Raw genomic sequence first — 101071 nt, forward strand, 5'->3', positions numbered from 1 at the left:
GCCCTTGGCGGAAAAGCGCAGCGACGGCCCCTCGTCCTCCTGCACGGCCGGCGCGCGGCCGGCGCTGCGCGCCTGTTTGCGCACCTGCTGTTCGAGCGCCTGCATGCGGCGCTTGAGTTGCGCGATCTGGCTGCGGTACTGCGCCACCGACTTCTTCAGGTGGGCCAGTTCGGCGCGCTGCTGCTTGCGGGCAACGCGCGCGATTTCTTCTTTCAGGACGGTGCCGATATTCGCCATGGAACGTTGTGCCTGTTGTATGTGGCGGCGCCGCGGTCGACGCCGCGTTCCGCTGCCGGGCCGGTCGCCCCCCAGGTCCGCATCTTAGCCGCAGCGGCCGGCCGGAAGTTTGCAAGGGCGGCGCGCGGGGTCGGCGCAACCGTATACCGGCAACCACGACCGCCAGCCAACCATCGCGCGCAGGACCGGCTTCCCCTGCCCGCTGCGCACGTCCACCTGCGAGGTGGGCACGGGTAGTTCCGGGCGTCGAAGGGGCCGCGCCCTCATCCGCCGCGGCGGCGGCTGCGCCAGCGAACCGCCAGCCAGGCCCCCACCGCCAGCGCGAGCACGAGCGGCAGCAGGATGCCCTGCCAGCGCTGCACCAGCGCGAGGATCTCCTCCCAGCGGCCGCCCACCTGGCGCACGGCCCAGACCAGCAGCGGCAGCTCCACCAGCGCGGCGGCGCCGTCGAACAGGAAGAAGTGGCGATAGCGGACCTGCATGGATCCGGCCGCGAACAGCAGCGCGGTGCGCACGCCCGGCATGAAGCGCACGACGAAGATGTAGGCCGGGCCCCAGCGCTGCAGGGCGCGCTGCATCGCGTCCACCCTCCGGGGCGGCAACGCCTTCGCCGTCAGGCGGTGGCGCAGCAACTGCGGTCCGAAGCGCCGGCCCCAGTGGAAGATCAGCCCGTCGGCGCACAGCACGCCGCACCAGGCCACCGCCACCAGCGGCACCGGCTCCATCACGTGCCGCAGGGTCAGCGCGGCGGCGCCGACCAGCAGCAGGTCTTCGTTGACCGGCAGTCCCACGCCGCTGCCGACCAGGACCCCGAACAACAGCAGGTACGCGGGCGCACCCTGCAGCGAGTGCAGCAGCGCCATCAGGGAATCCATGAAGCCCATGGGCGTGTCCGGGCCGGCCGCGGCGACTCAGTGCGGCTTGCGCCGCAGCAGCGGCCTCATCATCCAGAGGCCGGCCAGGGGGCCCAGCGCCATCCAGGGCAGCACCTGTTCCATGGGGCGCGACTGGGCGGCGGCGACGAAGACCTCGATGCTCACCACCGAGATGGCGAAACCGATGCAATTGGCCAGGGTCAGCACGCTGCCGACCACCGGCGGCGCGGCGTTCCGGCCGGTCAGCGCGGAAAACTGCGGCGAGTCGCCCGACACCGTGGCGCCCCACACCATCAACCAGGCGACGAACACGGGCAGTGGCGCAGCCAGCATCAGCGGGGCCAGCAGGCAGCACGCGGCGCTGGTAGCCAGCTGGGCCTCGGCCACCCACGCGCTGCCGACGGATCGAACCGCCATGGCGCCGCCTACGCAGCCCACGAACCCGGCGGCGATCGCCCAGAACGAGAGCGCGCTCACCATGCGGTCGTCGGCCAGGCGAACGGCGGCGATGGCCGGCACCAGCACGATGAACGCGTACAGCTCCCACATGTGGCCGAAGTAGCCGAACACGGAAGCACGCAGGCGCCGGTCGCTCCAGATGGCCCCGAGCGCCCGCGGCGTGATGCGCGCCCCCGGCGGCACGGGCCGGTCGGGCACCCATGCCGCCGTCGCCAGGCCCCCCAGCGCAGCCAGCGCCGAGACCCCCAGCACCACCGCCTGCCAGGGCACGTCGCCGGGCCCACCCATGCCGGCCAGCGCGCGCAGGCCGTGCGGCAGCGCCGTGCCCAGCACCAGGGCACCCACGAGCACGCCCAGCACCGCGCCGAGCCGTTCGCGGAACCAGGCCGCGGAGATCTTCATGCCGACCGGATAGATCCCGGCCAGCAGGAATCCGACCGCGAAGCGCAGCGCCAGCAGCACGCTCAGGCTGCCATCGGCCAGGACGATGGCGGCATTGGCTGCCGCGCCCAGCAGCGAGCAGGCCAGGAACACGCGGGTGGGCGGGAAGCGGTCGGCCACCATGGCCAGCGCGAACACCAGGGTGCCGGCCACGAACCCCAGCTGCACGGCCGACGAGAGGGAGCCCACGGCCGCACCCGGCAACCCCCAGGCACGCTGCAGGTCGGGCATCACGGCATTGACCGCGAACCACAGCGAGGAGCCGGCGAACTGCGCGCCCACGATCACGGGCAGGATGCGCCGCGGCGGCTCGGCCGCGGCGGCGGGAGCGGGCGCTGCGGCCGGACCGGCAAGGGTTTGCGAGGGTTTCATGGGCGGATACTGGCCCCGGGTCCGTGCCGTGCCCGGGGGTGGCCACGATTGTGCTTGCCGCCGCTCGGGCACCGGACGGCTCCGGCCATCGGCCCGGCCGTTACCTTTGCTCGGCTTTGTTGCCTGGCGGTTCTTGATTGGTGCCGCCGGCGCGGCGAAGCTGATCCTTCGCAACAGAACCGGAACGCGGGGGTCCGACATGAAACACAAGCGCTGGGGCGCGGATGCGCCGCCCACCCCGACCAAGGGCACCGTCAGCGGTCTGGTGCGCCAACTCATGGGCAAGCTGGCCTCCCGCTCGCGCGACGCGGACGGGCTGGCCCCGCCCGGGCAGCGCAGCGGTGAGGGCGCCGACAGCGTCGGACCCTACCTGCGGCAATCGCGCAGGTCCCGCCCTGCACCGCTGGAGTAGGCCGTCCACGGGCGGCGCGCCGGCGCCGCAAGCGCAGCCGTGCGCTTCGTTGCGAATCGTCCTGTAAGTTCTCGGTGCCCTGCCGGGCGAGCGGCAGGATCGCGGCCGCACGCCGCAGCGCTCCCCCTGCGCACGGCCCGGGCGGGGCGCACCGATTCCTCGCCAGCTCCGCGGTTTGCACTCTGTTGCCCACGGCGCACGCGCCGCTTGCCAGCATCGGCTGCAGGTACCCCGAGTATCTGCAGCCATGGCGCTGCCCCCATTCCACAATGCCCAGAAGGACCCCATCCATGCGAGCCAACCTCCCCACCATCGCCGCGCTCACGGCCGGCGGCCTGCTGCTGTCGAACCGGATGCGTCACCGGCATACCCACGAGCCCGCCTTCGAAGACGGTTACGCCGACGGCTGGTCGGAGGGGCCTGTGCACGGGCGCAGCCACCACACGGGCACGCTGCTGGCCGCCGCTGCGGCGGTGGCGCTGGGGGGCATGCTGCTGTCCAGGCGGATGCGCAAGGGGCAGCACGGCTATTCGCTGTCCACCATCGAGGAGTCGATCGAACTCGACGTGCCCGTGAGCACCGCCTACAACCAGTGGACCCAGTTCGAGCAGTTCCCGCGCTTCATGGCCAGCGTGCAGGAAGTGCGGCAGATCGACGACACCCACCTGCACTGGAAGGCCGTGGTGGCCGGCAAGACCAAGGAGTGGGACGCCGAGATCACCGAGCAGATTCCGGACCAGCGCATCGCCTGGCGCAGCACCAGCGGCCCCATGAACGCCGGCGTGGTCACCTTCGACAGGATCGGCGAGAACCGCACCCGCGTGCGGATGCAGATGGACTACCGGCCCGAATCGCTGGCCGAAAAGATGGGCGATGCCGTCGGCGGCGTCAGGATCACGGCCAAGGGCAACCTGCAGCGCTTCAAGGAACTGGTGGAGGCGCGCGGCGCCGAGACCGGCGGCTGGCGCGGCACGGTCACGCAGCACTGAGGGCGATCGCAGGCCGGAAGCGGGGTTTCCGGCTTCCCGGCCCCGGCTCCCGGCCTCGAGGCGGCTGTCGCGCCGTGCGCGCGACGCCTGCCGGCTCACGCCTTCTCGAGCACCTCGGCGGCGGTGCGGAAGCCGTCCACCGCCGTGGGCGCGCCGCAGTAGACGCCCGCGTGCAGGATGATTTCCTGCAGTTCCGCCGGCGTCACGCCGTTGTTGAGGGCGCCGCGCACGTGGATCCTGAACTCGTGCATCTGCCCGCGCGCCAGCAGCAGCGAGAGCGTCACGATGCTGCGCGTGCGCAGGTCGATGCCTCCCCTTTGCCAGGTGTTGCCCCAGGCGTTGCGCGTGACGAACTCCTGCAGGGGCGCGGTGAAGTCGGTGGCCTTGTCCAGCGAGCCCTGCACGTAGTCGTCGCCGAGGACCTTGCGGCGGGTGGCCAGGCCGGCCTGGAACTGGGGGTCTTGCGGAAGCTTCATGGGTCGGGGGTCCTTTGGGTACGGGTCGAGGATGGGCCCATCCTAACGGCCTCGTCCGGTTGGACGACGACGGCTGGGCGGGCAGCAGCGGCCGCGGCTTAGCATGCCTCCAGCTCCGCCCCGCGGACCCGCGAGATGGCCAGCCGCGCCGTCGACCGCTATGCGCCGCTCGACGTCCGGCAGATGCGCGAGCAGGAGCTGGGCTGGCTGGCACTCGCCCGCGAGAAGCGCGCGAAGTTCCTGCAGGACCGCAGCTTCGTCTACGGCGAACTGGTCGAGGCCGTCCAGGGCGCCTGGACGGAAGCCGCCCGGCTGTTCGCGGCGGGCCAGCCGGCGCAGGCCCTCGCGGCCTTGCGCGAACTGGAGAAACGGCGACCGATAGAGGACATACCGACGCCGAAGCTGCTGAGGATGTACAGCCTGCTGCTGGGCCACACCGGGGACACGGCGCGACAGATCGACACGAGGGGGCTGATCTTCGGCGTCCAGCAGGCCATCGCCCACAGCGGTGATGGGCTCGGCCCCGCCACGGCCGTCCATGTCATCCTGCTCGAGGAAGAGTACGACTGGCTGCGCGAGAAGAAGCTCAAGCCGGAACGGCAGTCATTGAAGCAGATCGATGGGCAGCACTATGACGTGATGACCGTGCGCGACGAGCAGGGCCGGCAACTCGAGCGCTACTTCAACGTGACTGCCCTCTTCGGCCGGCATGCGGACATGCTGGGCGGCTTCGATCCGGATCGCAGTCGGGGCCCGGTGCCCCGTAGAGTGGATCCGGACCGCGCAGTCGCGCAATGAAACGGTCTGGATGTAGTACCCTGCGGCCACGCCCGTCGCCGCAAGGAGATCCGCATGGACCGCCGCAGCTTCATCGAGTCCTGTGCCGCCCGGCTGGGTTGCGTCTCGGCGGCGGCGGCGCTGCCGGCGGCCTGGGCGGATGATGCCCGGCCCAAGGCGTACCCGGCGGCACTGCTGGTCGACGAGCAGCAGCGTCCGATCCGGGCAGCCGGCCTGGCGCCGCTGACCAACTACGTCTTCCACTACCCCTTCGAGGCGACGCCGGTGTTCCTGCTGGACCTGGGCAAGGCGGCTGCTCCGGCGACGCTCGCCACCAAGGACGGCGACGGCTACGCGTGGCCCGGCGGAGTCGGTCCGCGGCGCAGCATCGTTGCGTACTCCGCGATCTGCGCCCACCGGCTGGTCTATCCGACCCGCCAGGTGAGCTTCATCAGCTTCCGCAAGACGCGCGCCGCCAAGGGCGTGCGCGACGAGTTGATCCATTGCTGCTCGGAGAACAGCCAGTACGACCCGGCGCAAGGCGCTCGCGTGCTGTCCGGCCCCGCCGAACAGCCGCTGTGCGCGGTCCTGCTCGCACACGATCCGAAGGCCGACACCCTCACCGCCCATGCCACGCTGGGCGGTGAGCTGTTCAATGAGTTCTTCCGCAAGTACGAGATGAAACTCAGCCTCGAGGTGGGCGCCCGTGCAGTCAACCCCGTCGGCGGCCAGGCCGTGGTGCGACGGCTGGACCAGTTCTGCCGCAACACGATCCAGTGCTGAGCGTCAGAACGCCGCGATCCCCGTCTGGGCGCGGCCGAGGATCAGCGCATGGATGTCGTGCGTGCCCTCGTAGGTGTTCACGACTTCCAGGTTCACCAGGTGGCGGGCGACGCCGAACTCGTCGCTGATGCCGTTGCCGCCCATCATGTCGCGGGCCATGCGGGCGATGTCAAGCGACTTGCCGCAGGAGTTGCGCTTCATGATGGAGGTGATCTCCACCGACGCCGTGCCCTCGTCCTTCATGCGGCCCAGCCGCAGGCAGCCCTGCAGGCCCAGCGTGATCTCGGTCTGCATGTCGGCCAGCTTCTTCTGGATCAGCTGGTTGGCCGCCAGCGGCTTGCCGAACTGCTTGCGGTCCAGCACGTACTGGCGGGCGCGGTGCCAGCAGTCCTCGGCGGCGCCCAGCGCGCCCCAGGCGATGCCGTAGCGCGCCGAGTTCAGGCAGGTGAAGGGACCCTTCAGGCCGCGCACTTCCGGGAAGGCGTTCTCTTCCGGGCAGAACACCTCGTCCATCACGATCTCGCCGGTGACGGAGGCGCGCAGGCCGACCTTGCCGTGGATCTTGGGCGCCGACAGGCCCTTCCAGCCCTTCTCCAGCACGAAGCCGCGGATCGCGCCCTCGTCGTCCTTGGCCCAGACCACGAACACGTCGGCGAACGGCGAGTTCGAGATCCACATCTTGCTGCCGGTGAGCTTGTAGCCGCCATCGACCTTGCGGGCGCGCGTGACCATGCTGCCGGGGTCGGAGCCGTGGTTCGGCTCGGTCAGGCCGAAGCAGCCGATCCACTCGCCGGTGGCGAGCCTGGGCAGGTACTTCTGCCTGGTCGCTTCGTTGCCGAACTCGAAGATCGGCACCATCACCAGCGAGGACTGCACGCTCATCATGGAGCGGTAGCCCGAGTCCACCCGCTCGACCTCGCGCGCGATCAGGCCGTAGCAGACGTAATTGAGGCCGGCGCCACCGTACTGTTCGGGGATGGTCGGGCCCAGCAGGCCCAGCTCGCCCATCTCGCGGAAGATGGCCGGATCGCTGGACTCGCTGCGGAACGCTTCCAGCACGCGCGGCGCCAGCTTGTCCTGGCAGTAGCTGCGGGCGGCATCGCGCACCGCGCGTTCGTCCTCGGTGAGCTGCTGGTCCAGCAGCAGCGGGTCGGCCCAGTGGAATGCGGCCCTGGCTTTGGAAGGAGTGGCTTGGCTCATTTCAGATGTGCAGGAAAGTCTTGGGACACGCGGCACTTTAGCCCCCTGGGACCATCACGGCAACCAACGGTTTCGCATGCAGTTCTGAAAAAATTGCAGAACTGGAGGGAATCCCATGCGACGCAAACTGCCCGGCACCGCCATGCTGGCCGCCTTCGAGGCGGCAGCGCGCCACCAGAGCTTCACCGCTGCCGCCAGCGAGCTGGCGCTGACCCAGAGCGCCGTCGGGCGCCAGGTGGCCGCCCTGCAGGACCTGCTGGGCGTGCCCCTGTTCCGCCGCACCCGCCACGGCATCGCGCTGACCGACGCCGGCATCGCGTACTACCGCCACGTGGCCCGCGCGCTCGACGACATGGAACGCGAGGTGCTGGACCTGCAGGGCCGGCGCGGCCGCGGCGGCAGCATCGAGCTGGGCGTGGTCCCCACCTTCGGTGCGCAGTGGCTGGTGCCCCGCCTGCAGGGGCTGCGCGAGCGCAACCCGGACCTGACCGTTCACCTGGCCAGCCGGGCGCGGCCCTTCCTGTTCCAGGACTCCGGGCTGGATGCCGCCATCTACGCCGGCACCGGCGCCTGGCCCGGCACCCAGGCCACCTTCCTGATGCCCGAGAGGGTGGTGCCGGTCTGCAGCCCGGCACTGATCGCGCCGGCGCGCAAGGTCACCGCGCGCAGGCTGGCGCAATTGCCGCTCCTGCAGCAGGCCACGCGCCCGTACGGCTGGCGCGAATGGTTCGCCTCGGCCGGGGTCGCCGAGGTCAACGCGCTGGCCGGGCCGCGCTACGAACTGTTCTCCTTTTCGCTGCAGGCAGCGGTGGCCGGGTTGGGCGTCGCGCTGGTGCCGGACTACCTGGTGGCGACCGAGCAAGCCGCCGGGCGGCTGGTCGTGCCGGTGCCGCACGCGATGGAGAGCTTCGGCTACTACCTGGTGACGCCGGCCGACCGGGTGGAGAGTCCGGCGGTCGCCGAGCTGAGGCAGTGGCTGCTGGACGAATGCGCCGGGACGGGCACGCCCGTGGCGCTCAATCGGGGATGACCGCCGTCACCTCGATCTCGACCTTGGCGCGGTCCTCGATCAGGGCCTTGACCTCGACGGCCGTCATGGCGATGTCGTAATGCCCGATGCAGTCGCGGAAGGCCTGCCCGACCGCGCGGCCGGCCGCCAGGTACTCGCGCTTGTCGGTGACGTACCAGGTCATGCGCACGATGTCCTGCGGCCGGGCGCCCGCTTCCTTCAGCACGTCGGCGACGTTCTGCAGCGCCTGCCGCGCCTGGGCGCCGAAGTCGTCGCTGTGGAAGCGCTGGTCGGCATCCCAGCCGATCATGCCCGCGATGTAGAGCTGGCGGCCGGTGGCGACCACCGCATTGGCATAGCCCTTGGGACGCGGCCAGCCGGCCGGCAGCACCACCTGATGGGTCATTTCGCTTCTCTCCTGGTCGGTCGGGGGCAGGGCCGAAGATCCGTCCCCGAGTTAGCTAGTCTTTCAACAACTCGCGGGCGATGATGAGCTGCTGCACCTCGCTCGCCCCTTCGTAGATGCGCAGGGCGCGGATGTCGCGGTACAGGGTTTCGACCGGCTGGCCGCTCACCACGCCCAGCCCGCCGAACAGCTGTACGGCGGCATCGATCACCTGCTGCGCGCCCTCGGTGGCGGTCAGCTTGGCCATGGCCGCCTCGCGCGTCACGCTGCGCCCCTGGTCGCGCTGCCAGGCCGCGCGATAGACCAGCAGGGCCGCGCCGTCGATGGTGGTCGCCATCTGGGCCAGCTTGGCCTGGGTGAGCTGGAAGTCGGCCAGCACCTGGTTGAACATCCTGCGGGTGGTGGCGCGCTGCAGGGCTTCGTCCAGCGCCCGCCGCGCGAAACCGAGCGCGGCTGCGGCGACCGACGTGCGGAAGACGTCCAGCGTGCGCATCGCGACCTTGAATCCCTCGCCGGCCTCGCCGATCCGTTGCGACAGCGGAACCCGGCAGTCGGAGAAGCGCAGGCGTGCCAGCGGGTGCGGCGCGATCACCTCGATGCGCTCGGCGATCTCGAAGCCGGGCGTGCCGGCATCGACGATGAAGGCCGAGATGCCGCGCGCGCCGGGCGCCTCGCCGGTGCGCGCGAACACCACGTAGAAATCCGCGATGCCGCCGTTGGAGATCCAGGTCTTCTCCCCGTTCAGCACCGCGTGGTCGCCTTCGATGTGGGCGCTGCACTGCATGGCGGCGACGTCGGAGCCGGCTTCGGGCTCCGACAGGGCGAAGGCCGCGATGGACTCGCCGCTGGCCACCTGCGGCAGGTAGCGCTGCTTCTGCCCGGCCGTGCCCTGCAGGCTGATGGCGCCCGAGCCCAGCCCCTGCATGGCAAAGGCGAAGTCGGCCAGGCCGCTGTGGCGCGCCAGCGTTTCGCGGACCAGGCAGATCGCGCGCGTGTCGATCGCCGGCGCCGCGCCATGGCCGCCGCCGACGGCGTGACGCAGCCAGCCGGCCGCGCCGAGCGACTTCACGAGCGCCCGGCAGTCGGCGTCGACGTCCTTGCCGTGGGCGTGCGGAACGTTCTGCGAGGCCCAGTCGTCCAGGGCCAGGGCCAGTTCCTTGTGCCGTGGCTCCAGGAACGGCCAGTCGAGGTAGTTGCGGTCGCTCATGCAACGGTCCTTGTCGTTGCGGGCTCGACCCGGCGAGTGTCATTGCGGGCTTGACCTGCAATCCATCTCCCGACGATCACCCGCGCAGGAGCGACATGCGGGAGGTGGATCCCGGCTTTCGCCGGGATGACATGGGATAGCGGGCGGTGCATGTCAGTTGCCTTCGAACACCGGCTTCTGCTTCGCCACGAACGCGTCGTAGGCGCGCGTGAAGTCCTCGGTCATCATGCAGATGGCCTGGGCCTGCGCCTCGGCCTCGATGGCCTGCTCCAGCGTCATCGCCCACTCCTGGTGCAGCATGGTCTTGGTGATCCCGTTGGCGAAGGTCGGGCCGGCGGCCAGGTCGGCGGCGAGCTTCTGCGCTTCGGCGAGCACGGCCTCCGGCTCGCACAGGCGGTTGAAGAAGCCCCAGCGCTCGCCCTCCTCCCCCGGCATCGAACGGCCGGTGTAGAGCAGCTCGCTGGCGCGCCCCTGGCCGATGAGGCGAGGCAGGATGGCGCAGGCGCCCATGTCGCAGCCGGCCAGGCCCACCCGGTTGAACAGGAAAGCGGTCTTGCTGCGCGCCGTGCCCAGGCGCAGGTCGGACGCCATGGCCACGATGGCACCGGCGCCGGCACAGACGCCGTCCACCGCCGCCACGATCGGCTGCGGGCAGGCCCGCATGGCCTTGACCAGGTCGCCGGTCATGCGGGTGAACATCAGCAGCTCGGGCGCTTCCAGTCGCACCAGCGGGCCGATGATCTCGTGCACGTCGCCGCCGGAGCAGAAGTTGCCGCCGGAACCGGTGACGACCACCGCCTGCACGTCGGTGGCGTAGCGCAGCTGGCCGAACAGGTCGCGCAGCTCGGCATACGAATCGAAGGTGAGCGGGTTCTTGCGCTCGGGCCGGTTCAGGGTGATGGTGGCTACCTTGCCCTCGACCGACCAGCCGAAGTGACTGGCCCGGTAGCCCGCCAGTGGCTTGCGGTTGCCGGCGACGAGTGCCGGGTCGATGCGGTCCTGCTGATCGCTGTTCATCGGGTCTCCTTTGGCTTGCTCGGGGTCAGACGCCTTGCGCCTGGTTGGCCTGTTCCAGCGGCGACAGGCCGGCGGCCTGCGCCGCCATCGCTTTTTCGCGCTCCAGGTTGCGCTCCAGTTGCGCCTTGCCGGACAGGTACTGCACCGGCCACTTGACGTCGCCGTAGCCGAGCTTGGCGGCTTCCAGCAAGGTCCAGGCCGGATTGGCCAGGTGCGGGCGGGCAATGGCACACAGGTCGGCGCGGCCGGCGGCGATGATGCTGTTGACCTGGTCGGCATCGGTGATCGCGCCCACGGCCATGGTGGCGATCCCGGCCTCGTTGCGGATGCGGTCGGCAAAGGGCGTCTGGTACATGCGGCCGTAGACCGGCTTCTGCTTCTTGCTCACCTGGCCGGAGGAGCAGTCGATCAGGTCGCAGCCGGCCGCCTTGAATGCCCTGGCGATGGCCACCGCGTCGCCGGGCGTGATGCCGCCTTCCACCCAGTCGTGCGCCGAGATCCGCACCGACATCGGCAGCTGCTCGGGCCAGACGGCCCGCATCGCGCGGAACACCTCGAGCGGATAGCGCAGCCGGTTCTCCAGCGAGCCGCCGTACTCGTCGGTGCGCTGGTTGGTCAGCGGCGAAATGAAGCTGGACAGCAGGTAGCCGTGCGCACAGTGCAGCTCCAGCCAGTCGAAGCCCGCGCCGGCCGCCAGCTGGGCGGCGCGCACGAAGTCGTCGCGCACCCGGTCCATGTCGGCCCGCGTCATGGCGCGCGACCAGTCGCTGACGCCGTCGATGTACTGCTCGGGCGAGGCGGAGAGCAGCGGCCAGTTGCCGGACGCCAGCGGCTGGTCCTCGCCCTCCCAGGGCACGCGTGTCGACCCCTTGGGCCCGGCATGCCCGAGCTGCATCGCGATCTTCGCGTCGGAGAAGCCGTGCACGAAATCGACGATGCGCTTCCAGCCGGCCTGCTGCTGCTCGTTCCACAGGCCCGGGCAGCCGGGCGTGATGCGGGCATCGGGCGAGGTGCAGGTCATCTCGGCCACCACCATGCCGGCGCCGCCCATCGCGCGCGCGCCCAGGTGCACCAGGTGGTAGTCGGCCGGCTGTCCGTCCTGGCACAGGTACTGCGCCATCGGCGAGACCACGACCCGGTTCTTCAGCACCGTGCCGCGCAGCCCGAAGGGCGTGAACATGGGGGGCACCGGCTGGCCGGCCGGCGCGCGTTGCACGCCGCAGGCGCGGGCGATCCAGTCCTCGTAGCTCTCGACATAGCCCTTGTCGCGCAGCCGCAGGTTCTCGTGGCTGATGCGCTGGCTGCGGGTCAGCAGCGAATAGGCGAACTGCGGCGCCGGCAAGTTGACGTAGCGCGCCACGTTCTCGAACCACTCGGTCGAGTTGCGCGCCGCGTTCTGGATCTTCAGCACCTCCACGCTGCGCACCGCCTCGTAGTCGACCAGCGCCCGGTTCAGGTCGCCGCCGGCCTTGCCGATGCAGCGCGCCAGCTCGATCGCATCCTCCAGCGCCAGCTTGGTGCCCGAGCCGATCGAGAAATGCGCGGTGTGCGCCGCATCGCCCATCAGCACGACCGGCTGGCGGCCGTTGTGGTGCACCCAGGTGCGGCACACCACGCGCGGGAAGCGGATCCACTGGGCCGAACCGCGCAGGTGGGTCGCGTTGGACATCAGCTTGTGGCCATCCAGGTATTTCGCGAACAGGCGCTCGCACCAGGCGATCGACTCCTCCTTCTCCATGCGGTCGATGCCGGCCTTCTCCCAGACCTCCTGCGGCGCCTCGACGATGAAGGTGGAGGTGTCGCCGTCGAACTGGTAGGCGTGCGCCTGGAACCAGCCGTGCTCGGTTTCCTCGAAGGCGAAGGTGAACGCCTCGAACAGCTTGTGCGTGCCCAGCCAGACGAAGCGGCACTGGCGCACGTCGATGTCGGGCTGGTACGTGGCCTGGTATTTCGTGCGGATGCGGCTGTTCAGCCCGTCGCTGGCGATGATCAGGTCGGCGTCCGGGTACTGCTCGTCGCCCTGCACGTCGGTTTCGAACACCAGCTTCACGCCCAGTTGCTCGCAGCGCTGCTGCAGGATGTTGAGCAGGCGCTTGCGGCCGATGCCGCAGAAGCCGTGCCCGCCCGAGCGGATGCGCTCGCCCCGGATGTTGACCTCGATGTCGTCCCAGTGGTTGAAGGCACCCAGGATCTCGCCGGCGGTCTGCGGGTCGGCCGCCTGCAGGTTGCCCAGCGTCTGGTCGGAGAACACCACGCCCCAGCCGAAGGTGTCGTAGGGCTTGTTGCGCTCGACCACGGTGATCTCGTGGCGCGGGTCCTGCTTTTTCATCAGGAGCGCGAAGTACAGCCCCGCGGGGCCGCCGCCAATGCAGACGATCTTCATCCGGATACTCCAAGCCTGGATAATTTAAGTTTAAAGCATTTGGGCGGAACGGCAAGCGCCGCGTGCGCGCCGAACGCCAGGCCGGACGTCGTCAGGCGGCCAGCGCTGCCGGCCGGTGCGCCAGGTCCATCACCTCGCGCGGGTCCCGCTCCTTCAGGCGATGGTCGCTCCACACCTGGCGCCAGCGACGCGCGCCGGGCAGCCCGTTGCGCAGGCCCAGCATGTGGCGCGCGATGGCGCTCCACGGGGTGCCGTGCTCGCGCGCATGGCGCACCATGTAGTCGGCCATGGCGGCCTCGACGTCGTCGCGGCTGCGGGCGCTGGGCTCCGCCCCGAAGAAGTCGTGCTCCCACGAAGCCAGCCACCAGGGGTTGTGGTAGGCCTCCCGGCCCACCATCGCGCCGTCCAGGTGCGCCAGTTGCCCGCGCACCTGCCCGGTGGACGTCAGGCCGCCATTGACCAGGATCTGCAGCCGCGGAAATTCCCGCTTGAGCCGGTGCACCGTTTCGTATCGCAGCGGCGGTACCTCGCGGTTCTCCTTGGGCGAAAGTCCCTTGAGCCAGGCATTGCGCGCGTGGACGATGAAGACCCGGCACCCCGCCTCGGCCACGGCGCCGACGAAGTCGCGAACGAAGCCGTACCGCTCGTCCCGATCGATGCCGATCCGGTGCTTGACCGTGACCGGCACGCCCACGGCGTCGACCATGGCCTTGACGCAGTCGGCCACCAGCGCCGGCTCGGCCATCAGGCAGGCACCGAAGGCGCCGCGCTGGACCCGCTCGCTCGGACAGCCGCAATTGAGGTTGATTTCGTCGTAGCCCCACTGCTCGCCGAGCCGCGCGCACTGCGCCAGTTCGGCCGGCTCGCTGCCACCGAGCTGAAGCGCAACCGGGTGCTCCTCGCCATTGAAGTCCAGGTGGCGCGGCACGTCCCCATGCAGCAGCGCGCCGGTGGTCACCATCTCGGTGTAGAGCAGCGCGTGGGGGCTCAGCAGCCGGTGGAAGTAGCGGCAGTGGCGGTCGGTCCAGTCCATCATCGGAGCGACGCAGAGGCGACGTGCGCGGTCGAGGAAAAGGGGGGCGATGGTCATGGGAATCGCCATTGTCCGCGCTGCGAGCGGCCGCCCTGCCCATCCGGCCGCAAAGCCGCAGCGCGGCCGCGCGCAACACGCTTGTCAGGCGCGTTTCGACATTCGTCAAGACGGATCCGGACCGGCCTTTCCCGAATAATCACTCGCCTGTGGGCTGCCAGGCGGGAGCATATGGATCGGCTTCAATCGATGAAGGTGTTCCAGCAGGTGGTCGGCACCGGCGGCTTCGCGGCTGCAGCCCGCAAGCTGGACATGGCGCCGGCGGTGGTCACCCGCCTGGTCAGCGACCTGGAACAGCACCTGGGCGTGCGCCTGCTGCAGCGCTCGTCGCGCCGGCTCTCGCTCACCGACGCGGGCGAGGAGTACCTGCAAAGGCTGCGGCCCATCCTGGGCGAGATCGAGGAAGCCGAGTCGCTGGTGCAGATCCACACGCGCGCCATGAGCGGCACGATCCGCGTGCTGGCCCCACCGGTGGCGGCCAGCCATGTGCTGGGTCCGGCCGTGGCCCGCTTCCAGTCCGTGCATCCGGGGGTGGTGGTGGACATCCAGGTCGAGGATTCGCCCGACCCGGCGGTGCAGGACTACGACCTCGCGGTGCTCAGCGGCTCCGTCCGCATCGACCCGGACGCCATCGTGCGGCCGCTCCTGCTGAGCGAGGCCGTGTTCTGTGCCTCGCCGGACTACCTGCAGCGCCATGGCGAGCCGCAGGGCCCGCAGGACCTCCCCTCGCACCGGTTCCTGCAGTTGCGACTGCCCGGAGGGAGACCCGGGCCGCTGCGGCTGATCGATCCGACCGGCCGGTGCAGCGCCCAGGAAATCGACGTGGTCCCGGTAATGACCGCCAACCACACCGACACGCTGCTGGGCGCCACGCTGGAAGGCGCCGGCATCAGCAGCCAGCCGTCCGACCTGCTGGTCCCGCTGATCGCCGCCGGCCGCCTGCAGCGCCTGCTGCAGCCGTGGATCACCGCGCGCCTCGTGCTGGTGGCAGCGCTGCCCAGCCGCAAGTTCCTGCCATCGCGCACGCGGGCCTTCCTGGACTTCCTGGTCGCGCACGCCCGCGACAGCATGCTGCAGGGCGTGGCCGCCGCCGGCCGGCCCCATTGACGAAGCGTCGTTGCGGAATCAGCAATGGGGGCGTGCGGCCAATGGCATTCCCGGCCTGCCAGTGCACTCCTACAGTGGTGCGGCGCCGTCGGACATGCCTGTCAGGCGGGCGTTCCGTCCACCTCCGAAAGGAAGCGCCATGCACAAACCCAGATTGCTCCCGCTGATGACATCCGCCCTGCTGGCAGCCACGGCCGGGCTGGCCTCGATGCCCGCCGGGGCCGACGAAATCGCCCCGGGCGCCGACCGCGCGCAGTCATTCAGCAGCACGCGCTCGCGTGCCGAAGTGATGAGCGAGGCTTCCCGTGTTTCGGCCACGCGCAGCAACGAGCCGGCCGGAATGCGCGTGTTCACACTGCCCAGCTACGCGGCTGGGCCAGCGGGTGCGGGCGGCACGGCACTCATGAGCCGCAGCGCCGTGCGCAATGCCTACCTGCAGGACGGCGAACGCATGAAGACCGCGGCACTGTATGGCGAGGACAGCGGCTCCTTCGAGCTGTCGCGCCGGGGCTGGGGCAGCCTGGCCACCCCCACGCAGCCGCGACAGTGACACGGCGCACCGCGGCCGCAGCGGCCGGTGCGCGCGCTCCTACAGGGGCGCCCCGCGCCTGCCGACACCCGGCCGGCCGCGGTCCGGGTGCAATGGCTCCGTTGGTTGCGAGACCACGGAGGCCCCGATGAAGAATTTCGAGCTCAGCCCCGACCTGTTGAATCTGCGGGGCCAGTTCTACCCGACCGGCCACATCATCGCCATGTTCCCCGACGAGCAAGCGGCCCGCTCTGCCGGGCAGGCCCTGGTCGCCGGCGGCATCGGCGAAGGCGAGCTGAGCCTGATCACGCCGGAGGTGATGATGGCGGATGTGGTGCGCACGGTCGGCAGCGGCGACATGCCGCTGCCTTCGGCCGGGACCGAAGGCGACACCATCCGCCGTTTCGGCCACCTCGCCGCCCAAGGCCACTGGGCGTTGATGATCCACGCGCCGGAGAACGACACCGCAGAGCGCGTGATGAAGGCGCTGGAAGGCCGGCACCGGCCCTCGCATGCGCAGCGCTACCGCCGGCTCGTGATCGAGGACCTGGCCTGAACCGTCGGCGCCCGCCAGGGCGCACGACTGAAGAGCTTCGCAGGCATCCGGCCCCCCGGGCCCTTTGACCATGCTCAAGCGAGGCCCGGAAAGCGCCTCGCTCAGCAGGGGCCGCGCGCGTTAGCTTCGGGCATCCGCCCCCCGGCGCGCTTGTGCTTGCGACGCATGGACGCACAACTCGATCGCATCGCATCCCCTTCGCCTGCAGGGCTTGGCGAGGATGCCATCCGGCGCCTCCTGGAGCTCGCGCCGGACGGCGTGTTCGTCGCCAGCCCGCAAGGCCGGTACACCTACGCGAACGGTGCGGCTGCCCGCATGCTCGGCTATTCGCGCGAGGAGCTGGTGGGCATGCACATCCGGGAACTGATTCCTCCGGGCGATTCCGATCGCCTGGAACGCTCGCGACAGCTCATGTGCGAAGGAGGCACCCACGTCGACGAGTGGGAGCTTCGCCACAAGGACGGTCGCTGGATCCCGGTGGAGGTCAGCGCGAACATCTTGCCGGACGGGCAATGGCAGGCCTTCGTGCGCGACCTCACTGCGCGCCGGAAGCTGGAGCAGCAGGTGCGCGGCAACGAGCGCCTGCTGGATGCGGTGTTCGAGTTGCTGCCGGTCGGCGTCTGGGTCGCGGACCGGGACGGCAACATCCTGCGCAGCAACCCGGCCGGCCGCGCCGTCTGGGGCGGCGAGCGCAAGGTCGGTCCGGCGGACTACGGCCTCTACAAGGCCTGGCGGGAGGATTCCGGCGAACCTGTTGCCGCGCACGAGCGGGGCATGGCGCGGGCGGTCCTGAACGGCGAGACATCCACGGGCGAAATCCTGCGCATCCAGGCCTTCGACGGATCGATGCGGACCATCATCCACTCCGCCGCGCCCCTGCGCGGCCCGGACGGCAGCATCATGGGCGGGATCGCGATCAACGACGACATCACGGCGCTGTTCGAGGCGCAACGCAGGCAGCTGGGCGCCGAGGCCCTGTTCCGCACGGTGTTCGACCTGGCCCCGGTGGGGCTCTACGTGGCCGACGCCGAAGGGCGCATCACGCACGGCAATGCGGCCGGCGAGCGGATCTGGCAGGGGCTGCACAAGGTGGGGCCCGAGCAGTTCGGGCACTATCGCGCCTGGTGGCTGGACAGCGGCAAGGCGATCGCACCGGACGAGTGGGCGGTGGCCCGGGCGGTGCGTCGTGGCGAGACGTCGCACGGCGAGCTGATCCGGATCCAGTGCTTCGACGGCTCCTTCAAGACCATCCTCAACTGGGCGGCTCCCCTCCTGGACGCCGGCGGTCGCGTCACCGGCGCGGTGGCCGTCAACCAGGACGTGACGGCCCTGCACCAGGCCCAGGAGCAGCTGCGTGCCGCCGTCCGCGAACGCGAGAAGCTGCTGGCCGTGGTGGCCCACGACCTGCGCAACCCGCTGAACGTCATCATGCTGCGTGCCGCCATGGCGGGACGCAAGTTCGCCGGCATGCCGGGCGTGGAGGAGTGCAGGACTGCGGCAGCCACCATCTTCGAGGCCGCCGGACGGATGGCGGGGCTGGTCGAGGACCTGCTGGCCATCTCGGTCGCCGACTCGGGCCGATCCCTGCTGAAACTGGAGCCGGTCCAGCCCCAGGAGCTGCTGGCAGCCGCCGCCCGCGAGGCGCAGCCCCTGTTCAGCGACGCGGGACTCCGCCTGGAGATCCAGGCCATCGGCGAGTTGCCGGTCATCCAGTCCGACCAGAACCGGCTGCTGCGGGTCTTCGGCAACCTGCTCGACAACGCACTCAAGTTCACCGGACGCGGCGGCCAGGTGGTGATCCGCGCCGAGGCTGCAGACGACAGCGTGCTGTTCAGCGTAGCCAACAGTGGACCGGCCCTGCCGCGCGAAGACCTCGAAAGCCTGTTCCGGCCCTTCTGGCAGGCCGGCACCGACGGCCGGGGCGCCGGCCTGGGGCTGTCGATCTGCCGCTCGATCATCGAGGCGCACGGAGGCAGCGTATGGGCGGAGCCCGCCCCGGGCATGCGGGTGAAGGTCCTGTTCCTGCTGCCGCGGCTGGGGTCGCACGCGACGGCAACACCGCCGGCGCCAGGTTGACCTTGGGGCGGGGGGGACGGCCGGCGCGTTCCGGGGCGCCTGCGTCGCGCGCCCGCCCCTCAGCCCATGTGCAGGCCGCCGTTGACGGAGAAGTCGGCGCCCGTGGAGTATCCGCTTTCGTCCGACGCCAGCCAGGCGATGATGGAGGCGATCTCGCCAGGCTCGCCCAGGCGGCGCACCGGGATCGTGGCGACGATCTTGTCCAGCACGTCCTGGCGGATGGCCCTGACCATGTCGGTGCCGATGTAGCCCGGGCTGACGGTGTTGACCGTCACGCCCTTGCCGGCCAGTTCCTGGGCCAGCGCCATGGTGAAGCCGTGCATGCCGGCCTTGGCCGCCGAATAGTTGGTCTGCCCGGCCTGGCCTTTCTCGCCGTTGACCGACGAGATGTTGATGATGCGGCCCCAGCCGTGCTCGACCATGTCGCCGACCACCTGCTTGGTGACGTTGAACATGGAATTGAGGTTGGTCTCGATCACCGCATCCCAGTCTTCGCGCGTCATCTTCAGGAACATGCGGTCGCGCGTGATGCCGGCGTTGTTGACCAGCACATCGATGGGCCCGTGCTCGGCCTTGGCCTTGCTGAACGCCTCGACGGTGGAGTTCCAGTCGCCGACATTGCCGACCGACGCATGGAAGGTGAACCCCTTGGCCTTCTGGTCGTCCAGCCATTTGCCGTAGTCGCGCGTGGGCCCGCATCCGGCGATGACCTTGAAGCCTTCCCTGTGCAGGCGCTGGCAGATCGCGGTGCCGATGCCGCCCATGCCGCCAGTGACGTACGCCAGTCTCTGTGCCATTCGTTCTCTCCTTGTGGTGTGCGACAGCCGGCCGCCCGTGGCGAGCGGCCGTTGAAGGCCACTCTAGCCAATCAGGCGCGTTCGACGGCGAGGGAAACTCCCATGCCGCCGCCGATGCACAGCGCGGCCAGGCCCTTGTTCGCCTCGCGGCGCCGCATCTCGTGCAGCAGCGTCACCAGCACGCGGCAGCCGGAAGCGCCGATCGGGTGGCCCAGTGCAATCGCGCCGCCGTTGACGTTGACCTTCGCCGGGTCCAGGCCGAGTTCCTTGTTGACGGCGCAGGCCTGCGCCGCGAAGGCCTCGTTGAGCTCGAACAGGTTGACGTCCTGGGTGTTCCAGCCCGCGCGCTGCAGCGCCTTGCGCGAGGCCGGCACCGGTCCCATGCCCATGGTGGCGGGATCCAGCCCGGAGGTGGCGAAACCGGCGATGCGGGCCAGCGGCTCCAGGCCCAGGGATGCGGCCTTCCGTGCCGACATGACCACCACGGCGGCGGCGCCATCGTTGATGCCCGAGGCATTGCCGGCCGTCACGCTGCCGGCCTTGTCGAAGGCGGGCTTCAGGCCGGCCAGCGCCTCGGCGCTGGTCTTTCGGTTGATGAACTCGTCGGCGTCGAACAGCAGCGGCTCGCCCTTCTTCTGCGCGATGGAGACCGGCACGATCTCGTCCTTGAACCGGCCGGCATCCTGCGCGGCAGCGGCTTTCTTCTGGCTGGCCAGCGCCAGCTCGTCCTGTGCACCGCGGGCGATGCCGTACTGGCGAGCCACGTTCTCGGCCGTCACGCCCATGTGGTACTGGTTGTAGACGTCCCACAGGCCGTCGACGATCATCGAATCGATCATCTTCCAGTCGCCCATGCGCTGGCCTTCGCGCGAGCCCAGCAGCACGTGGGGCGCGGCGCTCATGTTTTCCTGGCCGCCGGCCACGACGATCTCGCTGTCGCCCCAGGCGATGGCCTGCGCGGCCAGCATCACGGCCTTGAGGCCCGAGCCGCACACGGCGTTGATGGTCATGGCCGGCACTTCCCTGGGCAGGCCGGCCTTGAGCGAAGCCTGGCGCGCGGGATTCTGGCCCGCGCCCGCCGCCAGCACCTGGCCCATGATCACTTCGCCGACCTGCGCCGGCTCGATCGCGGCGCGGGACAAGGCTTCTCGGATCACGATGGAGCCCAGCTCCGTCGCCGGCGTCCTGGCCAGCGTGCCGCCGAACTTGCCGACCGCCGTGCGGACGGCCGAGACGATGACGATGTCCTGTTGCATGACTTTTCTCCTTGAAGAAGGGCCAAGGCCAGGGGCCCAGGCTCGATGTGTCGCGTCTTGACCTGGTCCCTGGTTCCAGTTTCCCTGAACGCCGGGGCCCTCAGGCCTTGGCCTTCACGTAAGAACCCGGCGCCGGCTCGATGAGCCGGTAGGCGCTGCCCCTGCCATACCGCCTGGGTGCGGCAATCGGCCTGCCCGCGTGCGGCTCGAGCCAGGCCATCCAGTCGGGCCACCAGCTGCCCGGGTGTTCCCTGGCCCCTTCCAGCCACGCGGCATGGGTCCTGGGCAGCTGGTCGTTGGTCCAGTACGAGCGCTTGTTCTTCGCGGGCGGATTGATCACCCCGGCGATGTGCCCGGATGCGCCCATCACGAAGCGCTTCTTGCCAGGCAGCGCATGGACGCTGCCGTAGGCACCGTCGATCGGCACGATGTGGTCCTCGCGCGAGCCGTAGATGTAGACCGGCAGGTCGACCCGGCGCAGGTCCAGCTTCTCGCCACAGACCGTGAGCTTGCCGGGCTTGACCAGGTTGTTCTCGAGGTAGGTGTTGCGCAGGTACCAGGCGTACATCGGCCCGGGCAGGTTGGTGGAATCGCCGTTCCAGTACAGCAGGTCGAACGGCGGCGGCGTCTCGCCCTTGAGGTAGTTGCCCACCACGTAGTTCCACACCAGGTCATTGGGTCGCAGGAAGCTGAAGGTCGAGGCCAGCTCCTGCCCCTTGAGCAGGCCCCGCCGGCCCATCTGCGCCTCGCGCATGCGAACGAAGTTCTCGTCGATGAAGACGTCCAGCACGCCCGTGGTGCTGAAGTCCAGCAGCGTGGTGAGCAGGGTCGCGCTGGCCACCGGCTTGTCGCCGCGCGCCGACAGCACGCCCAGGGCAGTGCCCAGCAAGGTGCCGCCGACGCAGAACCCCAGCGCATTGATCGGCTTGCCGCCGCCGATCTCCCGCACCGCGCGGATCGCCTCCAGCACGCCGTCGCCGACGTAGTCGTCCCAGGTCGTCTCGCCGAGCGACTCGCCGGGGTTGCGCCAGCTCACCACGAAGGTGCGATGCCCCTGCTCGACCAGGTAGCGGATCAGCGAGTTGTCGGGCTGCAGGTCCAGGATGTAGTACTTGTTGATGCAGGGCGGCACCACCAGGAACGGCCGCTCGTACACCCTGGCCGTGCTCGGCTTGTATTCGATCAGCTGGATCAGCTCGTTCTGGAAGACGACCGCGCCCTCGCTGGTGGCGACGTTGCGGCCGATCTCGAACTGTCTCTCGTCCGTCATCGAGACACGGCCCTGCTGGATGTCGCTCAGCAGGTTCTGCAGGCCCCGCGCGATGCTTTCGCCGCGCGTCTCGATCGCCTTGCGCTGCGCCTCGGCGTTGAGCACCAGGAAGTTGCTGGGTGCCGACGCGGACATCCACTGCTCGACGGCGAAGCGCAGCCGCGCCTTGGTCTTGGGATCGGTTTCCACCGCTTCCACCAGGCCCAGCATCGTGCGGCCGTTGAGCAGGTAGGCCGCCGCGCTGAACGCGGCGAGCGGATTGCTGCCCCACGCTTCGGAACTGAACCGCTTGTCGCCCGCGGCTGCACCGGCAAGGCCGTGGTTCCACAGTTCCGCCGCTTCCCTCAGGTAGGCCTGCTGCAAGGCCGCCAGCTTGTCCGGGGAAAACTGGATCTGCGGCACCGGTTGCCCCGTGGCGGCGCCGGGCCCCAGCCCGGAGAATGCCTCCAGGCCCTTGCCGCCGGCAAACGCTTCCATGGCCTTCCTCCAGCTGTCCCCCAGGTCCTGCTGGAAGCGCTGGGCGATGGCGGTCCAGTCTGTCTGAGAATGCATGCTTGCCTCCTGTGTTCTTGTCTGATTCGTTCGGGTTAACCCGAGTATTCCATCATTGATGTTGCACCGCAACATTTCCACCAAGGTCGGCGGATGTACATCGTCGTCATAGGCTGGTTGTACGTGGCCCTGATGATGGCCGTGGCCGAAGCCTCGAATACCAATGGCAGCGTCCTCGGCGCGATCTTCACCTTCCTGCTCTATGGCGTGTTGCCGGTGGCACTGGTGGTTTACCTGATGGCCACGCCGTCCCGCAAGAAGGCGATCAGGGCACGCGAGCAGGCCGAGCGCGAGGAGCAGGCCCGGCGCCGGGCCCAGCAGGAGCGGCAGGTGACCGCCTCAGGCCAGCCAGATGCTGGCGGCGAATCGGCCGCTGCGGCGGTCCCTCCGGTGCGAGAAGAACCGTGAGGGATCGGTGACGGTGCACCAGTCGGCGCTGCCGTCGTTGCCGTAGTGGCGGGTGATGTCCAGCGCGCGCAGCCGGTCGCGTGCCAGGCCGGGCAGGTCGGCCAGCCACTGGCCCGAGGGCGCGAGCCGGAACCGCATGGAGGCGCCGGGCGACGACGCCTCGAAGGCAGCCTTCACCTCGGGGCCCACTTCGAAGGCGCCCGGCCCGATGCAGGGGCCCAGCCAGGCCAGCGTGCGCGGCGCGGCCTCGCCGGGGGTTGCGGCCAGCTGCGGCCAGAACGACTCCCACAGGACTTCCAGCACGCCGCGGCCCTCCTGTCCCGCCAGCCCCCGCCAGCCGCAGTGGGCGGCGGCCACCGCGCGGCCTTCACGATCGGCCAGCAGGACGGGCAGGCAGTCGGCGACCATGATCGTGCAGGCGACGCCGGGCTCCCGGGTCCAGCAGGCATCGGCCTCGAGTCCGTCCTTGCTGGCGCGATCGAGCCGGACCACCCGGTTGCCGTGCACCTGCCGCAGGAACACCGGGCGGGCCGCGATCGCTGCAGCGAAGCGCCGGCGGTTCTCTGCAACGGCCGCCGGGTCGTCGCCCACGTGGTCGCCCAGATTGAGGCTGTCGAAGGGAGCGCGCGAAACGCCGCCCTCGCGCAGCGACAGCAGGCTGCCGACGTTCGGCGGCGCGGGCCAGTCGGGAACGATCACGTTCGCACCCGCTTGAAGCTGGCTCAGGCCTCGTAGTCCGGGCAGCTGGACGGCTGCGCCTTGACGAAGGCGGGATGCTGCATGCAGGCCTCGAACACGGCCATGGTGCGGTCCAGGCCGGACAAGTCGGCGTTGAAGCGCTTGCCGTTGAAGATCTGCGGCACCAGGCAGCAGTCGGCCAGCGTCGGCGTGTCGCCGTGGCAATAGGTGCCCCGCGGCAGCCGCTGCAGTTCGCGCTCGAACGCCAGCAGGCCTTCGCGCACCCAGTGGCGGTACCAGCCGTTCTTGGCGTCCTCGCCGACCTTCAGTTCGTGGACCAGGTACTTGAGCACGCGCAGGTTGTTCAGCGGATGGATCTCGCACGCCACCAGCTGCGCCAGCGCCCGCACTTGCGCACGGCCCAGCGGCTCCGGCGGCAGCAGCGGCGGCGCCGGGTGGGTCTCGTCCAGCCATTCGATGATGGCCATCGACTGGCCCAGCTGCTCGCCCGTGTCCGTCTCCAGGGTGGGCACCAGCATCGAGGGCGACACCGCAAGGTAGCCCGGCTGCTTGTGCTCGCCCCTGGCGATGTGCACCGGCACGTAGTCGTACGACAGGCCCTTGAGCGCCAGCGCGATGCGCACGCGGAACGACGCGGAGGATCGGAAGTAGTTGTGCAGCTTCATGGCGGCGAGCATACCGCCGGCCCGCGCGACGGCGGCCTCAGCCGCCGACCACCAGCCGGATCGCCGGCAGCACGCGCTCGGTCTCGCTGCGGCGCTCCAGCGCCAGCCGCATGTTCATCTGCGCGACCTCGGTGTGCTCCACCGCCAGCGCCTGCGCGCGCGCGCCCTCGCCCCGCCGCAGGGCGTCGAACAGCATGTGGTGCTGCCGGTGCGCGTACAGCATCCACTCGCGGTCCTGCTCGGCAGTGGACATCATGGGCAGCATCGCGGAGGCGGGCGCGAACGGCAGCGCATTGTTCATGGCGATCGCCCGCTGCAGCGCCCGGTTGCCACTGGCTTCGAGGACCAGCGCATGGAAGCGGTCGTTCATGGCCGCGTACCCCGCGTAGTTCTCGTAGCCCAGCGGGTTGGCAGCAAGCAGGCGGTCGCCGTCCGCGAGGCAGGCTTCCAGGTCCATCTGCAGCTGGCGGGAGACGCCGTGCTCGGCCACCAGGCGCGCCGCCATGCCTTCCAGGTGGCCGCGGACGGCGATCGCATCGGCCACCTCGCGCGGGGTGAACTGCCGCACCAGGTACTTGCCGGTGCCGCTGACCTCGAGCAATCCCTCCTGCTCCAGCGTGACCAGCGCCGCGCGCACCGGCGTGCGCGAAGCGCCCAGGCGTTCGGCCAGTTGCTGCTCCGCAAGGCGCTGGCCGGGTGCGAACTCGCCGCGCAGGACCAGGTCCCGCAGCTGCATCAGCACCGTCTCTTGCAGGTTCATGCATCGAACTGTACACTGAACTTTCGATTTGGGATACCGTTTTGGAAGGACGGCTATGAAGGCAGAACAGAACGAACTGATCACCCGCGTCGGCCCGGGCACGGCCTGCGGGGCCGTGATGCGGCAGTACTGGCAACCGGTCGCGCTGGTGGACGAGTTCGATCCGGCGCTGGACCCGCGCATGGGCGGGCGTCCGGTCAAGGCCGTCCGCGTGCTCGGGCAGGACCTGGTGCTGTTCCGTGACGGGCAGGGCCGCTGGGGCCTGCTCGACCGCGACTGCCCGCACCGCAGCGCCGACCTGTCCTTCGGCCGCCACGAGGGCGATGGCCTGCGCTGCCCCTTCCATGGCTGGAAGTTCGATGCCACCGGCGCCTGCCTGGAAACCCCCGGCGAGCCGGCCGGCAGCAAGCTGTGCGAACGCGTGCGCCAGCGCCACTACCCGGTGGTCGAGAAAAGCGGCGTGCTGTTCGGCTGGTTCGGCGAGCCCGGCAGCGAGCCGCCGCCTTTCCCGCAGTTCGACTGCTTCGCGGCGCCGGCCACCCACACCTTCGCCTTCAAGGGCCTTTGGAACGCCAACTGGCTGCAGGCTTTCGAGGTCGGCATCGATCCCGCCCATCCCTCGTTCCTGCACCGCTTCCTGAACGACGCCCCCCTGGAGTCCATTGGCGACAACCCCGCCGGCAAGCAGTTCCGCAGCGCCAGCGCGGGCGAGGCGGCCGGCGGGGAGCGCTGGCCGATGACGCGCATCCTGCGCGAGTTCTGCCAGCCCGACATCAGCTTCGAGCCGCAGCCCTGGGGCCTGCGGCTGACGGCGCTGCGATCGATGACGGACGAGCTCACGCACGTGCGCATCACCAACGCCATCTTCCCGCACACCTTCGTGATCCCGCTGTCGGAGACGCTCACCATCACCCAGATGCACGTGCCGGTGGACGACACCCACACCTACTGGTACTCCATCTTCACCAGCTTCGCCGGCCCGGTGGACAAGGAGGCGATGCGCAACCAGCGGCTGCAGTTCGTCTCGCTGCCCGACTACATCCCCAAGTCGGGGCGCCACAACAACTGGGGCTTCAATGCCGACGAGCAGCGCTCCCAGACCTACCTGGGCATGGGCGAGGAAGACATCAACGTGCACGACCAGTGGGCGGTGGAAAGCATGGGCCCCATCCAGGACCGCACGCGCGAGCACCTGGGCACCACCGACAAGGTGATCATGGCCAACCGCCGCATGCTGCTCAAGGCGATCGAGACCGTGCAGGCCGGCGGCACCGCGCCCGGCGCGGCCGATGCGGCGCTGGCTGCACAGATGGTCGGGCCCGACACGGTCGACGGCATCGCGCCGGCCGGCGAGTGGGCGACGTGGTCGCAGGCCCGCGTGCAGGCCAAGCGCGACGGCGCGCCCTGGATCGCGAAGGCCACGGCCGCGGCGGAGACCGCATGACGACGTTCGCCCAGCGCTGCTGCCTGCACGACGCCGCCCGGGAGGAGGCGACCCAGCGCGCCACGCGGCAGATCGGCACCGACGGCCTGGAACTGGTGCGCGTCGCCTGGTGCGACCTGCACGGCGTGACGCGCGGCAAGACGCTGGTCGCCTCGGCCGCGCGCCGCGCGTTCGACGAAGGCGTCGGCATGGTCAGCACGCTGATGCTCAAGGACACCTCGGACCGGACCGCCTACAAGGTGTTCGAGCCCGGCGGCACCGCCACCCTGCCCGGCTTCGGCTTCGCCAACAACCTGGTGCTGCTGCCCGACCCGGAAAGCCTGCGCGACCTGCCGTGGTCGCCCGGCAGCGGCTGGTTGCGCGCCCAGCCCTGGTTCCAGGACGGCCAGCCCGTGGAGCTGGACACGCGGCGCGTGCTGCAGCGCGCGCTGCAGCGGCTCGAACGCGCGGGCTACCGGATGCGCTGCGGCCTGGAGATCGAATTCCACATCTACCGCATCGAGGACACCCGGGCGCAGCTCGACCCGGAGCTGGCCACGTGGCCCGGCCTGCCTCCTGCCGTGAGCCTGATCCATCCCGGCTACAACCTGCTGACCGAGAACTGGTACGACCTGGCCGAGGAGCCGATGCGCATCGTGCAGCACACGGCGCAGTCGCTCGGGCTGCCGCTGCTGTCGCTGGAAATCGAGCTGGGCCCGAGCCAGGTGGAGGCGGTGTTCGACGTCACCGACGCGCTGGCCGCCGCCGACAACATGGTGCTGTTCCGCAACGGCGTGCGCCAGGCCTTGCGCCGCGCCGGCTACCACGGCACCTTCATGTGCCGCCCGCCCTTCCCGAACATCATGTCGAGCGGCTGGCACCTGCACCAGTCGCTCGTGGATGCGCAGACGGGCCGGAATGCCTTCGTGCGCGAGGCACCCGCTCCGGGCAGCCTGGCCGACGAGGCCGCCCACACCTTGTCGGAGGTGGGCGAGAACTACCTGGCCGGCCTGCTGGCGCATGCGCGCGCGATGACGGTGTTCTGCACGCCGACGGTGAACGGCTTCGGCCGCTTCCGCCCGAACGCGCTGGCGCCGCAGTCGGTGCTGTGGGGCCGCGACAACCGGGGCGCCATGCTGCGGGTGGTGGGCGAGTGCGGCGACAGGGCCACCCGCATCGAGAACCGCATCGGCGAGCCGGCCGCCAACCCCTACCTGTACCTGGCCTCGCAGATCCACGCCGGGCTGGACGGCATCGAGCAGCACCTGAAGGCGCCTTCGGCCACCGACTCGCCGTACGGGGGCTCGGGCGAGCGCATCCCGACCAGCCTGGGCGACGCGCTGGAAGCGCTGCAGGCCGACGCGGTGATGGTGGAAGGCTTCGGCCAGCCCTTCGTCGACTACTTCTGCACCGTCAAGCAATCGGAACAGCAGCGCCACCTGCAGGCCGAGGACAACGCCGACTTCCAGCGGCGCGAGTACTTCAGCCGCTTCTGACATTCCACCCCATGGTCAAGGTCCACCTGGTGCCCGCCGGCGGCGGCGCGCCCATCACCGTCGAAGGCAAGCCCGGCCAGAGCCTGATGCAGGCCGCCGTGGCGGCCAATGCCCCCGGCATCGAAGCCGAATGCGGCGGCCTGCTCACCTGCGCCACCTGCCACGTGTACGTGCGCGAGCCGTTCCCGGCCCGATTGCCGCCCGCCGGCAGCGACGAACTCGGCATGCTGGAATTCACCGCCTCGCCCCGCCGGGACAACAGCCGCCTGTCCTGCCAGATCAAGCTGGCGCCGGAACTGGACGGGTTGACGGTGGACCTGCCGGCCACGCAGACCTGAGGGCGCGGGCGCCCGGGCGCCTTGCGCGGTCAGGCCGCGTGCCCGTGCACCAGCCTGGCCAGCAACTGCAGCAGTTGATCCTGTTCGCGCGGGGCCAGCGGCCCCAGGATGCGGCGCTGCGCACGGCTCACCGCACGCTTCATCGCCAGCGCAGTGGCCTGGCCTTCGGCCGTCACCCACAGCAGCTTGCGCCGGCGATCCCGGCCGTCGGCCTCGCGCCGGACCCAGCCCCTGGCTTCCAGCCGGCCGATCACCGAGCCGAAGGTCGCCGCATCGAACGCCACCTTGCCGGCGAGCGTGACCTGGTCCTCGCCTGGATCGGCGATCAGCGCATTGAGGATGGCGAACTGCACCGGCGTGAGGCCGTGCTCGGCGGTCTCTTCCATGAAGATCGCCACCGCGACCTGGTGCGCGCGCCGGATCAGGTACCCGGGTGCGTGCTCGAAGTCGTAGCTCTTGGGCATGCGCGCGAGTGTAGCCAGCGACGTCTGCGGGTCGGTCCCGATTGCCCGCCACCTCAATGATATGTATGCTTAGCATCCATTTTCCCGATCCCTCCGCCGCGCCGCGCCGCCGGCTCTTCCACCGCGCTTGCAGCAAACTCCCGCCATGTCACGCAGCCTGACGGAGCCCAGCCGCCGAACCGAGGTCCATGGCGAGTACGACGTGGTCGTGCTCGGCGGCGGGCCGGCCGGCATGGCCGCGGCCGCGGCGGCCGCGCAGGCAGGCCGCAGCACCCTGCTGGTGGAACGCTACGGCTTCCTCGGCGGCATGGGGACGGCCGCCGGCGTCACCAACTTCTGCGGCCTGCATGCCAACGTGCATGGCGAGATCCGGCAGGTGGTGCACGGCGTCGCCTCCGAGCTGCTGGCCCGCATCGATGCCCTCGGCGGCCTCAACGCGCCCCATGCGCTGTTCGGCAAGACGGTGGCCCAGGCCTACGACACGCCGGCCTACAAGATCGCCGCCGACCAGCTGATGCAGGCCGCCGGCGTCCAGCTGCTGTTCCATGCGCTGGCGGCCGGCATCGTGATGGATGCGCCCGGCCGCATCGGCGCCCTGCTGGTGGAGACCAAGTCGGGCCGCCGTGCCGTGCTCGGCCGTGCATTCATCGACGCCTCCGGCGACGGCGACCTCGCCGCCTGGGCCGGCGTGCCCTTCGACAAGGGCGACGGCCACGGCAACTTCCTCTATCCTTCGACGATGTTCCGCATCAACGGCGTCGACCCGCAGCGCGCCGGCAAGGCCTGGGAGACGATTCCCGGCCTGATGCTGCGGGCGCAGGCCGAAGGCCGGCACCGCTTCCCGCGCAAGACGCCGATCGTGCGGCCGCAGAAGAGCGGCATCGAGTGGCGCGTCAACCTCACGCAGCTGGCCAGTGAACAGGGCAACGCGCTGGACGGCACCGATGCCGACGAACTGACCCAGGCCGAACTGCAGGGACGCCGGCAGATCGCGGGCGTGGCCGCCTTCCTGCGCGAAGTCCCCGGCTTCGAGCAGTGCTACATCGTCGACATCGCGCCCCAGGTCGGCATCCGCGAAACGCGCCGCGTGCAGGGCCTGTACCAGCTCACCGAGGCCGACGTGCTGGGCTGCGCCAGCTTCGAGGACACCGTGGGCGTCAACGGCTGGCCGCTGGAGCTGCACCTGAAGGGCGACGTCGAGTTCCGCTGGCCTCCGATTCCGCAGAGCCGCGGCTTCAACCACCTGCCCTACCGCATGGTCGTGCCCCGCGGGGTGGACAACCTCTGGGTGGCCGGCCGCTGCGCCTCGATGTCGCACGAAGCCCAGTCCGCCGCGCGGGTGACTGGCGCGTGCTTCGTGATGGGCGAAGCGGCGGGCACGGCAGCCGACCTCGCGCTGTCGGCCGGCTGTAGCGCGGACCGCGTGGACGCGCGCGCCCTGCAGGCCCGGCTCGAATCGCGCGGTGCCTGGCTCGGCCGCGAAGGCTGATTCCACTTTCCGGCACCAGGAGACCGCGACATGAACGCGCCCGACACCGCATTGCAGGCACGGCAGCAGCTGTACCGCGACATGGACCCGCACCACCTCACGCCGCTGTGGGAGGTGCTGCATGCGCTGGTGCCGCCGCAGCCGCGCAGCCCCTGCGTGCCCGCGCACTGGGGGTACGAGGAGGTCCGGCCCTTGCTGATGCGTGCCGGAGAAGCGATCACGGCGAACGAAGCCGTCCGCCGCGTGCTGATCCTGGAGAACCCCGCGCTGCGCGGCCAGTCGGCCATCACCCAGTCGCTGTATGCCGGCCTGCAGCTGATCCTGCCCGGCGAAGTCGCGCCCAGCCACCGCCACGTGCAAAGCGCACTGCGCTTCATCGTCGAAGGCAGCGGCGCGTACACCGCCGTCGACGGCGAACGCACCACCATGCACCCGGGCGACTTCATCATCACCCCGAGCTGGACCTTCCACGACCATGGCAACGAGGCCGGCGGCCCGGTGGTGTGGCTGGACGGTCTGGACATTCCCATGGTCCGCTTCCTGGACGCGGGCTTCGCCGAGAACGGCAGCACCCGCTCGCAGCCGGTCACGCGCGCCGAGGGCAGCAGCTTCGCGCGCTACGGGCACAACATGGCGCCCGTACGGCACGACGCGCCGTTCGGCGCCACTTCGCCGATCTTCAGCTACCCGTACGAGCGCAGCCGCGACGCGCTGCAGCAGCTCGAGCGCGATGCGCCGATCGACCCCTGGGACGGCGTCAAGCTGCGCTACGTGAACCCGCTGACGGGTGGGCATCCGATGCCCACCATGGCCACCTTCATGCAGCGGCTGCCGGCCGGCTTCTCGGGCGAGGGCTGGCGCCAGACCGACGGTGCCGTCTACAGCGTGGTCGAGGGCTGCGGCAGCGTGGAAATCGAAGCGGGCGGGCAGCGCTGGCGCTTCGACTTCGGCCCGCGCGACCACTTCGTCATTCCTTCGTGGCACACGGCCCGCCTGTCCTCGGCGGGCGGCTGCGTGCTGTTCAGTTTTTCCGACCGGCCGGTGCACCAGGCGCTGGCCATCCACAGAGAAGAAAGGTTGTCATGAGCTACGTCTTTGCAGCACCCGCGATCACTTCGGTCCCGGTCCTCGGCCGCGCCGAACGCTTCCCGGTGCACCGCGTGTACTGCGTGGGGCGCAACTACGTCGAGCACGCGCAGGAGATGGGCTTCACCGGTCGCGAGCCGCCCTTCTTCTTCCTCAAGCCGGCCGACGCCATCGTGCCGGTGCCGCAGGGCGAGACGGCCACCATCCCTTATCCCACGCTGACGAAGAACCTGCACCACGAGATCGAACTGGTCGTGGCGATAGGCACCGGCGGGCGCGGCATCAAGGCCGCCGACGCGCACCAGCACATCTTCGGCTACGCGGTCGGCCTCGACATGACGCGGCGCGACCTGCAGGGCGAGATGAAGAAGCAGGGCCGCCCCTGGGACATCGGCAAGGCCTACGACCAGTCCGGCCCCATGGGCCCGATCACGCCCGCGGCACAGGCCGGCGAGGTGGCCAGCGCGGCGATCTGGCTGCAGGTCAATGGCCAGGACCGCCAGCGCAGCAACGTGTCCAAGCTGATCTGGAACATCGCCGAGACCATCGAGCACCTGTCGGCCGCGTGGGAGCTGGCGCCCGGCGACCTGATCTTCACCGGCACGCCCGAGGGCGTCGCGGCGGTGGTCTCCGGCGACACGCTGGTGGGTGCCGTGGACGGCCTGGGCGAACTGCGCGTGCGCATCGGCTGATGCCGTCCGGGCGCCGTCAGCGAGCGCGACCATAATCCGGGGCCGGCGCGAGGGGCGCCGGCTGCGGCGCCCCTCGCGCCGCAGCAGAGAAAGCAAGAGGAGACTCGCTTTGCGCGTATTGGAATCCCTGGCCAAGCTGTGCGCCGTGGCCGCCGGGCTGCTGCTGACCGCCATCACGCTGATGACGTGCGCCAGCCTGATCGGCCGCAACACGGTGGGCATCACCCTGGTGGGCGACTTCGAGCTGACCGGCGTGGCCGCCGGCGCGGCGATCGCCATGTTCATGCCCTGGTGCCAGGTCCGCCGCGGCAACATCATCGTCGACTTCTTCACCACCCGGGCGGGCGATCGCACCAATGCGGCGCTCGACCGGTTCGGCGCCCTCCTGCTGGGGCTTGCGATGGCGCTGCTGTCCTGGCGCACGGTGCTCGGCGGCATCAACGCCTTCGAGACGCAGTCCGGCACCATGATGCTGGGCTTTCCGGTGTGGGTGGTCTATGCCTGCATGGTCCCGCCGCTGGTGCTGACGGCGCTGATCGGCCTGTGGCAGGCGCTGCGCGGATTCGGACCGGAGGTGCACGAATGAGCCCGCTGGCCCTCACCGCCCTGATCTTCGGGATCATGCTGCTGCTGATGGCGATCCGCACGCCGATCGCCATCTCCATGTTCGCCGCCGGCGCCATCGGTTATGTGCTGCAAGCCGGCTGGCTGCCGCTCGCGTACTTCCTGAACACCCAGTCGTTCGCCCGCTTCGCCAGCTACGACCTGTCGGTGATCCCGCTCTTCATCCTGATGGGTCACTTCGCCACCCAGGGCGGCCTGTCCCGCGCCTTGTTCGAGTTCGCCAGCGCCGTGATGTCGCGCTTCCGCGGCGGCCTGGCGATGGCCTCCGTGATGGCCTGCGCGGCCTTCGGTGCGATCTGCGGTTCGTCGGTGGCCACGGCCGCCACCATCACCTCGGTGGCGCTGCCCGAGATGAAGCGGCACGGCTACTCCGGCCGGCTGGCCACCGGCACGCTGGCAGCCGGCGGCACATTGGGCATCCTGGTGCCGCCATCCGTGCCGCTGATCATCTACGCCATCCTGGCCGAGCAGAACATCGCCAAGGTGTTCGCGGCCGCCATGATCCCCGGGATCATCGCCATGGTGGGCTACATGATCGCCATTGCGATCTACGTGCGCCTGGTGCCCGGCCATGCGCCCGACCGCGACGACGACGATGCCCCGAAGCTGACCCTGGCCGCCGTGCGCGGCGTCACCCCGATCGCCATCATCTTCCTGCTGGTCTTCGGCGGCATCTACGGCGGCTTCTTCACGCCCACCGAGGGCTCCGCGGTCGGCGCCGCCGCCACCTTCGTGGCCGCGCTGCTCAAGCGCGAGATCACCTGGCCGAAATTCAAGCACTGCTTCTACGCCACGGCGGAAGGCTCGGCCATGATCTTCATGATCTTCCTGGGCGCCGACCTGATGAACGCGGCGCTGGCCCTCACGCAGGTGCCGGCGCAGCTGGCCAGCGTGGTCGGCAGCTGGGGCCTGTCGCCTGTCGCCGTGGTGTCGGCCATCCTGCTGTTCTACGTCGTGCTGGGCGCCGTGATGGACGAGCTGTCCATGATCCTGCTGACGATCCCGATCTTCTTTCCGATGGTGATGGGCCTGGACTTCGGCATGCCGTCGGAGTCGGTGGCCATATGGTTCGGCATCATGGTGCTGATGACGGTGGGCTTCGGCCTGCTGGCGCCACCGGTCGGATTGAACGTGTACATCGTCAACGGCATGGCCCGCGACATCCCGATCGGCGAGAGCTACCGGGGCGTCATGCCTTTCCTGGCCAGCGACGTAATCCGCACGCTGCTGTTGCTGTTCTTCCCGCCGATCTCGCTGTGGGTGGTGCAGTTCGTCGGCTGAGCAAGGCTGAGGGAAAGCCCCGTACCCCGCATAAGGCCGCTGCTGTACTTTAGTCAAGTTCCATATTTCTGACCGGAGAACCTCCCCATGATCCAGCGACGCACCCTGCTGAAGTCCTCTGCCGCCGCGGTGGCCCTCGGCGCGCCCGGCCTGAGCGGCCTGGCGCAACAGGCCGTCACCCTGAAGTTCCACACCTTCATGTCGCCCCAGTCCAATGTCTGGCTGGGCATGCACAAGCCGTGGATGGGCAAGGTGGAGAAGGACTCGGGCGGCAAGATCAAGTTCGAGGCCTACCCGGCCATGCAGCTGGGCGGCACACCGGTGCAGCTGTACGACCAGGCCAAGGACGGTGTCGTCGACGTGGTCTGGACCCTGCCGGGCAACACGGCCGGCCGCTTCCCCCGCATCGAGGTGTTCGAGCTGCCGTTCATCATGAACAACGCCGAGGCCACCTCCAAGGCCTACTGGGAGTACGTTCAAACCGTCGCGCAGGACGAGTTCAAGGACACGCACCCGATCGCCCTGCAGGTGCACGGCCCGGGCTTCTTCCACACCAAGGACAAGCTGATCAAGCACCCGGACGACCTGCGCGGCATGAAACTGCGCGGCCCGACCCGCCAGATCACCAAGATGCTGGGGTATCTCGGCGCCATCCCGGTGGGCATGCCGCTGCCGCAGATTCCGGACGCGCTGTCCAAGGGCACCATCGACGGCTGCGTGATTCCCTGGGAGGTGGTGCCCTCGGTCAAGGTGCACGAGCTGACGAAGTACCACAGCGAGTTCGATCCCGCCGGCGGCGCCCTGTACACCACGACCTTCGTGATGACCATGAACAAGGCCAAGTACGAGTCGCTGTCGCCCGAGCTGAAGAAGGTGATCGACGCCAACTCCGGCATGGAGACCTCGGGCTGGCTGGGCAAGGTGCAGCAGGGCAACGACATCCCGGGGCGCAAGGTCACCGTGGACCGGGGCGCCACCATCTACACCATTCCTGCGAAGGACGCGCAGGAGTTCAAGACCCGCTCGCACAAGGTTGAAACCGAGTGGGTGGAAGACATGAACAAGCGCGGCTTCGACGGCAAGAAGTTGCTCGAGACGGCCAAGGCGCTGATCGAGAAGCACGGCAAGACCACGCCGGCGCCGAAGAAGGCTTAAACTCGACCGGCCTCCCCGCCAAAGGGCTCCTTCGGGAGCCCTTTTCTTCGCCCCGGGGGCCCCTTTCGTCCAGCCACCGTGCCCGCATTCCGCACCTCGATCAAGTACTGCCGCGATTGCGGCTCGCCGGTGGTCCTGCGGGTACCCGACGACGGCGACACGCGCGAGCGAGCCGTGTGCCCCGCCTGCGGCACGATCCACTACGAGAACCCGCTGAACGTGGTCGGCACCGTCCCTTACCTGGGCGACAGGGTGCTTCTGTGCAAGCGCAACATCGAACCGCGCTGGGGCAAGTGGACCTTGCCTGCCGGCTTCATGGAACTGGGCGAGACCACCGTGCAGGGCGCCGCGCGCGAGACGGATGAAGAAGCCGGCGCACAGATCGAGATGGAAGGCCTTCTCACCGTGATCAGCGTGCCGCGCGTCGGACAGGTGCACCTGTACTACCTGGCACGGCTGCTCGGCGATCGGTTCGACCCCGGCCACGAGACCATCGAGGCGCGCCTGTTTGCCGAGGACGAGATTCCGTGGGAGGAGATCGCGTTCCGGACCGTGCGCGAGACCCTGCTGTGCTACTTCGAGGATCGCCGGCGCGGCGTCTTCACCGTGCACAACCTCGACGTGCTGTAGCCGCGCACGTTCAGTTGCGCACCTTGCTCTCTTCGCGCAGGCGCGCCTGTTCCTTCAGCTTGATGCAGGCCGGAAAGTTCTGGTAGCCGGGCTTGGCGCATTCGGACTGCAGGCAGAACTGCTTGACCAGGAAGACCTTGTCGCGGCACGCTTCGGCAGGCGGCACCAGCCGCTGGCCCTGCAGCCGCGTGCCCTGCTGCGCAGCCGCCGTGCTCTCGGGCTTTTCCGCATCCGGCGCCTGGGCGGGCTGCGGCGCAGGCTCGGCCGCCCGGGGCTGCGCGTCCGGTTCGGGCGTTCGCCGCCGGGTCGCTGCGGGGACCACGGCCGTCCGGTGTGCCGCTGCCGCGGGGCGCGCTTTGGCAGGAACGGGCGGGGGTGCGGCAAGCTCGGTTGCCGGTGCGGCCGATGCGGCGGGGGTCGGCGTGGGTGCCGTGGCGGACGCTTCCGGCGCCCTTGCCTCTGCCTGGCCCGGACCGCCCGCGCGGCCGGCCAGCAAAGCCACGGCGACGATGAAGCCGGCCCCCGCCGCGCCGGCGCCGATCCAGAGGGCGCCGCGGCGCGGTCGCGCCGCGTGCGGCACGGTACCGTCCGACCCGGTGGGCGGTGAAGGCGCCGGCTGCGGAACTTCCGACGTCCGTGCGGCCGCTTGCGCGGACGTGGGTGGAACGACCGCAGGCGCCTGCATCTCCTCGGCGCGCGCGTCGGATTGCGGCGGCGCAGCCGAAGGGGTCCGCGTCAGGCCCTGGAGCACCGTCTGCTCCGGGTCGTCGCCGGCGTGGGCGCTGGCCAGGCGCTGCAGGCGGCGCCGGGCCAGGTCGGAATAGATGCCCTGCGGAAAGCGCGCCAGGAAGCCTTCGAGCTCGCGCGGATCGGTGGCGTTGCGCACGTCGCGCCAGTACTCCAGTTCCAGTTCCTGCGTGATCGGCGCGCCGGGCACGGTGACCGCCGGCCACGACGGCGGCACGGTGGGCGCGGCGGCCGCCGCGGCGGCCGGCGAAGGCAGCACGGTCGCGAGCGCCCCGGCGTCCACGCCGGCGAACGCCTCGCGCAAGGCCTGGGAAAAATCCGCCGCGGACTGGAAGCGCTCGTCGCGGTTCTTGGCCAGCGCGCGCGCCAGCACCGCATCGACGGCCGGGGGCAGTTGCGGCGCCAGCGTGCTGGGCGGCGGCGGCGTGTGGCCGATGACCTGCTGGATGATGGAGAAGTCGTTGTCGCCGTCGAAGGGACGCACGCCGGTCAGCAACTGGTAGGCAACGACGCCGGCCGAGAACAGGTCGGCGCGGGCATCGATCTTCTGGCCCTGCACCTGCTCGGGCGCCATGTACTTCAGCGTCCCGATCATGCTGCCCTGGGTACGCGTGGACTCGCCGGCGATGCGCGCCACCCCGAAGTCGGTGAGCTTGAGGCGCCCGCCGGCTTCCACCAGCAGGTTGGCGGGCTTGATGTCCCGGTGGACGATCCCCTGCCGGTGGGCGAAGTCCAGTGCCGACAGCAGGTCGTCCAGCAGGCGCAGCGCCTCGCCCAGCGCATGGCGCTCGCCGCGGTCCAGGTGCTGCTTGAGGTCCTCGCCCTGGACGTACTCCATGACGAGGAAGGCGGTGTCGCCGTCGCGATCGGAGTCGTAGACGCTGACGATGTTGGGATGCTGCAGGCGCGCCGCCGAGCGGGCCTCGGTGCGAAAGCGCGACTCGTATTCAGCCGCCTCCTGGGCCGACAGGCCGTCGACCATCGTGGTCTTGAGGGCTACGCGGCGGTCCAGGTTGGGGTCGAGGCCTTCGTAGACCACCCCCATGGCGCCCTTGCCGAGCACCCGGACGAGTTCATAGCGGCCCAGCTTCTTCTGGTGCACGCCGGCCCCCGTCGCGAGCTCACGCGACAACGGCGAACTCCAGCCGGGGCGCGGCTTCGGCCTCGCGTTCGCATCCGAGTGTGACCAGGCCGCTGCCCACCAGGTAGCACTCGGTGCGGCGCAGCACCAGCGGGGTGTTGCCCCCGCCCATGTAGACCCAGGTTCCGAAGCTGGATTGGTCGTCGAGGATGAAGTGGCCGCCCTTCCAGCCGACCGTGGCATGCACGCGCGACACCCGCGGGTCGTTGATCGACAGGGTGGCCGTGGTGGCCCGGCCCAGCGTGAGCGAAGGGCCGTGCGGGTCCAGCCGCAAGGTCCGGCCGGCTGCGGTGAGCTCCAGGTGCGCGTTGGGCATGGCTTCGAGAATGGACGCGCCCATCCGGGTGGCGTCGGCGTCGCGCTCGGGCTGCCACTGGACGCGCCAGACCTCGGTCTGCTCGCTCTTGCCGCGCAGGAACATGGGGCCCAGGCTGCGCAGCTTGCCGCCCAACTCGGGGCCGAGCGACTCGCGCACCCGGCTGGTGGTGAGGATCTGCTCGGCACCGGCCAGGTCGGCCAGGCGGGCGGCGCTGTTGACGGCGTCGCCGTAGCAGTCGCCCTCGATCTCCACCACTTCGCCGGATTCCACGCCCATCTGCATCTGGACCGGCTTGCCGGTGCCGTCCGGGTAGACCGGGGTTTCCTGCAGCCGCTTCTGGATGCCCACGCAGGCCGCGATGGCGTCGGACTCGTCGGGGAAGACCGCGAACAGGCCGTCGCCGAGCAGCTTGACCACCCGGCCGCGGTGCTGCTCGAAGGTGCGGGACAGCGCCGTGGTCAGCTGGGTGACGAAGCGACCGGCCGTTTCGTCGCCCAGCCGCTCGAAGATGCCGGTGCTCCCGACGAGGTCAGCAAAGACGACGGTGGCCATGTGGCAATCATTGTATGCGCCAGCTCTGCCGGAATGAAAGAAGCCGGCGCGACAGGGTCGCGCCGGCTTCGGTGCCCTGGCGGGCAGGTTTGGTCGGCGTGGCGGGATTCGAACTCGCGACCCCTTGCACCCCATGCAAGTGCGCTACCAGGCTGCGCTACACGCCGAGCCTGCCATTATAGCTGGCACTCAGTGCCCGGCCGACAGCAGGTCGCGGATCTCGAACAGCTCGCGCCGCACCTGCAGCAGCTGCTCGAACATGGCGCCGCCGTCCTGCAGCGGCGCACTGTCCTCGAAGTCGTCGAGCCGGGAGTCCTCGAGCCGGGAGTCCTCGACCTCGATCACCTCCACGCCGTCGAGCATGACCTCGCCGGCGCGGCGCCTGTCACGCTCGACTTGCACCAGTTCCTGCAGCTTGTTGCGCGCGCCGCTGATGGTGAACCCCTGGTCGTACAGCAGGTCGCGGATGCGGCGGATCATCAGCACCTCGTGGTGCTGGTAATAGCGGCGGTTGCCCCGCCGCTTCATCGGGCGCAACTGCGTGAACTCCTGCTCCCAGTAGCGCAGCACGTGCGGCTTGACGCCGCACAGGTCGCTGACCTCACCGATGGTGAAGTACCGCTTGGCGGGAATGGCGGGCAGGGATTTCTCCACTGGAATCAAGGCGCTGGGAGAGAAAGCTGCAAGGTTACTCCAAGGCTGCGCGGGACGCATGGCGGTTACCACCAATGCCTCGCCGGTGCCGCTCAATCACCTTGCGCCGGCGCGGCCCCGTTGCCCTGGATCTGTTCCTTGAGCTTGTGGCTGGCATGGAAGGTGACCACCCGGCGAGCCTGGATCGGGATGGCTTCGCCGGTGCGCGGGTTCCGGCCCGGCCGGGGCGCCTTGGTGCGGATCTGGAAATTGCCGAAGCCCGAGATCTTGACGTCCCTGCCTTCGACCAGGCTGCCGGCGATCAGGTCGAAGAACGCATCGATCATGTCCTTGGACTCGCGCTTGTTCAGCCCGATCTGCTCGAACAGCAGTTCCGCCAGCTGCGCCTTCGTCAGCGCCGGGGTCTCCAGGCTCTCGACCGTGAACTCCATGCCCGGTTTTTCCATTGTTGTCGTGAGCACGCTCACCCTCCTGCGCCGCGCAGCCGGCCGCCCAGGCTGCCGGCAATCCCCTCGACCACGGCCTGCACGGCCGCATCGATCTGCCCGTCGGTCAGTGTGGCTTCGGGGCTGGCGAGCGTCAAGCGAACGGCCAGGCTCTTCTCGCCCGCGGCCATGCCGGCGCCGGCCTGCCCGGGCCGGTACACGTCGAACAGCGTCGCATCCCGCAGCAGCCCGCCCGTGTCGGCCGAGCGGATGGCCGCCATCAGCGTGTCGTGCGAGACGCTGTCGGCGACGATCACGGCGATGTCGCGCTGCGCAGGCTGGAAGCGCGGAACCGCCTGCAGTTGCGGCACCCGCCGCGCGGTCACGGCCTCCAGGTCGAGCTCGAACAGCATCGGCGCCTGCGGCAGGTCCCAGGCCTGCCGCCAGCGCGGATGCAGCTCGCCCAGCACGCCCACGTCTTGGCCGCCGATCGCGATCCTGGCGCAGCGGCCCGGGTGCAGCGCCGGGTGCTCGGCCGGGGTGAACGTGGCGCGCAGCGGGGAGAGCAGCGCCTCCACGTCGCCCTTGGCGTCGAAGAAGTCGGCACCGCCGCCCTTGCGGGCCCACTGCAGCCCGTCCGGCAAGCCATAGGCCAGGCCGGCCACGCGCATCGGCTGGCGCACGCCGCGGACCGTGCCGTCGCCGGCCTGCACGGAGGCATCCCGCAGGAAGACGCGCCCCAGTTCGAACACGCGCACGCGTTCGGCCCGGCGGTCCAGGTTGTGGCGCAGCACCTGCAGCAGGGAGCCGAGCAGCGACGAGCGCATCACGCCCATCTGGCTGGCGATCGGGTTGAGCAGCCGGATCGGATCGGCGTTGCCGGCGAGGTCCTTCTCCCAGCTTTCCTCGACGAAGCTGAAGTTGATGGTTTCCTGGTAACCCAGGGCGGCCAGCAGGCGGCGCACCGCGAATCGCGAGCGCCGGCTTTCCGGGCGCAGGTGCGGCGTGACGGGCGCCAGCGGCGGCGTGGTGGGCAGGCCCTGGTAGCCGACGATGCGCGCGACCTCCTCGATCAGGTCCTCCTCGATCGCCAGGTCGAAGCGGTACGGCGGTGGCTTGACCACGATGCTGTCGTCCCGGGCCTGCGCGGGCAGGCCCAGGCGGCGGAAGGCATCCAGGCACTGCTCGCGCGAGACCGGCATGCCGATCACCCTGGCGGCCCGCGCCACCCGCAGCGTGACGGGCTTTCCCTCGGGAAGGGCCAGCACCTGGTCGTCCATCGGTCCGGCCTCGCCGCCACAGATGTCGATGATCAGGCGCGTGATGTGCTCGATGTGCTCGACCGTCAGGCTGGGGTCCACGCCGCGCTCGAAGCGGTGGCCCGCGTCGGTCGAGAAGTTGTAGCGGCGCGAGCGCCCCTGCACCGCCTGCGGCCACCAGAACGCGGCTTCGACGTAGACGTTGCGGGTGTCGTCGGACACGGCGGTGGCGTCGCCGCCCATGATGCCGGCCAGCGACTCGACCTGGCGGTCGTCGGCGATCACGCCGACCTTCTCGTCCACCGTGATGGTGTTGCCGTTCAGCAGCTTGAGCTGCTCGCCGGCGCGGCCCCAGCGCACGTCGAGGCCGCCGTGGATCTTGTCGAAGTCGAAGATGTGCGAAGGCCGGCCGAACTCGAACATCACGTAGTTGGAGATGTCCACCAGCGCCGTGACGCTGCGCTGGCCACAGCGCGCCAGCCGGTCGACCATCCATTGCGGAGTCTTCGCCTTCGTGTCGACGTTGCGCACGACACGACCGGAGAAACGGCCGCACAGGTCGGGGGCCTGCACCTTCACGCGCAGCCGGCCGTCGTGCGCAGGCTTGACCGGCTCGAAGTGCGGCTGCTTCAGCGGCGCGCCGGTCAGCGCCGACAGCTCGCGCGCGACGCCGTACACGCTCAGTGCGTGCGCCAGGTTGGGCGTGAGCTTGAGCGTGAAGACGTGGTCGTCGAGCTGCAGCACCTCCCGCACGTCCTTGCCGACGGGTGCGTCGGCGGCCAGTTCGAGCAAGCCGCCATGGTCGTCCGAAAGCTTCAGTTCACGCGCCGAGCACAGCATGCCCTGGCTCTCGACGCCGCGCAGCTTGCCCAGCCTGATCTGGAAGGGCTTGCCGTCTTCGCCGGGCGGCAGCTCCGCCCCCACCAGCGCGCAGGGCACCCGGATGCCTGCGCGCGCGTTGGGTGCGCCGCACACGACGTTGAGCAGCGCGCCCTGCCCCACGTCCACCTGGCACACGCGCAGGCGATCGGCGTTGGGGTGCTGGACGGCTTCCCTGATCTCGCCCACCACCACCCTGGAGAACGGCGGGGCGACCGGGCGCAGGTCTTCGACCTCCAGCCCGCCCATGGTGAGCACATCGGCGATTTCATTGGTGGACAGCGGCGGATTGCAGAACTCGCGCAGCCAGGACTCGGGGAATTGCATGTCTGTGGACCTCGGCTTGCGTCTTCAGCGGAACTGGCGCAGGAAACGGATGTCGCCCTCGAAGAACAGGCGCAGGTCGTTCACGCCGTAACGCAGCATGGTCAGGCGGTCCGGGCCCATGCCGAAGGCGAAGCCGATGTGGGTCTCGGGATCCAGCCCCATGTTGCGCACCACCGTCGGATGCACCTGGCCGGAGCCGGCCACCTCCAGCCAGCGGCCGGCCAGCGGCCCGCTCTGGAACTGGATGTCGATCTCGGCGCTGGGCTCGGTGAACGGGAAGAAGCTCGGCCGGAAGCGCAGCGCCAGGTCGTCGCTCTCGAAGAAGGTGCGGCAGAAGTCGGTGAAGACGACCTTCAGGTCCTTGAAGCTGACGTTCTCGCCCAGCCACAGGCCCTCGCACTGGTGGAACATCGGCGAATGGGTGGCGTCGCTGTCGACGCGGTAGGTGCGTCCGGGGCAGATCACGCGGATCTCCGGCATCGGCTGGCCGGCCTCGACCGCAGCGGCGTACTTGCTGACGTGCCGGTGGGCGTAGCGCACCTGCATCGGACTGGTGTGCGGCCGCAGGTTGTAGGGAATGCCGTCCTCGCCGTCGATGTCCACGTAGAACGTGTCCTGCATCGAGCGGGCCGGGTGGTTGGGCGGGTTGTTCAGCGAAGTGAAGCTGTGCCAGTCGGTCTCGATCTCGGGCCCGTCCGCCACGTCGAAGCCCATGCTGGCGAAGATCTGCTCGATGCGTTCCATCGTCAGGCTGACCGGGTGCAGGCCGCCCGGCTCCCGGCCGCGCCCGGGCAGCGAGACGTCCAGCGCCTCGGCCTTGAGCTGCGCGGCAAGCTCGGCGTCGGCCAGCGCCTGGCGGCGTTCGGCCAGCGCAGCTTCGACGGCCTGCTTGGCGACGTTGATGGCCGCGCCCCGGCTCTTCTTCTCCTCGACCGGCAGCGCCGCGAGCCCCTTCATCAGCCCGGTGAGGCGGCCGGCCTTGCCGGTGTACTGCGCCTTGGCGTTCTCCAGCTCCGCCGGGGTGGCGGCCTGGGCAAAGGCGCGCCGGGCGCCTTCGACGATGGATTGCAAGTCTTCGGTCATGGTAAGAAAAACAGGGCTAGTGCCTGCCAGCCCTAGCCCTGTTCCAGTGGGTTGCGCCGGGCGCCGCGCGAGGCAGCGCCCACCGTGAAACTCAAGCCGCCAGCCTGGCCTTGACTTGCTCCACGATGCCGGCAAAGGCGGCCTTGTCGTGCACGGCGATGTCCGCCAGCACCTTGCGGTCGATCTCGATGCCGGCCTTGCGGATGCCGTTGGCGAACTGGCTGTAGGTCAGGCCGCATTCGCGCGCGGCAGCGTTGATGCGGGCGATCCACAGCTGGCGGAACACGCGCTTCTTGGTGCGGCGGTCGCGGTACGCATACTGGCCCGCCTTCATCACCGCCTGCTTGGCGATGCGGAAGACGTTGCCGCGGCGGCCGCGGAAGCCCTTGGCGAGGGCGAGAACCTTCTTGTGGCGGGCGCGGGCCGTGACACCACGTTTGACGCGAGGCATTTGCGTTCTCCTTTCTTCGTCTTCGGGTTACAGCCCGGCGAACGGCAGCATCTGCGCCATGTGGCCGAGATTGGTCTCGTGCACGTTCACGGCGCCACGCAGCTGGCGCTTGTTCTTGGTGGTCTTCTTGGTCAGGATGTGGCGCTTGAATGCCTGGCCGCGCTTGACGGTGCCGCCGGGGCGCACGCGGAAGCGCTTCTTGGCCCCGCTCTTGGTCTTCATCTTGGGCATGTGACTGCTCCTTCTCTTTGTCTTGTGCTCGTGAGGCGCCGCGAATCCTTCGCGTCTTGATGGCCCCGAGCCACTTGTTGCGAACGCCGGGCGACCCACCCGCCGTTCGCCAAACTCCAAATGGCAAAAGACTTCGACGACGGACGACCCAGGGTCATCCGTCATCCGCCATTCCCCTATGCCGCCGCGGCCTCCGTGGCCGGCCTGGGCTGTGCCGCCTTCTTGCGGCTCGGCGCGATCATCATGATCATCTGCCGGCCTTCCAGTTTGGGGAACTGTTCCACCACGATGGTGTCGCCCAGTTCCTCGCGGATGCGCTGCAGCAGTGCCATCCCGATCTCCTGGTGCGTGATCTCCCGCCCCCGGAAGCGCAGCGTGATCTTGCACTTGTCGCCCTCTTCCAGGAAGCGCCGGATGTTGCGCATCTTGATGTTGTAGTCGCCGTCGTCGGTGCCCGGGCGGAACTTGATTTCCTTGACCTCGATGACCTTCTGCTTGGCTTTCGCCTCCGCGGCCTTCTTCTGTTCCTGGTACTTGAACTTGCCGTAGTCCATCAGCCGGCAGACCGGCGGATTGGCGGTGGCGGCGATCTCGACCAGGTCCACGTCCAGTTCGCCGGCCATTCGCAGGGCTTCCTGGAGGCTGACGATCCCCAGGGGCTCGTTCTCCGGCCCGGAGAGCCGGACTTCCGGGGCCATGATTTCCCGGTTCAGGCGGTGCTTGCGTTCCTCGCGGTGGCGGCGGTCGCGAAAGTCAGTAGCGATGGTCTCTATCCTTCAAAAAAATGGCTGCGCCAGCAGCGAAACCGCCGCTGTGCGCGCGGACGCCAAGGCCGGTACTTCGGAGAAGGTCAGCTCTTGCCGGCAATGTCCCGCGACAGCCTTTCGGCGAAAGCCTGCAGGGGCATTGCGCCGAGGTCCTGGTTGCCCCGGGCGCGCACTGCGACGGCACCCGCCGCCTTTTCCTTGTCGCCCACGACCAGGATGTAAGGCAGCTTCTGCATCGAATGCTCCCGTATTTTATACGTGATCTTCTCGTTGCGAAGGTCGAGCTCGGCCCTAAAGCCTTGATTTCGCAGTATTTTTGCAACCTCACGGGCCCAGTCGGCCTGTCCGTCCGTGATGTTCAGCACGGCCACCTGCACCGGCGCCAGCCAGGCCGGTAGGGCGCCGGCATGGTGCTCGATGAGCATGCCGATGAAGCGCTCGAGGCTGCCGACGATGGCCCGGTGCAGCATCACCGGGTGCGCCCGGCCGCTGGTTTCCGTGACGTATTCCGCACCCAGCCGCTCGGCCGTGTTGAAGTCCACCTGCATGGTCCCGCACTGCCACTGGCGGCCCAGCGCGTCCTTCAGCGTGTACTCGATCTTCGGTCCGTAGAACGCGCCGTCGCCGGGCGAGACCTCGAATTCGACCCCGGACCGGCGCAGCGCTTCCATGCAGGCGTGCTCGGCCTTGTCCCAGAGCCCGTCCGAGCCGACCCGCTGGTCCGGCCTCGTCGCCACCTTGTACAGGATGTCGGTGAAGCCAAAGTCCCTGTAGACCTGCTGCAGCTTGGCGGTGTAATCCACGCACTCGTCCAGGATCTGGTCTTCCGTGCAGAACGCGTGGCCGTCGTCCTGGGTGAAACCGCGCACCCGCATGATGCCGTGCAGGGCGCCCGAGGGCTCGTTGCGGTGGCACTGGCCGAACTCGCCATAGCGCAAGGGCAGGTCGCGGTAGCTGCGCAGCGCCGACTTGAAGATCAGCACGTGCCCGGGGCAGTTCATCGGCTTGAGGGCGTAGTCGCGCTTCTCGCTCTCGGTCGTGAACATGTTCTCCCGGTAGTTCTGCCAGTGGCCGGTCTTCTCCCACAGGCTCTTGTCCAGGATCTGCGGTCCCTTCACTTCCTGGTAGCCGGTGTCCTTGTAGACCTGGCGCATGTACTGCTCGACGACCTGCCACACCGCCCAGCCCTTGGGATGCCAGAACACCACGCCCGGCGCCACGTCGTCGATGTGGAACAGGTCCAGTTCGCGGCCGAGCTTGCGGTGGTCGCGCTTTTCGGCCTCCTCCAGCATGGTCAGGTACTGCTGCAGGTCCTCCTTGCTGGCCCACGCCGTGCCGTAGATCCGCTGCAGCATCTCGTTGCGGTGGTCGCCGCGCCAGTAGGCGCCGGCCACCTTCATCAGCTTGAAATGCCGCAACTTGCCCGTGCTGGGCACGTGCGGGCCGCGGCACAGGTCCTCGAAGCTGCCCTCCCGGTACAGCGACACCTCTTCGCCTTGCGGGATGCTGGCGATGATTTCGGCCTTGTAGTGCTCGCCGATGCCCTTGAAGTACTCCACGGCCGCGTCGCGGGGCAGCACCCGCCGCGCGACGGGCTCGTCCCTGGCCGCCAGCTCGGCCATGCGCTTTTCGATGGCGGCGAGGTCTTCGGGCGTGAAGGGCCGCTTGTAGGCGAAGTCGTAGTAGAAGCCGTTCTCGATCACCGGGCCGATGGTCACCTGGGCCTCGGGAAACAGCTCCTTGACCGCGTACGCGAGCAGGTGCGCGGTCGAGTGGCGGATCACCTCCAGCCCTTCCGGGTCCTTGGCGGTGACGATGGAAACGGGGGCGTCGCGGTCGACCGTGTAGCCGGTGTCCACCACCTTGCCGTCGACCTTGCCGGCAATCGCGGCCTTGGCCAGCCCGGCGCCGATGGACGCGGCAATCTCGGCCACCGTCACCGGTGCGGGGTATTCACGGCGCGAGCCGTCGGGAAGCGTGATCTGGATCATGGGCAGGAAAACCTCCAGCGGATGGGAAACTCCAGCGGGACAAACGAAAAGCGCGGCCTGTAGCCGCGCTCTTGCTGGACGTCGGGAGATGCGTTCAGTGCGTGCGCGACCATCCGGCCGTCAGCGGGCCGTTCCTTGCGGAGTAGTTCGCGGTGTCATAACCGAAGCTGCCTTTCCCGGTTCTTGGCTGGTGGTGGACCATCCATTCTAACCCGCGGGAGTGAAACCCGAGCCGTTGCAGCGGGCACAGGGCGCGACCACGACCTGCTTCTCCACCTCGAAGTGCTCGTTGATGTTTTCGCTCTCGATGCGCAGTTCGCCCGTGCCGCCGCACTCGGGGCAGCGCTGCTGGGTCAATAGGCGCGCGTCGAACACGCCCGTCTTCTCGTTGCTGTCGGTCATGCGGCCTCCGGTGTGCTGGCGGGCACTCTAGCGGCGAACGGCCGCGGTGCAAAGGGGCTGATCCCGGGTCAGCCGCCCGCCGCATCGGCGACCGCGCCCGGCGCATGTTCCGCAGCCGGCCCGTGCCCGGCCCGCGGCAGCACCAGCACGAACTCCGCGCCGCGGCCCAGGCCTTCGCTGCGCGCTTCGATCCGGCCCCCGTGCATCTCGGCCAGCCGGGCTGCCAGGCTCAGGCCTATGCCCAGCCCGCCACCCGCCGGGGACCGGTTCACCTGCATGAAAAGGTCGAAGATCTCGCGCAGCTTCTGCGGCTCGATGCCGATGCCGTTGTCCCGCACCACGATGCGCACCTCGCCGGGGCCGGGCGTGGACACCAGGAGCCACACGTCGCCTCCCGGCGGCGTGTAGTTCGCCGCGTTGTTCAGCAGGTTGGTGAGGATCTGCGCCACCCGCGTCGGATCGGCATCGAGTTCGAGGTCGGGGTCCACGAATCCGGCGTGCAGCCGGTGTTCGCGCTCCTCCATCAACGGCCGGCTGGTCTCGACCGCCGCATCCACCACTTCGGCCAGTCGCACCCTGCGCACCTGCAGCACGATCTTGCCGCGCGAAATGCGCGAGACATCCAGCAGGTCGTCGATCAGGCGCACCATCTGCCGCACCTGGCGCACGGCGATCGCGCGGGCCCGGCGGGCCAGCTCGCCGTCCGGCGCGCGGTTGAGGATCTCCAGCGAATTGCGTATCGGCGCCAGCGGATTGCGCAGTTCGTGCGCCAGCACGGCCAGGAACTCGTCCTTGCGCCGGTCGCTTTCGCGTTGCTCCTCGTACAACTGCTCCAGCCGCTGCGCCCGCTCCCGCGCACGCTCCTCGCTGGCGCGCAGCGCCAGCTCGTTGAGGCGGCGCTGCTGGGCGGCGGACTCGGCCGCGCGCCGGGCGCGCGCCTGCACCAGCGTGATCCAGGCCAGCAGCGCGGAGACCGCCACCGACAGCGCCGCCAGCCAGGGCACCAGCCGGCGTTGCGACCGCGACTCCAGCGCCGGACGGCTGGTCAGCACCAGCAGCCAGGGGCGGCCGGCGACATCCAGCTGGCGCATCGCGCTGTACGCAGGCGGCACCGCTTGCGGCTCGCGCGTGGACCGCATCAGCGCATCGGACCGGATCTGCTCGCCGTCGTAGAGCGCGAAGTCGATCTCCCGCCCCCTGCTGCCGCGCACGCCCTGCAGCAGGTCGCCGACGCGCAGCGGGGCGTACACGAATCCTTCCAGTGCCCCCCGTCGTTCGGCAAGGTCCCTGGGCAAGCGCTCGCCGCGGTACACGGGCAGGTAGATGAGGAAGCCCGCCTGCTTGTCGGCGTCGATCTCCTGCACCAGGGTCACCTTGCCGGATGCGGCCGGCCGGCCCAGGTCGCGGGCGCGCTCCATCGCCGCCCGTCGTACCGGGTTGGTCGACATGTCGTAACCGATGGCGGCCCGGTTCCGCTTGTTCAGCGGCTCCAGGTGAACGATGGAATAGTAGGTGGGCCGCGGGTCTGGGGGCCACACGCGAAAGTCCGGCTCGCCGCCCTGGCTTCGCATGCGCTCCTCCAGGTGCGGCACCTCCGCGGGCTCGAGCCGCACGGTGTAGCCGATGCCCAGGATGCCCGGATAGCGGTCGCCCAGGTCCAGTTGCGCCATGTAGTCCGCGAACTCGTGGCGCGAGACCTGGTTGCGGCTGGCGGCGAACAACCCGGTCACGCCGTGCAGCAGCGTGATGGTGGTGTCGATGCGCTCGCGCACCGCGTCGGCCGTGCGGGAGGCTTCGGCTTCGAAGGCCGCCCGGTCGCGCAGTTCGATCGAACGCGTGACCGACAGCAACAGCACGGCCGTGACGGACAGCGCCAGCGCGAACACGGCGGCAGGGGCGAGCCACGCCGACCGCTTGCGCGCGGCGTCCTTGTCGGGTGGGGCTGGCTCGGGCGTTGCGGACACGTCAGCGCAGGGGGCGGCGGCAGGCCTGACCGCGATCCTACCCAATGGAGCCATGAAGAAAGGCCCGGAGGCCGGCGAGCCTCCGGGCCTTCCGGCCGCCGGGTCGGATCAGGCCGCCTTCTTCTCGTCGAAGAACTGCGCGTCTTCGGTCGAGCCCTTGAGCGCGGCCGTCGAGGCTTCCTTCTCGATGGTGGTGGTCACGGCGTCGAAGTAACCGGTGCCCACCTCGCGCTGGTGCTTGACCGCCGTGAAACCCTTCTCGGCCGCCGCGAACTCGGCCTGCTGCAGCTCGACGAAGGCGCTCATCTGGTTGCGGGCGTAGCCATAGGCCAGGTTGAACATCGAATAGTTCAGGCTGTGGAAGCCGGCCAGCGTGATGAACTGGAACTTGTAGCCCATCGCACCCAGTTCCTTCTGGAACTTGGCGATGGTGGCGTCGTCCAGGTTCTTCTTCCAGTTGAAGGACGGCGAGCAGTTGTAGGCCAGCAGCTTGCCAGGGAACTTCGCGTGGATCGCGTCCGCGAACGCCTTGGCGAAGGCCAGGTCCGGCGTGCCGGTTTCGCACCAGATCAGGTCGGCGTACTCGGCGTAGGCCAGGCCGCGGCTGATCGCCTGCTCCAGGCCGTTGCGGCTGCGGTAGAAGCCCTCCACGGTACGCTCGCCGGTGAAGAAGGGCTGGTCGTTCGCATCGACGTCGCTGGTCACCAGGTCGGCGGCCTCCGCGTCGGTGCGGGCCAGCAGTACGGTGGGCGTGCCCATCACGTCGGCCGCCAGCCGGGCCGCCACCAGCTTGGAAACGGCTTCACGCGTCGGCACCAGCACTTTGCCGCCCATGTGGCCGCACTTCTTGGCGGCGGCCAGCTGGTCCTCGAAGTGCACGCCGGCGGCACCCGCCTCGATCATGGACTTCATCAGCTCGAACGCATTGAGCACGCCGCCGAAACCGGCTTCGGCATCGGCCACGATCGGTGCGAAGTAGTCGACGTAGCCCTCGTCGCCGGGCCCCTTGCCCTCGCTCCACTGGATCTGGTCGGCGCGGGCGAAGGTGGCGTTGATTTTCCTGACGACCTTCGGCACGGAGTCGACGGAGTACAGCGACTGGTCCGGGTACATCTCGCCGTTGCTGTTGGCGTCGCCCGCGACCTGCCAGCCGGACAGGTAGATCGCCTTGAGGCCGGCCTTGACCTGCTGCATGGCCTGGTTGCCGGTCAGCGCGCCGAGCGAGTTGACGAAGGGCTCGGTGTTGATCAGGTTCCAGAGCTTCTCGGAGCCGCGCCGGGCCAGGGTGTGCTCGACCTGCAGCGAGCCGCGCAGGCGCACCACGTCGGCGGCGCTGTAGCCGCGCTTGATCCCCTTCCAGCGCGGGTTCTCCGCCCAGTCCTTCTCCAGTTGCGCGATCTGTTGCTCGCGGCTCAGGTGCGTCCAGTTGCTCATGGTCTTTCTCTCCGTGGTTGTTGAAAGGGGGTGGCGAGTGCTTCGCCCTGGCAGCCACTTTAAGTCTTGTAGAAGACCTGGAAGCTATCTTGTGTCTTATAGAAGACGCATTATTTTTTATTGAAAATCAATGACCTACACACCAACTTCCGTATTGTGGGAGGCAACTTCCCATATTGGAAAATTTTGCCGCGATGCAGCAATCGAGTATTTCGCATCGAGAAACGCTGTTGCGTGAACGCAAAGAACCTTCGGAAGGTCTCCACGGCCCTGCGTTCTCTTCGGCTGGCGCGCCGGATGCGCCCCGGCGAGCGGCCGGGCGGCTCAGGCAAGATCGCGCTTTTGCCCGCCCGTGCCGCCCCGCCCTTCCCGGCTCCTCGCCTGCGCCTGCCTCGCCCTCAGCATGTCGCTGGTGGGCAGCTACGTCGCCTTGTCCAAGCCGCTGGTGGCCGCCATCCCGGTCTTCCTGCTGGCGTGGCTCCGTTTCGGGATCGGCGCTGCAGCCATGCCGCATTGGCTGCGACGAGCCGCCAACGAACCTCCGCCCACGCCGCAGACCCGCCGCCTGCTGTTCCTGGAGTCGCTGCTGGGCAACTTCCTCTTCTCGATCTTCATGCTCTATGGTGTGAGCATGACCAGCGCAGTGTCGGCCGGCGTCATCATGGCCGCGATCCCGGCCGCGGTGGCCATCATGAGCTGGGCCTTCCTGCGCGAGCGGGTGCCGCCAAGGGTCTGGGCGGCGGCGGCGTGCGCGGCCGGGGGGATCGCCTTGCTGGCGGCCGGCCGCGCGGATGGGGGAGGCGGCGGTGCGCGGCCCTGGCTGGGCAACCTGCTCGTCTTCGGCGCGGTCCTGTGCGAGGCCTCGTATGCGGTGATCGGCAAGAAGCTGACCGGCTCGATCGGCCCGCGGCGCATCGCCGCCGTCGTGAACCTGTGGGGACTGGTCCTGGTGACGCCCTTCGGCCTGTACCAGGCCTGGCAGTTCGATTTCAGCGCCCCGGGGCCGGGAACGTGGGCCCTGCTGCTGTTCTATTCGCTGGCGGCCAGCGTCTGGAGCGTGTGGCTGTGGATGACGGGCCTGCGCAGCCTGCCGGTCGCGCAGGCCGGTGTCTTCACGGTCATGCTGCCGGTCGCCGCCGCCGCGGTCGGCGTGCTGGCCCTGGGCGAGCCTTTCGGCGGCCTGCAGGCTGCGGCGTTCGCGCTGGCGCTGGCCGGGGTGCTGCTGGCGACGCTGCCGGTCAGAGCAAGGCCCGCTCGCTGACCACGATGCCGTCTTCGTCGGCATAGAGCCAGTTGCCGGGGCTCACCGGCACGCCCTGGATCAGCACCGGCACGTCCCGCTCGCCTTCGCCCCGCTTCACTGAGCGCTGCGGCATCAGCGCCAGGGCGCGCACCCCGATGCCGGCCGCCTGCAGTTCCCCACGGTCGCGCACCGCACCATCCACGACGATGCCGGCCCAGCCGTTGCGCGCAGCGGCAGCGGCGAGGTTGCCGCCCACGAGGGCACGCCGCAGCGAACCGCCGCCGTCCACCACCAGCACCCGGCCCTGGCCGGGGGACTCGACCGCTTCCCTGACGCGCGAGTTGTCCTCGAAACAGCGCACCGTGGACACCGGGCCGCAGAACCGCCGGCTGCCACCGAACGGCCGGAACACCGGAGGCAGCGCCCGCAGGATCGAAACAAGGTCTTTCTCGTGCGCGTCGCACAGGTCGCAGGTGCTGAAGGCGGGCGGGTTCATCGGCCGGTCACTTTCCTGATGGCGGGTTTGATATTCTCCCGTCGCGCCGGCAGCACCGGCGCGTTCTCGCGCGGCATGTTCAGCACGATCGAGGTGGAGGTTTCGGTGAGGATACAGAAGCGCGTGACCACCGCATCCAGGTGCTCGACGTCGATGACCGCGATCTCCAGGATCCAGCTGTCCTCGCCCGTGACGTTGAAGGCGTTGATCACCTCCGGCGTCTGCTCGATCAGCTTCACGACGCGCGCGTACTCCACCCGGCCGACGCGCACGATGGCCCGGATGCCGTAGCCCAGGCGCTGGTGGTCCACCACCGCGCGGTAGCCCCGGATCACGCCTTGCAGCTCCAGCTTGCGCACGCGCTCGGTCACGGCAGGCTGGCTCAGGTGCACGCGCCGGCCGAGCTCGGCCATGCTGGTGCGGGCGTCGCGCTGCAGTTCCGCCAGGATCCGGGCATCGTAGGCATCGATTTCCGAAATTTCGGTAGACATCGACTTCAACCTTGATTTCAAAGGCAGGGTATTGGAATGACCTTGGATTGTGCATGTGCAAGGACCGGCGCGCCACCTACGATGGGCCCCGATGAACACTGCCGCCCTGTCCCTCCCGCGTCCGCGCAGCCTGCTCGTGCCGGCCCTGCTGGCCTGCTACCTGGTGTGGGGATCCACCTACCTGGCGATCAAGCTGGCGCTCGCGAGTTTCCCGCCGTTCTTCCAGATGGGCACCCGCTTCCTGTGCGCGGGCGCCCTGCTGTTCGGGTGGGTCGCGCTGCGCGGCGGCGCCTGGCCAACGGCCCGCCAGTGGGCGCACGCCGCCGGGGTCGGATCGCTGATGCTGGGCCTCGGCATGGGCCTCACCGCCCGTGCGGAGCAGCACGTGGGATCCGGCCTGGTCGCTGCCTTCATCGCCGTCGTGCCGATGCTGGTCTGCCTCTGGGGGCTGCTGTTCGGCCAGCGGCCGGGCCGACTGGAAGCGGCCGGCATGGCCGTCGGACTGGCCGGCGTGCTGCTGCTGGTGCGCGGCGCCAGTTTCGCGGCTTCGCCGCAGGCGCTGGCCGGCCTGGCGGTCGCCACGCTGGCCTGGGCGCTCGGCTCGGTGCTGTCGACCACGCGCTGGCCGCTGGCGCCTGGCGCGGCGGGCTTTGCCAGCGAGATGCTGTGCGGCGGCACGGTGCTGGTGGCGCTGTCGCTGGTCCTGGGCGAGCAGCCGCAGTGGCCGCCGCAGCCGCTGGCGGCCGCAGCGTGGCTGTACCTGGTGGTCGCCGGTTCGCTGGTGGCCTTCAGCGCTTATCTGTACCTGCTCGGGCACGCCTCGCCCGCCGTGGCCACCAGCTACGCGTTCGTCAATCCGGTGATCGCGCTGGTGCTGGGCGTCACCCTCGGCGCCGAGGCGGTCAGTCCCGCCGAGTGGGGTGCCTGCGCCGTGGTGCTGGGCGGGGTGATGCTGATCGTGCGCGGCCGCCAGGGCCGGGAGGGCGCCTGAAGCGCGACGGCGCCGCCCCGCCCGGGCCGGCGCACCGGGCTCCCCACCCCGGCGGCACACTGAAAAAAAGCGACAGCGCCCAGCGAAAAATGCCGTTTTCCCCTTGGAAACGCGTTTTTTCTCCTTTAGCATCCGCTCTGCCAGTGGTGGCCAGCCGTAGCCGCTGGCGATCGATCCACTTCTAGAAGGAAACAAAATCATGGCAACTGCGAAGAAAGCGGCGGCGAAGAAGGCTCCCGCCAAGAAGGCCGCACCGGCGAAGAAGGCCGTCGCCAAGAAGGCGCCCGCCAAGAAGGCCGCACCGGCGAAGAAGGCTGCCGCCAAGAAGGCGCCCGCCAAGAAGGCGGCTCCGGCCAAGAAGGCCGCGGCCAAGAAGGCGCCCGCCAAGAAGCGCACCCCCAACGCGGCGTTCATGAAGCCGCTGACCCCCAGCCCGCAACTGGCGGCCGTGGTCGGCAACAGCCCCATGCCCCGTACCGAGGTGGTGAGCAAGCTGTGGGCCTACATCAAGAAGAACAAGCTGCAGGACTCCGTCAACAAGCGCATGGTCAACGCCGACGCCAAGCTGCGCGAGATCTTCGGCAAGGCCCAGGTCTCCATGTTCGAGATGGCCGGCCTGATCGGCAAGCACGTCAAGTAAGCCGCGCCCTCGCGCGCTGACGACAAGGGCCGCTTCGTGCGGCCCTTTTTCGTTGGCGCCCCGTGGCGCGGGATCCGAGCCCCGCGCAAGGCGCGGTTCAGCGCTGCAACGCCGCCTGGCGGATCGCGCCGAGCGTGCCGCGCGTGGTGATCACCTCGGGATCCAGCATCACCTCGATCAGCGTGCCCTGCTTGCGCTCCAGCGCCGCGACCAGTTCAGGCTCGAACTCCGACGTGCGGGTGATGCGCGCGCCCGCATAACCGTACGCGCGCGCCAGCGCCACGAAATCGGGGTTGGCCAGCTGCGTGCCGTGCACGTGCTGCGGGTATTCGCGCTCCTGGTGCATGCGGATGGTGCCGTACATGCCGTTGTTCAGCAGCACGATGATGCTCTTGCCGCCGAATTGCACCGCGGTCGCCAGCTCCTGCCCGGTCATCAGGAAATCGCCGTCTCCGGCGATGGTGAAGGCGGTGCGGCCGCTGGCCAGGCTGGCGGCAATGCCGGCCGGCACGCCGTAGCCCATCGCGCCCGAAGTCGGCGCCAGTTGCGTCTTCAGGCCCTTGGCCAGGCCGTGGTAGCGATAGAAACGGTGCATCCAGCTGGCGAAGTTGCCGGCGCCGTTGGTCAGCACCGCGTCGACCGGCAAGTGCTTCTGCAGGACCGCCACCAGGGCCGGCATGTCGATGTCGCCCGGTAGCGGCTGCGGCACCAGGTTGGCTGCGTAGTCCGCGTGCGCGCTGCGGGCCCATTCACCCCATGGCAGTTGCGTGGGCGCGGCCAGCGCCTGCAGCGCGATGGCCACTGCCTCCATGCCGGCATTGATCGCGACGTCGGCCTGGTAGACGCGGTTCAGTTCTTCGGCGCTTGCATGGATGTGAACCAGTTGTTGCGCCGGGCGCGGGGGCTGCAGCAGCGTGTAGCCGCCGGTGGTCATCTCTCCCAGCCGGGCGCCGACCGCCAGCACCAGGTCGCTCTCGCGGATGCGCGCGGCGAGCTTCGGGTTGATGCCGATGCCGACATCGCCCGCGTAGAGCGGGTGGTGGTTGTCGAAAGTGTCCTGGAACCGGAAGGCGTTGCCCACCGGCAGCTGCCATCGCTCGGCGAACCCCTGCAGGGCCTGCGCCGCCGCGGGCGTCCAGCCGCCTCCGCCGGCGATCACGAAGGGACGCCGGGCCGTGGCCAGCATGCCGCGCAGGCGCTCGAGCGCCTGCGGGTCGCAGCCGGCCTGCACCGGCTGCACCTGCGGCAGCGGCTGCGCCGCCGTGCGGCGGCTCAGCATGTCCTCGGGCAACACCAGCACGACCGGGCCCGGCCGGCCGTTCATGGCCGTGGCGAAGGCGCGCGCGACGGCTTCCGGGATCCGGTCGGGGTCGTCTATGCGTTCGACCCGCTTGGCCATGCCCTTGGTGCTCGGTCCGAAGAAGCTGCCATAGTCGACCTCCTGGAAGGCCTCGCGGTCACGCTGGTCCGAGGCCACGTCGCCCACGAACAGCACCATCGGCGTCGAATCCTGGAAGGCGGTGTGCACGCCGATCGAGGCATTGGTGGCCCCCGGCCCGCGGGTGACGAAGCACACGCCGGGGCGGCCGGTCAGCTTGCCCACCGCTTCCGCCATGAAGGCTGCGCCGCCCTCCTGCCGGTTGACGACAAAGCAGATACGGTCGCCGAAGGCGTGGAAGCCGTCGAGCACGGCCAGGTAACTCTCGCCCGGAACCCCGAAGGCGTGGGTCACGCCCTGTGCCACGAGGCACTCGACGATCAGGTGGCCGGCAAGGCAGGGGCGTTGGGGCGTCATGCTTGACTGGATTAACCGTTGCGTGAATTATCGGCCCATGACCCGAGCCAGCAGGCGGGACACTGCGCTTCCCGCGGAGGAGCGGGTGCGCGACGCCGACCGATCCCAGAGCACGATCTTAGCGGCGGCGCGCGACGAGTTCGCCGAGCATGGCCTGGGCGGCGCGCGCATGGACCGCATCGCCGAGCGCGCAGGCCTGAACAAGCGCCTGATCTACTACTACTTCCAGGACAAGGAGGCCCTGTTCCAGGCCGTGCTGGAGCAGTCCTACCGCGACATCCGCCAGGCCGAGCGCCAGCTGAACCTGCTGGAGCTGCGGCCGGCCGACGCGCTGCGGCGGCTGGTGGAATTCACCTGGGCGTACTACCTGGACCACCCCGAGTTCCTCACGCTGCTCAATAGCGCCAACCTGCACAAGGCGCGCCACCTGCAGGGCTCGCGGCGTGCGCGCGAACTGAACTCGCCGCTGATCGAGATGCTGGCCCGGATCCTGGAACGCGGCCGCCGCGAGGGCAGCTTCCGCGGCGGGATCGACCCGCTGCAGCTGTACATCTCGATCGCCGGCATGGCGTACTTCTACCTGTCCAACAACCACACGCTGTCGGCCATCTTCGGCCACGACCTGATGACGGCCAAGGCGCGCGAGGAGCGCCTCACGCACATGTGCGACGTGATCCTCGGCTATGCCCTGAGGGCCTGAGCGGATGCCCGGCCCCCGGCTTGCACGGGGGAGCCTGCACCCTATAATTCACCATCCAGTGAATTAACTCGCCTGCCACGACTCCGCGAGAGGAACCACCATGGCCACCCGACGACTCGGACTCATCATGCACGGCGTGACCGGACGGATGGGGATGAACCAGCACCTGATCCGCTCGATCGTGGCCATCCGCAACCAGGGCGGCGTGGCGCTCTCCAGCGGCGAGCGCGTCATGCCCGACCCGATCCTGGTCGGCCGCAACGCCGAGAAGATCGAGGCCCTGGCCAGCGCGCACGGGATCGCCCGCTGGGGCACCGACCTCGAGCAGGCGCTCGCCAATCCGGACGACACCGTGTTCTTCGATGCGGGCACCACGCAGATGCGTCCGGCCCTGCTCGCCCAGGCGATCCGCGCCGGCAAGCACGTGTACTGCGAGAAGCCGATCGCGACCAACCTCAACGAAGCGGTCGGCATCGCCCGCCTGGCCCAATCCTCCGGGCTCAAGCACGGCGCCGTGCAGGATAAGCTCTTCCTGCCCGGCCTGCGCAAGCTCGACATGCTGCGCCGGGCCGGCTTCTTCGGCCGACTGCTCAGCGTGCGGCTGGAGTTCGGCTACTGGGTGTTCGAAGGCGACCTGCAGCCGATCCAGCGGCCCAGCTGGAACTACCGGGCCGAGGACGGCGGCGGGATGATCCTGGACATGATGTGCCACTGGCGCTACGTGCTGGACAACCTGTTCGGCCGGGTGCAGTCGATCTCCTGCCTGGGCACCACCCACATCCCGCAGCGCTGGGACGAAGCGGGCCGCCCCTACGCCGTGACCGCCGACGATGCCGCCTATGCGACGGCCCAGCTGATCGGCCACGGCGGCGAGCCCGTGATCGCGCAGATGAACATGTCCTGGGCCACTCGCGTGCGCCGCGACGACCTGGTGACCTTCCACGTGGACGGCACCCACGGCTCGGCGGTGGCTGGCCTGACCGACTGCCGCGCACAGAGCCGGGTGGCCACGCCTCGTCCGGTCTGGAACCCCGATGTCCGGCAGCCGATGGACTTCTTCGGGCAGTGGCAGGAGGTGCCCGATACCCAGGTCTACGACAACGGCTTCAAGGTCCAGTGGGAGCACTTCATCCGCCACGTGGCCGAGGACGCGCCCTATCCGTGGACGCTGCCGGAGGGCGCCAAGGGCGTGCAACTGGTCGAGGCGGCGCTGCAGTCCTGGAAGGAGCGGCGCTGGGTGGACGTGGGCGAACTGCCGCTGTGAGGACACCATGGCCCTGAAGCTGATCCTTCCCACCGCCGCGGGCGCCCTGCAACCCTACGTGCTGAGCGGCAACGAGCCGGTGCAGCCGGCCCGCGGCACGCGCTTCGATCGCATCGCCTATTCGGCGGCCCACGTGGTCGCCGACCCGCTGGCCCCGGCCGACCCCTGGCTGCAGCCTGCGCTGGACTGGGATGCCACCATCGCCTACCGGCAGCGGCTGTGGTCCCTCGGGCTCGGCGTGGCCGAAGCGATGGACACGGCGCAGCGCGGCATGGGGCTGGACTGGCCGACCTCGCTGCAGTTGATCCGCCGCTCGCTCGATGCGGCCCGCGATGTGCCCGGCGCGCTCATCGCGTCCGGCTGCGGCACCGACCACCTCGCGCCGGAGGACGTGAAGTCCGTCGACGATGTGATCCGCGGCTACGAGGACCAGATGGCCGCCATCGAGGCCCTGGGGGGTCGCCTGATCGTCATGGCCAGCCGGGCACTGGCGCGCGTCGCCCGCGGGCCGCAGGACTACGAGCGCGTGTACGGGCGCATCCTCTCGCAGGCCCGCCAGCCCGTCATCCTGCACTGGCTGGGCGAGATGTTCGACCCGGCCCTCGCCGGCTACTGGGGCAGCGCCGACGTCGACACCGCCATGGAGACGGCGCTGGGCGTGATCGCTGCCCACGCGGCCAAGGTGGACGGCATCAAGATCTCGCTGCTGGACAAGGACCGGGAGATCGCCATGCGGCGCCGCCTTCCCGCCGGCGTGCGCATGTACACGGGCGACGACTTCAACTACGCCGAGCTGATCGCCGGCGACGGCTTCGGCAGCGAACCCACGCACGGCGGGAGCGACGCCCTGCTGGGCATCTTCGATGCCATCGCGCCCGCCGCCAGCGCGGCCCTGGGGGAGCTCGCGTGCGGCCGGGTGGATCGCTTCCACGCCATCCTGGGCCCGACGGTGCCGCTGTCGCGCCACATCTTTGCGGCGCCCACCCGCTTATACAAGACGGGCGTCGTCTTCATGGCCTGGGTCAATGGCCACCAGCAGCACTTCAGCATGGTCGGCGGGCAGCAGAGCGCCCGCAGCCTGCCGCACCTGGCCGAGCTGTTCCGGCTGGCCGACGCAGCCGGCCTGCTGGAACAGCCGGAGCTCGCCGTGCGGCGCATGAAGTCGCTGCTCGCCGTGCATGGCATCGACGCCTGAAGGGCCGGCACCACCGTGCGCGATTTCTCGCAAGACCACCGCTGGCTCTCGATCAACACGGCCACCGTCCGGCAGAGCCGGGCGCAGGACCTGCCGCTGCCCGACATCCTCGAGGCCTGCGCGCGCCGGAGAATCCGGGCGATATCGCCCTGGCGCGACCAGGTCGCGGCGGCCGGGCTCGCGAACGTCTCGCGCCTCGTGAAGGCCCACGGCCTGGAGCTGTCGGGCTACTGCCGCGGCGGCATGTTCACGGCCGCCGACGACGCCGGCCTGCGTGCGGCCGACGACGACAACCGCCGCGCCGTCGACGAAGCGCGCGAGTTGAACGCCGCGTGCCTGGTGCTGGTGGTGGGTGCCCTGCCGGGTGCGCTGGCCGGCAAGGCTGCGCACAAGGACCTCGCCCTGTCGCGGCAGCAGGTGCACGACGGCATCGGCCGGCTGCTGGAGCATTCGCGCGCGGCCGGCATGCCGCTGGCCATCGAGCCCCTGCATCCGATGTACGCGGCCGACCGGGCCTGCGTCAACACGCTGGAACAGGCGCTGGACCTGTGCGACCGGCTCGACCCCTCGCGCAGCGGCGCGCTCGGCGTGGCGGTGGACGTCTACCACGTGTGGTGGGACCCCAAGCTGCGCGACCAGATCGAACGGGCCGGACGCCAGCGATTGCTGGCCCTGCATGTGTGCGACTGGCTCACCCCCACCACCGACCTGCTGAACGACCGGGGAATGATGGGGGACGGCGTGATCGACATCCCCCGCATCCGTGGCTGGATGGAGGCGCAGGGCTTCGCCGGCTACAGCGAAGTGGAGATCTTCTCGGCGGCCAACTGGTGGCGGCGCGACGCCGGCGAGGTGCTGGACACCTGCATCGAGCGGCACCGCAGCGCCGTCTGACCGGCTGCGCCGGACAAACAAAAAAAGCGCGGCCGGGGCCGCGCTTGCTTCACAGGGACACGGGACTCAGGCGACCTGGAGCTTGGGCGGGCGCACGGCCGAGTTGGCGGCGGCGCCGCTGGTGCCGAACTCGATCTCGCCGGAGAGCTGGCCGCCCTCCTCGATCACCACCTTGCCGTAGCGGATGCGGCCGGTCACCTTGCCGGTGGAATAGATCACCAGCTTCTGGCGCACCGTCAGGTTGCCGTCGAACGCACCGCGGATCTCGGCCACGTCGATCTCGGCCGAGCCCTTGAAGGAGCCGCGCTCGGAGATCTGGATCATGCGCGAGTCCATGGTGGCCTCGACCGATCCCTCGACCACCAGCGTGTCGCAATCGGTGATCTCCACGCCCTTGAGCTTGATGTTGGGGCCGACCGTCAGCTTGGCCTCGCCGCCGGGCACGGGAGTGCTGGAGTTGTTGGCGGTGGGCGCGGTGGGAGCAGGCGCGGCGGCAGCAGCCAGCGCGGCAGCATTGGGCGTGCCGGGGCGCACGTCGTTGTCGCGCTTGTTGTTGTTGAAGAAGGGGGACTGCAGTGCCATCGCGTGAACTCCTCGGTGGTGTGGATGAGCCATGGATGCTAGGGATGGGCTTGCTTACACGCATCGTTGCCCGAGCAAGTTCGGTAACCGTTTACAAGGCTGCGGCGGTTGAGGGGCGGCTGCCTTCATGCGCCGGCGGACGACCGGGACGTGGTCACGGCGTTGCGCCTCAGCGCCACGAACCACGTCTCGCCCGCGCCGCCGCGCGTCTCATCGGCTCGGCGTGACGGCACGGGTCGACGTTCCAGCCGCCGCTGCGCGTCAGTACGGCACCGAGTAGCGCTGGCCGCGGAAGTCCAGCACCGCCCGGTGCTGCTTCACTTCTTCCAGCCGCACCCCGGGTGCGAGTTCGCTGCCCTCGTTGAACACCTGCCCGTTGACGATCAGCAGCCGCTGGGCCGGGTTCTGCGACCAGACGCCACCGCTGACCGCGAGCGCAGGCGCCCCGTCCGGCACCCTGGACGAGACGGCGCCGTCAGCCGCGCCGGGAGCCGCCGCAACGGCCGAGGCAGACCGTGCAGGCGCGGCAGCCGTCCCGATGGGCGCAGTCGCCGGCGCCGGTGGCTGCGCATCGGGCGCCGCTGCCTTGGCCAGCACGGGCGCAGGCGCGGGTGCAGGCAGGGGTGGAGGCGCCGGCGGCAGGATCTGCGCGGCCGGAGCCGGCCCTGGCGGCGGTGGCACCGGGGCCACTGCTGGGGTTGGCGCCAGCAGCGCAGCATCCGCCACGGGTGCAGGGGGTGGTTCGCCCCGCATCGATTGCCAGGCGGCGAAGCCGCCGAATCCCAGCACCAGGGCCGCGCCCGCCATCGCCCACGCGCCGCGCGCAGCGGTTGGCGCCGCGCTGCCCGCGGCATGCGGCTGCGCCTGCAGGCCCGGCAAGCGGCTGCGTTCGCGTTGCGCATCGGCCTTGCGCAGGGCGTCGAGGATGTAGGACATGATCAGGGGACCCCTCGCAGCCGCGGCTCTTCCACCCCCGCGCTGCGATTGAGTTGCATGAAGGTCAGGGGGCCCAGCAGGCCGTCGGCCGGCAGCCCCTGGGCCCGCTGGAAATGGCGGATGCGCTCGCGCAGTGCGCCGGCGCGCGCGTCACCGGCCGCGCCGGCGGCCTTGGCGAGTTGCGCGCCCACCCAGTCGGCCACGGCGGTGCCGCCGCGCTCGGGCGCGCGCGCATCGAAGCCGGGCGGCGCCCGCCACAGGGTGGCCCACTCGCCGTTCCAGCGCGCGGCCAGCGCCGCCAGCGTGACCGTCTGCGCGGCGCCGCCCGCCGACAGGGTCGCCGCGTTGTCGCCCAGTGCGGTGAGCACCGCATAGGAAGGTTTGCCGCTGTCGCGGTCCAGCACCACGATGCCGGGCCGGTCCAGCTGCCGGATCAGTGCCAGCGGCAACGCGCGGGTGAAGCAGTGCAGCGACTCGCGCGCCAGCGCGCCGCAGGGATCGCCCTCGCCGACCTGCACCTGCCAGGCCTTGGCGAGTTCGCGCCAGGCCTGCCTCTCGTCGCTGAACAAGGCCGGGGGAACGGCGGGCACGGCCGCAACGGGCACGACCGCCCCGGCCGGTTCGACCACCGCCGGCTCGCCCGCGGCCGCCATGGCCGGCTCGGCCAGCTCGGCTGGCGCGGGAACCGCACGGGCGGCCGGCGGCACCCCGACACTGCCCTGGGGCGGCTCCGACCAGAACCGGGCGGCCAGCAGCAGCCCCGCCCCCGCCACGAATCCGATCCCCAGCATCGCAGCGGAACGCCGCCAGGCGGGGGGCGGCCGCCGGGCACCCTGGCCGAACACCTCGCGAGCGGCCTGCTCGACGATGGCAGGCGTCACCGCCGCCTCGCTGCGTCCGAAGGCCCCGAGCAGGGCCCGGTCGCACAGCAGGTTGATGCGCCTGGGCACGCCGCCGCTGCGGCGATGGATGCGCTCGAGCGCGCGGCGTTCGAACGGCAGCGCCCGCGACAGCCCCGCCACTTCCAGCCGGTGCCGCACGTACTGCTCGGTCTCGTCGCGGCGCAGGGCGTCGAGGTGGTAGCGGGCGATCACCCGCTGCGCCAGCTGCTCTAGGCGGGGCTGCGCCAGCAGTTCGCGCAGCTCCGGCTGGCCGATCAGGATGACCTGCAGCAGCTTGCGCTCGCTGGTCTCCAGGTTGGTCAGCAGCCGCAGCTGTTCCAGCACGTCGGCCGAGAGGTTCTGCGCCTCGTCGATGATCAGGACGCTGTTGCGGCCCTGCGCATGCGACTGCAGCAGGAAGGCGTTCAGCGGGTCGAGGTAGTCCTTGACGGTGGGCGCCGGGCCTTCGCGGCGCGGCACGGCGATGCGGAACTCATCGCACACGGCCTGCAGCAGCTCGGTGACCGTGAGCTTGGGATTGAAGATGTAGGCGACGTTGCAGTTGCCGGGGATCTGCTCCAGGAAGCAGCGGCACACGGTGGTCTTGCCGGTGCCGATCTCGCCCGTCAGCAACACGAAGCCGCCCCCGCCGCCCAGCCCGTACAGCAGGTGCGCCAGCGCCTCGCGGTGGCGCTCGCTCATGAACAGGTAGCGCGGGTCCGGCGCGATCGAGAACGGCTCCTGCGACAGCCCGAAATACGGCGCGTACATAGGGTGGCAAGGATAACCGTCGACGCAGTGCCCGTGGGGGGCGCTGGCGCTCGCCCCGCGGCGCCTGCGCGAGCGCAGCGATCAGGCGGTCGCCAGCGCTGCGCGCCGCACGCGACGCACGTTGAAGGCGCTGGCGATCAGCAACAGCTGCATCAGGGCCAGCCCCAGCCACACGCCGGCGTAGCGGCGGTGGTCCATCAGGCTGCCGAAGACGAGCGGCGCGGCGGCCTGCCCGATGTCCAGCCCCGAGTAGACGATGCCGAACACCCGCCCGCTGGCGTTGGGCGGTGTCGATCGCTTCACGATCATGTCGCGCGAAGGCCCCGCGATGCCGCTGGCGAAGCCCATGACACCGAACAGGACGGGCACCGCCAGCGCCGGCAGCGGCGCCACCCCGACGGCCAGCGCCACCAGCGCCGCCATGCCGAAGCCGGCGCCCACGATGCGCTCGCAGCGCGAAGGATCGGCGGCGAGGAAGCCCCCCAGCACCATGCCTGCGGCCCCCGCCACCATGTAGATCGTCAAGCAGGCGGCGGCCAGGCCGACCGGCACGCCGTGCAAGAGGCGCGCGGCTTCGGGCGCGAAGGCCTGCACCACGCTCAGCACGACGGCGTACACGAAGAAGAAGGCAAAGCACATCCACACGGTGGGCACGCGCAGGAAGTCGAAGGTCCCGCTGCCCTGGGCGGCCGGTGCCGCGGCCGCCGCCGGCGCGGCAGGGAGTTCCAGCTGGCGCCTGTGCATCCACAGGAACAGCAGCACGCCCCAGGCCAGCGCGCCCGCCGCCGCCAGGGCCACCCGCCAGGAGAATGCGATCGCCAGCGGCACCACCAGGGCGGGCGCCAGTGCCCAGCCCAGGCTGCCCGTGATCCCGTGGAAGCTGTACGCGTGCCCCAGCCGGGGCGCGCTCACCCTGCGGTTGAGCAGCGTGTAGTCGACCGGGTGGAACACGCCGTTGCCCAGTCCCGCCACCATCGCGAACACGGCCATCATCCAGTAGCTGGTGCTGGCCGCAAACCCGAATGCCGCCAGGCCCACCAGCGCCAGTCCCCCGAACAGCACCGGCCGCGGCCCGTGCCGGTCGACCAGGAAGCCCGACGCCGCCTGCACGCCACAGGAGACGACGAAGAACAGCGTCATCAGGAAACCCAGCTGCAGGTAGCTGGCCCCCAGCGCATCCTTCAGCCAGGGAAACAAGGGCGGCAGCAACAGCTGGCTGAAATGGCTGATCAGGTGGGCGAGGCCCACCAGCCCGATCACGCCGGCGTCCTGGCGCAGGGGTGGAAGGGCCGGCGCGGCGGCGGCGGCAGTCATGGAGCTGGATGCTAGCGGCCGGCGCGCCGTACCGGAATGCGACGGTTAGCCAGTTTCCCCCGAATTTCCGCCAGAATTCGGCACCATGCCCCGCACGCTTGCACTGCCCCAGCCGCTGGCGGATGCCGAGGCCTTCCGCCCCACGCCTGGGCAGCCAGTGCGACTGCGGGCGCGGGCCCTGCCCGCCGATTCCCATTTCGAGCCGCACAGCCATGCCTGGGCCCAGCTGGCCTATTGCGCCCGCGGCGTCCTGCAGGTAACGGCCGAGCGCGGTTGCGGGTCGCCCGAGGAGGTCACGTACATCGTGCCGCCCTCGCGTGCGGTGTGGATCGCGCCGGGTGCGCGCCACTCGGTGCGCGTGCTGCAGGAGGCGGAGTTCCGCACCCTCTACCTGCACGCCGGCGCGACGCCGCGAGGCTGGGCCGGCTGCCGCGTGCTGCGTGTTTCGCCCCTGCTGCGCGAACTGGTCGAGGCGATGGACCGGCGGCCGCTGGCCCGCGCCCGCGAGCAGTTGCTCAGCGCACTGGTGCTGGAGGAACTGCGCCAGGCCGACCCGCAGGCCCTTGGCGTGCCGCTGCCGCCACCGGGCGGCGACAAGCGCCTGCGCGCCCTCTGCGAGGCCGTGCTGCGCGCACCGGGCGAGCGCGCCAGCCTGGCCGGGTGGGCCGCCGAGGTGGGCGCCAGCGAGCGCACCCTGGCGCGCCTGTTCCAGGCCGAACTGGGCACCGGCTACCAGCAGTGGCGCCAGCAGGTCGTGCTGGCGCACGCACTGCCCCTGCTGGCGCGCGGCGCGGCGGTGAACCAGGTGGCGGCAGCCACCGGCTATGCCAGCGAGAGCGCCTTCAGCGCCATGTTCAAGGCGGCCATGGGGCAGCCGCCGCGGCACTTCCAGCCACGCAACGCCGCCCCGGCATGACCCGCAGTGCCGGCCTGCTGATGTTCCGGCGCGGCAGCGCCGGGCTGCAGGTGCTGCTGGCGCACCCCGGCGGGCCGTTCTGGGCCCGCAGGGACGAAGGGGCATGGACGCTGCCCAAGGGAGAAGCCGGCGCCGGCGAAGATGCGCTCGCCACCGCGCGGCGCGAGTTCGAGGAGGAAACCGGCTGCCGGCCGGCGGGCCCCTTCACCGGGCTGGGCGAAGTGCGGCAGAAAAGCGGCAAGTGCGTGCAGGCCTGGGCCTTCGAAGGCGATTTCGACCCTGCCGAGCTGCGCTGCAACCCGTTCGAGATCGAATGGCCTCCGCGCTCCGGACGCCGCCGGCAGTTCCCCGAGATCGACCGCGTCGAGTGGTTCACGCTGGACGCCGCGCGCCGCAAGCTGTTGCCTGCACAGCACCCCTTCCTGGACCGGCTGGCGCAACTCGCGCCCAGCCGCTGACCGGCGCCGGGTACGAACCGGCGAGTCGCGCGGCGACCCAGGCCGGTGCAATGCCTAGGCCCAGCCGGACCCCCGCGTTTCGCGCGCCAGCCGGTCCCAGGCGGCGCGGATGGCCGCCCTCGCCTCCTCCACCGTCAGCCGCGAAGCGCCCTTGATGCGCTCCCAGTTGGCGCACAGCGAGCGCTCGGCGTGCTCGTACTCGCCGCCGTATTGCGCGAAGCCGACGTAGCCTACGCAGTAGGCCGGCGCGTAGTCCTCGTAATCGCAGCCCGGCCGGAAGTAGCGCTCCCTGTGGTAGGCCGCGCTCCAGTAGTCGTCCTGGCAGCGCGCATCCAGCGCGATGGGCGGCGCGGGCCGGTCGTCTTCGTCGGCAAGGGCAATCGGTGGCATGGCGGACTCGCTCGCGGGTTGCTGCCCGCGAATGCTGGCCGCCCCGCGAAGCGCGCCACGTAGGACGCCGCCGCGGTCAGCGGCACGCCCCGGCGGCCGAGCCCAGCCGCGCGCCACGGATGAGATGCGCGGCGGGCGCCAGCTTACTTCGGCTCGACGTCCGTGACGTCGGCGCGCACCCGCACGCGCTGCGGCGCAAAGCCGTGCGCCGGGCGGCGGCTGCCGGCCGACCCCGCGAAGCCGCGCATGCGCCACAGGCCCGACAGCACGCGCGGCGCCGGCCGGCCGGTCAGGCGGGCCCAGCCGGCCTGCAGCAGCAGCAGCGCGGCCGCCAACACGGCCGCGGCGGCCAGGCTGGCCGCGAAGACGAGGCCGGCAGCCAGTGCCAGCAGGCGGGCGATGAACGAAAGGAGGGCAGGCATGGGTGAATTCATGGGTTCCGAGGACCAGTGTGGCCCCATCGGCCGGGCGGGGCAAGCCGGAGCCGGCTTGCCCCTTCCCTCGGTCGGTTTCCGCTCATGCGGGGGCTTCGACCGGCTCCTGCACCGAACCGAAGTGGAACACGCCGGGTTCGAGCACCGGATCGACTTCGACCGGGATCACGCTCTTGGGCGGGAACCGGCCCTCCAGGATCAAGCGGGACAGCGGGTTCTCGATGCGCTGCTGGATCGCCCGCTTGAGCGGCCGCGCACCGAACACCGGGTCGAAGCCGACCTTGGCCAGTTCCTCCAGCGCTGCGGGCGAGACCTGCAGCGTCAGGTCCATCTTCGCGAGCCGCTGCTCCAGCACCTTGAGCTGGATCTTCGCGATCTGCTCGATGTGCTCGGCACCCAGGCCGTGGAACACCACCGTCTCGTCGATGCGGTTGAGGAACTCGGGGCGGAAGTGGCTCTTGAGCTCGTCCCACACCGCTTCCTTGATGTCCTCGTAGGGCCTGCCCACCATCGCCTGGATCATGTGCGAGCCGATGTTGCTGGTCATCACGATGACCGTGTTCTTGAAGTCCACGGTGCGGCCCTGGCCGTCGGTCAGGCGGCCATCGTCCAGCACCTGCAGCAGCACGTTGAAGACGTCGTGGTGCGCCTTCTCGACCTCGTCGAGCAGGATCACGCTGTAGGGCTTGCGTCGCACCGCCTCGGTCAGGTAGCCGCCCTCCTCGTAGCCCACGTAGCCGGGCGGCGCGCCGATCAGCCGGGCCACGGAGTGCTTCTCCATGAATTCGCTCATGTCGACGCGGATCAGGTGCTCTTCGCTGTCGAACAGGAACATCGCCAGCGCCTTGCACAGCTCGGTCTTGCCTACGCCGGTGGGGCCCAGGAACAGGAACGAGCCGGTCGGCCGGTTGGGATCGGACAGGCCCGAGCGCGAGCGGCGGATGGCATTCGACACGGCGCTGATCGCCTCGTCCTGGCCCACCACGCGCTGGTGCAGCCGCTCTTCCATGAGCAGCAGCTTCTCGCGCTCGCCCTGCATGAGCTTGGCCACCGGGATGCCGGTGGCGCGCGCCACCACCTCGGCGATCTCCTCGGCGCCGACCTGGGTGCGCAGCAGCTGCGGCTTGCCGCTCTTGCCCTTGGCCGACTCGGCGGCCTGGGCCTCCTTCAGCTGCTTTTCCAGCGCCGGCAGCTTGCCGTACTGCAGCTCGGCAACCTTGTTGAAGTCGCCCTTGCGGGTGTGCTCGTCGATCTCGCGGCGCAGCTTGTCGATCTCTTCCTTGACCTGCGCGCTGCCCTGGGCGGTGGCCTTCTCCGACTTCCAGATTTCCTCCAGGTCGGCGATCTCCTTCTGCAGCTTGCCGATCTCGTCCTCGATCAGGCCCAGGCGCTTGCGCGAGGCTTCGTCGGTCTCCTTCCGGACCGCCTCGCGCTCGATCTGCAACTGGATCAGGCGGCGGTCGAGGCGGTCGATCGCCTCGGGCTTGGAGTCGATCTCGATCTTGATCCGGGATGCGGCCTCGTCGATCAGGTCGATCGCCTTGTCCGGCAGGAAGCGGTCGGTGATGTAGCGGTGCGACAGCTCGGCCGCGGCCACGATGGCGGGGTCGGTGATCTCCACGCCGTGGTGCACCTCGTACTTCTCCTGCAGCCCGCGCAGGATGGCGATGGTGGCCTCCACGGTCGGCTCGCCGACCAGGATCTTCTGGAAGCGGCGCTCCAGCGCGGCGTCCTTCTCGATGTACTTGCGGTATTCGTCCAGCGTGGTGGCGCCCACGCAGTGCAGTTCGCCGCGCGCGAGCGCCGGCTTGAGCATGTTGCCGGCGTCGATGGCGCCCTCGGCCTTGCCGGCGCCCACCATGGTGTGCAGCTCGTCGATGAAGACAATGGTGTTGCCCTCGTCCTTGGCCAGCTCGGTCAGCACGTTCTTCAGCCGCTCCTCGAACTCGCCGCGGTACTTGGCGCCGGCCAGCAGCGCCGCCATGTCGAGCGAGAGCACCCGCTTGCCCTTGAGCGTCTCGGGCACCTCGCCGGCGATGATGCGCTGGGCCAGGCCCTCGACGATGGCGGTCTTGCCGACGCCGGGTTCGCCGATCAGCACCGGGTTGTTCTTGGTGCGCCGCTGCAGCACCTGGATGGCGCGGCGGATCTCCTCGTCGCGGCCGATCACCGGGTCGAGCTTGCCCTGGCGGGCGCGCTCGGTCAGGTCCAGCGTGTACTTCTTGAGCGCCTCGCGCTGGCCCTCGGCCTCGGCGCTGTCGACGCTCGAGCCGCCGCGGACGGCATCGACCGCCGCTTCGAAGGACTTGCGCGTCAGTCCGTTCTCGCGCGCGATGCGGCCCAGGTCCGACTTGCTGTCGGCCAGCGCCAGCAGGAACAGCTCGCTGGCGATGAACTGGTCGCCACGCTTGAGGCCCTCCTTCTCGGCGGCCTGCAGCAGGCCGACCAGTTCGCGGCCGACCTGCACCTGCACCTGCTCCTGGCCCTGCACCTGTGCGCGCTTGTGCATCGCGGACTCGGCTGCAGCCAGCAGGCCGGGCAGGTTGGCGCCGGCGCGCTGCAACAGCGCGCGCGGCCCGTCGTCCTGGCGCAGCATGGCCACGAGCAGGTGCTCGGGTTCGATGTAGGCGTGGTCATTGGCGAGGGCCAGCGTCTGGGCCTCGGCCAGGGCCTCCTGGAACTTGGTGGTGAGCTTGTCGAGTCGCATGGGCGAGTGGAGTGGAAGGTCCGAACTGAATCCCAGCTTGCGCCTTTTCCCGGAGATTTCAAGGGTCTATCAGCCCGGCCGTTGCGCGGATGGGCTGACTAGAATCAAGCGATGCAGATCCACCAGCTGTCGGTGACCTACCAGGCCGAGCAGGACCGCATGCTGCTGCGCGTGAACAGCACCGGCGGCCAGGAAATGCGCATGTGGCTCACCCGCCGACTGATGCACGGGCTGTGGCCGCTGCTGGGCAGGCTGCACACCGACCAGGTGATCAGGAGCGAGCCGTCGGCCAGCGCCGTGGGCAGCGGCGACGAGGAACTCAGGCGCCTGTTCGCCGAATTCCGCCGGGAGGAGTTCCTGCAGCAGGCGGACTTCGAAACACCGTACCAGGACAAGTCCGACCGGCCGCTGGGCAGCGAACCGCTGCTGGTGACCGACGTGGACGCGACGCCGCTGGCCAACGGGCGCCTTCGCCTGGCCTTCAACGAGCGCGCATCGGTGTCCGGCGCAGCCAAGGCCCGCGGCTTCCAGATGGAACTGGATCCGCGCTTGATGCAGGGCCTGATGCACCTGCTGGAGCAGTCACTGGCGCGCTCGCAATGGTGCGACCCGTTCACCGCCCCCGCGGTGCCAGTGGTGGACGGCGCCGAATCCGGCGAAGGCGGCGAGCGGCCGCGCTACCTGAACTGAGGTGGTCGGCCGGCCTGGCAGCAACCGTGTCATTGCCGCCTGGAGCCGCAATCCATCACGGGAGCCGAAATCACCCCTTTGCGTGTTCAGGCGGCGGGAGATGGGTCCCGGCTTTCGCCGGGATGACAAGCATCGGCAGGAACCGTGTCATTGCGGCCTCGAGCCGCAATCCATCACGGGAGCCGAAATCACCCCTTTGCGTGTTCAGGCGGCGGGAGGTGGCTCGGCTTTCGCAGGGATGACAAGCCCCGCCTGGAACCTTGTCATTGATCAGCCCGGGATCAGGCGTTGCCGGCGTGGATACCCCAGCGCGCGAGCGCGTGGTCGTCGCTGGCGCGGGCGTCGACCCAGCGCTCACCTTGCGGCGTGCGCTCCTTCTTCCAGAACGGCGCCTGGGTCTTGAGGTAATCCATCAGGAACTCGCAGGCCTGGAAGCTCTGGCCGCGGTGCGACGAGGTGACGGCCACCAGCACGATCTGCTCGCCCGGCCGCAGCGGGCCGACGCGATGCACGACCCGGGCCGCGAAGATGTCGAAGCGGCGATGCGCCTCGTCCACCATGGCCTCGATCGCCTTCTCCGTCATGCCCGGGTAATGCTCCAGCTCCATGCCGAGCACCTCGGATGCACCGCGCTCGCCGGCCGCGCGAACGGTGCCGACGAAGCTGCACACGGCTCCCACCCGGTGGTCGGCCTCGCGCAGCCGGGCCAGTTCCTGCCCGACGTCGAAGTCGGCGGCCTGGATGGAGACGCGCGGCGCCATTTCAGCCCCCGGTCACCGGCGGGAAGAAGGCGACCTCGCAGCCATCCTGCAGCGCGGCGTCGCCTTCGGCCATGACCTGGTCCACGGCCATGCGCACGGCCTTGCCGGCGCCCAGCGCCTGCGCATACGGGTCGCCCAGGGCCTGCAGCTCCTGCCGCAGGCCGGCCAGCGTGGTGGCACCCGTCTGGCGCTCCTCCAGGCCACGGCCCATGGCCTCGCGCACGGAAGCGAAGTAACGCAGCGACACCTTCATGCCATCAGCTCCGAAAGAGGAATGAAGCGGACCGCGTCGCCCCGGGCAATGGTTCGGCCCGGCGGGTTGTCGACCAGGCCGTCGCACCACGCCATGGAGGTGAGCACGCCCGAGCTCTGGTTCGCAAACAGTTCCAGCCCGCCCTGGGCATCGAGCCGCGCGCGCAGGAACTCGCGGCGCTTGTCGGCGCGCGGCCAGTCGAAGCGGGCCGGCAACAGGAAGGCGGTCGGCTGCAACCGGGCGGCGCCTTGCAGCCTGAGCAGGAAAGGCCGCACCAGCAGCAGGAAGGTGACGAAGCTGGACACCGGGTTGCCGGGCAGGCCGATGAAATGGGCATCGCCCACGCGGCCATGGGCAAATGGCTTGCCGGGCTTCATCGCGATCTGCCACAGGTCCAGCGAACCGAGCTGCTGCACCGCCGGCTTGATGTGGTCTTCCTCGCCCACCGACACGCCGCCGCTGGTGAGGATCAGGTCATGGCCCTGCGACGCCTGCTGTAGGGCGTCGACCGTCGCGTCGCGCCGGTCCGGCACGATGCCCAGGTCGCTCACCTCGCAGCCGCAGCGCGCCAGCAGCTGGCGCAGGAAGAAGCGGTTGGAGTTGTAGATGGCGCCCGGTGGCATCTGCTCGGGCGCGATGGTGCCGGGCATGACCAGCTCGTCGCCGGTGGAGAACAGTGCCACCCGCGGCCGCCGCGCGACCTGCAGGCGGTCGCGGCCGATGCCGGCCGCCAGGCCGCACGCCGCGGGGTCCAGGCGCTGGCCCTTGTGCAGCACCACGCTGCCGCGCGTCACGTCCTCGCCGCTGCGGCGGATCCACTGGCCGGCTTGCGGCACCGACAGGATGCGCACGGCGCTCTCGCCGGCCGGCCCGGTGTGCTCCTGCATCACGATGGCATCGGCGCCGGCGGGCACCGGCGCACCGGTGAAGATGCGCGCCGCAGTGCCGGGCTGCAGCGGCTGCGCCGCGTGGCCGGCGGCGATGCGCTGGCTGACCGGCAGCACCACGCCCTCGTCCGGGATCTCGGCGCAGCGGACGGCGTAGCCGTCCATCGAGCTGTTGTCCTGCGGCGGCACCTGCAGCGCAGCCACCAGGTCTTCGGCCAGCACGCGGCCGTCGGCCTCGAAGGTGGGCACGCCTTCGGCCTGCTGCAGCGGCCGGGTGCGCTCGAGCAGCTCGGCCAGCGCGTCGTCCAGCGGCTTGAGCGGGGGACGCGTGCTCATCGGCGCACCTCCCCGCGATCCAGCCCTCGTCCGCTCATCCGTACATCTCCGGGTCGTAGTCGAACCGGTGGCCATTCTCGACCAGCCACCGGGCCACTGCAGCCGGATCGTTCAGGTCCAGCACGGGGCGAAGGGTTGCTTGCGGCAGCCGGTCCGGCGCGTCGGTTGCGATGGCCACGATGAAGTCGTCCTCGGGATAGCGCGCCTGCTGGCCGGACCCGGGCCGCCACACCTCGACCTTGAGCACGTCGCTGTCCTTGAAACCTTCCACCAGCACCCAGTCGACCCCGTCGTAGAGCTCGGCGATCAGCTGGTGCACGGACAGCTGCGCGTCCTGCTCGAACTCGCGCATCAGCGCGAGCCGGCGCCGGGAGGCCACGACCACCTCGAATGCGCCCGCGGCGCGGTGCCGGAAAGTGTCCTTGCCGGGATGGTCGATGTCGAAGCTGTGGTGGGCGTGCTTGACCACGGAGACCCGCAGGCCGTGCTGCCGGAGCACGGGAATGATGCCCTCGACCAGCGTGGTCTTGCCCGACCCGGAGAAACCTGCGAACCCGACGACTTTCATGGCGACCTTCAGGCGCAATGCGCCGCGATGTAGGACTTCACCTCGGCTGCATCGGCCGGCAGCACGACGACTTTCCTGGGCAGCGATTCGATTCCGTCGAACTTCGCGGGGCGTTCCGGCTCGCGGCCCAGCGCCTCGACGATGGTGGCGGCGAACTTCACCGGCAGCGCGGTTTCCAGCACGACCATGGGAACGCCCGGTTCGAGGAACCGGCGTGCCACCTTCAGCCCGTCGGCCGTGTGCGTGTCGACCATCACCCCCAGCCGCTGCCAGGCATCGCGGATGGTCGCCAGCCGGTCGGCGTGGGTGCTCTTGCCGCTGCGGAAGCCGAACTGCGCTGCCGCACCGGCGAAGGCCGGATCGCGGCCCAGGTCGAAGCGGCCGCTGCGCGGCAGCTCCTCGCCGAACAGCGCGCGCGTGCGCGCGGCATCGCGGCCCAGCAGGTCGAACACGAAGCGCTCGAAATTGCTGGCCTTGCTGATGTCCATCGAGGGGCTGGACGTCTCGTGCGTGTCGGCGCCCGATCGCACCCGGTACACGCCGGTGCGGAAGAACTCGTCGAGCACGTCGTTCTCGTTGGTCGCCAGCACGAGCCGGTCGATCGGCAGCCCCATCTGGCGCGCCACGTGGCCGGCGCAGATGTTGCCGAAGTTGCCCGAAGGCACGGCGAAGGACACCTTGTCGCGGCCGGAGCGGGTGGCCTGGAAGTACCCGGAGAAGTAGTACACCACCTGCGCCAGCAGGCGTGCCCAGTTGATCGAATTCACCGTGCCGATCCGGTACCGGCGCTTGAACTCGAGGTCGTTGGAGACCGCCTTGACGATGTCCTGGCAGTCGTCGAACACGCCGCCGATCGCCAGGTTGTGGATGTTGGCGTCCTGCAGGCTGAACATCTGCGCCTGCTGGAAGGGGCTCATGCGCCCGTGCGGCGAGGTCATGAACACGCGCACGCCCCTCTTGCCGCGCATGGCGTACTCGGCGGCGCTGCCGGTGTCGCCCGAGGTCGCGCCGAGGATGTTCAGCGCTTCGCCACGCCGCCCCAGCTCGTACTCGAACAGGTTGCCCAGCAACTGCATGGCCATGTCCTTGAAGGCCAGCGTGGGCCCGTTGGACAGCCCGAGCAGGTACAGGCCATCCTCGAGCGGCTTGAGCGGCGCGATCTCCCTCGTGCCGAAGACCTCCGCCGTGTACGTCCGGGCACAGATCGCGCGCAGGTCGGCCGCCGGGATGTCGTCGATGTACAGCGACAGGATCTCGAACGCGAGCTCGTGGTACGGCAGGCCGCGCCATCTGGCCAGTTCCGCCGCGTCGACCCGCGGATAGGCCTCGGGCAGGTAGAGGCCGCCGTCGGGCGCCAGGCCTTCCAGCAGGATCTCGCAGAACCGCTTGCGGTCCGGGTCGCCCCGCGTCGACAGGTATCGCATCAGGCCAGTTCTTCCTTGCGGATGCGCACGATGGGCGCCAGCACCGTGGGCAGCTGCTGCACGCGTGCCAGCACCTGGTTCATGGCGCCTTCGCAAACGTCATGGGTGAGGATGATCAGGTCGGTCTGCTTCTCGTCCTCGCCGGCTTCCCGTTGCAGCATCGCGTCGACCGACACGCCGGCCTCGGCCAGCAGGCCCGTGACCCGGGCCAGCACGCCGGCCTCGTCGGCCACGCGCAGGCGCAGGTAATAGCTGGTGACCACCTCGTCCATCGGCAACACCGGGTCGCCGCTCATCTGGTCGGGCTGGAAGGCCAGGTGCGGCACCCGGTGCGCCGCATCGGACGTATGCAGGCGCGTGATGTCCACGAGGTCGGCGATCACCGAGCTGGCCGTGGGCTCGCTGCCCGCGCCCTTGCCGTAGTACAGCGTGGTGCCGACCGCATCGCCCTGCACCACCACCGCATTCATGGCCCCTTCCACGTTGGCGATCAGGCGGCGGGCCGGCACCAGGCTCGGGTGCACGCGCAGCTCGATGCCCTTGGGCACGCGCTTGGTGATGCCCAGCAGCTTGATGCGGTAGCCGAGCTGCTCGGCGTAGCGGATGTCCTGGGCCGCCAGCCGGGTGATGCCCTCGACGTAGGCCTTGTCGAACTGCACCGGAATGCCGAACGCGATGGCGCTCATGATGGTCGCCTTGTGCGCCGCATCCACGCCCTCGATGTCGAAGGTCGGGTCGGCCTCGGCATAGCCCAGGCGCTGCGCCTCCTTGAGCACCACGTCGAAGTCGAGCCCCTTGTCCCGCATCTCCGACAGGATGAAGTTGGTGGTGCCGTTGATGATCCCCGCGATCCACTCGATGCGGTTGGCGGTCAGTCCCTCGCGCAGGGCCTTGATGATGGGAATGCCGCCGGCGACCGCGGCTTCGAAGCCCACCATCACCCCGCGCTTGTGGGCGGCGGCGAAGATCTCGGTGCCGTGCACGGCCAGCAGTGCCTTGTTGGCGGTGACCACGTGCTTGCCGGCCGCGATGGCCTCCATCACCAGTTCGCGCGCGATGCCGCAGCCGCCGATCAGCTCGACGACGATGTCGATGTCGGGGTTGGCGATGACCCGGCGGGCATCGTTCACGACCTGCGCGCGGTCGCCGACGACGGAGCGGGCCCGCGCGGTGTCCAGGTCGGCAACCATGCCGATGCCGATGGCGCGGCCCGCGCGCCGCTGGATCTCTTCCTGGTTGCGCTCCAGGACCGTGAAGACGCCGCTGCCGACCGTGCCTATGCCCAGCAGTGCGACCTGGATGGCTTTCATTGGGAATGCTTCTTGCGATAGTTGTCGAGGAATTTCGAGATGCGGCCGATCGCCTCGCGCAGGTCGTCCTCGTGCGGCAGGAAGACGATGCGGAAGTGCTGGTCGTCGGGGTAGTTGAAGCCCGACCCCTGCACCAGCATCACGCGCGTCTGCTGCAGCAGCTCGAGGAAGAACTGGCGATCGTCGGCGATCGGGTAGAGCTTCGGATCCAGCCGCGGGAACATGTACAGCGCCGCCTGCGGCTTGACGCAGCTGACGCCCGGAATGGCGGTGATCAGCTCGTAGGCCAGGTCGCGCTGGCGGCGCAGGCGGCCGCCCGGGCCGACCAGCTCGTTGATGCTCTGGTAGCCGCCCAGCGCCGTTTGGATGGCGTACTGCCCGGGCACGTTGGCGCACAGCCGCATGTTCGAGAGCATGGTCAGGCCCTCGATGTAGTCGTCGGCGGCGCGCTTGTCGCCGGACACGACCAGCCAGCCGGCGCGGTAGCCGCAGGAGCGATAGCTCTTGGACAGCGAGTTGAAGGTCAGCGTGAGCACGTCCGTCGACAGGCTGCCGATCGCGGTGTGCTTCACGCCGTCGTACAGCACCTTGTCATAGACCTCGTCGGCCAGGATCACCAGGCCGTGCTCGCGCGCGATGTCGACGATCGCGCGCAGCAGCTCGTCGGAGTACAGCGCCCCGGTCGGGTTGTTGGGGTTGATCACCACGATGCCCTTGGTGCGCGGCGTGATCTTGCTGCGCAGGTCCTGCAGGTCGGGCATCCAGCCGTTGGACTCGTCGCAGCGGTAGTGCACCGGCGTGCCGCCCGACAGGCTGGTGGCGGCCGTCCACAGCGGGTAGTCGGGCGAGGGCAGCAGCAACTCGTCGCCATCGTCCAGCAGCCCGTTGGTGGCCATGGCGATCAGCTCGCTGGCGCCGTTGCCCAGCCAGATGTCGTCGAGCGTGACGCCCCGGATGCCCTGCTGCTGGGTGTAGTGCATCACGGCCTTGCGCGCCGCGAAGATGCCCTTGCTGTCCGTGTACCCGGCCGAGTTGCCGAGGTTGCGGATCATGTCCTGCTGGATTTCTTCCGGGGCATCGAAGCCGAACACCGCGAGGTTGCCGATGTTGAGCTTGATGATCTTGTGCCCCTCCTCCTCCATCTGCCGGGCCGCGTCCATGATCGGGCCGCGGATGTCGTACAGCACGTTGGCGAGCTTGGCGGATTTGTGGATGGTCTTCAAAGCCCCTCCCGGGGATCGCTGCCGAGGGTGAAACGTATAATTTGACCATAGTTCCGATGGGCTGCCGCACCCTTGAGGCAGCCCGGATCGCCCCCACCTCCCCATGAAGCTGCAGCCCGACCGGTTCGACGTCCAGGCCATCAACGGCTATGGGCCGGGCTGGGTGCAGGTGGGCCCCGACCGCATAGTGCACAGCGTGATCATCGGCTCGCGCGGCGAGCGCATGCCCTGGAACTGCGAGAGCTACGACGACCTGGGGCCCGCCCACTTCGAGCAGCTGGCGCAACTGCAGCCCGAAGTCGTGATCTTCGGCAGCGGCGAGCACATCCGCTTTCCCAAGCCGGCCTGGCTGCGGGCGCTGGTCTCGCGCGGCATCGGCGTGGAGACCATGGATACCGCCGCAGCCTGCCGCACCTACAACATCCTGGCCCAGGAAGGGCGGCAGGTGGCCGTGGCCCTGCTGCTGGAACAGCCCCGCTGACACCCGGCAAAAGGGGGAATCGGCTAAAATCGCTCCTTGCGGCCGGCGCGCCATGCGCGCGCCCAGCAACGAGCAACCCCTGTCACACGAGTAGAAAATCCATGGCGATCGTTGTCAACAAGCCCATTCCCGAATTCGAAGCGAACGCCACGGGCGGACTGAAGGTCAGCAATACCACACACCTCGGCCAAGTGCTGGTGCTGTACTTCTACCCCAAGGACAATACGCCGGGCTGCACGACCGAAGCCATGCAATTCCGCGACAAGTACAAGGACTTCGTCAAGGCCGGCGCCACCGTGTTCGGCGTCTCGCGCGACAACATGAAGTCGCACGACGACTTCAAGGCCAAGCTCGAGCTGCCGTTCGAACTGATCGCCGACACGGAAGAGAAGATGTGCCACATGTTCGGCGTGGTCAAGAACAAGATCATGTACGGCAAGAAGGTCAAGGGCATCGAGCGCAGCACCTTCCTGATCGGTCCCGACGGCGTGCTCAAGCAGGAGTGGCGCGGCCTCAAGGTGCCCGGCCACGTCGACGAAGTGCTCAAGGCGGTCAAGCTGCTCAAGAAGGCCGCCTGACACCGGCCCTGATGCCCGGGCGCAACACGCCGGATCCCGTCATGGCGCCGACGGTTGCGTTGTGCATAATCGGTTCATGCAGTTGATTCCGGCGCTTCGCGTCGACACCGCATCCGAAGGAAAAGCCGCCCGGCTCGCCCGGCGGCTTTTTCGTTTCCTGACCTGCTTTTCCGGGAAACCGCTGACCCATGCCGCTGCCCCCCGCTCCCACCCGCCGCGCCGCCCTGCTCCCGCCGGAGGCCTACGACGCCCCGGCGCGGTCCTCGCACAAGGCCGCGCGCAAATCGGAGGCACCCGCCGCCGACAGCCCGCTGGCTGACCGGCTCAACGCCCTGGACTTCGACCCGCGTAGTGGCGGGGGCGAGCGCGAGCCTTCGCATCCCGTCGCGCTGTTCGACGAGGCGTCCGTGCAGGAGAAGCCGCAGGCGCGCCGCCGCGCGGCGCTCGCTCCCGAGCCGGCTCCCCGCAAGAAGGCCAAGCCGACCGGTCCGGCCAAGCTGTTCGTGCTGGACACCAACGTGCTGATGCACGATCCGATGTGCCTGTTCCGCTTCGAAGAGCACGACATCTTCCTGCCGATGGTCGTGCTGGAAGAGCTCGACGGCCACAAGAAGGGCGCGACCGAGGTGGCGCGCAATGCACGCCAGGCCAGCCGTTCGCTCGATGCGCTGGCCGGCGCCCAGGGCGCGGACATCAGCGCCGGCCTCAAGCTCAGCTCCACCGGCCATGGCGAGGCCGGCGGCTGCCTGTTCTTCCAGACCCAGGCACTGGCCAACCAGCTGCCGCCCAGCCTGCCGCAGGGCAAGGCCGACAACCAGATCCTGGGCGTGGTGCAGGGCCTGCGCGAGCAGTACGCACCACGCGAGGTGGTGCTGGTGTCCAAGGACATCAACATGCGCGTCAAGGCGCGCGCACTCGGCCTGGCCACCGAGGACTACCGCAACGACAAGACGCTGGACGACCTGGAGCTGATGTACTCCGGTGCGCTGGCGCTGCCGCCCGACTTCTGGGCCAGGCACGGCAAGACGGTGGAGAGCTGGCAGAGCGGCCAGACCACCTATTACCGCGTCACCGGACCGATCGTGCCCAGCCTGATGATCAACCAGTTCGTGTACTTCGAGGCGCCGGGCGAACCCAGCCTGTACGCGCGCGTCACCGAGATCCGCAACAGGACGGCCGTGCTGCGCACGCTCAAGGACTACGGCCACCTGAAGAACGCCGTGTGGGGCGTGACCACCCGCAACCGCGAGCAGAACTTCGCCATGAACCTGCTGATGGACCCGGAGGTGGACTTCGTCACCCTCACCGGCACGGCCGGCACGGGCAAGACCCTGATGGCCCTGGCCGCCGGCCTGACGCAGGTGCTGGACGATCGCCGCTACACCGAGATCATCATGACCCGCGCGACCGTGAGCATGGGCGAGGACATCGGCTTCCTGCCCGGCACGGAGGAGGAAAAGATGGGACCCTGGATGGGTGCGCTGGACGACAACCTGGAGGTGCTGGGCAAGACCGACACCGGCGCGGGCGAATGGGGTCGCGCGGCCACCAACGAACTGATCCGCAGCCGCATCAAGATCAAGAGCATGAACTTCATGCGCGGGCGCACCTTCCTGAACAAGTGGCTGATCATCGACGAGGCGCAGAACCTCACCCCCAAGCAGATGAAGACCCTGATCACCCGGGCAGGCCCCGGCACCAAGATCATCTGCATGGGCAACCTGGCCCAGATCGACACCCCCTACCTGACCGAGGGCTCGTCCGGCCTGACCTTCGTGGTCGACAAGTTCAAGGGCTGGCCGCACAGCGGTCACATCACGCTGGCGCGCGGCGAGCGCTCGCGCCTCGCGGACTTCGCCAGCGAAGTGCTGTAGGGCCGGGGGGCGGTCGCAGCGTCGGTTTCCACCGACCCACGAAGCGGCCGACCGCCGCTAAGCTCGGGGCTCCTGTACAGCCTGGAGCCTTTGCATGAAACGTTTCGTCGCCGCGAGCCTGCTTGCTGCCTGCGGCGCCGGCTGGGCCGGGCTGGGCGACCCCGCTGCCCCGGCAGCCGGCGCTACCGCCAGCAGCCTGCGCACGCCCTCAGGCGCGGCCTACACGCAGGTCCAGCGCCGGCTCGACTCGGGCACCACCTTGCACGAGTTCGTCGATGCGGCGGGTACCGTGTTCGCGGTGGCGTGGGAAGGCCCCTTCCTGCCGGACCTGCGCGGCCTGCTGGGCCGGCATTTCCAGGCCCTGACCGCACAGGAGGCCGCCGGGCGCGGGCGCGGCGCGGTCGCCGTGCAGCGTCCCGACCTGGTCATCGTGTCCGCCGGCCGCATGGGGGCCTTCCACGGCCAGGCCTGGCTGCCGCGCCAGTTGCCCGCCGGCTTCGATCCGAGGACCCTGCCATGAGCCGGCTCGCGCCTCCCGTGGCGCCGGTGCGGCGGGTCCCGCAGCTGGGGCGGCTGGCTGCGCTGGCGGCGCTGGCCCTGCTCGCGTCCTGCGGCGGTGGCGGCAATGGCTCCGACTCCGCACTCCGGACGGAACAGGTCGGCGTCGACAGCGTGGCAGCCGAAATTCCGCCAGGCTCCAATGTGGCGCAGGTGCTGGTCGACACCGGCATCGACGGCAATTCGATCAACTCGCCCTTCGTCACGGTACGTGTCTGCCAGCCCGCCACCACCAACTGCGTGGACATCGACCACGTCGTGCTCGACACCGGCTCCTCCGGCCTGCGCGTGGCCGCGTCGGCGCTGCCCGCCACCCTGGACCTGCCGGCCGTCCAGAACGCCAGCGGCGAGGTGGTGGGCGAGTGCGCGCATTTCGCCAGCGGCTTCTCGTGGGGATCGGTGCGGCGCGCCGATGTCCAGCTGGCGGGCGAGCGCGCGGCCAGCCTGCCGGTCCAGGTGATCAACGATCCGGGCACGCCCTGGTCCATGATCCCGGCCGCCTGCAGCGGTACCGGCGCCAACATCGGCGCGAGCCGAGGCGCCAAGGGCATCCTGGGCGTGGGCCTGTTCACCCAGGACTGCGGAACCGCCTGCGAGACCCTGACCACGCCGAACGTGTACTTCGCCTGCAACGGCGGGGGCGGCTGCACTTCCACCGTGCTCCCGCTGGCATCCCAGGTCGCCAACCCGGTGAGCTCGTTCGCGGTCAACAACAATGGCGTGGTGCTCACCCTGCCCGCCGTGCCGGTGGGCGGCGCCCAGCAGGCCACCGGCGCCCTGGTGTTCGGCATAGGCACGCAAGCCAACAACCAGCTGGGGGGCGCCACCGTGTTCAAGACCGACGCCAACGGATTCTTCACGACCACCTACAAGGGGGTCCGGAACACGCGCAGCTTCCTGGACAGCGGCTCCAACGGCCTGTTCTTCAACGACTTCAGCCTGCCGTCCTGCGGCGACTTCTACTGCCCGCCGGGCGCGCCGCTGACGCTCACGGCCACCAACACCTCGGCGACGGGCACCAGCGGCACCGTGACCTTCACGCTGGACAGCGTGGCTGCAATCCGCACCGATGCCGGCGCAGCCCACATCGGCGGCACCAACGGGCTGCCCGACAGCTTCGACTGGGGACTGCCCTTCTTCTTCGGCCGCTCGGTGTTCGTGGCGCGCTCGGGCGCCGCCACCCCGGCCGGCCCCGGGCCCTACTGGGCGTACTGAAGCAGCCTCAGAAGTCGTCCGAGCCGCCGGCGAGCGACTCGAACTTGGTCAGCGGCTTGACGAAGGCGAGCTTGGCGGTACCGGTGGGGCCGTTGCGCTGCTTGCTGATGATCACCTCGGCGACGCCCGGCTCCTTCGAATCCTTGTTGTAGTAGTCGTCGCGATAGATGAACATGATCACGTCGGCGTCCTGCTCGATCGCGCCCGACTCGCGCAGGTCGCTCATCATGGGCCGCTTGTCGGTGCGCGACTCGACGCCGCGCGACAGCTGCGACAGCGCGATCACCGGGCAGCCCAGTTCCTTGGCCAGCATCTTCAGGCCGCGCGAGATCTCGCCGATGGCGGTGGCCCGGTTCTCGTCGCTCATGCCGGACGACACGCTCATCAGCTGCAGGTAGTCGACCACGATCAGGCCGAGCTTGCCGCCGCACTGCCGCACCAGCCGGCGCGCGTTGGCGCGCAGTTCGCTCACCGTGAGGCCCGGGGTCTCGTCGATGTGCAGCGACACGTTGCGCAACTTCTCGATCGCCTCGGTCAGGCGCGGCCACTCCTCGTCGGTCAGGCGGCCGGTGCGCAGGTGCGTCTGGTCGATGCGGCCGATCGAGCCCACGATGCGGACCGCCAGTTGCGAGGCGCCCATCTCCATGGAGAACACAGCCACCGGCAGCCCTTCGTGCAGGGCCACGTGCTCCGCGATGTTGATCGCCAGCGAGGTCTTGCCCATCGAGGGCCGCGCCGCCAGGATGATCAGGTCGCCACCCTGCAGGCCCGATGTCATGCGGTCCAGGTCGTGGAAGCCGGTGGGGACCCCCGTGATGTCGTTCGGGTTGTCGGCCATCTCGGTGACCCGGTCCAGCAGCTGGACCACCAGGCTCTCCATGGCCTGGAACCCCTGCTTCATCCGCGAGCCTTCCTCGCCGATGTGGAAGATCTTCTGCTCGGCCTCGTCGAGGATGTTCTCGACCGGCTTGCCCTGCGGGTTGAAGGCGCTGGTGGCGATCTCGTCGGCCGCCGACACCAGCTTGCGCAGGATGGAGCGCTCGCGGACGATCTCGGCGTAGCGGCGGATGTTGCTGGCGCTGGGCACGTACTGGGCCAGCGAGTTCAGGTAGGCCAGCCCGCCGACCTCCTCGCCCTTGCCCAGGTTCTGCAACTGCTCGTACACCGTGATGACGTCGGCCGGCTTGGTGGCATTGACCAGCGTGCCGATGGCGGCATAGATCAGCCGATGTTCATAGCGGTAGAAGTCGCTGTCGGTGAGCAGGTCGCCCACCCGGTCCCAGGCGCCGTTGTCCACCAGCAGCCCGCCCAGCACGCTGGACTCGGCCTCCGCCGAATGCGGCGGCACCCGCAGCTGGCTGACCTGCCGGTCGCGCGGCGGATCGTTCTCGACGGGACTCAGGACGGCGGACATGCGGGCTTTCGGCTGGGGTTACCGATGCTAGCGGCCACTGTAGAAATGTCCAGGCATAACGCTGGGCACATCACGTGGAGAAGCTGTGGACGGCCGGCCTGCAACTGTGGACGCCCCCCGCGCCAGAAACGCAAATGCCGCCCGGGAGGGCGGCATCATCGAAGGACAAGGCTGCGCAGCAGCCTTGTTTCCAGTTGGGGCGAAGCGGATGCGTTACGCCGTCTCGCCGTACACCGTGACGTTGATCTCCACCACCACGTCCGTGTGCAGGGCCACCCCGACCGTGGACTCGCCCACCATCTTGATCGGGCCGGCCGGCATGCGCACCTGCGACTTGTGCACCTTGTAGCCCTGCTTTTCCAGCTCCTCGGCGATGTCGTGGTTGGTGACCGAGCCGAACAGGCGGCCGTCCACGCCGGCCTTCTGCGTCAGCTTGAGCACGGTGCCGGCGAGCTTCTCGCCTTGCGCCTGCGACTCGGCCAGCTTGGCCGCCGCAGCCTTCTCCAGTTCGGCGCGCTTGGCCTCGAACTCGGCCTTGTTGGCTTCCGTGGCACGCCGGGCGCGGCCGGAAGGGATCAGGAAGTTGCGGGCGTAGCCGTCCTTGACCTTGACGATCTCGCCCAGGTTGCCCAGGTTGACCACCTTGTCCAGAAGAATGACTTGCATGTCGGTCGCTCCCCTCAGATGCGGTGCTGGTCGCTGTACGGGACCAGGGCCAGGAAGCGCGCGCGCTTGATGGCGGTGTTGAGCTGGCGCTGGTAGATCGCACGGGTGCCGGTCAGGCGCGCCGGGATGATCTTGCCGTTCTCGGCGATGAAGTCGCGCAGGGTGTCGACGTCCTTGTAGTCGATTTCCTCGACGCCGGCGACGGTGAAGCGGCAGAAGCGCTTGCGCTTGAACAGCAGCGACTGGGTGTTGCGCTTCGGACGCTTGTCCTTGTTGAATTTCTTGAACGTGGCCATGGTGTGCCTCTTTCTCTCAAACGGATTCGAACGACTGGATGTGGAGCACGGGGTGCCTGCCGTTGCGCGGCGTCGCCAGGAAGCCGGTGAAGCCCCAGGGGCTGCCGACCGGCTGGCGGGCGATGGCTTCCGCCACCGTGCCGATCGCCACCGCCTTCACGGCCGCCTTCACCTGCCGGGGCTGCCCCGCTTCCACCACCTCCGACTCGTGCTCGAGCCTCAGGTCCAGGGCGGGCACGCCCGCCGGGGTGTGGCGCAGGGCGCCGATCTCGGCGATGCGGGCGCTCAGGGCGACTTGGTTCACCGGCGGGCGGGCCGCGACGGCGCGCGCCTTACGACTGGAACTCCGCCTGCTGGGCCTTGCGCGCTTCCTCGCGCTCGACGGTCTTCATCATCGCCGACGGGCCGGTGTCGGCCTTCTTCTTCTGCACCGTCAGGTGGCGCAGCACGGCATCGTTGAAGCGGAAGGCGTGCTCGAGCTCGCCCATCACGTTCTGGTCGGCTTCGATGTTGATGCACAGGTAGTGCGCCTTGGCGAGCTTGTTGATCTGGTAGGCCAGCTGGCGGCGGCCCCAGTCCTCGACGCGGTGGATCTTGCCGCCGCCGGCGGTGATCATTCCCTTGTAGCGCTCCAGCATGGCCGGAACCTGCTCGCTCTGGTCCGGATGGATCAGCAGCACGATCTCGTAGTGACGCATGGACTCTCCTTGTGGTTGCAGCCACCCGTCGACGTCAAGACGGTGTGGCAAGAAGGGCAAAGCCGGGCATTATAGCAAGCGGCACTCTGGCCCGGCGGGCTTCAGCGCCGGGCGATCCAGCGGCGGCGGCCGGCCAGCCGCTGCACGTCGCGCCAGCAACCGCATTCGGCTGCCACGCGCGGCCAGATGCGCAGGAGCAGCTCGCTCTCGGCCAGCACGTCGGCAGCGGCCTGGTGGCGGGCGGCGCAGCGGATGCCGAAGTGATCCATCCACTCGTCCAGCGAGCGCGCCCCTACCTCCGGGTGCGTCACGCCACACAGGTGCTCGATGTCCAGCCACGGCTGGGGCAGGCCGGCGCCGAGCGCCGCTTTCGCATGGCGCTGCACCAGCGTGTGGTCGAACGCCGCGTGGAAGGCCAGCAACGGCGAGGCGCCTGCATGGACGGCGAACGCCTGCAGGGCTTCGCGCGCGGGCAGCCCGCCGGACTGTCGCGCAACACCGATCCCGTGCAGCAGGATGTTGTCGCGGCTGGACGGCTGCTCCTGCCGCAGCACCGCCTCGAAGCTGTCGCCGAGGTCGATCGCGAGGCTGCGCGAGGGCCAGTCGACGCGCACCGCCACCGAGGCGATTGCCAGCAGGCTGTCGCGGGCGGCGTCGAGTCCGCTGGCTTCGACGTCCAGCACCACCCAGCGGCTCTCGTCCACCGCTTGCGCGCGCTTCCATCCGGGAGTCCAGCCCACCTCAGCGCTCGTAGTCCAGCCGCATGCGCTGCTGCAGCCGGCGCGCCATGCGCAGGCTTTCCTTGAGGATGCGCCGGTCCACGTCGTGCAGGTCCCGCAGGCGCACCCGGTTCGGCTCGTCGCCCACGGCGCCCTCGCCCAGCTGCACCCGCAGGCGCAGCATCTGCAGGAACTCGAAGCCGGCGATCCAGGCGCCGGTTTCCGCCGGCTGCAGGCCGGCGCGCTCGCCGAACAGGCGCAGGCGCTCGCGCGTGCTGGTGGCGTCGATGCCATTGGCCAGGCTGTACAGCCGCGCCGCATCCACGAACAGCGCGGCGCCCTGCAGTTTCAGGTCGATGCTGCCGTCCGCGGCCGTCTCGATGCCCCCCAGCCAGTTGAGCGGCGGCTCGCGGCCCAACGCATTCAGTGCAAGCTGCTTGAGGAACCGCGGGTTGGCCTGCGCCCAGCCGAGCACGTCGGCGCGCAGGCGCGTGGAGAGCGACAGGTCACCGGCCAGCCCGCGCAGGTCGAAGAAGATGCTGGCGTGCAACAGGTCCTGCGGGGCACCCTGCCCGATCCAGCGGGAGAAGCGCTCGCGCCATTCGGCCAGCGTGAGGCAGCAGTCCGGCATGCACGCCATCACCCCGCCGCGGCACAGCGGGTAGCCGCACGCGTCCAGCGTCCCGTTCACGTCCAGTGCAAAGCGCAGCAGGCGCCTGCGGAAGTCGCCGTCGACCCCGTCCCGCAGGATCAGCGCGTTGTCCTGGTCCGTCGCCACGGTCTGCTCGCTGCGGCCTTCGGAGCCCAGCGCCAGCCAGCACACCTGCTCGAGCCGGACGCCGTGCTCGACCGACTTGAGCTGCAGGATGCGTTGTGCGAGCAGGTCGTTCAGATGGCTGACCAGTCCGGTGAGCTGGCGCGCCTGCACCCCCTGCCCCAGCAGGCTGCGGGCGAAGTGGCGCACGTCCGCGGCGGCCGCCTGCAAGGCCGGCCCATCGGATGCCAGCCGGATCGAGGTGCCCACGTGCTTGAGCGAGAGCCGCTGCAGCGCGAACAGGTCGCGCTCGGACACCACGCCCACCACCCGTCCCGCGCGTGTCACCGGCACGTGGCGGATGCCGTGCCGCGACATCAGCAGGGCCGCATCCTCCGCGCTGTGGTCGTCCGTCAGCGTCTGCACCGGGGAGGTCATCACGGCGGCCACGGGCGTGTCCAGCGACACCTCGGCCAGCGCGACCCGGGCCAGGACGTCGCGCCGCGTGAGGATGCCCTCGGCGCTGCCTTGCGTCCCGGTGACGATGATCGAACCGATGCGCCGCCGGTCCATTTCGGACAGCGCCTCCCGCAAGGTGGCGCCCGGTTCGCAGGTCACCGGCGCATGGCGGGCCAGCTCGCCCAGCGGGGTTTCGAGCGACTGCTCGGACAGCACCTCGGCGGCATGGACGTTGCGCATCGCGCGCCGCGACAGCTCGAGGAATTGGCCGATGCGGCTGTTGAGGAATTCCGCGAACGGGGCGCTGCGCCCGGCCAGCTCCAGCATGTCGGCAACCGGCAGGGCCAGCACGAAGGTGTCGGCCGTCGACTCGTACGTGGCCGTCACGGGCCTCTGGCCCACCGCGGCCGCCAGCGGAAACAGGTCGCCCGGTTCGTAGTGGATGGCGCCGCCGGAGAGTTCGGCCTCCCCCTTGCGCCCCGTCACCGAGCCCTGGCGGATGAAGAAGATCGACCGCGCCTCGCCGTGCTCCGGGGCCTGCACCACCTCGCCCGGGGCGAAGTAGCGCTGCTCGCTGCGGGCGATGAAGAAGTCGACCGCGTCGGACTCCATCTGCGCGAACGGCGGGTGGCGCGCCAGTTCGACGCGCAGCGCCGACAGCAGTCCGCTCGACGGCGTCAGGGGCGCTTTCGGGCGGCTGTCGGGCATGCGGCGGATTATGGGCGGCGACCCGCGCGTGCGCGCGGAAGAAAAAAGCCCCGCGGGGTCGCCGCGGGGCTTGGTCGCCATGGGCCGCCGGCTCAGGCAGCGCGGCCCGCCAGGTTCGGATACCGGACGTGCTCGACCAGTTCCTGCACCTTGGCGCTGGGCGCCGGCGTCAGCAGGCTGACGATGACGATGGTGGCGAAGCCCAGCGGCACGCCGAAGACGCCGGCCGCGATCGGGGAGATGTCCCACCAGATGTTGTCGGCGATCGGCGAGGTCACTCCGAACACGCTGCGCAGCCAGGGCTGGGTGGTCGCCATGTAGTAGAACGTGACGCCCAGGCCCACCACCATGCCGGCCACGGCGCCGATGCTGGACGCGCGCTTCCAGAAGATGCCCAGCACCAGCGCCGGGAAGAAGGCCGATGCCGCGAACGAGAACGCCGCCGAGACCAGGAACAGGATGTCCGCCGGTTTCTGCGAGGCCACGAACGCCGCCGCCAGGGCCACCACCAGCAGGAGGATCTTGGACAGCATCACCCGGCGGGCGGTCGGGGCGTTGGGGTCGATCATCTTGTAGTAGAGATCATGGCTCAGCGCATTGGCGATGGTGAGCAGCAGGCCGTCGGCGGTGGACAGCGCCGCGGCCAGGCCGCCGGCCGCCACCAGGCCCGAGATCACGTAGGGCAGGCCGCCGATGGCCGGCGTGGCCAGCACCACGATGTCGCCGCCGATCTTGATCTCGCCCAGCTGCAGCAGGCCGTCCTTGTTCATGTCGGCCACCGACAGCAGGGCCGGATCGACCTTGTTCCAGGCCGAGATCCAGTAGGGCAAGCTGTCGAACGACGCGCCCACGACGGCGCTGAACATCTCGTACTTCACCAGCACCGCGAGGGCCGGTGCCGTGAAGTACAGCAGGAAGATGAAGAACAGCGACCAGGTGACCGACTGCCGCGCCTCCTTCACGCTGGGCGTCGTGTAGTACCGCATCAGGATGTGCGGCAGCGCTGCGGTGCCGACCATCAGGCAGAAGATCAGGGCCAGGAAGTTGCGCCGCGAGTTGTCGAAGGTGGTCTGTGCCTTCGCGTCGCCTTTCGGGTCGCCCGAGAAGATCTGGCCGTGGCGTGGCATGCCCGCCAGCGGCTTGTCGCGGGCCTCTGCCGCGGTCTTGGCGGCCGTCCAGGCTTTCACCGCGGCGGCTTCGTCCTTGGGCACGGCCGCCAGCTCCTTCTCGGCGGCCGTGAGCTGGCTGGCCAGCGCGTTGCCCGCCTTCAGGTCGGCCAGTTTCTTCTCGGCCGCGGCACGGTCGGCGGCCAGGGCCGCCTTCGGGTCCTTGAGTTTCTCGCCCAGGGCGGCGGCCTGGTCGGCGAAGACCTTGCGGACTTCCAGCTCCTTCGGATCCTTGATCAGCTTCTCCTCCAGCGCCGTGACCCGCTCCATCTGGTAGCCGTACACCAGCTGCGGCACCGGCACGCTGGTCTGCTTCACGGACAGCCAGACCACCGGGATCATGTAGGCGATGATGAGGATGATGTACTGGGCCACCTGGGTCCAGGTCACCGCGCGCATTCCGCCGAGGAAGGAGCACACCAGGATGCCGCCCAGCCCCAGGAAGACGCCGATTTCGAAGGCCACGCCGGTCAGCCGGCTGGTGATGATGCCGACGCCGTAGATCTGCGAGACCACGTAGGTGAACGAGCAGAGGATGGCGGCAACGATGCCGAGGAAGCGCGGGACGTTGCCGCCGTAGCGTTCACCCAGGAAGTCGGGAATCGTGAACTGCCCGAACTTGCGCAGGTAGGGTGCGAGGAACAGCGCCACGAGGACGTAGCCGCCCGTCCAGCCCATGATGAACGCCAGCCCGCTGTAGCCGGTGAGGTACAGGGTGCCGGCCATGCCGATGAAGGATGCGGCGGACATCCAGTCGGCGCCCGTCGCCATGCCGTTGTAGATGGCCGGCACCCGCCGGCCGGCCACGTAGTACTCGGCGGCGTCGGTGGTACGGCTCATGATGCCGATGCCGGCGTACAGCGCGATGGTGGCCATCAGGAAGATGAAGCCGATCCAGTCACGGTTCAGGCCGAGCTGCTCGAGGATCGCGAGGATCACCACGAAGGCGATGAAGCCGCCCGTGTAGAAGCCATAGACCTTGTTGAGCTGCTTGCGGAAGGCGGCGTTGCTGGCCGCTGCGGTGGTGGTTGCCATGGCCTATTCCTCCTCCGCCACGCCGTACTCGCGGTCCAGCTTGTTCATGTAGTACGCGTAATAGCCGATCAGGACCACGTACACGACGAGCGCCCCCTGGGCGCCCATCCAGAAGCTGAACGGCCAGCCGAAGAATTGGAAGTTGAGGTCGCGGGCGAAATACCCGACGACGAAGGTGACGACGAACCAGATCGCCAGCAGGATGCCGGTGATCCTCAGGTTCTTGTGCCAGTACTCCTGGTGTCGCTCTGTCAGCTGCATGTTTGGTGTCTCCTTATGGACCCTCCGGTCCCCAAGCTCTTGCCATCGCCTGCGACCCGGCCGGCGGCTTCGCCGCCGGCCTTGCAACCGGGCCGCTCAAGTCAGCCTTCAGCCGGCGGGCGAGGCGAGCAGGCCCGTCTCGCGCTCCAGCTGAGCGGCCACCTTGGGTTCGAACCGGCTGAGGTGGCGGATGATCCGCAGCGCCTCCTCCGGTTCGTGCCGGTCCACATGGACCCGCGCCAGCTGGTACCAGCCGTACGGGCTCATGGGCTGCAATTGGGTGTTGCGCTTGAGGGCGTCGACGGCCTCGTCGAGGCGGCCCAGGCGGATCAGGCACAGGCCCAGCCCGTACCAGGCGCGATCCAGGCCGGGGCGCAGTTCGACGGCCCGCCGGAACGCGGCTTCGGCTTCGGCGTAACGTTCGCGCGCCTCCAGCAGGAAGCCGTAGTTGAACCAGTGGCCGCCGTCGTCCGGGCATTGCTGGAGCAGCTGCTCCGTCGTGTCCAGCGACGCCTGCAGCCCGCCCGACTGCGCCTGCAGGTGAGCGATGCTGGCCAGCGCATAGGCGTCGCCGGGAAACTCCGCCAGCATCGCATGGAAGACCCGCATCGCCGGCGCGCGGCGCCCGAGCACGAGCAGCGCCATGGCGCGCCACTTCAGCCCTCGCCAGCGCAGCCGTCGCGTCAGGCCTTGCACAGGTGCACCCCGATGCGAACGCAGATGTCGATCTTGGTGATCGTCGCGACGATCCAGACGAAGGACACCAGCAGGAAGGCCACCACCGGCAGATGGCGGTCGAGAACCACCTTGGGGGACACCAGCCGGGCGCCCCGCAGCAGGGGCCGCGTGAGCACCTGGAACAGCTGGTAGAACAGGTTCTGCTCGCGCCTGGGGCCCGCCAGGATCGCCAGCACGCCGCGGCCCAGCAGGCACATCAGCGCGATCTCGGCCAGCAGCTTCAGGATCTCGACCAGCAGCAGCAAACGCTTCTCCTTGAAGGGCTGCGCCATGCTTTTCAGGTGCGCTTACGGTTGCCTTACACGGTGCGTCGCACTCCCTAGGGATTTCCCGGGAATTGCCATTCACGTGCCGTGGATTGGTGCATGCCCGGGCCCGGTGCAGGCTCGGCAGTTCTATGCTGGGGCCACCGAAACGTGACCGGAGCAGGCCCATGGTCCAGAAGAACGCGGTGTACCGGAAGTCGGCGCGGGGCGCCGCCGCCCTCGCGACGCGCGACCCGGCGTTGAGCATGCGGCTGCGCTCGCTGCTGATCCTCATCGACGGCAAGCGCAGCGCCGACGAACTCGCCCGGCTCTCGGCCTCGCAGGAGGAGGTGCAGCAGTTGTTCGCGCAGTTGCTCGAACTCGGGATGATCGAGCCGCTGCCGGCACCTTCGCCGGCCGCAGGCGCAACGGCGGGCGGCCAGCCGCCCGCCTCCGCAGCGCCGCCTGCGCGCATCGTGACCTTGCAGGAGGCGCAGCGGGCCGCGGTCCGCGGCCTGACCGACCTGCTCGGCCCGACCGCCGACGACCTGTGCATGCGCATCGAGAGCGCGCGCACCGCCCAGGACCTGCAGGCAGTGATCAAGCGGGCCGAGCTCGCCATCCGCACGGCGCGCGGCAACCAGGCGGCGGCCGCCTTCATGGCCGACATGCAGGCCCACCGGCCGGCCTGAAGCCGTCTCAGGCCGGCACCGGCCGCCGGCGCTCAGCCAGGCTGGCCAGAACGGTCACGGCCGTACCCAGGCCGACGCCGAACACGCCCGCGGAAGCCGGCAGGATGCCGAGCCACTGCGGCCCGGGGCCGGCCAGGCCCAGCGCAGCCCGCACGGAGGCGGCATTCGCCACCATGTAGTAGACGGTCACCGCGAAGCCGACGGCCATTCCGCTCACGGCGCCGGTGCGGGTCGCGCCTCGCCAGAAGATGCCCAGCACCAGCGCCGGCACGAAGATCGACGCCGCCAGCGAGAACGAGGCCGCCACCAGCGGCAGGATGTCGGCCGGCTTGAGCGCCGCCACCAGCGAGGCCAGCAGCGCCACCGCCATCAGCGTGAACTTGGACAGGATGACGCGCTGCTCCGGCGTCATGTGCGGGCCGATGTCATGGCCGTACAGGTCGCGCACCATGGCGTTGCTGATGGTCAGCAGCAGGCCGTCGGCCGTCGACAGGGCCGCGGCCAGCCCGCCGGCCGCCACCAGGCCGGAGACGATGTAGGGCAGCCCGCCGATCTCCGGCGTGGCCAGCATGATGATGTCGGCCCCGAGCCGGATCTCGCCGAACTGCACCTGGCCATCGCCGTTGACGTCGGTCACCGAGGCCAGCGAGGGATCCACCCGGGCCCATTGCAGGATCCAGGGCGGCAGGGCGTCGAAGCGGCTGCCCACCAGGTGCTGCATCACTTCGAACTTCACCAGCACCGCCAGCGCCGGCACGCTCAGGTACAGCAGGCCGATGAAGAACAGGGCCCAGGCCACCGAAGTGCGCGCCTGGGCCACGCTGGGGGTCGTGTAGAAGCGCGTGAGCAGGTGCGGCAGGCCCGCCGTGCCGGCCATCAGGCAGAACACCAGCGCCAGGAAGTTCAGTCGCGAGGCTTCGAATTCGGCCTGCTGCGCCGGGCTGCCGCCGGGATCGCCGGCAAACGGCCGGGCGTGCGGCGGCAGGCCGGTCAGCGGTCGGGAGCGGTCCAGGTTGTCCTGCAGGGCGCGCGTCCACAGCTCGCGCGCCGCCGCCGGGTCGCGCGGCAGCGCCGCCAGCTCGCGATGGGCGGCGACGATGCGCCCGGAATCGGCGTCCTGCGCCTTGAGTCGGCGAATGCGCCGCTGCGCGGCCTCGCGCTCGCGCCGCAGCGAGCCCTCGACGTCCTGCAGCCATTCGCGGTAGCGCTGCGCCCGGCGCTGGTACTCGGCCTGTACCTGCCGTTCCTGCGGCGAGGCCATCAGCTCGCGCTCGATCTCGCCGATGCGCTGCAGCTGGCTGCCGTAGACCAGCGGGGCGATCGGATTGCCGACCTGTTTCCAGGCAAGCCAGGACACCGGGATCAGGAAGGCCAGCAGCAGGACCACGTACTGCGCCACCTGGGTCCAGGTCACCGCCCGCATGCCCCCCAGGAAGGAGCACAGGAGCACCCCGCCCAGGCCGAGCAGGATGCCGATCTCGAACTGCACGCCGGTCAGCCGCGACGCGATCAGCCCGATCCCGTAGATCTGGGCGACCACGTAGGTGAACGAGCAGACGATCGCACCCACGGCCGCCAGCCGCCGCGGCCACTCGCCGCCGTAGCGCTGGTGGAAGAAATCGGGCAGCGTGTACAGCTCCATGGCGCGCAGGTACGGCGCCACCAGCAGCGCCACCAGGCAGAAGCCTCCCGTCCAGCCGAGCACATAGGCCAGCCCGCCGGGCTGCCCCGGCGAGCCGCTGAATCCCTGCAGGTACAGGCCGCCGGCCAGGCTGATGAAGGAGGCCGCGCTCATCCAGTCGGCAGCCGCCGCCATGCCGTTGTACATGGGAGGGATGCGGCGGCCGGCGACGTAGTACTCGTGGGCCTCGGACGTGCGGCCCCACACGCCGATGGCCGCGTACAGCATCACCGTGGCGAACAGCAGGAAGGGGCCCAGCCAATGGCGCGACAGCCCCTGCTGCTCGGCCCAGGCGAGCAACAGCAGCACGCTGCACAACCCCAGCACGTAGCCGGCCAGGATGAGTGCCAGCCGGCGCTCGTAGCGCCTGTCCCTCTCCGCCATGCGATGGAGCCCTCCTCGCGGGCGCCATCATCGCATCGACGGACCGCAGCGTGTCTTCAGCGTGCGGCCAGCTGCTGCCAGGTCGAGATCACGCTGTCGGGATTGAGCGAGATCGACGCAATGCCTTCGTCGGCCAGCCAGCGCGCGAAGTCCGGGTGGTCGCTCGGGCCCTGCCCGCAGATGCCGACGTACTTGCCCTGTCCGCGGCAGGCGGCGATGGCGCGCGAGAGCAGCGCCTTGACGGCGGGGTCGCGCTCGTCGAACTCGGCCGCCAGCAGCTCGAGGCCGGAGTCGCGATCCAGTCCGAGCGTGAGCTGGGTCAGGTCGTTGGAGCCGATCGAGAAGCCATCGAAGAACTCCAGGAACTGCTCGGCCAGCAGCGCGTTGCTCGGGATCTCGCACATCATGATCACCTTGAGCCCGTTCTCGCCCCGTCGCAGTCCCTGGCGCGCCAGCAGTTCGGTGACGCCCCGCGCCTCCCCCAGCGTGCGCACGAACGGCACCATCACCTGGACGTTGGACAGCCCCATGTCCTCGCGCACGCGCCGCAGCGCCTCGCATTCCATGCGGAAGGCTTCCTGGAAGGCGCCGCTGATGTAGCGGGCCGCGCCGCGGAAGCCCAGCATCGGATTCTCTTCCTCCGGCTCGTAGCGGCTGCCGCCAATCAGCTTGCGGTACTCGTTGCTCTTGAAGTCCGAGAGCCGCACGATCACCGGCTTGGGCCAGAAGGCGGCGGCGATGGTGGCCACGCCCTCGGCCACCTTGTCGACGTAGAACGCGCGCGGCGAGGCGTGCCCGCGGGCCACCGACTCGACCGCCTTCTTCAGGTCCGCGTCGACGTTGGGATAGTCGAGGATGGCCTTGGGGTGCACGCCGATGTTGTTGTTGATGATGAACTCCAGCCGCGCCAGGCCCACTCCCTCGTTGGGCAGCTGGGCGAAGTCGAAGGCCAGCTGCGGGTTGCCGACGTTCATCATGATCTTGGTGGCGACCGGCGGCATCTCGCCGCGCTGCACCTCGGTGACCTCGGTTTCCAGCAGGCCGTCGTAGATGTGGCCGGTGTCGCCCTCGGCGCAGCTGACGGTGACCAGGGTGCCGTCCTTGAGCAGCTCGGTGGCGTCGCCGCAGCCCACCACGGCCGGGATGCCCAGCTCGCGCGCGATGATGGCCGCGTGGCAGGTGCGTCCGCCGCGGTTGGTGACGATGGCGCTGGCGCGCTTCATGACCGGCTCCCAGTTGGGGTCGGTCATGTCGGTGACCAGCACGTCGCCGGGCTGCACCCGCTCCATCTCGGCCGTGCCGTGCACCAGGCGCACCGGCCCGGTGCCCACCTTCTGGCCGATGGCCCGGCCTTCGGCCAGCACGTTGCCCTTGCTCTTGAGCTTGTAGCGGACCTCGGTCTTGCCCTGCTGCTGGCTCTTCACCGTCTCCGGCCTTGCCTGCAGGATGTACAGCTGGCCGTCCTCGCCGTCCTTGCCCCACTCGATGTCCATGGGGCGGCCGTAGTGCTCCTCGATCACCAGCGCGTAGCGGGCCAGCTGCTCGACGTCGGCGTCGGTGAGCGAGTAGCGGTTGCGCTGCTCCAGCGGCACCTCCAGCGTCTTGACCAGCTTGCGGTCCTGCGCCTTCTCCTGCGGCGTCGTGAACACCATCTGGATCAGCTTGGAGCCCAGGTTGCGGCGGATCACGGCGCGCTTGCCCGCACGCAGCATCGGCTTGTGGACGTAGAACTCGTCCGGGTTGACCGCGCCCTGCACCACCGTCTCGCCCAGGCCGTAGCTGGAGGTGATGAACACCACGTCGGCGAAGCCCGATTCGGTGTCGATGGTGAACATCACGCCGGCGGCGCCGAGGTCGCTGCGCACCATGCGCTGCACGCCGGCCGACAGCGCCACGTTGGCGTGGGCAAAGCCCTTGTGCACGCGGTAGCTGATGGCCCGGTCGTTGTAGAGCGAGGCGAACACTTCCTTGATCTTCTCGAGCACGTGCTCGATGCCGTGCACGTTCAGGAAGGTCTCCTGCTGGCCGGCAAAGGAGGCGTCCGGCAGGTCCTCGGCGGTGGCGGAGGACCGCACCGCGAAGCTGGCGTCGGCACCGCCGGCGGACAGGCGCGTGAACTCGTTGCGGATCTCCTTTTCCAGCTCGGCCGGGAACGGCTGTTCCAGCACCCAGCCGCGGATCTCGGCGCCGGCGCCTGCCAGTGCGCGCACGTCTTCGGTGTCCAGGGCATCCAGCCGCGCATTGATGCGCTCGCCCAGGCCGCCATGGGCCAGGAACTCGCGGAAGGCGTGGGCGGTGGTGGCGAAGCCCGTGGGGACACGCACCCCCTGGGGCAGCTGGGAGATCATCTCGCCGAGGCTGGCGTTCTTGCCGCCGACCACCTCGACGTCGGTCATTCTCAGGTTCTCGAACGGTACGACCAGGGCGGCCGGGTTGAAGCGTGCAGACATGGAAAGGCTCCGGAAGTTGAAAGCGGGTCTGCGCTCCAGCGGCGCGCGCGGGCGTGTCGGTCGGGTCGGCTTTGTAGTGCTTGGAATGGGCCTGAACGCGTCATGACATGCGGCGGATAATTGCCGGACATTGTAGGCACGTGGCCCTTTCGAAGGCCGTGCGGCCGGCCCGAAAGAACCGATGTCCAACCTGCACACGCGCACCGTCTTCTTCATCTCGGACGGCACCGGCATCACCGCCGAGACCTTCGGCAACGCCATCCTTGCGCAGTTCGAGTTCAGGCCGCGGCACGTGCGCCTGCCCTTCGTCGACACTGTGGACAAGGCGCACCAGGCGGTGCGGCAGGTCAATCACGTGGCAGAGCTGGAAGGGCGTCGGCCGCTGGTCTTCACCACCCTCGTGAACGTGGAAATCCTGCAGGTCATCGAGGAAGGCTGCCGCGGCATGCTGCTGGACATGTTCGGCACTTTCGTGCGGCCGCTGGAGATCGAGCTGGGGATGAAGTCCAACCACCGTGTCGGGCGCTTCTCGGACATCAGCAAGAGCAAGGCCTACCACGACCGCATCGAGGCGATCAACTACAGCCTCGCGCACGACGACGGGCAGAGCCACCGCGACCTCGACCATGCCGACGTGGTGCTGGTGGGGGTCAGCCGCAGCGGCAAGACCCCGACTTCGCTGTACCTGGCCATGCAGCACGGGCTGAAGGCGGCCAACTACCCGCTGATCCCCGAGGACTTCGAGCGCCGGCAGTTGCCGGCTGCGCTGGTGCCGCACCGGCGCAAGCTGTTCGGCCTGACGATCCAGCCCGAGCGCCTGGCCGAGATCCGCAACGAGCGGCGGCCGCATTCGCGCTATGCATCGCTGGAGAACTGCCGGATGGAAGTGGCCGAGGCGGAGGCGATGATGCGGCGCGCCGGTATCCGGTGGCTGTCGACCACGACCAAGTCGATCGAGGAGATCGCCACCACCATCCTGCAGGAGATCCGGCCCGAGCGGCTGGAGTACTGAGGCCGTTCAGGCCAGGCCGCTGATCACCCAGTGGTGCTGGCAGCGGCGGCAGCAGACCTCGGCTTCATCGCTGCCCCCGTGCGGGGCCACCACCTTGAAACGGCCGTATTCGCCGCAACTCTCGCACTGGGCCTGGTTGGCCACGCCTTCCGCCCGCGTCAGCAGGAACAGGTAGCGCCGCAGCGCCCAGGCGCCGATGGCGGCGGACAGCAGCACATACACGAGGTTGACCAGGCGCTCCGCCGGGCCGCCGTCCCGTGAAGCCTCGAGCGCGGCAAACACCGCCACGAGGCTCAGGAAAGCCAGCACCAGGTGGGCGTGGCTGGACAGCAGTTCCCTCTCGTACCACTTGCGGAAGCCGGCGCGGCGGAAGGCTTCGGCCAGGCCGAGGTGCAACGGGGGATTCAGGATGTTCCTCATGGCGCGATCCTGGTGCGGATCGCGCGGGCGCGCTGCCAGCAGACGGAGCGTGGGGTCGTCGGACAGGGGTACGGGGTGGACCGGGCTATAATAGCCAAAAAACATCGAAGACATTGCTCCAATAAATTGGATCAATAGGAACCCCGCACCTAATCTACGGGTCTCACACGCACAGTCAACGCTACAGCAAAGGAGTAAGCAACCCATGTCCCTGATCAACACCCAGATCACCCCCTTCCAGGCCACCGCGTACCACAACGGCAAGTTCGTGCCCGTTTCGGACGAGAGCTTCAAGGGCAAGTGGTCCGTGGTCGTGTTCTATCCGGCCGACTTCACCTTCGTGTGCCCGACCGAGCTGGGCGACCTGGCCGACCATTACGCCGAGTTCAAGAAGCTGGGCGCCGAGGTCTACGGCGTGTCCACCGACACGCACTTCACGCACAAGGCCTGGCACGACACCTCCGACACCATCAAGAAGGTGCAGTACCCGTTGATCGGCGACCCGAGCCACCAGCTGGCCCGCTTCTTCGACGTGCTGATCACCGAAGGCGAGGACACCGGCCTGGCGCTGCGCGGCACCTTCATCATCGATCCGGAAGGCCGCATCAAGACCGTCGAGGTGCATGACAACGGCATCGGCCGCGTCGCCACCGAAACGCTGCGCCGCCTGAAGGCCGCCCAGTACATCGCCGCCCACCCGGGCGAGGTGTGCCCGGCCAAGTGGAGCGAAGGCGCCGAGACGCTGAAGCCTTCGCTGGACCTGGTCGGCAAGATCTGAGCCACCGGCGCTCCACGACCGCGAACGAGGCCCGGGTGCGCCCTGCGCCCCCGGGCCTTTCCATTCCCACATCCTGAGCAACGAGAGGAAGCTGCACATGCTCGACGCCAACCTGAAGGCCCAGCTGGCCGCCTACATGGAACGCATTGCGCAGCCGGTGGAGATCACCGCGCTGCTGGACGACACGCCCGCCTCGCGCGAGATGCAGGCGCTGCTGCGCGACATCGCCGAGACCTCCCCGCTGGTGCGCGTGAGCGAGACGCGGCAGGCACAAGGGCCGCACCGCACCCCCTCGTTCTCGATCAACCGCCCCGGTGAAAGTCACGGTCCGCGCTTCGCGGGCCTGCCGATGGGCCACGAGTTCACCTCGCTGGTGCTGGCGCTGCTGCAGGTCGGCGGCTATCCGCCCAAGGTCGAGCAGGACGTGCTCGAGCAGATCCGCGCGATCGACACCGACCTGGAGTTCGAGGTCTACGTCTCGCTGACCTGCCACAACTGCCCGGACGTGGTGCAGGCGCTGAACCTGATGGCGGTGCAGAATCCGCGCATCAAGGCCACCATGATCGAGGGCGGCCTGTTCCAGGACGAGATCGAGCAGCGCCAGGTCATGGGCGTGCCCACCGTGTTCCTGAACGGCACGATGTTCGGCACCGGCCGCATGAGCCTGGAGGAGATCCTGGCCAAGGTCGACACCGGCGGCGCCGAGCGCGAAGTGAAGAAGATCGCGGCCAAGGACCCGTTCGACGTCCTGATCGTCGGCGGCGGCCCGGCCGGCGCCGCCGCGGCGGTCTACGCCGCGCGCAAGGGCATCCGCACCGGCGTTGCCTCCGAGCGATTCGGCGGCCAGGTGCTGGACACCCTGGGCATCGAGAACTTCGTCTCGGTGAAGGAGACCGAAGGACCGAAGTTCGCGCTGGCGCTGGAGGAACACGTGCGCCACTACGACGTGGACATCATGAACCTGCAGCGCGCCAGGTCGCTCAAGCGGGGGGCGGACCTGATCGAGGTGGAGCTGGAGAACGGCGCCTCACTCAGGAGCCGCACCGTGATCCTGACCACCGGCGCGCGCTGGCGCCAGCTGGGCGTGCCGGGCGAGCAGCAGTACCGCAACAAGGGCGTGGCCTACTGCCCGCACTGCGACGGGCCGCTGTTCAAGGGCAAGCGCGTGGCGGTGATCGGCGGCGGCAACTCCGGCGTGGAGGCTGCCATCGACCTGGCCGGCATCGTCGGCCACGTCACGCTGATCGAGTTCGGCGAGCAGTTGCGCGCCGACGCGGTGCTGCAACGCAAGCTGGCCAGCCTGCCCAACGTGACCACGCTGGTGAACGCGCAGACGACCGAAGTCACCGGTGACGGCCAGAAGGTCGACGGCTTGGTCTACAAGGACCGGGCCAGCGGCCAGGAGCACCGCGTCGGGCTGGAAGGCGTGTTCGTGCAGATCGGCCTGGTGCCCAACACCGAATGGCTCAAGGGCGCGGTGGAGCTGTCGAAGCACGGCGAGATCGTGGTCGATGCCCGCGGGCAGACCTCGGTGCCGGGCGTGTTCGCCGCCGGCGATGCAACGACGGTGCCGTTCAAGCAGATCATCATCGCCGCGGGCGACGGCGCCAAGGCTGCGCTGGGAGCCTTCGACCACCTGATCCGCACCTCGGCACCCGCCGACGCGACGGTGACCGAAGCGGCTGCCGAGGCCGTGCCGGCCTGAACGCGAGAGCTTCTCACGCACCGTCGTGGGAGCTGCGCAGGAGCTTGCATCGCGGGCTGCGAATCGGGCGAGAATGCCCGCTTCGCAGCCCCGCAAGGAGAACAAGAATGCAAGGCAACCCGCAAGTCCTGCAGCAGCTGCAGGCGCAGCTCAAGAACGAGCTGACGGCCACCAACCAGTACTTCCTGCACTACCGCATCCTCAAGCACTGGGGGTTCGGGCGGCTGGCGAAAAAGGAGTACGAGGAATCCATCGGCGAGATGAAGCATGCCGATCGCCTGATCGAGCGCATCCTGGTGCTGGACGGGCTGCCCAACCTGCAGGACCTGGGCAAGCTGCTGGTGGGCGAGGACGTGCCGGAGATCCTCGACTGCGACCTGCAAAGCGAACGCGGCGCGCAGGCCACGGTCAAGGAAGGCATCGCCGCCTGCGAGGCGGCGCAGGACTACGTGTCGCGCGAGATCCTGGAAGACATCCTGGAAGACACCGAGGAACACATCGACTGGCTCGAGACCCAGGTCGAACTGCTGGCCAAGGTGGGTTTGCAGAACTACCTGCAGTCGCAGATGGGCGACGGGACCTGAGTCCCGCCTGCCGGCTCCTCGCGCGCGGCACTTCCTGCCGCTGAACTTGCATCGCCACGCGCCCTTTCGGGGCCGGTTCTGCTTCTCGCGGCCGCAGCTCCTGGGCTGCTTGAATGCGAGCGTCGCATCCTGCTGCGCATGGGGTCCACCACATGAGGGCTGCGGGGGGCTTCAAGGAAGTTGATGATAGTCATTGCAAATGCGATCGATTCGCATTTAAAATCTGCCTCATCGCATCCCGAACCCTCGCAGTACCCCGCCATGATCGTTTGTGTCTGCCGCCGAGTCTCCGACCGCGAGATCGCCCGCCATGCCCGGGCCGGGATGAGCTTCGACGACATCCAGTTCGAGCTGGGCGTCGCCACCCAGTGCGGCCAGTGCGAAACTTGCGCCCGGGACGTGGTCGCGCAATGCAACCCGGAAGCACCCGTCGCGGCAGTGCAGCACGAGGGCTGCGGATGCGGAGGCGGCGCATGGGCTTGTTCGTCCTCCTTGGCCTGATCCTGCCGCTGGTGCTGGGCGCTGCGTGGTGGGCCTTGCGCGACTGAGCTCGCCGCGTCCCGCGCCTGTTGATGACCCCGATATCACTGCCCTTCCGTCGCCGCAATGCCGCTGCCGCCGGCAGCGTGCTGCTCGCGCACGTCGCGGCCCTGTGGGCGCTGCAGCAGGGTCTGGTCCGGCGCGAACCGCCCGAAATCGTGGTGCCGGTGCAGGTTCTTAGCGAGATCATTCCGGCGCAGCCGGTGGTCCCGGCTCCGCCTCCGTCGGCTCCGCCGCCGCCGCCCCAGCCTGCTCCGGCGCCCGCGCCGCGCAAGGCGCCGGCGCCGCGTCCGGCCCC

At 69.5% G+C, this 101071-nt stretch carries 102 protein-coding genes, 1 tRNA gene and 1 pseudogene (1 of these 104 only partly in view); 42 read left to right on the plus strand and 62 right to left on the minus strand.

Annotated features, from left to right (window positions below; translation table 11 throughout):
• From V6M57_RS12550 to V6M57_RS12560, 3 genes are all read right to left on the minus strand, one after another.
• Window positions 1–237, minus strand: the 5' portion of a protein-coding gene (locus V6M57_RS12550; RefSeq protein ID WP_332815332.1) for a helix-turn-helix domain-containing protein. The gene continues 186 nt to the left of window position 1, outside the view; only the first 237 of its 423 coding nucleotides appear in the window; it begins with the start codon at window positions 235–237; the stop codon falls past the left edge of the window.
• Window positions 238–500: 263 nt separating this feature from the next.
• Window positions 501–1100, minus strand: a complete 600-nt coding sequence (locus V6M57_RS12555) for a DedA family protein (protein ID WP_332815333.1) — start codon at window positions 1098–1100, stop codon at window positions 501–503.
• A gap of 48 nt (window positions 1101–1148) precedes the next feature.
• Window positions 1149–2384 carry an MFS transporter gene (locus V6M57_RS12560; protein ID WP_332815334.1) on the minus strand — a complete coding sequence of 412 codons (1236 nt, stop codon included), beginning with the start codon at window positions 2382–2384 and terminating at the stop codon, window positions 1149–1151.
• 199 nt (window positions 2385–2583) lie between these two features.
• Here V6M57_RS12560 and V6M57_RS12565 point away from each other — a divergent pair, with 199 nt between their 5' ends.
• On the plus strand, window positions 2584–2796 hold the full coding sequence (locus tag V6M57_RS12565) for a hypothetical protein (RefSeq protein ID WP_332815335.1): 213 nt from the start codon (window positions 2584–2586) through the stop codon (window positions 2794–2796).
• A 290-nt stretch (window positions 2797–3086) separates the two neighbouring features.
• Window positions 3087–3785 carry an SRPBCC family protein gene (locus V6M57_RS12570; protein ID WP_332815336.1) on the plus strand — a complete coding sequence of 233 codons (699 nt, stop codon included), beginning with the start codon at window positions 3087–3089 and terminating at the stop codon, window positions 3783–3785.
• A 95-nt stretch (window positions 3786–3880) separates the two neighbouring features.
• Here V6M57_RS12570 and V6M57_RS12575 read toward each other — a convergent pair whose 3' ends face one another.
• Window positions 3881–4261: a carboxymuconolactone decarboxylase family protein gene (locus tag V6M57_RS12575; RefSeq protein ID WP_332815337.1), complete on the minus strand. Its 381-nt coding sequence runs from the start codon at window positions 4259–4261 to the stop codon at window positions 3881–3883.
• 135 nt (window positions 4262–4396) lie between these two features.
• Between V6M57_RS12575 and V6M57_RS12580 the strand changes: the two genes are divergently transcribed.
• A complete protein-coding gene (locus V6M57_RS12580; RefSeq protein WP_332815338.1) occupies window positions 4397–5059 on the plus strand; it encodes a DUF4919 domain-containing protein in 663 nt (220 codons plus the stop codon).
• Between the two features lie 54 nt (window positions 5060–5113).
• Window positions 5114–5821, plus strand: coding sequence for a (2Fe-2S)-binding protein (locus tag V6M57_RS12585; protein ID WP_332815339.1), 708 nt, complete (start codon window positions 5114–5116; stop codon window positions 5819–5821).
• A 3-nt stretch (window positions 5822–5824) separates the two neighbouring features.
• Here V6M57_RS12585 and V6M57_RS12590 read toward each other — a convergent pair whose 3' ends face one another.
• On the minus strand, window positions 5825–7021 hold the full coding sequence (locus V6M57_RS12590; RefSeq protein WP_332815340.1) for an acyl-CoA dehydrogenase: 1197 nt from the start codon (window positions 7019–7021) through the stop codon (window positions 5825–5827).
• Between the two features lie 115 nt (window positions 7022–7136).
• Between V6M57_RS12590 and V6M57_RS12595 the strand changes: the two genes are divergently transcribed.
• A complete protein-coding gene (locus V6M57_RS12595; RefSeq protein ID WP_332815341.1) occupies window positions 7137–8051 on the plus strand; it encodes a LysR family transcriptional regulator in 915 nt (304 codons plus the stop codon).
• Here the strand turns inward: V6M57_RS12595 and V6M57_RS12600 are convergent.
• The 5 genes from V6M57_RS12600 to dusA all read right to left on the minus strand — a co-directional run bounded on the left by V6M57_RS12600 (window position 8038) and on the right by dusA (window position 14133).
• Window positions 8038–8436: a RidA family protein gene (locus V6M57_RS12600; protein WP_332815342.1), complete on the minus strand. Its 399-nt coding sequence runs from the start codon at window positions 8434–8436 to the stop codon at window positions 8038–8040. The two genes, V6M57_RS12595 and V6M57_RS12600, sit on opposite strands and share 14 nt — an antisense overlap.
• Window positions 8437–8491: 55 nt before the next feature.
• Entirely contained in the window at window positions 8492–9643 is a 1152-nt protein-coding gene (locus V6M57_RS12605; RefSeq protein WP_332815343.1) for an acyl-CoA dehydrogenase family protein, read from the minus strand.
• A 153-nt stretch (window positions 9644–9796) separates the two neighbouring features.
• On the minus strand, window positions 9797–10660 hold the full coding sequence (locus V6M57_RS12610) for an enoyl-CoA hydratase family protein (protein WP_332815344.1): 864 nt from the start codon (window positions 10658–10660) through the stop codon (window positions 9797–9799).
• Between the two features lie 25 nt (window positions 10661–10685).
• Window positions 10686–13043: a bifunctional salicylyl-CoA 5-hydroxylase/oxidoreductase gene (locus V6M57_RS12615; protein WP_332815345.1), complete on the minus strand. Its 2358-nt coding sequence runs from the start codon at window positions 13041–13043 to the stop codon at window positions 10686–10688.
• A 91-nt stretch (window positions 13044–13134) separates the two neighbouring features.
• A complete protein-coding gene (gene dusA / locus V6M57_RS12620; RefSeq protein WP_332815346.1) occupies window positions 13135–14133 on the minus strand; it encodes a tRNA dihydrouridine(20/20a) synthase DusA in 999 nt (332 codons plus the stop codon).
• A gap of 171 nt (window positions 14134–14304) precedes the next feature.
• Between dusA and V6M57_RS12625 the strand changes: the two genes are divergently transcribed.
• From V6M57_RS12625 to V6M57_RS12640, 4 genes are all read left to right on the plus strand, one after another.
• Complete coding sequence (locus V6M57_RS12625; protein ID WP_332815347.1) at window positions 14305–15240, plus strand: LysR family transcriptional regulator; 936 nt, start codon at window positions 14305–14307, stop codon at window positions 15238–15240.
• Window positions 15241–15379: 139 nt separating this feature from the next.
• Complete coding sequence (locus tag V6M57_RS12630) at window positions 15380–15790, plus strand: hypothetical protein (RefSeq protein WP_332815348.1); 411 nt, start codon at window positions 15380–15382, stop codon at window positions 15788–15790.
• Between the two features lie 127 nt (window positions 15791–15917).
• Window positions 15918–16325 carry an RNA-binding protein gene (locus V6M57_RS12635; RefSeq protein WP_332815349.1) on the plus strand — a complete coding sequence of 136 codons (408 nt, stop codon included), beginning with the start codon at window positions 15918–15920 and terminating at the stop codon, window positions 16323–16325.
• A gap of 165 nt (window positions 16326–16490) precedes the next feature.
• Complete coding sequence (locus V6M57_RS12640) at window positions 16491–18401, plus strand: sensor histidine kinase (RefSeq protein WP_332815350.1); 1911 nt, start codon at window positions 16491–16493, stop codon at window positions 18399–18401.
• A 59-nt stretch (window positions 18402–18460) separates the two neighbouring features.
• Here V6M57_RS12640 and phbB read toward each other — a convergent pair whose 3' ends face one another.
• The 3 genes from phbB to phaC form a co-directional block, all read right to left on the minus strand.
• A complete protein-coding gene (gene phbB / locus V6M57_RS12645) occupies window positions 18461–19198 on the minus strand; it encodes an acetoacetyl-CoA reductase (protein WP_332815351.1) in 738 nt (245 codons plus the stop codon).
• 71 nt (window positions 19199–19269) lie between these two features.
• Window positions 19270–20454, minus strand: a complete 1185-nt coding sequence (locus tag V6M57_RS12650; RefSeq protein WP_332815352.1) for an acetyl-CoA C-acetyltransferase — start codon at window positions 20452–20454, stop codon at window positions 19270–19272.
• Between the two features lie 100 nt (window positions 20455–20554).
• Window positions 20555–22276 (minus strand): class I poly(R)-hydroxyalkanoic acid synthase, encoded by a 1722-nt coding sequence (gene phaC, locus V6M57_RS12655; RefSeq protein ID WP_332815353.1) that lies wholly within the window; start codon window positions 22274–22276, stop codon window positions 20555–20557.
• A gap of 93 nt (window positions 22277–22369) precedes the next feature.
• Between phaC and V6M57_RS12660 the strand changes: the two genes are divergently transcribed.
• Window positions 22370–22684 carry a hypothetical protein gene (locus V6M57_RS12660; RefSeq protein ID WP_332815354.1) on the plus strand — a complete coding sequence of 105 codons (315 nt, stop codon included), beginning with the start codon at window positions 22370–22372 and terminating at the stop codon, window positions 22682–22684.
• On the opposite strand, the gene pgeF is transcribed toward V6M57_RS12660, so the two are convergent.
• The 3 genes from pgeF to V6M57_RS12675 are packed head-to-tail and all read right to left on the minus strand — an operon-like array spanning window position 22616 to window position 24808.
• Complete coding sequence (gene pgeF, locus V6M57_RS12665) at window positions 22616–23383, minus strand: peptidoglycan editing factor PgeF (RefSeq protein WP_332815355.1); 768 nt, start codon at window positions 23381–23383, stop codon at window positions 22616–22618. The two genes, V6M57_RS12660 and pgeF, sit on opposite strands and share 69 nt — an antisense overlap.
• Window positions 23384–23406: 23 nt before the next feature.
• Entirely contained in the window at window positions 23407–24048 is a 642-nt protein-coding gene (maiA, locus tag V6M57_RS12670; RefSeq protein WP_332815356.1) for a maleylacetoacetate isomerase, read from the minus strand.
• 37 nt (window positions 24049–24085) lie between these two features.
• Window positions 24086–24808 carry a GntR family transcriptional regulator gene (locus V6M57_RS12675; protein ID WP_332815357.1) on the minus strand — a complete coding sequence of 241 codons (723 nt, stop codon included), beginning with the start codon at window positions 24806–24808 and terminating at the stop codon, window positions 24086–24088.
• A gap of 55 nt (window positions 24809–24863) precedes the next feature.
• Here V6M57_RS12675 and V6M57_RS12680 point away from each other — a divergent pair, with 55 nt between their 5' ends.
• The 3 genes from V6M57_RS12680 to V6M57_RS12690 are packed head-to-tail and all read left to right on the plus strand — an operon-like array spanning window position 24864 to window position 28065.
• A complete protein-coding gene (locus V6M57_RS12680) occupies window positions 24864–26252 on the plus strand; it encodes a Rieske 2Fe-2S domain-containing protein (protein ID WP_332815358.1) in 1389 nt (462 codons plus the stop codon).
• Window positions 26249–27727: a glutamine synthetase family protein gene (locus V6M57_RS12685; protein WP_332815359.1), complete on the plus strand. Its 1479-nt coding sequence runs from the start codon at window positions 26249–26251 to the stop codon at window positions 27725–27727. The genes V6M57_RS12680 and V6M57_RS12685 overlap by 4 nt, the downstream gene beginning before the upstream one ends.
• Before the next feature lie 11 nt (window positions 27728–27738).
• Window positions 27739–28065, plus strand: coding sequence for a 2Fe-2S iron-sulfur cluster-binding protein (locus V6M57_RS12690; protein ID WP_332815360.1), 327 nt, complete (start codon window positions 27739–27741; stop codon window positions 28063–28065).
• A gap of 29 nt (window positions 28066–28094) precedes the next feature.
• Here the strand turns inward: V6M57_RS12690 and V6M57_RS12695 are convergent, their stop codons facing one another.
• A complete protein-coding gene (locus tag V6M57_RS12695) occupies window positions 28095–28529 on the minus strand; it encodes a MarR family winged helix-turn-helix transcriptional regulator (RefSeq protein ID WP_332815361.1) in 435 nt (144 codons plus the stop codon).
• A gap of 145 nt (window positions 28530–28674) precedes the next feature.
• On the opposite strand from V6M57_RS12695, the gene V6M57_RS12700 reads away from it, so the two are divergent.
• The 7 genes from V6M57_RS12700 (at window position 28675) to V6M57_RS12730 (ending at window position 35486) form a co-directional block, all read left to right on the plus strand.
• Entirely contained in the window at window positions 28675–30018 is a 1344-nt protein-coding gene (locus tag V6M57_RS12700; protein WP_332815362.1) for an FAD-dependent oxidoreductase, read from the plus strand.
• A gap of 30 nt (window positions 30019–30048) precedes the next feature.
• Window positions 30049–31104 carry a gentisate 1,2-dioxygenase gene (gene gtdA, locus V6M57_RS12705; RefSeq protein WP_332815363.1) on the plus strand — a complete coding sequence of 352 codons (1056 nt, stop codon included), beginning with the start codon at window positions 30049–30051 and terminating at the stop codon, window positions 31102–31104.
• The gene (locus V6M57_RS12710; RefSeq protein ID WP_332815364.1) at window positions 31101–31796 is read left to right on the plus strand and encodes a fumarylacetoacetate hydrolase family protein; all 696 of its coding nucleotides are present in this window, start codon (window positions 31101–31103) and stop codon (window positions 31794–31796) included. The genes gtdA and V6M57_RS12710 overlap by 4 nt, the downstream gene beginning before the upstream one ends.
• A 109-nt stretch (window positions 31797–31905) precedes the next feature.
• Window positions 31906–32382, plus strand: a complete 477-nt coding sequence (locus tag V6M57_RS12715; RefSeq protein ID WP_332815365.1) for a TRAP transporter small permease — start codon at window positions 31906–31908, stop codon at window positions 32380–32382.
• Window positions 32379–33701, plus strand: a complete 1323-nt coding sequence (locus V6M57_RS12720; RefSeq protein WP_332815366.1) for a TRAP transporter large permease — start codon at window positions 32379–32381, stop codon at window positions 33699–33701. The genes V6M57_RS12715 and V6M57_RS12720 overlap by 4 nt, the downstream gene beginning before the upstream one ends.
• Window positions 33702–33788: 87 nt before the next feature.
• Window positions 33789–34856, plus strand: a complete 1068-nt coding sequence (locus V6M57_RS12725) for a TRAP transporter substrate-binding protein (protein ID WP_332815367.1) — start codon at window positions 33789–33791, stop codon at window positions 34854–34856.
• Between the two features lie 78 nt (window positions 34857–34934).
• Window positions 34935–35486 carry an NUDIX hydrolase gene (locus tag V6M57_RS12730; protein ID WP_332815368.1) on the plus strand — a complete coding sequence of 184 codons (552 nt, stop codon included), beginning with the start codon at window positions 34935–34937 and terminating at the stop codon, window positions 35484–35486.
• Window positions 35487–35496: 10 nt separating this feature from the next.
• Here V6M57_RS12730 and V6M57_RS12735 read toward each other — a convergent pair whose 3' ends face one another.
• From V6M57_RS12735 to aceA, 14 genes are all read right to left on the minus strand, one after another.
• Window positions 35497–37365, minus strand: coding sequence for a serine/threonine-protein kinase (locus V6M57_RS12735; RefSeq protein WP_332815369.1), 1869 nt, complete (start codon window positions 37363–37365; stop codon window positions 35497–35499).
• A complete protein-coding gene (locus tag V6M57_RS12740) occupies window positions 37355–38245 on the minus strand; it encodes an adenylate/guanylate cyclase domain-containing protein (protein WP_332815370.1) in 891 nt (296 codons plus the stop codon). The genes V6M57_RS12735 and V6M57_RS12740 overlap by 11 nt, the downstream gene beginning before the upstream one ends.
• 90 nt (window positions 38246–38335) lie before the next feature.
• Window positions 38336–38412, minus strand: a tRNA-Pro gene (locus V6M57_RS12745).
• A gap of 22 nt (window positions 38413–38434) precedes the next feature.
• The gene (locus tag V6M57_RS12750; RefSeq protein ID WP_332815371.1) at window positions 38435–38899 is read right to left on the minus strand and encodes a MerR family transcriptional regulator; all 465 of its coding nucleotides are present in this window, start codon (window positions 38897–38899) and stop codon (window positions 38435–38437) included.
• A gap of 92 nt (window positions 38900–38991) precedes the next feature.
• Window positions 38992–39330 carry an integration host factor subunit alpha gene (locus tag V6M57_RS12755; protein WP_332815429.1) on the minus strand — a complete coding sequence of 113 codons (339 nt, stop codon included), beginning with the start codon at window positions 39328–39330 and terminating at the stop codon, window positions 38992–38994.
• Window positions 39331–39362: 32 nt separating this feature from the next.
• Window positions 39363–41789, minus strand: a complete 2427-nt coding sequence (pheT, locus tag V6M57_RS12760) for a phenylalanine--tRNA ligase subunit beta (protein WP_332815372.1) — start codon at window positions 41787–41789, stop codon at window positions 39363–39365.
• Window positions 41790–41813: 24 nt separating this feature from the next.
• The gene (gene pheS / locus V6M57_RS12765) at window positions 41814–42872 is read right to left on the minus strand and encodes a phenylalanine--tRNA ligase subunit alpha (protein ID WP_332815373.1); all 1059 of its coding nucleotides are present in this window, start codon (window positions 42870–42872) and stop codon (window positions 41814–41816) included.
• 91 nt (window positions 42873–42963) lie between these two features.
• Window positions 42964–43323, minus strand: coding sequence for a 50S ribosomal protein L20 (rplT, locus tag V6M57_RS12770; RefSeq protein WP_324912979.1), 360 nt, complete (start codon window positions 43321–43323; stop codon window positions 42964–42966).
• Window positions 43324–43350: 27 nt separating this feature from the next.
• On the minus strand, window positions 43351–43554 hold the full coding sequence (gene rpmI / locus V6M57_RS12775) for a 50S ribosomal protein L35 (protein ID WP_332815374.1): 204 nt from the start codon (window positions 43552–43554) through the stop codon (window positions 43351–43353).
• A 176-nt stretch (window positions 43555–43730) separates the two neighbouring features.
• A complete protein-coding gene (gene infC, locus V6M57_RS12780; RefSeq protein WP_332815430.1) occupies window positions 43731–44327 on the minus strand; it encodes a translation initiation factor IF-3 in 597 nt (198 codons plus the stop codon).
• Window positions 44328–44404: 77 nt separating this feature from the next.
• Window positions 44405–46312, minus strand: a complete 1908-nt coding sequence (thrS, locus tag V6M57_RS12785) for a threonine--tRNA ligase (protein WP_332815375.1) — start codon at window positions 46310–46312, stop codon at window positions 44405–44407.
• 207 nt (window positions 46313–46519) lie between these two features.
• Window positions 46520–46714 carry a hypothetical protein gene (locus V6M57_RS12790; RefSeq protein WP_332815376.1) on the minus strand — a complete coding sequence of 65 codons (195 nt, stop codon included), beginning with the start codon at window positions 46712–46714 and terminating at the stop codon, window positions 46520–46522.
• Between the two features lie 68 nt (window positions 46715–46782).
• Window positions 46783–48678 (minus strand): CHASE domain-containing protein, encoded by a 1896-nt coding sequence (locus tag V6M57_RS12795; RefSeq protein WP_332815377.1) that lies wholly within the window; start codon window positions 48676–48678, stop codon window positions 46783–46785.
• Window positions 48679–48786: 108 nt separating this feature from the next.
• Complete coding sequence (gene aceA / locus V6M57_RS12800) at window positions 48787–50094, minus strand: isocitrate lyase (RefSeq protein ID WP_332815431.1); 1308 nt, start codon at window positions 50092–50094, stop codon at window positions 48787–48789.
• Window positions 50095–50515: 421 nt separating this feature from the next.
• Between aceA and V6M57_RS12805 the strand changes: the two genes are divergently transcribed.
• Window positions 50516–51373, plus strand: a complete 858-nt coding sequence (locus tag V6M57_RS12805; protein WP_442968827.1) for a DMT family transporter — start codon at window positions 50516–50518, stop codon at window positions 51371–51373.
• On the opposite strand, the gene rraA is transcribed toward V6M57_RS12805, so the two are convergent.
• Both rraA and V6M57_RS12815 read right to left on the minus strand, forming a co-directional pair.
• On the minus strand, window positions 51351–51851 hold the full coding sequence (gene rraA / locus V6M57_RS12810) for a ribonuclease E activity regulator RraA (RefSeq protein ID WP_332815379.1): 501 nt from the start codon (window positions 51849–51851) through the stop codon (window positions 51351–51353). The genes V6M57_RS12805 and rraA overlap by 23 nt on opposite strands.
• The gene (locus tag V6M57_RS12815; RefSeq protein WP_332815380.1) at window positions 51848–52342 is read right to left on the minus strand and encodes an Lrp/AsnC family transcriptional regulator; all 495 of its coding nucleotides are present in this window, start codon (window positions 52340–52342) and stop codon (window positions 51848–51850) included. The genes rraA and V6M57_RS12815 overlap by 4 nt, the downstream gene beginning before the upstream one ends.
• 91 nt (window positions 52343–52433) lie before the next feature.
• Here V6M57_RS12815 and yedA point away from each other — a divergent pair, with 91 nt between their 5' ends.
• Complete coding sequence (yedA, locus tag V6M57_RS12820) at window positions 52434–53333, plus strand: drug/metabolite exporter YedA (RefSeq protein WP_332815381.1); 900 nt, start codon at window positions 52434–52436, stop codon at window positions 53331–53333.
• Window positions 53334–53532: 199 nt separating this feature from the next.
• Window positions 53533–53973, plus strand: coding sequence for an SWIB/MDM2 domain-containing protein (locus tag V6M57_RS12825; protein ID WP_332815382.1), 441 nt, complete (start codon window positions 53533–53535; stop codon window positions 53971–53973).
• 97 nt (window positions 53974–54070) lie between these two features.
• Here the strand turns inward: V6M57_RS12825 and V6M57_RS12830 are convergent, their stop codons facing one another.
• The gene (locus tag V6M57_RS12830; protein WP_332815383.1) at window positions 54071–55768 is read right to left on the minus strand and encodes a thiamine pyrophosphate-binding protein; all 1698 of its coding nucleotides are present in this window, start codon (window positions 55766–55768) and stop codon (window positions 54071–54073) included.
• 37 nt (window positions 55769–55805) lie between these two features.
• Between V6M57_RS12830 and V6M57_RS12835 the strand changes: the two genes are divergently transcribed.
• The 4 genes from V6M57_RS12835 to V6M57_RS12850 all read left to right on the plus strand — a co-directional run bounded on the left by V6M57_RS12835 (window position 55806) and on the right by V6M57_RS12850 (window position 59821).
• Entirely contained in the window at window positions 55806–56468 is a 663-nt protein-coding gene (locus tag V6M57_RS12835; RefSeq protein WP_332815384.1) for a TetR/AcrR family transcriptional regulator, read from the plus strand.
• Between the two features lie 100 nt (window positions 56469–56568).
• Window positions 56569–57732: a Gfo/Idh/MocA family protein gene (locus V6M57_RS12840; protein ID WP_332815385.1), complete on the plus strand. Its 1164-nt coding sequence runs from the start codon at window positions 56569–56571 to the stop codon at window positions 57730–57732.
• A gap of 7 nt (window positions 57733–57739) precedes the next feature.
• Window positions 57740–58927, plus strand: coding sequence for a dihydrodipicolinate synthase family protein (locus tag V6M57_RS12845; RefSeq protein WP_332815386.1), 1188 nt, complete (start codon window positions 57740–57742; stop codon window positions 58925–58927).
• A gap of 15 nt (window positions 58928–58942) precedes the next feature.
• Window positions 58943–59821, plus strand: a complete 879-nt coding sequence (locus V6M57_RS12850; RefSeq protein ID WP_332815387.1) for a sugar phosphate isomerase/epimerase family protein — start codon at window positions 58943–58945, stop codon at window positions 59819–59821.
• Window positions 59822–59887: 66 nt separating this feature from the next.
• Here V6M57_RS12850 and V6M57_RS12855 read toward each other — a convergent pair whose 3' ends face one another.
• The 4 genes from V6M57_RS12855 to V6M57_RS12870 form a co-directional block, all read right to left on the minus strand.
• Complete coding sequence (locus V6M57_RS12855; RefSeq protein WP_332815388.1) at window positions 59888–60403, minus strand: bactofilin family protein; 516 nt, start codon at window positions 60401–60403, stop codon at window positions 59888–59890.
• 261 nt (window positions 60404–60664) lie between these two features.
• Window positions 60665–61339 (minus strand): general secretion pathway protein GspB, encoded by a 675-nt coding sequence (locus tag V6M57_RS12860; protein WP_332815389.1) that lies wholly within the window; start codon window positions 61337–61339, stop codon window positions 60665–60667.
• A gap of 2 nt (window positions 61340–61341) precedes the next feature.
• A complete protein-coding gene (locus V6M57_RS12865; protein WP_332815390.1) occupies window positions 61342–62991 on the minus strand; it encodes an AAA family ATPase in 1650 nt (549 codons plus the stop codon).
• Between the two features lie 81 nt (window positions 62992–63072).
• The gene (locus tag V6M57_RS12870; protein ID WP_332815391.1) at window positions 63073–64305 is read right to left on the minus strand and encodes an MFS transporter; all 1233 of its coding nucleotides are present in this window, start codon (window positions 64303–64305) and stop codon (window positions 63073–63075) included.
• 85 nt (window positions 64306–64390) lie between these two features.
• Here V6M57_RS12870 and V6M57_RS12875 point away from each other — a divergent pair, with 85 nt between their 5' ends.
• Together V6M57_RS12875 and V6M57_RS12880 are read left to right on the plus strand one after the other, a co-directional pair.
• Window positions 64391–65221, plus strand: a complete 831-nt coding sequence (locus V6M57_RS12875) for an AraC family transcriptional regulator (protein ID WP_332815392.1) — start codon at window positions 64391–64393, stop codon at window positions 65219–65221.
• Window positions 65218–65679, plus strand: a complete 462-nt coding sequence (locus V6M57_RS12880) for an NUDIX domain-containing protein (protein ID WP_332815393.1) — start codon at window positions 65218–65220, stop codon at window positions 65677–65679. Before V6M57_RS12875 ends, V6M57_RS12880 begins: the two co-directional genes overlap by 4 nt.
• A 54-nt stretch (window positions 65680–65733) precedes the next feature.
• Here V6M57_RS12880 and V6M57_RS12885 read toward each other — a convergent pair whose 3' ends face one another.
• The 3 genes from V6M57_RS12885 to clpB form a co-directional block, all read right to left on the minus strand.
• Window positions 65734–66069: a hypothetical protein gene (locus tag V6M57_RS12885; protein WP_332815394.1), complete on the minus strand. Its 336-nt coding sequence runs from the start codon at window positions 66067–66069 to the stop codon at window positions 65734–65736.
• 143 nt (window positions 66070–66212) lie between these two features.
• On the minus strand, window positions 66213–66491 hold the full coding sequence (locus V6M57_RS12890) for a hypothetical protein (RefSeq protein WP_332815395.1): 279 nt from the start codon (window positions 66489–66491) through the stop codon (window positions 66213–66215).
• Between the two features lie 94 nt (window positions 66492–66585).
• Window positions 66586–69210, minus strand: a complete 2625-nt coding sequence (gene clpB, locus V6M57_RS12895; RefSeq protein ID WP_332815396.1) for an ATP-dependent chaperone ClpB — start codon at window positions 69208–69210, stop codon at window positions 66586–66588.
• Between the two features lie 111 nt (window positions 69211–69321).
• On the opposite strand from clpB, the gene V6M57_RS12900 reads away from it, so the two are divergent.
• Window positions 69322–69900 carry a hypothetical protein gene (locus tag V6M57_RS12900; RefSeq protein ID WP_332815397.1) on the plus strand — a complete coding sequence of 193 codons (579 nt, stop codon included), beginning with the start codon at window positions 69322–69324 and terminating at the stop codon, window positions 69898–69900.
• A 281-nt stretch (window positions 69901–70181) separates the two neighbouring features.
• Here the strand turns inward: V6M57_RS12900 and V6M57_RS12905 are convergent, their stop codons facing one another.
• The 7 genes from V6M57_RS12905 to V6M57_RS12935 are packed head-to-tail and all read right to left on the minus strand — an operon-like array spanning window position 70182 to window position 76662.
• Window positions 70182–70661, minus strand: coding sequence for a molybdenum cofactor biosynthesis protein MoaE (locus tag V6M57_RS12905; RefSeq protein ID WP_332815398.1), 480 nt, complete (start codon window positions 70659–70661; stop codon window positions 70182–70184).
• Window position 70662: 1 nt separating this feature from the next.
• Window positions 70663–70914 (minus strand): molybdopterin converting factor subunit 1, encoded by a 252-nt coding sequence (gene moaD / locus V6M57_RS12910; RefSeq protein WP_332815399.1) that lies wholly within the window; start codon window positions 70912–70914, stop codon window positions 70663–70665.
• Entirely contained in the window at window positions 70911–72137 is a 1227-nt protein-coding gene (locus V6M57_RS12915) for a molybdopterin molybdotransferase MoeA (RefSeq protein WP_332815400.1), read from the minus strand. The genes moaD and V6M57_RS12915 overlap by 4 nt, the downstream gene beginning before the upstream one ends.
• A gap of 34 nt (window positions 72138–72171) precedes the next feature.
• A complete protein-coding gene (mobB, locus tag V6M57_RS12920) occupies window positions 72172–72705 on the minus strand; it encodes a molybdopterin-guanine dinucleotide biosynthesis protein B (protein ID WP_332815401.1) in 534 nt (177 codons plus the stop codon).
• Window positions 72706–72713: 8 nt separating this feature from the next.
• Window positions 72714–74129, minus strand: a complete 1416-nt coding sequence (gene thrC / locus V6M57_RS12925; protein ID WP_332815402.1) for a threonine synthase — start codon at window positions 74127–74129, stop codon at window positions 72714–72716.
• Entirely contained in the window at window positions 74129–75439 is a 1311-nt protein-coding gene (locus tag V6M57_RS12930; RefSeq protein ID WP_332815403.1) for a homoserine dehydrogenase, read from the minus strand. Before V6M57_RS12930 ends, thrC begins: the two co-directional genes overlap by 1 nt.
• Window positions 75436–76662: a pyridoxal phosphate-dependent aminotransferase gene (locus V6M57_RS12935; protein WP_332815404.1), complete on the minus strand. Its 1227-nt coding sequence runs from the start codon at window positions 76660–76662 to the stop codon at window positions 75436–75438. The genes V6M57_RS12930 and V6M57_RS12935 overlap by 4 nt, the downstream gene beginning before the upstream one ends.
• A 103-nt stretch (window positions 76663–76765) precedes the next feature.
• Here V6M57_RS12935 and V6M57_RS12940 point away from each other — a divergent pair, with 103 nt between their 5' ends.
• The 5 genes from V6M57_RS12940 to V6M57_RS12960 all read left to right on the plus strand — a co-directional run bounded on the left by V6M57_RS12940 (window position 76766) and on the right by V6M57_RS12960 (window position 81368).
• On the plus strand, window positions 76766–77143 hold the full coding sequence (locus V6M57_RS12940) for an Mth938-like domain-containing protein (RefSeq protein WP_332815405.1): 378 nt from the start codon (window positions 76766–76768) through the stop codon (window positions 77141–77143).
• 101 nt (window positions 77144–77244) lie between these two features.
• Window positions 77245–77721 (plus strand): peroxiredoxin, encoded by a 477-nt coding sequence (locus V6M57_RS12945; RefSeq protein ID WP_332815406.1) that lies wholly within the window; start codon window positions 77245–77247, stop codon window positions 77719–77721.
• A 188-nt stretch (window positions 77722–77909) separates the two neighbouring features.
• Window positions 77910–79595 (plus strand): PhoH family protein, encoded by a 1686-nt coding sequence (locus V6M57_RS12950; RefSeq protein ID WP_332815407.1) that lies wholly within the window; start codon window positions 77910–77912, stop codon window positions 79593–79595.
• Window positions 79596–79689: 94 nt separating this feature from the next.
• Entirely contained in the window at window positions 79690–80115 is a 426-nt protein-coding gene (locus V6M57_RS12955; protein WP_332815408.1) for a DUF2844 domain-containing protein, read from the plus strand.
• Complete coding sequence (locus V6M57_RS12960; protein ID WP_332815409.1) at window positions 80112–81368, plus strand: DUF3443 domain-containing protein; 1257 nt, start codon at window positions 80112–80114, stop codon at window positions 81366–81368. The genes V6M57_RS12955 and V6M57_RS12960 overlap by 4 nt, the downstream gene beginning before the upstream one ends.
• A gap of 7 nt (window positions 81369–81375) precedes the next feature.
• Here V6M57_RS12960 and dnaB read toward each other — a convergent pair whose 3' ends face one another.
• The 11 genes from dnaB to V6M57_RS13015 form a co-directional block, all read right to left on the minus strand.
• Window positions 81376–82782, minus strand: coding sequence for a replicative DNA helicase (gene dnaB, locus V6M57_RS12965; RefSeq protein WP_332815410.1), 1407 nt, complete (start codon window positions 82780–82782; stop codon window positions 81376–81378).
• Between the two features lie 213 nt (window positions 82783–82995).
• Window positions 82996–83448: a 50S ribosomal protein L9 gene (gene rplI, locus V6M57_RS12970; RefSeq protein WP_332815411.1), complete on the minus strand. Its 453-nt coding sequence runs from the start codon at window positions 83446–83448 to the stop codon at window positions 82996–82998.
• Window positions 83449–83462: 14 nt separating this feature from the next.
• Window positions 83463–83744 carry a 30S ribosomal protein S18 gene (gene rpsR / locus V6M57_RS12975; protein ID WP_048438842.1) on the minus strand — a complete coding sequence of 94 codons (282 nt, stop codon included), beginning with the start codon at window positions 83742–83744 and terminating at the stop codon, window positions 83463–83465.
• Window positions 83745–83760: 16 nt separating this feature from the next.
• Window positions 83761–84048: a primosomal replication protein N gene (priB, locus tag V6M57_RS12980; protein WP_332815412.1), complete on the minus strand. Its 288-nt coding sequence runs from the start codon at window positions 84046–84048 to the stop codon at window positions 83761–83763.
• Window positions 84049–84076: 28 nt separating this feature from the next.
• Window positions 84077–84442 carry a 30S ribosomal protein S6 gene (gene rpsF, locus V6M57_RS12985; protein ID WP_332815413.1) on the minus strand — a complete coding sequence of 122 codons (366 nt, stop codon included), beginning with the start codon at window positions 84440–84442 and terminating at the stop codon, window positions 84077–84079.
• Between the two features lie 101 nt (window positions 84443–84543).
• Entirely contained in the window at window positions 84544–85182 is a 639-nt protein-coding gene (locus V6M57_RS12990; RefSeq protein ID WP_332815414.1) for a 3'-5' exonuclease, read from the minus strand.
• Between the two features lies 1 nt (window position 85183).
• Window positions 85184–87082, minus strand: a complete 1899-nt coding sequence (locus tag V6M57_RS12995) for a DUF294 nucleotidyltransferase-like domain-containing protein (protein WP_332815415.1) — start codon at window positions 87080–87082, stop codon at window positions 85184–85186.
• Window positions 87083–87174: 92 nt separating this feature from the next.
• The gene (locus V6M57_RS13000; protein ID WP_332815416.1) at window positions 87175–89283 is read right to left on the minus strand and encodes a sodium:solute symporter family protein; all 2109 of its coding nucleotides are present in this window, start codon (window positions 89281–89283) and stop codon (window positions 87175–87177) included.
• A gap of 3 nt (window positions 89284–89286) precedes the next feature.
• Window positions 89287–89544 carry a DUF4212 domain-containing protein gene (locus V6M57_RS13005; RefSeq protein ID WP_332815417.1) on the minus strand — a complete coding sequence of 86 codons (258 nt, stop codon included), beginning with the start codon at window positions 89542–89544 and terminating at the stop codon, window positions 89287–89289.
• Window positions 89545–89652: 108 nt separating this feature from the next.
• On the minus strand, window positions 89653–90189 hold the full coding sequence (locus tag V6M57_RS13010; protein WP_332815418.1) for a tetratricopeptide repeat protein: 537 nt from the start codon (window positions 90187–90189) through the stop codon (window positions 89653–89655).
• Window positions 90190–90227: 38 nt separating this feature from the next.
• Complete coding sequence (locus tag V6M57_RS13015; protein ID WP_332815419.1) at window positions 90228–90554, minus strand: hypothetical protein; 327 nt, start codon at window positions 90552–90554, stop codon at window positions 90228–90230.
• Between the two features lie 161 nt (window positions 90555–90715).
• On the opposite strand from V6M57_RS13015, the gene V6M57_RS13020 reads away from it, so the two are divergent.
• Window positions 90716–91219 (plus strand): hypothetical protein, encoded by a 504-nt coding sequence (locus V6M57_RS13020; protein WP_332815420.1) that lies wholly within the window; start codon window positions 90716–90718, stop codon window positions 91217–91219.
• A 7-nt stretch (window positions 91220–91226) separates the two neighbouring features.
• Here V6M57_RS13020 and V6M57_RS13025 read toward each other — a convergent pair whose 3' ends face one another.
• Together V6M57_RS13025 and ppsA are read right to left on the minus strand one after the other, a co-directional pair.
• A complete protein-coding gene (locus tag V6M57_RS13025) occupies window positions 91227–93284 on the minus strand; it encodes a VC_2705 family sodium/solute symporter (protein WP_332815421.1) in 2058 nt (685 codons plus the stop codon).
• 56 nt (window positions 93285–93340) lie between these two features.
• Window positions 93341–95734, minus strand: coding sequence for a phosphoenolpyruvate synthase (gene ppsA, locus V6M57_RS13030; protein WP_332815422.1), 2394 nt, complete (start codon window positions 95732–95734; stop codon window positions 93341–93343).
• Window positions 95735–95915: 181 nt separating this feature from the next.
• Here ppsA and ppsR point away from each other — a divergent pair, with 181 nt between their 5' ends.
• Window positions 95916–96746: a posphoenolpyruvate synthetase regulatory kinase/phosphorylase PpsR gene (gene ppsR / locus V6M57_RS13035; RefSeq protein ID WP_332815423.1), complete on the plus strand. Its 831-nt coding sequence runs from the start codon at window positions 95916–95918 to the stop codon at window positions 96744–96746.
• 6 nt (window positions 96747–96752) lie between these two features.
• On the opposite strand, the gene V6M57_RS13040 is transcribed toward ppsR, so the two are convergent.
• Complete coding sequence (locus tag V6M57_RS13040; protein ID WP_332815424.1) at window positions 96753–97166, minus strand: hypothetical protein; 414 nt, start codon at window positions 97164–97166, stop codon at window positions 96753–96755.
• 205 nt (window positions 97167–97371) lie between these two features.
• On the opposite strand from V6M57_RS13040, the gene ahpC reads away from it, so the two are divergent.
• From ahpC to V6M57_RS13065, 5 genes and pseudogenes are all read left to right on the plus strand, one after another.
• Window positions 97372–97944, plus strand: coding sequence for an alkyl hydroperoxide reductase subunit C (gene ahpC / locus V6M57_RS13045; protein WP_332815425.1), 573 nt, complete (start codon window positions 97372–97374; stop codon window positions 97942–97944).
• A gap of 97 nt (window positions 97945–98041) precedes the next feature.
• On the plus strand, window positions 98042–99649 hold the full coding sequence (gene ahpF / locus V6M57_RS13050) for an alkyl hydroperoxide reductase subunit F (RefSeq protein ID WP_332815426.1): 1608 nt from the start codon (window positions 98042–98044) through the stop codon (window positions 99647–99649).
• A 107-nt stretch (window positions 99650–99756) separates the two neighbouring features.
• On the plus strand, window positions 99757–100233 hold the full coding sequence (gene bfr, locus V6M57_RS13055; protein WP_332815427.1) for a bacterioferritin: 477 nt from the start codon (window positions 99757–99759) through the stop codon (window positions 100231–100233).
• A gap of 261 nt (window positions 100234–100494) precedes the next feature.
• Window positions 100495–100734, plus strand: coding sequence for a (2Fe-2S)-binding protein (locus V6M57_RS13060; protein ID WP_332815432.1), 240 nt, complete (start codon window positions 100495–100497; stop codon window positions 100732–100734).
• Between the two features lie 71 nt (window positions 100735–100805).
• Window positions 100806–101071 (plus strand): annotated as a pseudogene (locus V6M57_RS13065) (energy transducer TonB); the annotation flags it as partial.

The sequence above is a fragment of the Ramlibacter sp. genome (assembly GCF_036676645.1).
Taxonomy (GTDB): domain Bacteria; phylum Pseudomonadota; class Gammaproteobacteria; order Burkholderiales; family Burkholderiaceae_C; genus Ramlibacter.

What these genes read in the sequence shown, in the direction of transcription:
- V6M57_RS12555 (WP_332815333.1), bottom strand. Translation starts at nt 1,100, where the DNA reads ATGGCGCTGCTGCACTCGCTGCAGGGTGCGCCCGCGTACCTGCTGTTG.
- V6M57_RS12560 (WP_332815334.1), bottom strand. Translation starts at nt 2,384, where the DNA reads ATGAAACCCTCGCAAACCCTTGCCGGTCCGGCCGCAGCGCCCGCTCCC.
- V6M57_RS12565 (WP_332815335.1), top strand. Translation starts at nt 2,584, where the DNA reads ATGAAACACAAGCGCTGGGGCGCGGATGCGCCGCCCACCCCGACCAAG.
- V6M57_RS12570 (WP_332815336.1), top strand. Translation starts at nt 3,087, where the DNA reads ATGCGAGCCAACCTCCCCACCATCGCCGCGCTCACGGCCGGCGGCCTG.
- V6M57_RS12575 (WP_332815337.1), bottom strand. Translation starts at nt 4,261, where the DNA reads ATGAAGCTTCCGCAAGACCCCCAGTTCCAGGCCGGCCTGGCCACCCGC.
- V6M57_RS12580 (WP_332815338.1), top strand. Translation starts at nt 4,397, where the DNA reads ATGGCCAGCCGCGCCGTCGACCGCTATGCGCCGCTCGACGTCCGGCAG.
- V6M57_RS12585 (WP_332815339.1), top strand. Translation starts at nt 5,114, where the DNA reads ATGGACCGCCGCAGCTTCATCGAGTCCTGTGCCGCCCGGCTGGGTTGC.
- V6M57_RS12590 (WP_332815340.1), bottom strand. Translation starts at nt 7,021, where the DNA reads ATGAGCCAAGCCACTCCTTCCAAAGCCAGGGCCGCATTCCACTGGGCC.
- V6M57_RS12595 (WP_332815341.1), top strand. Translation starts at nt 7,137, where the DNA reads ATGCGACGCAAACTGCCCGGCACCGCCATGCTGGCCGCCTTCGAGGCG.
- V6M57_RS12600 (WP_332815342.1), bottom strand. Translation starts at nt 8,436, where the DNA reads ATGACCCATCAGGTGGTGCTGCCGGCCGGCTGGCCGCGTCCCAAGGGC.
- V6M57_RS12605 (WP_332815343.1), bottom strand. Translation starts at nt 9,643, where the DNA reads ATGAGCGACCGCAACTACCTCGACTGGCCGTTCCTGGAGCCACGGCAC.
- V6M57_RS12610 (WP_332815344.1), bottom strand. Translation starts at nt 10,660, where the DNA reads ATGAACAGCGATCAGCAGGACCGCATCGACCCGGCACTCGTCGCCGGC.
- V6M57_RS12615 (WP_332815345.1), bottom strand. Translation starts at nt 13,043, where the DNA reads ATGAAGATCGTCTGCATTGGCGGCGGCCCCGCGGGGCTGTACTTCGCG.
- dusA (WP_332815346.1), bottom strand. Translation starts at nt 14,133, where the DNA reads ATGACCATCGCCCCCCTTTTCCTCGACCGCGCACGTCGCCTCTGCGTC.
- V6M57_RS12625 (WP_332815347.1), top strand. Translation starts at nt 14,305, where the DNA reads ATGGATCGGCTTCAATCGATGAAGGTGTTCCAGCAGGTGGTCGGCACC.
- V6M57_RS12630 (WP_332815348.1), top strand. Translation starts at nt 15,380, where the DNA reads ATGCACAAACCCAGATTGCTCCCGCTGATGACATCCGCCCTGCTGGCA.
- V6M57_RS12635 (WP_332815349.1), top strand. Translation starts at nt 15,918, where the DNA reads ATGAAGAATTTCGAGCTCAGCCCCGACCTGTTGAATCTGCGGGGCCAG.
- V6M57_RS12640 (WP_332815350.1), top strand. Translation starts at nt 16,491, where the DNA reads ATGGACGCACAACTCGATCGCATCGCATCCCCTTCGCCTGCAGGGCTT.
- phbB (WP_332815351.1), bottom strand. Translation starts at nt 19,198, where the DNA reads ATGGCACAGAGACTGGCGTACGTCACTGGCGGCATGGGCGGCATCGGC.
- V6M57_RS12650 (WP_332815352.1), bottom strand. Translation starts at nt 20,454, where the DNA reads ATGCAACAGGACATCGTCATCGTCTCGGCCGTCCGCACGGCGGTCGGC.
- phaC (WP_332815353.1), bottom strand. Translation starts at nt 22,276, where the DNA reads ATGCATTCTCAGACAGACTGGACCGCCATCGCCCAGCGCTTCCAGCAG.
- V6M57_RS12660 (WP_332815354.1), top strand. Translation starts at nt 22,370, where the DNA reads ATGTACATCGTCGTCATAGGCTGGTTGTACGTGGCCCTGATGATGGCC.
- maiA (WP_332815356.1), bottom strand. Translation starts at nt 24,048, where the DNA reads ATGAAGCTGCACAACTACTTCCGATCCTCCGCGTCGTTCCGCGTGCGC.
- V6M57_RS12675 (WP_332815357.1), bottom strand. Translation starts at nt 24,808, where the DNA reads ATGAACCTGCAAGAGACGGTGCTGATGCAGCTGCGGGACCTGGTCCTG.
- V6M57_RS12680 (WP_332815358.1), top strand. Translation starts at nt 24,864, where the DNA reads ATGAAGGCAGAACAGAACGAACTGATCACCCGCGTCGGCCCGGGCACG.
- V6M57_RS12685 (WP_332815359.1), top strand. Translation starts at nt 26,249, where the DNA reads ATGACGACGTTCGCCCAGCGCTGCTGCCTGCACGACGCCGCCCGGGAG.
- V6M57_RS12690 (WP_332815360.1), top strand. Translation starts at nt 27,739, where the DNA reads ATGGTCAAGGTCCACCTGGTGCCCGCCGGCGGCGGCGCGCCCATCACC.
- V6M57_RS12695 (WP_332815361.1), bottom strand. Translation starts at nt 28,529, where the DNA reads ATGCCCAAGAGCTACGACTTCGAGCACGCACCCGGGTACCTGATCCGG.
- V6M57_RS12700 (WP_332815362.1), top strand. Translation starts at nt 28,675, where the DNA reads ATGTCACGCAGCCTGACGGAGCCCAGCCGCCGAACCGAGGTCCATGGC.
- gtdA (WP_332815363.1), top strand. Translation starts at nt 30,049, where the DNA reads ATGAACGCGCCCGACACCGCATTGCAGGCACGGCAGCAGCTGTACCGC.
- V6M57_RS12710 (WP_332815364.1), top strand. Translation starts at nt 31,101, where the DNA reads ATGAGCTACGTCTTTGCAGCACCCGCGATCACTTCGGTCCCGGTCCTC.
- V6M57_RS12720 (WP_332815366.1), top strand. Translation starts at nt 32,379, where the DNA reads ATGAGCCCGCTGGCCCTCACCGCCCTGATCTTCGGGATCATGCTGCTG.
- V6M57_RS12725 (WP_332815367.1), top strand. Translation starts at nt 33,789, where the DNA reads ATGATCCAGCGACGCACCCTGCTGAAGTCCTCTGCCGCCGCGGTGGCC.
- V6M57_RS12740 (WP_332815370.1), bottom strand. Translation starts at nt 38,245, where the DNA reads ATGGCCACCGTCGTCTTTGCTGACCTCGTCGGGAGCACCGGCATCTTC.
- V6M57_RS12755 (WP_332815429.1), bottom strand. Translation starts at nt 39,330, where the DNA reads ATGGAGTTCACGGTCGAGAGCCTGGAGACCCCGGCGCTGACGAAGGCG.
- pheT (WP_332815372.1), bottom strand. Translation starts at nt 41,789, where the DNA reads ATGCAATTCCCCGAGTCCTGGCTGCGCGAGTTCTGCAATCCGCCGCTG.
- pheS (WP_332815373.1), bottom strand. Translation starts at nt 42,872, where the DNA reads ATGACCGAAGACTTGCAATCCATCGTCGAAGGCGCCCGGCGCGCCTTT.
- rplT (WP_324912979.1), bottom strand. Translation starts at nt 43,323, where the DNA reads ATGCCTCGCGTCAAACGTGGTGTCACGGCCCGCGCCCGCCACAAGAAG.
- rpmI (WP_332815374.1), bottom strand. Translation starts at nt 43,554, where the DNA reads ATGCCCAAGATGAAGACCAAGAGCGGGGCCAAGAAGCGCTTCCGCGTG.
- thrS (WP_332815375.1), bottom strand. Translation starts at nt 46,312, where the DNA reads ATGATCCAGATCACGCTTCCCGACGGCTCGCGCCGTGAATACCCCGCA.
- V6M57_RS12790 (WP_332815376.1), bottom strand. Translation starts at nt 46,714, where the DNA reads ATGACCGACAGCAACGAGAAGACGGGCGTGTTCGACGCGCGCCTATTG.
- V6M57_RS12805 (WP_442968827.1), top strand. Translation starts at nt 50,516, where the DNA reads ATGTCGCTGGTGGGCAGCTACGTCGCCTTGTCCAAGCCGCTGGTGGCC.
- rraA (WP_332815379.1), bottom strand. Translation starts at nt 51,851, where the DNA reads ATGAACCCGCCCGCCTTCAGCACCTGCGACCTGTGCGACGCGCACGAG.
- V6M57_RS12815 (WP_332815380.1), bottom strand. Translation starts at nt 52,342, where the DNA reads ATGTCTACCGAAATTTCGGAAATCGATGCCTACGATGCCCGGATCCTG.
- yedA (WP_332815381.1), top strand. Translation starts at nt 52,434, where the DNA reads ATGAACACTGCCGCCCTGTCCCTCCCGCGTCCGCGCAGCCTGCTCGTG.
- V6M57_RS12825 (WP_332815382.1), top strand. Translation starts at nt 53,533, where the DNA reads ATGGCAACTGCGAAGAAAGCGGCGGCGAAGAAGGCTCCCGCCAAGAAG.
- V6M57_RS12830 (WP_332815383.1), bottom strand. Translation starts at nt 55,768, where the DNA reads ATGACGCCCCAACGCCCCTGCCTTGCCGGCCACCTGATCGTCGAGTGC.
- V6M57_RS12835 (WP_332815384.1), top strand. Translation starts at nt 55,806, where the DNA reads ATGACCCGAGCCAGCAGGCGGGACACTGCGCTTCCCGCGGAGGAGCGG.
- V6M57_RS12840 (WP_332815385.1), top strand. Translation starts at nt 56,569, where the DNA reads ATGGCCACCCGACGACTCGGACTCATCATGCACGGCGTGACCGGACGG.
- V6M57_RS12845 (WP_332815386.1), top strand. Translation starts at nt 57,740, where the DNA reads ATGGCCCTGAAGCTGATCCTTCCCACCGCCGCGGGCGCCCTGCAACCC.
- V6M57_RS12855 (WP_332815388.1), bottom strand. Translation starts at nt 60,403, where the DNA reads ATGGCACTGCAGTCCCCCTTCTTCAACAACAACAAGCGCGACAACGAC.
- V6M57_RS12860 (WP_332815389.1), bottom strand. Translation starts at nt 61,339, where the DNA reads ATGTCCTACATCCTCGACGCCCTGCGCAAGGCCGATGCGCAACGCGAA.
- V6M57_RS12865 (WP_332815390.1), bottom strand. Translation starts at nt 62,991, where the DNA reads ATGTACGCGCCGTATTTCGGGCTGTCGCAGGAGCCGTTCTCGATCGCG.
- V6M57_RS12870 (WP_332815391.1), bottom strand. Translation starts at nt 64,305, where the DNA reads ATGACTGCCGCCGCCGCCGCGCCGGCCCTTCCACCCCTGCGCCAGGAC.
- V6M57_RS12875 (WP_332815392.1), top strand. Translation starts at nt 64,391, where the DNA reads ATGCCCCGCACGCTTGCACTGCCCCAGCCGCTGGCGGATGCCGAGGCC.
- V6M57_RS12880 (WP_332815393.1), top strand. Translation starts at nt 65,218, where the DNA reads ATGACCCGCAGTGCCGGCCTGCTGATGTTCCGGCGCGGCAGCGCCGGG.
- V6M57_RS12885 (WP_332815394.1), bottom strand. Translation starts at nt 66,069, where the DNA reads ATGCCACCGATTGCCCTTGCCGACGAAGACGACCGGCCCGCGCCGCCC.
- V6M57_RS12890 (WP_332815395.1), bottom strand. Translation starts at nt 66,491, where the DNA reads ATGCCTGCCCTCCTTTCGTTCATCGCCCGCCTGCTGGCACTGGCTGCC.
- clpB (WP_332815396.1), bottom strand. Translation starts at nt 69,210, where the DNA reads ATGCGACTCGACAAGCTCACCACCAAGTTCCAGGAGGCCCTGGCCGAG.
- V6M57_RS12900 (WP_332815397.1), top strand. Translation starts at nt 69,322, where the DNA reads ATGCAGATCCACCAGCTGTCGGTGACCTACCAGGCCGAGCAGGACCGC.
- V6M57_RS12905 (WP_332815398.1), bottom strand. Translation starts at nt 70,661, where the DNA reads ATGGCGCCGCGCGTCTCCATCCAGGCCGCCGACTTCGACGTCGGGCAG.
- moaD (WP_332815399.1), bottom strand. Translation starts at nt 70,914, where the DNA reads ATGAAGGTGTCGCTGCGTTACTTCGCTTCCGTGCGCGAGGCCATGGGC.
- V6M57_RS12915 (WP_332815400.1), bottom strand. Translation starts at nt 72,137, where the DNA reads ATGAGCACGCGTCCCCCGCTCAAGCCGCTGGACGACGCGCTGGCCGAG.
- mobB (WP_332815401.1), bottom strand. Translation starts at nt 72,705, where the DNA reads ATGAAAGTCGTCGGGTTCGCAGGTTTCTCCGGGTCGGGCAAGACCACG.
- thrC (WP_332815402.1), bottom strand. Translation starts at nt 74,129, where the DNA reads ATGCGATACCTGTCGACGCGGGGCGACCCGGACCGCAAGCGGTTCTGC.
- V6M57_RS12930 (WP_332815403.1), bottom strand. Translation starts at nt 75,439, where the DNA reads ATGAAAGCCATCCAGGTCGCACTGCTGGGCATAGGCACGGTCGGCAGC.
- V6M57_RS12940 (WP_332815405.1), top strand. Translation starts at nt 76,766, where the DNA reads ATGAAGCTGCAGCCCGACCGGTTCGACGTCCAGGCCATCAACGGCTAT.
- V6M57_RS12945 (WP_332815406.1), top strand. Translation starts at nt 77,245, where the DNA reads ATGGCGATCGTTGTCAACAAGCCCATTCCCGAATTCGAAGCGAACGCC.
- V6M57_RS12950 (WP_332815407.1), top strand. Translation starts at nt 77,910, where the DNA reads ATGCCGCTGCCCCCCGCTCCCACCCGCCGCGCCGCCCTGCTCCCGCCG.
- V6M57_RS12955 (WP_332815408.1), top strand. Translation starts at nt 79,690, where the DNA reads ATGAAACGTTTCGTCGCCGCGAGCCTGCTTGCTGCCTGCGGCGCCGGC.
- V6M57_RS12960 (WP_332815409.1), top strand. Translation starts at nt 80,112, where the DNA reads ATGAGCCGGCTCGCGCCTCCCGTGGCGCCGGTGCGGCGGGTCCCGCAG.
- dnaB (WP_332815410.1), bottom strand. Translation starts at nt 82,782, where the DNA reads ATGTCCGCCGTCCTGAGTCCCGTCGAGAACGATCCGCCGCGCGACCGG.
- rplI (WP_332815411.1), bottom strand. Translation starts at nt 83,448, where the DNA reads ATGCAAGTCATTCTTCTGGACAAGGTGGTCAACCTGGGCAACCTGGGC.
- rpsR (WP_048438842.1), bottom strand. Translation starts at nt 83,744, where the DNA reads ATGGCCACGTTCAAGAAATTCAACAAGGACAAGCGTCCGAAGCGCAAC.
- rpsF (WP_332815413.1), bottom strand. Translation starts at nt 84,442, where the DNA reads ATGCGTCACTACGAGATCGTGCTGCTGATCCATCCGGACCAGAGCGAG.
- V6M57_RS12995 (WP_332815415.1), bottom strand. Translation starts at nt 87,082, where the DNA reads ATGCCCGACAGCCGCCCGAAAGCGCCCCTGACGCCGTCGAGCGGACTG.
- V6M57_RS13000 (WP_332815416.1), bottom strand. Translation starts at nt 89,283, where the DNA reads ATGGCAACCACCACCGCAGCGGCCAGCAACGCCGCCTTCCGCAAGCAG.
- V6M57_RS13005 (WP_332815417.1), bottom strand. Translation starts at nt 89,544, where the DNA reads ATGCAGCTGACAGAGCGACACCAGGAGTACTGGCACAAGAACCTGAGG.
- V6M57_RS13010 (WP_332815418.1), bottom strand. Translation starts at nt 90,189, where the DNA reads ATGGCGCTGCTCGTGCTCGGGCGCCGCGCGCCGGCGATGCGGGTCTTC.
- V6M57_RS13015 (WP_332815419.1), bottom strand. Translation starts at nt 90,554, where the DNA reads ATGGCGCAGCCCTTCAAGGAGAAGCGTTTGCTGCTGCTGGTCGAGATC.
- V6M57_RS13020 (WP_332815420.1), top strand. Translation starts at nt 90,716, where the DNA reads ATGGTCCAGAAGAACGCGGTGTACCGGAAGTCGGCGCGGGGCGCCGCC.
- V6M57_RS13025 (WP_332815421.1), bottom strand. Translation starts at nt 93,284, where the DNA reads ATGGCGGAGAGGGACAGGCGCTACGAGCGCCGGCTGGCACTCATCCTG.
- ppsA (WP_332815422.1), bottom strand. Translation starts at nt 95,734, where the DNA reads ATGTCTGCACGCTTCAACCCGGCCGCCCTGGTCGTACCGTTCGAGAAC.
- ppsR (WP_332815423.1), top strand. Translation starts at nt 95,916, where the DNA reads ATGTCCAACCTGCACACGCGCACCGTCTTCTTCATCTCGGACGGCACC.
- V6M57_RS13040 (WP_332815424.1), bottom strand. Translation starts at nt 97,166, where the DNA reads ATGAGGAACATCCTGAATCCCCCGTTGCACCTCGGCCTGGCCGAAGCC.
- ahpC (WP_332815425.1), top strand. Translation starts at nt 97,372, where the DNA reads ATGTCCCTGATCAACACCCAGATCACCCCCTTCCAGGCCACCGCGTAC.
- ahpF (WP_332815426.1), top strand. Translation starts at nt 98,042, where the DNA reads ATGCTCGACGCCAACCTGAAGGCCCAGCTGGCCGCCTACATGGAACGC.
- bfr (WP_332815427.1), top strand. Translation starts at nt 99,757, where the DNA reads ATGCAAGGCAACCCGCAAGTCCTGCAGCAGCTGCAGGCGCAGCTCAAG.
- V6M57_RS13060 (WP_332815432.1), top strand. Translation starts at nt 100,495, where the DNA reads ATGATCGTTTGTGTCTGCCGCCGAGTCTCCGACCGCGAGATCGCCCGC.